The organism is Cupriavidus sp. 05N38, assembly GCF_056397345.1.
This window is the reverse complement of record NZ_JBFTNF010000002.1, coordinates 166,366-279,013: the sequence shown is the minus strand read 5'-3', so window position 1 is coordinate 279,013 and position 112,648 is coordinate 166,366. Positions and strand designations below refer to the sequence as shown.

Here is a 112,648-nt window from a genome sequence, read left to right as displayed (position 1 = left end):
AACAACGCATAGCTCGCCAGCGCGGCGAAGGCGCCGAGGAAGAGGTTGTAGCCCTGGTCACGCGCGATCTCGATGGGGCTGATCGGCTCCAGCTCGCCTTCGTCGAGGAGTTCCGTGTACTCCTGCGTCACCACCAGGCGCAGCCGCGCGAACAGCGCCACCACGTTGATGGCGAAGGCCACGTAGAACGGATAGCGCCAGCCCCATTCGAGGAATTCCTCGATCTCCAGGTTCGCGCGCAGGAACAGGAACAGCGATCCCGCGATCAGGAAGCCGATCGGCGCGCCGAGCTGGCCCATCATCGAATACCAGCCGCGCCGCTGCGGCGGCGCGTTGAGCGCCAGCAGCGAAGGCAGGCCATCCCACGAGCCGCCGAAGCCGATGCCCTGGAGGATGCGGAAGAACGCCAGCAGGATGATGGACTCGCGCCCGAGGGTGTCGTAGCCGGGCAGGAAGGCGATGCCGGCCGTCGCCGTGCCGAGCGCGAACAGGGCGGCGGTGAGCTTGACACCGCGGCCCCAGCGCCGCTGTATCACCATGAACAGCGTGGTGCCGAAGGGGCGCGCGATAAACGCGAAGGAGAAAACGGTGAAGGAAAGCAACAGGCCTTCGAGGCGCCCGACGAAGGGGAAGAATACCGCCGGGAAGACCAGCACCGAGGCGATGCCGTAGACGAAGAAATCGAAGTATTCGGAAGCCCTGCCGATGACCACCCCCGTGGCGATCTCGCCGGGCGCGACATGGGCGTGGTGCGCGGCCTCACGGGCCGAGGGTGCTGACGACGGGTCGTGCTGTTGAGTGATGCCGGACATCATCAGGCCTTGTCGTAGTGCCACACTCCTTTAAGAATGGCACTTCTTTGACTACAGTGCCATAGGAAAATATGCAGTTCTCGAAAGTTTAGTTCTAGCAGTATGATGGTGCCCATGCCAGCCCACCGGCGTTCCAACGATCACTTGGACGGCTATGCATTTGCGTAATCGGATAGTGCCATCCCGCTACGTCATGCGCGGGATCTTGCTACTTTCGGCTGCCTTGCTGTTGACAGGTTGCAATGCCGTGCTGCTGGCCCCGTCGGGTGACCTTGCGGTCCGGCAGCGTGATTTAATCATCATCTCAACCGGCCTGATGCTGCTGATCATCGTGCCGGTGATCATCCTGACGCTGCTGTTCGCCTGGCGCTACCGCGCCTCCAACCGCGCAGCCACCTACGAACCGGACTGGGACCATTCCACCTTGCTGGAACTGGTGATCTGGTCCGCGCCGCTGCTCATCATCATCGCGCTGGGCGCGATCACCTGGGTCAGCACGCACAAGCTCGACCCGTACCAGCCCCTGTCCCGCATCGACGCCGAGCGCGGCGTGCCCACCGGCCTGGAACCGCTCACCGTCGAAGTGGTGGCGCTGGACTGGAAGTGGCTGTTCCTGTATCCGGACCAAGGCATTGCCACGGTCAACGAACTGGTGGCGCCGGTGGACCAGCCCATCCGCTTCAAGCTCACGGCCGCCACGGTGATGAACTCCTTCTTCATTCCCGCGCTGGCCGGGCAGGTCTATGCCATGCCGGGCATGGAGACCAAGCTTCATGCCGTGATCAACGCGCCCGGCGTGTACGAAGGCATCTCCGCCAACTACAGCGGCGCGGGCTTCTCCGGCATGTACTTCAAGTTCCACGGCGTCAGCAACGAGGAATTCGACCGCTGGGTCAAGGCAGCCAAGGCCGGCGGCGGCGCGCTCACGCGGGATGCCTACCTCAAGCTCGAGCAGCCCAGCGAGCGCGAACCGGTGCGCCGCTATGCCAGCGTGGACCCGGCCCTGTATGGCGCCATCCTGAACCGCTGCGTGGAAGCGGGCAAGCCGTGCATCAAGGACATGATGCCCGACAGCGCGAAGCATGCCCGCCGCGAGCAGCAGGGGCCCGCCTCGGGGTACGCCCTGGCGTCGCTGACGCGCTCCGGCGAGACCCTTGGCGCGATCTGCACCGCCGGCGATCCCACCGGCGCGGGCCCGGCGAAAACGCAGCCGCGGTGACGCGCTGACGCCATGGCGCGCCCGCCGAAGAAGAATCCTGCAACAACGCCCCTGCGGGCCTGGTGATGACAATGCCCGAGCACGACCTGACCCAGTTGGTATTCGGCCGCCTGACCTGGGAGGCGATTCCCTACCACGAGCCCATCCTGCTGGCCACCTTCGCGGCGGTGGCGATCGGCGGGCTGGCGCTGGTCGGCGCGCTGACCTACTTCCGCGCCTGGGGCTACCTGTGGCATGAGTGGTTCACCAGCATCGACCACAAGAAGATCGGCATCATGTATATCGTGCTCGGCATCGTCATGCTGCTGCGCGGCTTCGCCGATGCGGTCATGATGCGGCTGCAGCAGTCCGTTGCCTTCGGCGACACGCTGGGCTACCTGCCTCCGCATCACTACGACCAGATCTTCACCGCGCACGGCGTGATCATGATCTTCTTCGTGGCCATGCCGCTGGTCACCGGCTTCATGAACTTCGTCGTGCCGCTGCAGATCGGCGCGCGCGACGTGGCCTTCCCCTTCCTCAACAACTTCAGTTTCTGGATGACGGTGGGCGGCGCCGTGCTGGTGATGATGTCGCTGTTCGTCGGCGAGTTCGCGCGCACCGGCTGGCTGGCCTATCCGCCGCTGTCCGGCATCCTGCAAAGCCCGGACGTGGGCGTGGACTACTACATATGGTCGCTGCAGGTGGCGGGGCTGGGCACGCTGCTGTCGGGCATCAACCTGCTGGTGACCATCGTCAAGATGCGCGCGCCCGGCATGACGCTGATGAAGATGCCGATCTTCACCTGGACCTCGCTGTGCACCAACGTGCTGATCATCGCCGCCTTCCCGGTGCTCACCGCCGTGCTGGCGCTGCTGGCGCTGGATCGCTACACCGGCACCAACTTCTTCACGGCGGACCTCGGCGGCAACGCCATGATGTATATCAACCTGATCTGGATCTGGGGCCACCCCGAGGTCTACATCCTGGTGCTGCCCGCCTTCGGCATCTTCTCGGAGGTGGTGTCCACCTTCTGCGGCAAGCGCCTGTTCGGCTACGCGTCGATGGTGTACGCCACGGTGGTGATCACGGTGCTGTCCTACCTGGTCTGGCTGCACCATTTCTTCACCATGGGATCGGGGGCAAGCGTCAACTCGTTCTTCGGCATCACCACCATGATCATCTCGATCCCGACCGGGGCGAAGATCTTCAACTGGCTGTTCACCATGTACCACGGGCGCATCCGCTTCGAGGTGCCGATGCTGTGGACGGTCGGCTTCATGGTGACCTTCGTGATCGGCGGCATGACCGGCGTGCTGCTGGCGGTGCCGCCGGCCGACTTCGTGCTGCACAACAGCCTGTTCCTGATCGCCCACTTCCACAACGTCATCATCGGCGGCGTGCTGTTCGGGCTGATGGCCGGGATCAGCTACTGGTTCCCCAAGGCCTTCGGCTTCAAGCTCGACCCGTTCTGGGGCAAGTGCTCGTTCTGGTTCTGGCTGGTCGGCTTCTACGTCGCCTTCATGCCGCTGTACGTGCTCGGCCTGATGGGCGTGACCCGGCGCATGAACCATTTCCAGGATGCCTCGCTGCAGATCTGGTTCCAGGCCGCGGCCTTCGGCGCGCTGCTGATCGCCTGCGGCATCGGCTGCTTCCTGATCCAGCTGTTCGTCAGCTTCCGCCGCCGCGAAGCGCTGCGCGACACCACCGGCGACCCGTGGAACGGCCGCACGCTGGAGTGGTCCACTTCCTCGCCGCCGCCGGCCTACAACTTCGCCTTCACGCCCGTGATCCACGACAACGATGCCTGGTGGCAGATGAAGCAGCTCGGCTACGAGCGCCCGCAGCAGGGCTTCATCCCCATCCACATGCCGAAGAACACCAGCGCGGGCATCATTCTCGCGGGGCTGAGCACGCTGCTGGGCTTTGCGCTGATCTGGCATATGTGGCTGATCGTGGTGCTGACCTTCGTCACCCTTCTGGTGGTCGCGATCGGGCACACCTTCAACTACAAGCGCGACTACTACATCCCGGCCGATACCGTCGTCCACACGGAGGCAGAGCGCTCGCGCCTGCTTGCCAGCCATGGTTGATATCGCCACTCCCTACGGCCCGGAACGCATGAGCGCGCCGGAAGCCCCGCGCGCGGCGCAACTGCGCTTCTACGAGACCGCCGAGGTGCATGCCCAGAACGGCACCCTGCTCGGCTTCTGGCTCTACCTGATGAGCGACTGTCTCATCTTCGCCAGCCTGTTCGCCGTGTACGGCGTGGTGGGACGGCACTATGCCGGCGGACCCACCGGGGCGGAGCTGTTCGAGCTGCCGCTGGTGGCGCTCAACACCACCTTCCTGCTGCTGTCGTCCATCACCTATGGCTTCGCCATGCTGGAGATGCAGCGCTCCAGGGTGAGCCAGACGCAGCTCTGGCTGGCCATCACCGGCCTGCTGGGCGCGTGCTTCCTCGGGCTCGAGCTGTATGAGTTCGCGCACCTGGTCCACGAGGGCGCGGGGCCGCAGCGCAGCGCCTTCCTGTCCTCGTTCTTCACGCTGGTCGGCACGCACGGCCTGCACGTGACGGTGGGCATCGTATGGCTCATCACGCTGATGGTGCAGGTCGGCCAGCGCGGGCTGATCCCGGAGAACCGGCGCCGCCTGATGTGCCTGTCCATGTTCTGGCACTTCCTGGACGTGGTCTGGATCGGGGTGTTCACCTTCGTCTACCTGATGGGAGCGCTGCCATGAACGCGCATGACAACACGATGGCGGGCGGCGGCGGCGCGCACGGCCACGACGGGCACCATGGCCACGACGGCCATGGCGACGACGCCATGCACGCCACCTTCGGCGGCTACATGACGGGCTTCGTGCTCGCCGTCATCCTGACCGCCATCCCGTTCTGGCTGGTGATGGCGAAGGTGTTCGACAAGTCCAGCACCACCGCGCTGGTGCTGCTTGCCTGCGCCGCCGTGCAGATCGTCGTGCACATGATCTACTTCCTGCACATGAACTTCAAATCCGAGGGTGGGTGGACCATGCTGGCGCTGATCTTCACCATCGTGCTCGTCGTGATCGCGCTGAGCGGCTCGCTCTGGGTGATGTTCCACCTGGATCAGAATATGATGCCGGCTATGCACGACACGAAGAACCTACCTTGATCGCTCCCCGACACCCCCAGCAACAGCAAAATGCCGGCGCCGCGCGCCATCCGCAACCCGCTCCCCGACGTGGCATCGCCGCGCTCGTCGTCTTCGCCGTCCTGGCCGCCTTCGCCTTTTCCGTCCTGGTCGGGCTCGGCACCTGGCAGGTCCAGCGCCGCGCCTGGAAGCTAGACCTGATCGAGCGCGTCAACTCGCGCGTGCATGCCCCGCCCGTCGCGGCGCCCGGTCGCGCGCAGTGGCCGCAGGTCGCCGCGGCCACCGACGAATACAAGCACGTGCGCGTGTCCGGCACTTTCCTCAACGACCGCGAAACGCTGGTCCAGGCGGTGACGGACCTGGGCGGCGGCTTCTGGGTGATCACCCCGCTGCGCACCGCGGACGGCAGCGTGGTGCTGGTCAACCGCGGCTTCGTGTCGCCCGAGCGCGCCGACCGGACCACGCGCAGCCAGTACGATCCGGCCGGCGAGACCACCGTCACCGGGCTGCTGCGCATGAGCGAGGCCGGCGACGCCTTCCTGCGCCACAACGACCCGGCGGCCAATCGCTGGTACAACCGCGATGTGCCGGCGATTGCCGCCGCGCGCGGCCTGCAGGACGTGGCGCCGTACTTCATCGATGCCGACGCGGCGGCCGGCGGCTCGCCTGCCGCCAACGTTGCCGTCAATGCCGCCGCGGCCGATCCCGAAGGCACGGTGCCGCAGCAGCAGGGCGCCCAGCGCGTGTGGCCGGTTGGCGGGCTGACCGTGATTTCCTTCCACAACAGCCACCTCGGCTATGCCATCACCTGGTATGGGCTGGCCCTGATGGTGGCGCTGGGCGCGTTCCTCGTCGGCCGGCAGGAGTACCGGCGGCGCAAGGGATCGTGAGCGTGATGCGGCAGCGCCGGCGCTAGCCGACGCAGGCCTCGAACACCCGGCGGTAGTTGCCGCCCAGGATCATGCCCGTCTCGTCCTGCGTGAAGCCGGCGGCGACCAGCGCGTCGCCCAGCGACGGCAGTTGCTCGTAGCCGGTGAACACCGGCGGCGAGATAAAGCCGAGCATGTCGGTGCCCAGGCCGACGTGCTCCACGCCCACCACGTCGGCCATGCGCTTGATGCCCTCGGCCATCGCCTGGAGGGTGTGGAACGTGCCGGAACTCGGCCACACGCCGATCACGCCGCCGGTGGCGGCGATCGCGCGCGCATGGTCAGGAGAGATCAGCCGGCTGCGCGCGCCGGGGCGGGCAGCCAGCGCGGAATGCGAGATGACCAGCGGCTTGCTGGATGCCGCCGCCGCGCGCTTGACCAGGTCATAGGTGCCGTGCGCCACGTCCACCACGATCCCCAGCGCATTGCAGCGCCGCACCACCGCCGCGCCGAAGTCCGTGAGGCCCCCGTGCACCGGGGTTTCGGTCTGGATGTCGCCGAGCTCGTTGATGCGGTAGTGCGTGAGCTGCAAGTGGCGCAACTGGTGCAGGTTGAAGGCCTCGTCCACGCGGTCCAGCCGGCCTTCGAGAAAATCCGCGCCTTCCGCCGCGATGATCGCGCACGGCCCGGCGTGGCCCTGCGCCGCCAGCGTGGCCGCGCTGGTGACCACCTGCATCTGCTCGCGCGCGACCAGTTCGTGGGCGCGCGCGAATTCGGTGCGGCCCAGCGCATACAGCTCGCCCTCCTGCGGCGTGCGCCAGGCTTCGAAGCGGGTGCGGTTGGCGGAGACGCGCGTCACCGTGGTGTCGGTGACGATGGCCAGGCAGATCACGTTCATGCCGCCGGCGCGCATCGGCGCGGCCAGCGGCAGGAACGGCCGCCTGGCGCCGATGGCGGGGTCGCGCGAGACGATCACGCGGCCCGCGTGGCTGTGCATGTCGATCGTCATGGCATCCGCGGCCGGCTTCCACTTGATCGGGGCCTCCTCGGGCTGCGCGCCGCCGGCTCCGCTCTCGGCCTCCTGCGGGCTTTCGGTATAGCCCGCGAACCGTCCCGGCGCGCAGGCCGCCAGCCCGAGCGCCGCGCCGGATGCCAGGAATACGCGTCGGCTCATCGTAGCCGCCGTGCCCGCCGCGGGCGCCGTCAGGGGCCGGGCGTCCACCAGCTGGTAGCGCCATCCGGCAGGATCGTCCCGCAGGCGGACCAGCCGGCCGCGCAGGCTGGCCGCCTGCGCTGGCAAGGGGACAGGCTGCGCCGCATAGACCTCGACGCAGGCCAGCGGATCGCGCGGCACGCAGCCGCCGCAACAGGGAGATTCGGCCGCCAGCAGGAAGTAGTCGGCACAGCCCGCCCCGGCATCGAGGGGGATCATCCAGCCGCTGAGTTCCACCGTTGCGCCGTCGTGCGCATCGGCACTGCCGTTCCGGATCGTCTTCCAGTCCATCTGCATCGGGGCCCCCTGGTGTGCGGTGCAAGTCGCGCCTGCTGCGTTATGGAGGATAGCCGATAGCCGCCACGCGCCGGTCACGCTTCAGCTTTTCTCCGCCGGCGGGCTGAACAGATACACCACCACGGCCGCCGCCACCAGCACCCCTGCCGCGAGGAAGATGGCCGCGTAGGTACGCGACACCGGCCAGTGCGCGGCATCGCCCAGGCTGGCGATCATGCCGTAGCCCCAGGACGTCAGCGCGGAACCGAGGAAGACAAAGGTGTTGAGCAGGCCCAGGCCGCGCCCGCGCGCCGCCGGCGGGATCAGGCCGCGGCCCTGCGCCATGACCAGCGGATGCAGCATGCCGATGGTGGACAACAAGGCCATCATGGCCACGCCCGACGCCACGCCGCTATCGGGCCAGATGGCCAGGAGCACCGCCCCCGCCAGCGCGAAGCAGGACCAGCCGCCGATGGTGGCCTTGAGCGTGCTGTGGCGCACCAGCACCGGCAGGAAGAACGCGGTGGCGAAACCGGCCAGGCTCAGCAGCGTCAGCGCCACGCCGCGCGGACCGGCCTGCAGGTGGTAGACGCTGGCCAGGTAGGGGCCGCTCCAGGCATTGCGGAAGGCGGTGCCGGCGGCCATCGCCACGCACAGCGGGATCAGCGTCCACAAGGGGGCAAGGCCCAGCAGCCGGGCGCTTTGCAGCAGCATCGAGCCCCATGGCGTGTTGCGCGCCTCGACATGCCCTTCGTCGCGCACGAAGCGCCATACGCCGTAGCAGGCGGCCCCCATGCACAGGGCCGCAAAGGCCATCGCCACGCGCCAGCCGAGCCACTGCGAGGCCCATCCCAGCGGCGCCGTGGCACACAGCGCGCCGATCATGCCGGTCGCGTTGGATTTGCTGACCACGCGCGTGTAGTCCCGCTCGGACAACTGCTCCGAGGCGAAATGCAGCAGCCCCATGAATACCGGCGCGCAGGCCAGGCCCAGGCCTGCCTGCGCAAGCATGGCCACGGTGCCGTTCGGCGCCACGATGAACAGCAGGGAAGACACCGCGCCGATGGCCAGCAGCAAGGCGGTGGGCCTGCCCACGCCGTAGCGGTCAAAGGCAATGCCACACGGGATCTGCGCCACCGCGAAGGCCAGGAAGAAGCTCGAGGACAGGGTGCCGAAGCCGGCGGCCGAAAGCCCGAAGTCGTGCTGGAGTTCCGGCGCCATCACGGCAAGGCAACTGCGGTAGAACTGGCTGAGCGCAAAGGCGAACGTCAGCAGCAGGATGCCGTGCAGCGCGCGGCTGGAGGGATTCGATGTGTCCGGGGAAGCGTGCAATTGCGCCGACAACTCGCCGCCATGCGCGGCTTGGGATTTCTTCACGATGGAACCAGGTCCGTTTTTCTGGCGGCACTATCTATCGAAGGGATCCTGGCGTCGGTGCGCGGTCTTGCCGTACCTGGCGCACTGTCCGCAGCCGCGCGTCTGGCCAGGACCGCTTCGCCTGTTCTCGATAGCGCCTCTTTCTTGTGCGCAGCCTCCCGCAGGGCCCGGGCCCGCGACCGCGGCGGCGAGGCCCGGAAGCGGCCAATTCTACGCCGCCTCTCGCCCGGTGCGGCGGGCGCGGCCGGGCTTGCGCCGTTTCAGTGCTTCTATTTGTTCGATTACCGGCGCGGCGCGCCCAAAGCCTCCCGGTCCCGGCGCAGGCAGCGGCCGGCGCTACTACGGGCAGCCGGAGGGCGCACTGCTGCTGGTGCCGCGCAAGCAGTAGGGCGGCCGGCTTCGGTGCGGGAGCGGCACAGGACAGTGCCGGAGCGTTCCCCGTGCAGGCCGGCCTCGCGCCGGCCGGTTTCGCCGTCTATTCTCCTAAGGTTGTCCACGATGTCACTCTCGCCGGCCGCAGCACGTCGGTCGCCATGAACGCAGGGGTCCGCCTTCCTCGCGCAGCCGGCATGACCCCGCCGCAAGGAGTCATCTCATGAACACCATCACCACCAGGGACGGAACCAAGATCTACTACAAGGACTGGGGCACGGGCCAGCCTGTCGTGTTCCATCATGGCTGGCCGCTCAGCGCCGACGACTGGGATGCACAGATGCTCTTCTTCCTGTCCAGGGGATACCGCGTGATCGCGCACGATCGCCGCGGGCACGGCCGCTCCACCCAGACCGCGACGGGTAATGACATGGACACCTACGCAGCCGACGTGGCGGCGCTGGCGGCCCACCTCGACCTGCGCAACGCCGTGCATGTCGGCCATTCCACCGGTGGCGGCGAAGTCGCCCGCTACGTGGCCAGGCACGGCACCGGCCGTGTCGCCAAGGCGGTGCTGATCGGCGCGGTACCGCCCATCATGGTCAAGAGCGACGCCAATCCCGGTGGCCTGCCGCTCGAGGTATTCGACGGCTTCCGCGCCCAGGTCGCCGCCAACCGCGCCCAGTTCTACAAGGATGTGCCGATTCCCTTCTATGGCTATAACCGCGACGGTGCGGCGGTTTCGGAAGGCATCAAGGAGAACTGGTGGCGCCAGGGCATGATGGGCGGGACAAAGGCCCACTACGACTGCATCAAGGCGTTCTCCGAGACGGATTTCACCGAAGACCTCAAGCAGATCGAAGTGCCGGTCCTGATCATGCACGGCGATGACGACCAGATCGTGCCCATCGCCGATGCGGCGCTGCTGTCCATCAAGCTGGTCCGCAACGGCACCCTCAAGGTCTACAAGGGCTTCCCGCACGGCATGTGCACCACCCACCCGGACATCATCAACGAAGACCTGCTCGCCTTTATCAGGCAATAGGTACAGGCAATAGGCACAGGCAATAGGCACAGGCAATAGGCACAGGCAAGGCCCGGCAACTGCTCGTCCATGACCGGCACGCCGGGCTGCCGGCATGCGGCCGCGGGGCATTCGCGGCGCGGCCGCTGTGGCACGGCGCCGGTGGTCCAACTGCGCACGGATGGCGCATCGGCATGATCCATGGCGCCGGATGCTGTCGTGTCGGACTGGCGGGTCGTATGGCGACCGCTCAAAGAATCCCATGACGCACTTTACGCGCGTTATTTGCCGCACATTTCATTCGGCAAATGAGAGTGATTGGCATTTACAATTGGCGGCTCCTCATCGTATTGCCGACAATGAATCATCCGTCGCGCGGCACCACCATTCGCGGGCCGCCGGCTTCACGCTGTATCACCCGAGCACCAGCCATGCCACCGCCTCTCGACCAGCTCACCCTGCCCGGCCCGCCCGCCCCGCTCGCCGCGGTCGAAGCAACGCGGCCGGCCCCGTCCGCGCAGGCTGCCCAGCCGCGGCGCCTGGCTTTCCTCGGCGCCGGCGCCCTGGTGGCGGTCGGCTACATGGACCCGGGCAACTGGGCTACCGCGATTTCCGGCGGCGCCAAGTACGGTTATGGCTTGCTCGCGGTGGTGGCCGCGGCCAGTGTCGTTGCCATGCTCCTGCAGTGGATCGCGGCGCGCATCGGCGTGGTCACCGGGCGCGACCTGGCGCAGCTGAGCCGCGAACGCTTCGGGCGGCGCACGGTGATCGGGCTGTGGATTGCCAGCGAGATCGCCATCATCGCCTGCGACGTGGCCGAAGTGGTCGGCACCGCCGTGGCGCTGCAATTGCTGCTGCATGTGAACCTGTGGGTAGGCGTGCTGCTCTCGGCAGTCGGCACGGTGGCGATGCTGGCCGTGCAGCGCCAGGGCCGGCGCACGCTCGAAGCGCTGGTGGCCGCCCTGATACTGATGGTGGCGTTGTGCTTCGCCGCGCAGCTGGCCATGGCGCAGCCCGACTGGGCGGCGGTAGCGGGCGGCTTCGCGCCCTCGGCGCAACTGGTGCGCGACGCGGGCATGCTGTGGCTGGCCGCGGGGATCGTGGGCGCCACCGTGATGCCGCACAACCTCTACCTGCATTCGGCGCTGGTGCGCAAGTTCGGGCCTGGCCCGCAGGCGGCGCAGGCAAGGACGGCGCCTGTGCCCCAGGCCGGCACGCCGGACGTGGCCGCCGCGCTGCGCGGCGTCAACCTGGACACCTTCGGCTCGCTGGCCTTCGCCTTTCTCATCAACGCCGCACTGCTGATCCTGGCGGCGGCCGTGTTCCACGCCAGCGGCAGGACCGAGGTCACCGACCTGGCCGATGCCCACCGCCTGCTGGACCCGCTGCTCCACTCGAACTGGGCCAGCCTGTTGTTCGCCGGCGCGCTGCTGGCATGCGGCCTCAATTCCACGCTGACCGGCACGCTGGCCGGCCAGGCGGTGATGGAAGGCTTCCTCAAGCTGCGCATCTCCCGCACCCGGCGCGCGCTGCTCACGCGCGGCCTGGCCATCGTGCCGGCGCTGGCGGCGGTCGGCGTGTTCGGCCAGCACGGCTCGGCCGAGCTGCTGGTGGCCAGCCAGGTGGTGCTGAGCCTGAGCCTGCCGCTCGCGGTGGTGCCGCTGATCCTGTTCGGCTCCAGCCGCGAGCTGATGGGCGCGTGGCGCGTGCGCGGCGTGCCCCTGGCGCTGGCCTGGCTGAGCGCCGGCGTGATCCTGTTCCTCAACGGCGCGCTGCTCTGGCAGGGGCTGGTGGCGTAACGACGTTGCTGTCTTTTCGCCGGCGCCTCAGCGGGCTGCGTGATGGCCTGGTGACGGCGGGCCGCGAGGTTCGGGCCTCTCTGGCCTGGCCATTCGGGCCCATGTCGCGGCGGCGTTCCCGCGCGGAGAGGGTCAGATCCGCCGACCGACCCTGGCTTGCCGGAATTAGCGCAGGCCCGGCACTTTCGCCCGGCGCGCTTCCTGTGCCTGCAGGGCCAGCGCGGCGCCCAGGCCGAGCACGCACAGCACGGCCGTCAGCAGGAAGGCGCGCCCGCCCACGCGGGCGAACAGGTAGCTCCCCAGGAACACGCTGGCCGCCGTCAGCAAGCCGGCACAGGCGGAATACAGGCCGGTGCCGCTGGAGAGCACCGGCGCCGGCACCCGCGTGCGAACATACTGGGCCGCGCCAAGCTGGGTAAAGCCGAGGGTGGCCCCTTGCAGCAGCTGAGCCAGCATGGCCACCCCGGGCGTCGGCGCCAGTCCGATCAGCGACCAGCGCAGGATGCCCGCCGCGCAGGCCAGCGCGATCAGCGCCGGCGCCGAGATGCGCGCCGCCAGCAGCGAGCCGAAGGCGAACGCCGTGATCTCGGCCAGCACGCCCAGCGCCCACAGGTAGCCGATGGTCGAGGCGGAGAATCCCACGCTCTTCCAGTAGAGCGCGCTGTAGCTGTAGAAGAAGCCGTGGCACGCCTGCGATACCGCCGCGCTGGCCAGGAACAGGGAAAAACCGGGCACTTGCAATACCTGCAACAGCGGCGCCTTCACCGCGTGGCGCACGGCCACGCTGTCGTTGGGCAGCATCAGCGCAAGCATCCCTTGCCCGAGGTACGCCACCAGGAAGGCCACCGCGATCACCCCGGTGCCGGCGCGGTCCACCAGCCAGCCCAGCGCCACCGACACTGCCACCACCGACATCGAGCCCGCGCTGCGCAGCCGCCCGAAATCGAAGCCATAGCGCGGCACGCCCGCCAGCGCCATCGATTCGCTCAGGGGAATCAGGCTGGCCGAGAACGCCTTGGTCGCCAGGAACACCAGCAGCACGCCGACGAAGCCCTCGGCGCTGAACAGCAGCCCGGCGCTGAGGACCGAGCCGCCCACCAGTGCCAGCAGGATGGCCTTGCGGCTGCGATACTGGTCGGCGATGGCGCCCACCGCCGGATTGACCAGCACGGCCAGCGCGGCGCCGAGCGCCATCACCAGCCCGGTCTGCTGTTCGTCCAGGCCCTGCGCGCGGATCCACAGCGGAAAAAAGCTGATGGCGATGGCGACGGGCGCATACAGCGCGATGTAGTAGAGGTAGAACGAAGCGACGGCGCGGCGGGCGCCAAAGGCGGTGGTCACGGGTGGATGCCGGAGAGGTTCTTGTTATTGGTGATGGCGCGGCCCGTACCGCCCGCCGCGCCGGCGCGGCTGGTCAGCCGCGCGGCCAGCCCAGTTCCACGAACACCTTGCACAGGGCTTCCATGCCGGCGGCGTCTTCGTCGTCGAAGCGTCCGGCCACGGGGCTGTCCACGTCCCACACGCCGATCAGGCTGCCGTCGGCGGCGATGAGCGGCACCACGACTTCCGATTGCGAGGCGGCATCGCAGGCGATATGCCCCGGGAACGCATGCACGTCAGGCACGACCTGGGTGGCGCGGGTCTGCGCGGCGGTGCCGCACACGCCCCGGCCCAGGGCGATGCGCACGCAGGCCGGCTTGCCCTGGAACGGCCCGACCACCAGTTCCGTGCCGTCGTGGAAATAGAAACCCGCCCAGTTCAGGTCCGGCAGCGAGTGGTAGACCAGCGCCGAGAAGTTGGCGGCGTTGGCGATGCGGTCGGTCTCGCCGGCCAGCAGCGAGCGGGCCTGCGCGGCCAGCTCCTGGTATTGCGCGGCCTTGGACTGCGGGGCGGGGCCGGTGGAAAGTTCGAACATGGCGGATTCCAGTGACAGCAGGAGAATGCGGCCTCCATTGTCTCACTCCTGCGTCCTAGGCAGGCAGCCCTGCTTCGCCGGCCAGCGTCTGCCGCAGCCAGCCGATGAACACTTCGGTATCGGCGGGCAGTTCGCGGGCGGCCGGCAACGCCATCAGCCCGCCCTGGAAGCGCACGAAGCCGTGCGGCGCAACGAGTTGCCCGTCCCGCAGTTCCTTGCGGATCAGGCGCTGCTCGACCAGCGCCACGCCGGCGCCCGAGAGCGCCGCCTCGATGCACAGGTGGGTATGCGGGAAGGTCAGCTCGCCACCGCGCGCGACCGGCTTGCCGGACAGTGCCTGCCACTGGTCCCAGGCGCTGGAGGTGAAGTCATGCGCGATGCGCACGCCGTTGCGCACCGAGCCCGCGTACGCCGGTGCGCACACCGGCCCGAAGGCCACCGGCGCCAGGTACAGCGCGCGCTTGCGATCAGCCTCCGCGTACGAACTGAGATCCCAGGCAATCACCACGTCGGCCCCTTCGGTGCGCATTTCGCGGGCGGAGGTCATGGACAGCCGGATGCGGATATCGGACCGCAGGCGATAGAAGTCCACCATGTGCGGCACCAGCCAGCGCATGGCGAAGGTGGCGCTGCAGGCCACATGCAGGCTTGGCCCGCGCGCCTGGTCCAGCAGGCGGCCATAGCCCTGTTCGAGCTGGTCGAACACGGCGCGCACCACGTCGTACATGGCCTGGCCACGCTCGTTGAGGCGCACGCCGGTGCCGTCCTTCTCGAACAGCGCGGTGCCCGCGTGCTCCTGCAATTGCCGCAATTGCCGGCTGACCGCGCCGTGCGTGCGGCAAAGCTCCTCGGCGGCGCGGGTAATGGAGCCGGTGCGCGCGGTGGCCTCGAAGGCGCGCAGCGTGGACATCGGGGGCAGGGTCCGCATGGCGATCCTTCCTTCGCTGCAGATGCGCAAATGTGCAAAAAACTGACGAAGCCGGAAGAATAACTCGGTTTTGCCGACGGCGAGCGGGCTCTACTATTCCCTACGTCAAGCGCGTCGTGGCCGGGACAGGAAATCTTTCCCGCAGGGCGGATTGCCTTCGGCGTGAAGAATATTCACGAAGGCGCGGCGACGGGAAGCGTTTTCAAGCGAGCAAACGGAGCGGCAGGATGAGCGAGATCAGGCAGGTGCAGGGATATGAAGTGCTGGACAGCCGCGGCAATCCCACCGTGGAGGTGGAGGTCACGCTGGCCGATGGCGCGGTGGGCCGGGCCACGGTGCCGTCGGGCGCATCCACCGGTGCGCGCGAGGCGGTGGAGTTGCGCGATGGCGATCCCGCGCGCTATCTCGGCAGGGGCGTCAGCCGCGCGGTTGCGGCCGTGAACACCGGGCTGCGCGCCGCGCTGGCTGGCGTGGACGCGCGCGACCAGCGGCGGGTGGACGGCATCATGATCGAACTGGACGGCACGCCGGACAAGGGCAGGCTCGGCGCCAACGCATTGCTGGGCGTGTCGCTGGCGGTGGCGCATGCGGCGGCGGCTTCGGGCGGCACCACGCTGTTCGCCCACCTTGGCGGGGCGCAAGCGGTCGTGCTGCCGGTGCCGATGATCAACATCATCAACGGCGGCGCGCACGCGGACAACGCCATCGATTTCCAGGAATTCATGATCATGCCGGTGGGCGCGCCGGGCTTTGCCGAAGGCGTGCGCATGGCATCGGAGATCTTCCATACGTTGCGGGTGGACCTGAAGGCGGCGGGCTTCAACACCAATGTGGGTGACGAGGGCGGCTTCGCGCCGGACCTGCGCTGCGCCGACGAGGCGCTGGCGTTCATCCTGCGCGCGGTGGAGCGCGCCGGCTACCGCGCCGGCACGGACGTGGTGCTGGCCATCGACCCCGCCGCCAGCGAGTTCCACGAGAACGGCAGCTACGTCTATCGCGGCGAGGGCGTGACGCGCAGCGCGGAGGCCCAGGTGGACTACCTGGCCGCTCTGGTGTCGCGCTACCCCATCGTCTCCATCGAGGACGGCATGGCCGAGGATGACGCGCACGGGTGGCAGCTGCTGACGGCGCGGCTCGGGCGCCGGTGCCAGCTGGTGGGCGACGATGTGTTCTGCACCAACCCCGCGCTGCTGCGGTTAGGCATCGAGCAAGGGATCGCCAATTCGATCCTGGTCAAGGCCAACCAGATCGGCACCCTGAGCGAGACGCTGGACACCGTGGACGTGGCGCACGCGGCCGGCTATGCCGCGGTGATGTCGCATCGTTCCGGCGAGACCGAGGACACCAGCATCGCCGACCTGGCGGTGGCGACCGGCTGCGGACAGATCAAGACCGGCTCGGTCTCGCGCTCGGACCGCACCGCCAAGTACAACCGGCTGATCCGCATCGAGCGCGCGCTGGGCGCGCGGGCGCGCTATGCGGGCGCCGCCGTCGTCAAGCCAGCAGGCTGAGCGGGCGGCGCCGCGGATCAGGGGCGCATCAGGTGCCCGCCACCTTCAGCAGCACCGGGTCGTTGCGGTACAGGTCGGGGAAGATCTCCTTGAGGTAGCCGATCTTGGGCAGGTCGTTGACGACGATGTACGGGTGGGCCGGATGCCGCGTGAGGAAATTCTGGTGGTAGGCCTCGGCCGGGTAGAAGGCCTTGTAGTCTTCCACGCGGGTGACGATCGGGCCGGAGAAGACATGCGCCTTGCCGAGCTGCGCGATATAGGCCTGCGCCACGCTGCGCTGCTCGGCCGTGAGCGGGAACACGGCCGAGCGGTATTGCGTGCCGTGGTCAGGGCCCTGGAAGTTGAGCTGGGTCGGGTTGTGCGCCACCGAGAAGAAGACCTGCAGCAGGCGGCCGTAGCTGACCTGCGACGGATCGAAGGTGACCTGCACCGATTCCGCGTGTCCCGTGTCGCCGCCGCTTACGGCTTCGTACTGCGCGGTGTTCGCCGCGCCGCCGGCATAGCCCGAGGTGACCTGCTTGACGCCGCGGACATGCTGGAATACGCCCTGCACGCCCCAGAAGCAGCCGCCGGCGAAGACCGCGGTCTCGGTTTGCGCCGCGTTCTTTTCGTCCTGCGCGGGCGGCGGGATCTTGACGGCCTGCTCGGCCGAATTGGCGCTCTGCCATGCCAGCAGGCTCACCGCCACCATGGCCGCGCCGGCGATCCTGGCGGCGCTCGAGCGCGTCAGCCGGGAGAAGAGGGTTGTCGATTGGATGCTCATGATTGCCTGTCCTTGGATAGCTGCAATGAAGTGAGGCGGCGTTGCGTGGATGCGTGCCGCGGAAGATCAGCCGAAGGTGAAGGCATAGGCCTCCACGCCGGGGTCAAGGAATTCGATGGCGAAGGTGTGGTCCGCGATCTTGCCGGCCTGGCGCACGAGCTGGTACAGGCGCTGTCCGGTGACGGTGCCGCTGCCGTCGGCATCCACGTCGGTGCCGTGCGCGTCGCCAGGGGCTGCGCCGTCGATGCTGACGCGGAAACGTACCGGCTTGCCGTCCTTGCCCGGGCCCAGCACGAGGTGCAGGTCGCGGGCATGGAAGCGGTAGACGATGCGTCCGTCCTTGCTCTCGAGCGTGGCGTGCTCCGCGCCGACTTTCCAGTTGCCGGCCAGGGCCCAGTCATTGAGCGCGGGCGTGGCCGGTGCCGCATAGCTGCGGACCTTGTCCTGCGCCTGGCCGCCCGGCGAGGCAAAGTTCTCCGCGCGCTCGTAGCCGAGGTAGGTCTCGCCTGACTGCACGTCGGCGTTGTCGGAGGCCATCTGCACGCCCTGCTCCGTGGCCGTGCCCAGGCCGGTGGCAACCTTGGCCGCGCCGGCGTGGCCGGCCTCGGCCAGCAGTTGCTGGATCACCTGCTCGGAGTGGGCGTATTCGCCTTCGCCGAAATGGTGGAAGCGGATCTGGCCCCTGGCATCGATGAAATAGTGCGCCGGCCAGTACTGGTTGTTGAAGGCGCGCCAGATCGCGTAGTTATTGTCGACCGCCACCGGGTAGTCGATGCCGAGGTCACGCACGGCCTTCTGCACATTGTCCACATTGCGTTCGAAGGCAAATTCCGGCGCGTGCACGCCGATCACCACCAGGCCCTGGTCACGGTATTTCTGCGCCCATGCTTTCACATAAGGCAGGGCACGCAGGCAGTTGATGCAGGAGTAGGTCCAGAAATCCACCAGCACCACCTTGCCGCGCAGGCCTTCGGCGGTGAGCGGCGGCGAGTTCAGCCACTGCACCGCGCCGGCCAGCGCGGGCAGCTGGCCTTCGACCGGCAGCGCGGCGGGGGCGCCGGCATTGACGGCGCGCATCATCGAGCCGGATGCCGCCATCATGGCCGGGCCGTCGCCATTGGCCTCTGTCGTGCCACTGGCCGCGGCAGGCGTGGGCGTGGCGTTCGCGGCATTGCCTCCCAGGCGGTCCAGCAGGTGCTGCTCGATGCCGCCGGTGGCGACCGTCGAGACCCGCGCCAGCACACCCGTGTCCAGCCCCAGCGCGATCGCGGCGACGCCGGCCAGCATGGCCGCGCCGATGCCGCGCCGCACCCATTCGCCGGCGCCCAGCGAGCGCTTCATCGCGGTGAACACGCGCCCGCCGATCAGCAGGGCCACCGCCAGCGAGGTGGCGGCGCCGGCGGCATAGGCCACCAGCAGCAAGGTGGTGCCCACGCTGGCGCCGCGCAGCGCGGCACCGGTCAGCACCAGGCCGAGGATGGGGCCCGCGCACGGCGCCCACAGCAGGCCGGTGGCGATGCCGAGCAGGAAGGAGGAGCCAGGCCGCACCTGCCCGTCGGCTTGCGCGAAGGCGGAGAGACGGCTGCCCGCGCTCACCAGCGGATGCATGAGGCGCTCAGCCAGGCGCGGCAGCAGCAGCGTCAGGCCGAACACGGCAAGCAGGGCGATGGCCAGCCAGCGGCCGTACTGGTTGGCCTGCGCCACCCAGCCGCCGCCCACCGCCGCCAGCGTGGCCACGCCGGCGAAGGTCAGCGCCATCCCGGCCAGCAGTGGCAGGCCGCTGCGCACGAAGGGCTGGTCCGCGCGCGAGAACACGAACGGGAGCACGGGCAGGATGCACGGGCTCAGGATGGTGAGCGCGCCGCCCAGGTAGGCGAGTACGATAAGGAGCATGGCGTTGTCTTGGTATGGTTGTCTGCCGGGCGCGGGCCCGCGGTCGTCAGGCGGCCTGCGGGCGGAAGGTCATCGCCAGGCCGTTCATGCAGTAGCGCAGGCCGGTGGGCTTGGGGCCGTCGTCGAACACATGGCCCAGGTGGCCGCCACAGCGCCGGCAGTGCACTTCCGTGCGCGTCATGCCGAAGCTGCGGTCTTGCGTCGTGCCCACGGCCCGCTCCAGCGGCGCCCAGAAGCTGGGCCAGCCGGTGCGGCTGTCGAACTTGGTGCGCGAGGAGAACAGGTCGAGCTGGCAGCCGGCGCAGGCGAACACGCCGGCGCGGTGTTCGTCGTTCAGCGGGCTGCTGTAGGGCCGTTCGGTGCCTTCCTGGCGCAGCACGTTGTACTGGGCGGGGGTCAGCAGCTGGCGCCACTGTTCGTCGGACTTCACCACCTCGAAGACCTCGGCGGGCTTGCCGCCGCCGGACGGCCCGGCCGCCAGCGCGCGCCAGCCGCTCACCGTGGCAATGGCCGCCACGGCCGCGCCGCCCGAGATCAGAAAGCGCCTTCTGCTCCGCATGATGTGCTCCTTGCGTGGGTTCCACGAATCAATGGGCGCATCGTATGGCCGGTGCGATCCCGGAGTCCTCACGAAAGGTTAAATTAAATGTGATAACTCGGCGGCGCAGAATTCTGCACAATGACTGCGCGGGCCCCGACCCTCACTCCACCGTCCTCACTCCACCGTCCCCATCGCCCATGCCAACGGACCATCCCAAGCGCATCCTGATCGTCGAAGACGACGTCGACATCGCCAATGTGCTGAGCCTGCACCTGCGCGACGAGCGCTATGAAGTCGTGCACAGCGCGGACGGCAACGAAGGCCTGCGCCTGCTGGAGCAAGGCAGCTGGGACGCGCTGATCCTGGACCTGATGCTGCCCGGCGTGGACGGACTGGAGATCTGCCGGCGCGCCCGCGCCATGGCGCGCTACACGCCCATCATCATCACCAGCGCGCGCTCCAGCGAGGTGCACCGCATCCTGGGGCTGGAACTGGGCGCCGACGACTACCTCGCCAAGCCGTTCTCGGTGCTGGAACTGGTGGCGCGCGTGAAGGCGCTGCTGCGGCGCGTGGACGCGCTGGCCAGGGACCTGCGCGTGGATGCCGGCAGCCTGGTGCTGGGCGGGCTGTCGATCGACCCGATCACGCGCGAGGCCAGCGTGGACGGGCGCCGCATCGAACTGACCCCGCGCGAGTTCGACCTGCTCTATTTCTTCGCCCGCCACCCCGGCAAGGTGTTCTCGCGCATGGACCTGCTCAATGCCGTCTGGGGTTACCAGCACGAGGGCTACGAGCACACCGTCAACACCCATATCAACCGGCTGCGCACCAAGATCGAGGCCGATCCGGCGCAACCCAGCCGCATCCTCACGGTCTGGGGACATGGCTACAAGCTGGCGGCCGGAACATCCGGCGCGCCGGGAGATGCGACATGAACGCCCGCACCGAGGCTGGCACCGAAGCCATGCAGGACCGCCCCGCGCGCCGGGCGCCGCGCTTCGGGCTTACGCTCACGCAGCGCCTGTCGCTGGTGTTCTCGGTGCTGCTGCTGGCCTGCTGCGGCGCCTCGGCATGGCTGCAGGTCCGCTCGAACGACATGCACGAGAAGGAGGTCATCCAGGATCTCTCCCGCGGGCTTGCCGCGCATATCGCGCGCAACGCCGTGCTGATGGACGCCAACGGCCTCAAGCCGGAAGCCCTGCGCCAGCTGTTCGGCCAGCTGATGGTGGTGAACCCGAGCGTGGAGGTGTACCTGCTGGACAACCAGGGGCGCGTGATGGGCCACGACGCGCCCGCCGGGCGACTGCAGCGCGAGCAGGTGGACCTGCAGCCGGTGCGCCGCCTGCTGGCCGGCGATGCGTTGCCGATCCTGGGCGACGACCCGCGCAGCGCCTCGGGCCGCAAGGTTTTCAGCGCCGCGCCGCTGCGCTCGGGCGGCTATATCTACGTGGTGCTGCTGGGCGAGACCCACGACGAGCTGGCGGCGCGGGCATCGGCCAGTTCGGTGCTGCGCACCACGCTGTGGTCAATGGCGCTGGTGGCGCTGCTGGGTCTGCTGGCGGGGCTGGTGGCGTTCGGGCTGATCACGCGGCCCCTGCGCCGCCTGACCGAGGCCATGCGGCGCTTCAACGCCGACGCGGACCCGGAGACCGCGCCCGCGGCGCAGCCGCGCTTGCCGCGCGTATCGAGCGCGGGCAGCCACGACGAGATCGCCGCGCTCGAGGCCGCCTTCGCCCAGATGGCCGACCGCATCGCCGAGCAATGGCGCGCGCTGACCAAGCAGGACCAGGAGCGGCGCGAGCTGGTGGCCAATATCTCGCATGACCTGCGCACGCCGCTGACTTCGCTGCAGGGCTACCTGGAAACGCTGTCGCTCAAGGCGGATACGCTCGGCGAGGCTGAACGCAAGCGCTACCTTGCCATCGCGCTGGCGCAGAGCGTGAAGGTGGGCCGTCTGGCCCAGTCGCTGTTCGAGCTGGCGCGGCTGGAGCACGGCATCGTGCAGCCCGCGCTGGAAGCCTTCTCGCTGGTCGACCTGGTGCAGGATGTATTCCAGAAGTTCGAGCTGCCCGCCGAGGCGCGGCAGGTGCAGCTGCGCGCGGGTATCCCGCAGCGGCTGCCAGCCGTGACGGCGGACCTGGGAATGATCGAGCGCGTGCTGACCAACCTGCTGGACAACGCCATCCGCCATACGCCGGCGCATGGCGCCGTCGACGTCGACCTTGCCGTTGGCGACGGCAAGGTGTCGGTCACGGTCAGCGATACCGGCCCCGGCATTGCGCCGGCGCTGCGCGAGCGCCTGTTCCAGCGGCCGTTCAGCGCCGGCGCGCATCGCGGTGGCGGGCTCGGCCTGCTGATCGTGCAGCGCATGCTGCAACTGCATCGCAGCCAGATCCGCCTGCTCGAGCGCGAAGGCACGGGCGCGGCGTTCCGCTTCGAGCTGCCGGTGGCGGGCCGGCAAATGCCTTAGACCCCTGGCCCCCTGGACCCCTGGCCCCCTGGACCCCTGGACCCCTTAGGGCGATGATGATCTGCATCAAGGGTGGACGGAAGGCGCCTGCGCATAATGAAATCCGCGATTCCCGCCGGCGCTGGCGTCAGGTTCACGGGAGATCGCGCAACGTTCAGCGCAACCTTTCCGAAATCCGACATGGCAGCACACGTGCATAACCTCGGTTCGTCCCAGTCTGACCACGCTACCGGCCCGCAGCAAGGCGGCGGCCGTCCCGTCGCCAGGGGCGACGTGGTGCCGACCAATACGCCACGCTCGGCCGAACGCAATACCGTGGAGAGCGCCGTGGACGCCGCCGCGCAGCTGGCGGCAAGCAGCATGCAGGACATCCTGGCGAGCGGCGCCGCCGATGGCGAGGAAGGCATGCTCGGCGTGGTCAGGACCTTGATGGACGGCATGTCTCCCGACGAGGCGGCGCAGCTGCGCCGCCTCATCCTCGAAGGCGATCCGGCGGCCTGGCAGGTGGGCAGGCGCAGGCATCCGGACCATGAGCTGTCGCAGGGCTGGCGCGAAGGCCAGTATCCGTACCAGAACCTGATGTCGCGGCGCAATTACGAGAAGCAGAAATACCGGCTCCAGGTGGAGTTCCTCAAGCTGCAGGCCTGGGTGAAGGACACCGGCCAGCGCGTGGTGATCCTCTTCGAAGGCCGCGACGCGGCCGGCAAGGGCGGCGCCATCAAACGCTTCATGGAGCACCTGAACCCGCGCGGCGCGCGCGTGGTGGCGCTGGAGAAGCCCACCGAATCCGAGCGCGGCCAGTGGTACTTCCAGCGCTATATCCAGCATCTGCCCTCGGCCGGCGAGATCGTGCTGTTCGACCGCTCCTGGTACAACCGCGCCGGGGTGGAGCATGTGATGGGGTTCTGCACGCCGCAGGAGTACCAGGACTTCCTGCAGCAGGTGCCGGAATTCGAGCGGCACCTGGTGCGCAGCGGCATCCACCTGTTCAAGTTCTGGTTCTCGGTCAGCCAGAAGGAGCAGCGCCGGCGTTTCCGCGAGCGCGAGATCCATCCACTCAAGCAATGGAAGCTCAGCCCGGTCGACGTCGCATCGCTCGACAAGTGGGACGCCTATACGCGGGCCAAGGAAACGATGTTCGCGCGCACGGACACCGCCGATTCGCCCTGGACCGTGATCCGCTCCGATTGCAAGAAACGGGCGCGCCTGAACGCGATGCGGCACGTGTTGCTGCGCTTTCCCTACGCCAACCGTGAAGTCGAGGCCATCGGCACGACCGATCCGCTGATCGTCGGGCGGGCCCTGGCGGGCTAGTCCCGGTCACGGCGCGCCGCCCCGGCGGCGCGGGCCCTCACTCGCCCGCGCCATTCCCGGCGGCCAACAGTATCCCGGCTCCGGCTTCCTTCGCCAGCACGCTGAGCCGTTGCACCGCGGCGGCCAAGCCTGCCTTCAGATTCCGCGACAAGCCCGGCAAGCCGGCCGCGGACTAGAGCGTTGCAGTGCCACGCGCCGGGCGGGCAAAGCGCCGGCGTGCCAGTGCCGTCTATCCCGCCAGTGCGCTCCCCGGGCCGGCCAGGCTGCCGTCGGAGGCATAGAGGATCAGGTCGGCATCGCGCGTGATGCCGAGCTTTCGCATCGCACTGGCCTTTTGCGAACTGACCGTCTGCTTGCTGCGATGCAATTGCGCGGCGATCTCGTTGACCGTTTGTCCCGAGCCGAACAGCCGCACGACTTCGGCCTCGCGCGCGGTCAGCGGCCGGATGGACGCGGCCGGCTTGCTCTCGTCCAGGATGCGCTTGATGGTGGGCGAGAAATACTTGCCGTTCGCATAGGCAGCGTGGACAGCCGCCAGCAGGTGCGACATGGCATCCGACTTGCTCAGGATGGAGTTCACGCCTTGCTGATGGATCGCGCGGACGACGCCGGGATTGTCCATCATGGTGAGAATCACGAGCCGCAGCCCGGGATAGCGCCGCTGCAGGAACGACACCAGCGTCAGCCCGTCGCCGTATTGCCCCCCCGGCATCACATAGTCCGATACCAGCACGTCGCAGGCGTGCGTGTCGAGCGCCGCGATCAGTTCCGTCGAATTGCCGACCGTGGCGACGATTTCCGCGGCGTCGAGCTTGCGCAGTTCGTAGGTGATGCCCAGCGCGACGGCCGGGTGGTCGTCGGCAACGATCACGCGCATCGAAAACTCTTTCATCTTGCTTCACTCCTTGGCCCGGCCGGGCACGGCGCGGAAACGCGGCAGAAGAACGGGCTTGAATTCAGGCGCAGGGTTGGCGCTCGACAAGGGGGTGAGCAACCAGGAAAAATCTTAAGCGAATGCCTTGCAAGAAACAGAGAATTCTGGATTCCGGATGGAAAATCATACCGACAGATCGGAGCAGAAACAATCTGGCTTCAGTTGGGGTGGGAGTCCTCGCCTGCGCGCAGAAAGGTGTCGCCGCGCGCGCCGTCCTATTCATGGAAATGTGCTTTGTGTGGCACTGTTGTTCGGGCGCTTCTGCATTCAGCCGGCAGGCCTGCTTCCCGGCATCGCCGCAACGGGGTCGGACGCGGAGTCGAGCGCGCTTTCCCATTGCGCGAGAAGGCGCCGCCGCTGCTGGGGCGATGTCAGCAGGAAGTCGTTCATCAATGCAATGAAGCATTGTTGATCCATGTGGCTCAGCTCAGCGAATTCAAGCAAGAGCCGGCGGGCCTGGCGTGAAGAACGTGTGTTCGTATCGGGTTTCTTCATGGTGACATCGCAGCTATTGGGGGCTCATAGTGAATGTCGTGCGCGTGTGCTCGTCGCCGGGTGCAATGGCGCAAGCCCTTGCACTCAGCGCGCGGCCAGGGGAGCAGGGCGTATGCCGTTGACTGTCAGGCCGGCATGCCAGGCGATCCGGGAGAGCCGCCGCGCCGGGCCACCGCGGTGTCGTTGCGCACCGGCAAGCCGGCGCCCCGGGCGGCGCGCACCGGGGGACCTCGCCAGCCCTGCTGGGTTCATTGGTAACTCATCGTGATCGTCGCGCGCCCGTTCGCCGTGCCTGCCGCGACGTCAGGCAGGGTCTGCACATACCGCGCGCGCAGTGGAATATTGAACAAGCCATTTGACGCGGAACCGGCAAACCACTGGTTCAGGTTGCCGGCAGCACTGGAATCGGCACCGTACCTGAGCGGTGTCGAATCCTTGAGCACCTGGATCCCGACGCCTTGGGCGGTCGAACCCGGCGAAAGCGTGAGTACGTCCCCGCGATTGGCCGGATCTGTCATGTCGGTCAAGGTCGCATAGACGTTGGTCGTGGCGCCCGAGATCCCGTCCGCGCAGGAAAGCGCGACTTCGAACGGGTTTTCGTTCGCTGTCGACCCCACCCCCTTGAAGTCGCCGATGGGGACATTCCTCATCGGCACCGAGATGTGGGCGCTCGACAGCTTGCAGGTAGGAACAAGCGGCTTGATGGCCAACATGCCGTCGATCATGTACTGCGTGGATTTCAGCTCGCCGCCCCGATACCATTTGGCGGCCACCTCGCCGCTCAGGATGCCACCTGCGGTAATCGGTCCGGTCTTGACGAGTTGAATGGTCAGCCGCAGCTCCGTGGCTTCCTGGACCGAAACAGCCATACTGAAATGGCTCCACGGCCACCAGCCCGGGTTGTCGGTGTATTGCATCCTGATCCCCACGCCGTTGATGGGAGTTGACATGGTGTGGTACGGACCCGGCGCCTCGAGCCTGCCAACGATCAGCATGAAGGGCTGGCACTGGTAGTCTACGGGCCCGCTGTTTTCGGCGTGAAAGATGAAATCCCCGGAGTAGAGAACGGTGCCGTCTGCCACAAGCGGATTGAACGTTGGTGGGTTGAAGCCGGTCAGCCTGTAGCGGAACGGCTTGCCGTCGGTGGTCGGGAACTGGTCGCAACTGGCCAGCGCCGGAGTGGAAGCCAGCAACGCCAATAACAGGATTAGTTTTCGCATGATCATTTTGCCAAGGTTTGGAATATGACAAGCCGGGAAGATGGTGAACCGTTCACAAGCCCGGCCCGATATGCACCGGACCGGGGGAGGGAGATCTCTGCATGCTCATCCCCGGGGCCTGCGGCAAGCCGGTGGTCACGTTCGTGACGGGCGCGCAGATGGCCTCGATCTGTTGATAGCCGCTGCCCTTTCCTGCCTTCTTGCGTTCCGGCAACTCGTACGCGATGCGGCAGGCCGAGGCTTCGTCGTTGCCCCAGGTCACCTTCAGTTCGCCCTTGTCCTGGAGGCCGCGCGCAAAGATCTTGCTGGCCTGGCCGACCACGCCGACTTCCTGCCCACCCTCGTCGTGGACCGCCGCGCCGAACGGCAGCGCCATGTCGTTGGACCGGCGCGCCCGGATCATTGCCGAGCGTCCCGAGACGGTCTCGAACTTGAGCATCGGCACCGAGCCGGCGCGCGGGGCGACTTGCTGGCTGGTCTCGCGCAGTTCCACGTCGGTGGACAGGCCCTTGGGATCCAGCGACACCGTATTCATGCTGTACGGCGTCAGGTACGGCACGACCGCATAGCCGCGGCTGTCGATACGCACGCCCGACGCATTGGTCACGCGCGCGCCCTCGGCGTTGGGCGCCTCGACAATCGCGAAGGTGTCGGACAGCGGCTGCGACAGCGTGACGCCGCCGCGGTGCAAGACCGCCGCGCCGCGCACGCCGATCGCGGCTTGCTGGTAGTCGGAGCCGCCGCTCACGCTGGCGTTGAGATCCGCATACGGGCTGCGGTACAGCACGTTGGCGCCGCCGTCGGTGCTGCTTTGTCCGGCACCCGAGGTGTGGTTCGCGCTCAGGCTGTAGGAGAGTTCGTTGTCGGCCCCCGCGGAGCCCGACAAGGTGGTCTGCGCCTGCATGCTGCCATTGCTGTTGCGCGAGACGTTGCCGGTCAGGGTCAGCGGGTTCTGCTTGCCCAGCGGGATCGTGACGCTCGCGAAGTACATCGTGCCCATACGGCCGTCGGCGCCGCGCTGGCGCGTGGCCGAGACACCGAAGGAAATATTCTTGTAGACGTTGTTGTAGCCGACCGAATAGTTGATGTCCGAGCCGTCGCGGTTCCAGTAGTTGGCCGTGGAGGCGGTGACGTTGAGCCGCCCGCCCCGTTCGCCGAGCCGCTGGCCGAGCGTGACCGATGCGCGGTTGCGCTGGCGCCATACGCTGTCGATGGTGTGGCCTTGATCCGCCTGTGCGCGTGCGCGCATGGCTTCGTTGAGACCGAAGTAGCCGCCGGTGGAATAGCGGTAGGCGGCGATCGACAGATCGGTTCCGGTTTGCAGGACCGACTTGGAGTAGCTGAGCCGCGTACTGGTGCCGTTGAAGGTCCCGACGCCCGACACCGAGGTGTGGGCCTGCGTCACGTCCGCGCCGACCGCGCCGACCGGCGTGTTGAAGGCGCCGCCGAGCATGGCCGAAGCATAGCCTTGCGCCAGCGTCACGCCACCATAGCCGGTGACCAGGTTGTTGAGGCCGCGCTGCCAGGTACCCTGGACGAACAGCGGGTTCTTGCTGTTCTGGGCATCGCGCACCGCGCCGGCCACGACGCTGTAGCGGTTGACGCCGGGCCGCAGGGACAGCGGCACGGCGGCATACGGCACCGAGAACGAGCGCACGGTGCCATCCGCCTCGGTTACCGTGACGTTCAGGTCGCCGCCATATCCGGTGGCGTAGAGGTCGTCGATCTCGAACGCCCCGGGCGCCACCGTGGTCTCGTAGATCGTCATGCCGGCCTGGCGGATCGTCACCCTTGCGTTGCTGGTGGCGACGCCGCGCACCGTGGGCGCATAGCCGCGCAGCGAATCGGGAAGCATGCGGTCGTCGGTGGCCAGGCGCACGCCGCGGAAGGCCGTCGAATCGAACAGTTCACCGCTTGTGTACGCTTCGCCCAGGGTTAGCTGAGAAGCCAGCTTGAGCAGGTCGCGCTGAACGTAAGTCGAGATGTTCTGGTAATCGCTGTGGCCGCTCCCGCTCCAGTTGTACGAGCCGTTGTGGCGGAAATGCCAGTCGCCCGCGTTGAAGCCGGCGTTCAGGCCAAGGTAGCCCTGCGTCTGCACGCCATTGCTGCCGTGGCCCTTGAAGCTGTAGACATTGAACTGGTAGCCGAGGATGCCCGTCGTCACGCCGGAGTCCAGCAGTTCGGGACTCACGGAGCCGCGTGCGCTGCGGCTCAGGGAAACCTGCGGGATGCCAAGTTCCAGGCGCTGGTCGCCGAAATCGAAACTCGCGCTTGCCCCGGGAATCACCTCGGTGATGGGCAGGCATTCGCCTGAGGCCGCAAGCCGCGTAGCCATCCCGGGTGCCAGCTTCCGGAGATCGACGCCGGCCTTTTGCAGCAGTCCGGCGTCGAAGCACGCCTGTGCGTCGCTGTCATCCGCGCCGAGAGCCCGGAACGGCACGTCGGTGCGGCTGACCCGGTTGCCATTGACGTACATATCGATGTTGTAGGTGCCGGGCAGAACGACATTGCCCCGCTCGAAACGCGACAGGTCCACGCGCCGGCTGCTGCCCGTTGCCAGGAATCCGCTGTCGAACTCGACTTGCGCGACCTGCCTGGTTGCGGGCGCGGCCGCCTCGGCCAATGCCTCGGACTGCCAGGCGGCCAGGCTCGACAGCACCAGCGCACACAACGGCTTGAGGCGGAAAAGAGGGTTGCCATCCTGGGCCGGACGTTGGGCCGGGGTCATTGCGGGTTGCTCCTTGTTATGGGCTGCCGGGACATCCGCGCATGGCGGATGCGAGGCCGAACGGGGTCCTCCAGCGTCCCGCCGGGGGACCTGGCCACACGCTTCCCGGCGCAAGGCTTTTCAGGAAAGCCTCAGGCTGGCGAAGCGGATGGGGACCTGTACTGGATTCGGGAAGGAACGGCGTGGGGGCGGGTGATTGCCCAGGGTGCCGCGCTCAGGGGCCATGGCGCTGCTACCCTGTTGCTACGATCAGCCTCCCGGCTTGAAGGGGGCGACAGGCTTGCCTTGCACGATGCCGCCCCAGTCGTTGATGCTGCTGAAGTCGACTTGCGCGGCCGATGCCGGCGCGGACGCGAGGCCTTCGATCGGGAACAGATGCGAGGTGCCGGGCAGTACGTAGCCCATGCCGGCATTGAAGTTCTTGCCTTCGACCTTCAGCGCGATGCTGCCCAGGTTCACGACAAAGGGGGTAGGGTTGCTTGCCTTCAGCGCATATCCCTTGCCGCTGTCGGCCTGGACGATTTCCCACACGATCTTCGCGGGCGCTTCGTCGGCGCGGCCGGGCAGGGCTGGCGGGCGGAACATCATCTTGATGCGGGTACGGAAGGCGAGTTGCAGGCGGTTGGCATCTTCACCGATCTCGGCCTTCGGCGGGACTTCGAGCACATTGAGCCAGAACAGGGATTCCTTGTCCTGTGGCATCGGCTCCTTGCTATAGATCACGCGCAGCATCTGGCCCTTGCCGGGTTCGAGGCGGAACATCGCGGGCGTCAGCGTGAACGGCACGTCGATCTTCTCGGGCGACTCGTTGGCGTCGCCCTTGTCGAGCCAGGTCTGGACCAGCGCCGGCGTCTGGCCGTCGTTGGTGAGGCTGACCGTGACTTCGCGCTCCTGCGCCGGAAAGATGATCCGGGTGCCGGCGATGACGACGCTCGCGTGTGCCTGGGCCGCAAGCAGACTGGCCACGAAGGCCACCGCCATGAGCGGCTTGAGAATGGTGTGTTTCATCTTCACTTCCGATGCGTTGGATTCCTGGGAGATTGCGTTTCCTCGGAAGCCGTCTCGAAAACGCAGAAACGGCTTGGAAGGCTGCGCATCGCTGCGGGAGCGGCTCGGGCGGAGCCGTCTCCCGCGAAGCGCTTATTGATAGACCAGCGAGTACTGGACGCGCGAGTTGGCGGCGCCGGCCTGGACCGTGCCGGTCGACACGTACTCAGCGTAGTAGTGCAGGGTGGTGATACCGCCCGTGACGAGATCCACGGCGGGCGAGTTCTGGTCGTTCTGCGCGGCGCCGGCCTTGATCGGGTTGTAGCTGGCGTTCAGCAGGCGGATATCGACGCCCGAGGCGCCGCCGGCGTCCACGGTCAGGCGACCTTCGGAATTGACGGTCGAGCCGGCCTCGAATGCGGTGGCAACCTTGGTGCTCGAACCCGCGCAGCCGTCCAGCTTGATGGTGAAGGGCGTGCGACCCGCGACGGCGCCTGGTTGGCTCAGGGCCGACGTCGAGACCGGCGGCAGCGCCACGGTCATCATGTTGGCGCCACCGCCGCCATTGATCGTGCAGGTCGTGGCGACCACGCTGCCGGTGAATTCGATGGTGCCGTCAGCGGCGTGCGCGGCGGGCGCGAAAGCGGCAGCGCAGGCAGCGGTGGCGATGGCGGAAGCGATCAGGTTCTTTTTCATGATTCAGATAGCAGTAGTTGGAGGGGGTTGCTACTTTCGAAGTGCTGCTGTGTTGATGCAGGCTTCAGAAGCAAGTTTCGGGTAAACCCTTTTTTGTTTCTATCTGACCTGAACGAAATTCATGGCGAATAGATAGGACAAGTACGAAAGTGATGCAGGTACCGTGCGGGCGCGTCGTAGTGGCTCGTGCGGCGCAAGTGCGATCGCGGGCGTGGCCAGTAAAATCCGGGCGCGGGAGTGGCGCGGCGAGGGGGCATCTGCTTCCGGCGCAGGCAGGAGGAGACGCCAGGGAATCCGCCGTGAGGCTGGCGCTGGATGAACCGCGTCATCTCGAGGCGCTGCTCGCCGAAGTCGGCACTGGCGGTGGCGTCGTCGACGGGCTGGAAGGGCGGGTGGCCGCCAGCGATCGGATTGCGGCGATCGAAGCCGCTTGCACGGCCAGGCCGATACGCGTTACGCCTCGTGCTCTGCGCAGAACGTCGCGAGTTCCTGGCGGAAGGTCAGCATGACCTCCTTCTGCAGCAAGGACTGATACTCGCGGAACGGCGTGTCGAGATCGAAGGCCGCATCGTTGTAGGTGCGTTGCAGGAATGCCAGCGACTCGGCCAGCGAGCGTGCCTGTTCGGACTGATGCAGGCGTAGCCGCCAGTCCACCGCTTCGTGATGGTCGGCGAGCAGGTTCTGGTGCGGCGGGCAGGCGATCTCGCCGACCTGCCTGGCTTCATGAAACGCCACCAGGTAGGCGCAGATGGCCGACATGCGCCGGTTGGCCTCGGAGGCCGATTCGGCCAGCATGACCGCGGATGCCGCGAGCTCGTCCGGGCGGCTGCGCGTACGCCGCCGCTCGGGTGCGGCCGCCTGCAGCGGCCGCACCGCGACCAGCAGCGATGGCGGCAGCACCCGGTTGAATTCCCTGGCAAGCACGGCGTGGATCGTGTGCGTGAGCCGGGCACAGCTCGCGATATCGTCGCTGATATAGAAGTCGAGCGCGACCGCGCTTTTCCTGACATCCGAAACCACCGCCCGGACCGGAGTGGCGCCCTCATCGCGCAGCGCGGCCAGGCAGATATTGGCGCGCGCCAGCCATTCGCCGTTGTGCCGCAGGGCGTCGGCCAGGCTGTTTATGGTCATTTCCTGATCGGCACGCAGCGTCACCACCATGCGCGGGTGGGAAAGGCTGTCGCTGACGGCATGGAGCGGATCGGCGCCAGAGCTTGCCGGCATGATGCGTTTGTTCTTTTTCATCTCGCTCCTGATCCTGTTGGCCGGCGGACGCCCGGTGGTGGTGCCGGGGCAGGGCGACGCCGTAGCGGTGAAAAGTAGAGGCAAGAAGTATGGCGCCGTGCGCGCCCGGGCGGATGCGGACTTTTCCCGAGCCGATTGCGGCGGATTCTGCGCGGCGGCCGTGATGGCATTGCCCGCATCCTGACTTGCGCCGGTGGCGTCCCGGGTCGGCAGGACGAATGCCATGGCGCCATCGGTAATGGCGACCTTTCCGCGGCCAATTCAGGGCTTTCCCATGCGCGCCACGAGGGAACTATCGGAGAATCCCGGAACAGAAATCGCGCCCCGCGCGCGCTAGCAGCAAATGGCGCAATATTTTCAGATGGAGGCTGCGCAAAAATGACAACGGTGTTGATAGTTGACGATCATCCGGCGATGCGCATGGTCATGCGCACGCGGTTGTTGCAGGTGCTCGGCGTAAGCCGCGTCCTCGAAGCCGGCAATGGTCAGTCAGCGCTGGACATCATGAACGAGTGTCCGGCCGACCTGGTCATCCTGGACCTCGACCTGCCCAAGGTCAATGGACTGGAAGTCATTCCCCGGCTGCGGATGATGCAGCCGCAAGTGCGGATCCTGGTGCTGTCCGGCCAGGATACGCTGACGTTCGCGCCCCGTGCCATGCAGCTTGGCGCGCGGGGCTTCGTAAGCAAGCAGCAGGAAATGGGCGAGATCATGCGCTGCGTGGACGCGGTGATGGCCGGCTACACGCTGTTCCCGCCCGAAGTCGGCGACGCCGAGTCGGTGCCTCCTGACATGCGCGACGACAGAGACCGGCTCCGGCGGCTGACCGACAGGGAGATCGTTATCCTGCAGATGCTGGCCAGAGGGATGTCCAATGCAGCCATCGGCAAGCTGCAATTCATCAGCAACAAGACGGTGAGTAGTCATAAGATCCACATCATGGCCAAGCTCGGCGTCGCCACGCTGGTGGAGTTGGTAGACTTTGCCCGTCGCTGCCATATCGCGCCGTGACGGCGGCAGAATCTTCATTGTGAATCGTCCGGAGGACAACAATCATGCATCGCGCATTGATCATCGGTGACACCGCGGACTGGGCCGAAGACAGCGGCGTCGCCGCGCTGCTGGAGGGCCTGGGCTTCGAGGCGACGGCACATGCGGTGGAATCGCCCGGGGCGCCGGGGCGAGGCTGGCGCCTGGTGCTTGTGCGGCTTCCGGCAGACGGCGCACTGCCGGCCAGGGTGGTGCCGGATTCCGACGGCGCCGGGCCGACGCTGTGGCTCGCGGTTTCATCCGCTACCGCGGCTTCCGTGGACACGCGCTTCGGTGGCATGCTGACGGAGCCGGTACGCGAGCATGACCTGGCGCGGGAGCTTGCTCGGCATGGCGTCCTGCCGATCAGCGCGCAGGAGGAAGCGGCATTCTGGCCGGCCATCGAAACACTGTCCGATGGCGATCCCGACATGATCGCGGAACTGGTTGCCAGCCTGGTCGATACCAACCGCGCGGATCTCGTGCTCCTGCGCAATGCCTGTGCTGCCGCCGACTGGGACGAGGCGGCCTCGCTGGCACACCGTTTCAAGGGCGCGGCCAGGATCCTGGAGTGCAGTTCGGTGGTTGCGCTCTGCGCGCGCCTGGAAGCGGCGGCCCGCGCGCGCGACGCCGACGGTGTCAGCGCGCTGCTGGCGCTGTTCGAGCCGACCGTGGAGCGTCTGAACAATTGCCTGGAGGCCCGATAGCGGGCCCGGCCGGGAATAAAAAGCGGATGCCCCGGTGCAGGCTTGCACCTTGCACCGGGACATCCGCGGCCAGCCCGACAAGCCGGAAAGTGCCGGCCGGGCAGGGATTGTCAGAAGCGGTGACGCATGCCGACGCTGGCGCCAAACTGGTTTTCGCCGGGCAACACCTGGCCATCGCCGTTCACGCTGGTCTGCGACATGAAACCGCGCGCGTTGTCGGTCTTGTTCAGCGCATAGGCCATGTTCATATAGAGTTCGGTGCGCTTGGACACGGCGTAGTTGGCGCCGAGCGAGAACAGCCACGGATCCGCGCTGGTGCCCCGGTAGTCCTGGTAGTACAGGGCGCCACTGAACGAGGTCGCGGCCGTCAGCTGATAGCTAATGCCGGCCCAGCCCAGGTGAGCGATGCCGCTGCCCGTGGCGGGCGTGAAGCCCAGGTGTTGCCAGCGATAGCCGCCGAAGACCTTGGCGGGTCCGAAGGCGTAGCTGCCGGCGATGCTGGCGCGCTGGTCATGGCGGTTGCGGCTGGCAATGGTGTCGCCGTTCTTCTGGTCGAAGACAGCACCGACCGCGAATGCGCCCGTGGCGTAGTTCAGGCCGAATGCATATTCGCGGCCGACCTTCCATTGTCCCGGGACTTCTCCATTCGTTCCGCTGACACCGTCATGACCGAAGCTGTAGAGCCCGGACGCGGTCAGGCCGCCGAAGCTTCCGCGGTACTTGATGGCGTTGTCGGCGCGCGAGCCGAAATCATTGTCCATTGCATAGATGGAGTAGCTGCTCGCGGTGGCCATCGGATCATACCGCAGCGCGAAATCGTACATCGGCGTCTGTTGGCGGCCAAGCGTCACGGTACCTCCCGGCGTTTCCAGCCCGACGTATGACTGCCGGCCGAACAGGCGCCCATCGGTCTTGCCATCGTCGATGGAAAATCCGCTTTCCAGCACAAAGATGCCTTTCAGCCCGCCGCCGAGGTCCTCGACGCCGCGCAGGCCCCAGCGCGAGCCGGTCAGCCCGCCACCGGACTGCATGCGATAGACCTTGTCGCCGTTGCCGGGCTGCCTGTTGACGAATTCCAGTCCGGCATCCGCCACGCCGTACAGGGTGACGGCGCTTTGCGCCCAGGCGCCGCTCGCCAGGATCAGGGCAGCTGATGCAACCATTGTCTTCTTCATATCTGATTTCCTCGGTTAAGAAATTCTGGTCTTTCCCTCGCCCAGGGTGAAACCTGGCGAGCGCCCGCCCGCTACCGGGACATGCCGAGGTCCGCGGGGACCGCGCACTCGTCGGCGGCGATTGCCGGAAGGTGCATCCGCAGCGGCACCCCGTCGGCCGGGAGCCGTTCTGTGCGTGCCTCCGCGGGCCAGTCGGCGCGCGGCGTCTCCTGGACGTCCAGGCGATAGCCAAGCGCGTGGATCGACGCGATGGTGATGCCATTGACGGGCCGCAGCTCCAGCACGCGCCGCAGGCGGGCAATCAGCGCGGCGAGCGCGCGCGACATGGCGGGCAGCACCCGGCCCCACACCATGATTTCGATATGGTTGCGGGGCAGTACCTGCGACGGCGACGAGAACAGCAGCCAGGCCAGGCTGAATTCCTTGGGCGTAAGATGGATATCCCTGCCGTGCAGGCTGGCGCAGTACCTGTCGACGTTCAGCACATAGGCGCCGAGGTGGATCAGGCGCCGGCGTGCGGTCGGGGCAGTGTCGTGACGGCGGCAATGCGACACCATCCGCGCCAGCAGTTCGGCCGGGCGCAACGTCGAGCAATGGTCGTCGGCGCCCGCGGCGAACGCCTCCATGATTTCATGGTGATTTGCCTTGGCGGACACCACGATGACGGGGGTCTGGAATGCGAACGTGCAGCGGATCATCCTGACTACCTCGGCGCCTTGTCCGTCCGGCTGGTCGCCGGCAATCAGGATCATGTCGAAGACCTGCTCGCGCAGGTCGCGCAGCAGCCCGGCGCGCGCGGCGTAACGATGGCAAGGGAACCCGGCGCCGGTGACGAGATCGGCGACCGACAGGGAACTCGCCGGGTTGGCATCCAGTAATGCGACTTTCATAGATCGACCTCAGAGTCTGTCCGCGCGCAAGTGGCATCGATGCGTGACGACGCCTGGCGAGCGGAAATACAACATAGCCCCAACGCCCCCTGCCGGAACCGGGAAAATTCCCCAAGAAAGACGGAATACTTCGGTTTCGCCCCCGCGTTTTGCGCCAGATCAATTGGCGGGAGGGGGGGGCACCCGCGCCGGCGTTGCGCAAGCGGCACGACGACACGCCGCGCGGTGCGGCAGAGGACAGCCAGCCTGGCCGTGGAGGCGCTATCATGCTCAGCCATCGAACACCGGGCGCCCGGCAGCCAGCGCGCGTTGCACAATGCGCCGGCACCGAACGCAGGCAGCGGGCGGCCGCGCCGGAACGCAACGTATCGCAGCGACATAGGACAACCGACTCATGAGCAAAACCTGGACCTCGCGCGAGGCCTGGCAAGGGTGGCTGGTTCATCTCGCATTGCTGCTCTTTTGCGCCGGCGCGCTGCCTGCCGGGGCGGGGCAGGCGTCACCTGTGGCGGCGGCGTCCGCACCGGTCGTCATCAGGATCGGCATCGTGAAGCAGGGGTTGCCGCCATTTCTGTTCGCGCGGGGGCCGCAGCCTAGCGGATACGGCATCGACATGCTGCGCGAAGCGCTCGGCGGCGCGACGACGCGCTTCACGGAGCGCGAGTATCCCGACATTCCTGCCTTGATCGCGGCCACCTGCAAGGGCGAGATCGACATCCTGATCAGCATGGCGAAGACGGATGCGCGCAAGAATTGCCTGATCTATTCCGAGCCCTACTTCAACGGCGACACGGTCGTGGTGGGGCGCCGCGCGGATCAGGTGGCCGGGACGCTGTCGCCCGGCTCCACGGGCGCCCGCTTCGCCGTCGAACCGGGCTTCTATATGGAAGGCGTGGTGCGTGCCAGGTATCCCCGCGCCACGCTGGTGCCGGCGGGCGACGTCACGGACGGCCTGCGCGCCGTCGCAACGGGCAGGGCGGATTTCTATTCGGCATTGCAGCCGGTGGCGGAATACACGCTTGCCAGGCGCGAGTTCGACACGCTCTCGGTGGTCAATACCTACCGCGAGCCCGGCAGCGAGGTGTATTTCGCATTCCCGCCCGCATCCACCGCCTTCCGGGCCCAGGTGAATGCTGGGCTGGCGCGGATAAGCAGCGAGCGCCGCCTGGCGCTGCTGGCCAGATGGATCAATGCGCGGCTGGTGCAGCAGGAGCCCGCGGAACAGTTTTTCCTGGCGCCCGAGGAACGCGCCTTCCTGAGCGCGCTGCCGCCCCTGCGGGTAGGCTTCGACGTCGGGCTGGCGCCGTACAGTTATCTCGATGAAAGCGGCCGTCCAAGCGGGATTGCGCTCGACTACCTGGGCTACCTGGGCGAGGCGCTTGGCCTGCGCTTCCAGCGTGTGCCTTCGGCGAGCTTCGGCAAGACCGTGGAGGCCATGCACAGCGGTGGCCTGGACCTGATGGCCGTGGCCGCCCCGCACGATTCCGGCTTGCGCGCTCTGCCGGTTTCGCGTCCGTATGCGGCATTTCCCGTGGTGATCGTGGGCCGGCAGTCGGCGCCGGCGATCGGGCATCTCAAGGACATCGAAGGGCTGCGCGTTGTCGTCACCGCCGCGGGCGGCGTGGGCGACATGGTCCGCACGGAAGTCCCCGGCGCGCGCCTGTCGACGGCCGCGAGCGTCCATGCGGCCCTGGACAGCGTGGCGAGCGGCAATGCCGATGTCTATGTCGACGACCTGGCCTCGGCCGATGTCGAGCTGCAGCGCAGTTTCGCCGGCAAGTTGCGCGTCATCGGCTCCGGGGAGCGTCTGCTGGATATCGGCTTCGCCGTGTCGCCGGCGCTGTCGGCACGCCTGCTGCCGCTGGTCAACCGGGCCCTCTCGGCGCTGCCGGACCAGCGCCGGCTCGATATCCAGCAGCGCTACATGGCGGCCAGCTACGTGCTCGAGCCATCGTGGCGGCAGATACTGGAGCGTGCCGGGCTGCCGTTCGCGGCGCTGCTGTGCGTTGTCGCCATCCTCCTGCGCTCGCAGTACCTGTTGCGCAGGGAGGTGGCGGGCCGGCGCGAAGTCGAGCGCAAGGTCTCCGTGCAGCAGCGCTTCCAGTCGACGCTGATCGATGCCGTGCCCGTGCCCCTTGCGGTGATGGACAAGCAGGGCCGCTACCTGGCGGTCAATGCGGCGTTTGCGTCCTTGCTGGACGTGAAGCAGGAGGATCTGGTCGGCCGCCTGCAGAACGAGGCCGAGGTGTGGGGCGCCGAGATCAGCGCGACGCTGGACCGCGCGATCCGCGAAGCATTGCTGGCCGGGGAGATGCGCCATATCGCGCTCGATTTCCAGGGCACGGCCGGGCACGCGCGGCACTTTATTTGCTGGCTGCAGCCATTCGCCCCGAACGAGGCGGATGCCGGCGGCATCATCTGCTCGGCGGTGGAGGTTTCGGAGATCCGCCTGGCCGAGCTCAAGGCGCGCAAGGCCGAAGCGCGGCTGATCGACGTCACGCGGCACCTGCCGGCCACGGTGTTCCAGATGCGCCAGGCACAGGGCGAGGACTTTGCCTTCGTGTGGGTCAGCGGCAATACGCAGGAGCTGTTCGGGCTCGATGCCGAGGAAATCGTTGCCGACACCGCGCGCGTGCGGGCCTGCATCCATCCGGAGCACGCCGGGCCCCTGCGCGAAGCGGTCACCCGCGCGGGCGAGATCCTGCAGCCGGTCAATCACGAGGTGCGCCTGCTTGGCAGGGGCGGCTTGCAGTGGGCGCGGCTGCACGCGGTGCCACGCCGCGAGGACGACGGCAGCACGTTGTGGAACGGCTACTGGACCGACACCACCGAAGAACACGCGCGCGCCGCCGCGCTGGGCAGCGCGCGCGACACCGCCGAGGCGGCTTCCCGCGCCAAGGACAACTTCCTGGCCATGATGAGCCACGAGATCCGCACGCCCATGAGCGGGGTGCTGGGGCTGGTCGAACTGCTCGGCCATACCGAGCTGAGCCGTGAACAGGCGTCCACCGTCGGCATGATCGAGGACTCGGCCGGGGCCTTGCTGCAGATCCTGGACGATATCCTCGACTACTCCAAGATCGAAGCCGGCCGCATCGACATCGAGTGGCTGCCGCTGGACCTGCGCGAGCTTTGCGACAATGCGCTGGGACTGCTTGCCACGCGCGCGCACGACAAGGGCCTGCTGATGCGGCTCGATGTTAGCGAGGATGTGGCCGCCGTGGTGCTCGGCGACAGCGTGCGCCTGCGCCAGATATTCTTCAACCTGCTCAGCAATGCGATCAAGTTCACCGAGCGCGGCACGGTCAGTTTCGCCGTCGAGGTAGCCGGCGAGCGCAATGGCGCGCAGACCATCGTCTGCCGCATCAGCGACACCGGCGTCGGCATCGCGCCGGACCAGCGGGCGCGGCTGTTCGAGCCCTTCATGCAGGCGGACTCCTCCACCACGCGGCGTTTCGGCGGCACCGGCCTGGGGCTGTCGATCTGCCGCAGGCTGCTGGTGCTGATGCACGGCGAGATCACGCTGGAGAGCGAGCCGGGCGTCGGCACGCAGGTGGAAGTCCGGCTGACGCTGCCGGTCAGGGAAAAGGCCTATGCGGACCGCCCGCTGGCCGGGCGCCGCGCCGCGATCCGGGTGAGCGATGCCGGGGTCGCGCATGCCCTGGCGCATCTGCTGCGGGCGGCCGGCGCGGATGCGGATAACGGTGCGGATAACAGCGCTGATAGCGGCCCGGATAGCGACCCGGATAGCGGCCCGGATAGCGACCCGGTTAGCGGCGCGCAACCGACGGGCAGGCAAGCGCGCGCGGGTTTTGACCTGCTCTTCCTCGACGACGGCGCGCCGCTACCCGTACAGGCTGGCGCCGCCGCGCCCGCGGTGATCCACATCACCGACAAGCCCAAGCTGGCCGGCTACCGCCTGACGCGAGGCGATGTGCGCCTGAGCGTCAATCCGCTGACCTGGCGGGGCCTCAAGGCGGCCTCGCTGGCCGCGCCGGGCGGGAGCGCCGCGCGCGGCGCCGAGCGCGCCACCACAGGGCCGGCCGGCGTGCCGGCGCTCTCGCGCGAGGCGGCGCTTGCCCAAGGACGGCTGATCCTGGTCGCCGAGGATCATCCCACCAACCGCATCCTGCTGCAGCGCCAGCTCAAGGTGCTCGGCTATGCCAGCGACGCTGTCGTCGATGGCGGCCAGGCGCTGGCGGCGCTGGGCGAGACGGACTACGCCCTGCTGATCACGGATTGCCACATGCCGGTGATGAACGGCTACGAACTGGCTGCGCAAGTGCGTGCGCGGGAGGCCGCGAGAGCGGGCGAAGCCGGCAAGGGGCGGCCCCATCTGCCGATCGTCGCCATCACCGCAAGCACCGAAGCCGCGGAAATGCAGCGTTGCCTGGACGCCGGCATGGACGAATGCCTGTTCAAGCCCGCGCAGCTGCACATATTGCAGGCGTGCCTGGAACGCTGGATCCGGCCGGCAAGCCTGTCCGGCACCGCGACGCAGCAGGAGTAGGCCGGCCGCACGGAGGCGCGGGCCTCAGCGCTGCGCCAGGACCTGCCGCAGTGCCTGCTTGAGCTCCTGCATCGACGCGGGCTTGCCCAGGAAGACGTCGATGCCCGCGGCGCGGCTGCGATGCTCCTCTTCGGCGAGCGTCGATGCCGACACCGCGATGATCGGGGTGTGCCTGCCATCCTTGCTCGCGCGCAACTGCCTGGCCAGGGCAAAGCCATCCATGCCCGGCATGTAGAGGTCGGTGATCAGCAGGTCCGTCGGCGCCGCGTGCAGCGCCTTCCAGGCGCCTTCGCCGTTGTCGCAGATCACCACGTTGTCGTAGCCGAGCTGCCGCAGCTGGGTCTTGAGCAGCAGCTGGTTGACGCGGTGATCCTCCGCCACCACGATGCGCGCCGCCTTCCTGTCCGCCGGCGCCGGCTCGCCGGACGGTGCGACCTCCGCGCCGGGATTGCCGCCGTGGCCGCTCGGCAGCGCCTCCTGGCAGGCGCCGATGAAGGCGCTCCAGGCGATGGGATTGTCGTGCAGCACGACCGGGCTGCCGCTACCCGTGCCGGCCGGCCGGCCGCCCTTGCGCACCAGCAGGATATCGCCGGGATGATGCGCTCCGGCCGCCCCCACGATGCGCAGCGGCGCATGGTATTCGTCCTGGGCGCCCACCACGAAGGGGCGCATGCCGGCGGCGCGGGCGTAGTGCTTGAGCGCCATCACCGCGGCGGGCTCGTCCACGGCAATCGCAATCTTCCTGTTGGCCAGTTGCGGGAACTCGTAGTTGTCGCAATCCACCTGCATCGTCAGCCGCAGCGTCACCGAGGTGCCGTTGCCTTCGGTGCTGCTGATCTCGAGCTGGCCGCCCATGAGTTCGGCCAGTTGCCGGCAGATCGTCAGCCCGAGCCCGGTGCCGCTGAAGCGCCGGGTCGAGTGGCCGTCGACCTGCTCGAACGGCTCGAACAGCATGTGCAGCGCCCCGGCCGGGATGCCGATGCCGGTGTCGCTCACGGTGATCTCGATCATCTCGTGCCCGTGCGCGCTTTCCACCTGCGCGGCGCTCACGCTGATGCTGCCTTGCACCGTGAACTTGATGGCGTTGGAGATCAGGTTGAGCAGGATCTGGCGGATGCGCACGGCATCGGCGAGATAGCGTGCCGCGATGCCGGAATCGATGCAGATGTTCATCCGCAGGCCCTTCTCGCAGGCGTTGCCGGACAGCAGGAATACCGCGCCCTCGATCAGCTCGCGCAGATCGGTCCCGGTCTCGACGATCTTCATCTTGCCGGCGCCGATCTTGGCATAGTCGAGGATGTCGTTGAGGATCTGCAGCAGGGCCTCGCCGGAGCTGTTGGCCACCTGGGCCAGATGCCGCTGGTGGTCGTCCAGCCCGGTATCGATCAGCATCTCCAGCAGGCCCAGCATGCCGTGCATCGGCGTGCGGATCTCATGGCTCATCATGGCCAGGAAACTGTCCTTGGCGTGTAGCGCCGCCTCCGCGGCATCCCTGGCCTGCATCAGGGCCTCGGCCTGGGCGCGCTCCTGCGCGGCGGCGTCCTGCAACTGCCTGATCAGCAGGTTGCGGTCGGCCTCCAGTTCCTCCCTGGCGATCGCCGCGCGCCGCAGCACCTGCACGGAATGCAGCAGGGCGCCGATCTGGGTGCCGCGCCGCGCCGACGGCAGCGTGAGGTTGTAGTCGCCCCCGGCGATGCTTCGTATGGCCTCCGTGGCCCCGGACAGCGGGCGGATGATGCGGCGCGCGAACATGACGATGATGACGCCGAGCGCCAGCAGCGCCATGCCGATGATGCCGCACAGCAGGCGCAGCTTGGCGCCGGCGGCGGCTTCCTGCTGGCGCACGATATGCATGGCGGAGGCGATCTCCGCATCGCGCACGCGGATGATGGCGGCCATGGTCGGGACGTAGCGCTCGGCAAAGGCCGCGGTCGACGGGTAGCGCAGGTCGTGCGGCGGCAGCGCGGCGACCTCGTTGAGATAGGCAACGCCGTCGGTGAAGTAGCTCGATGCCATTTCGTGGATGGCCATCACGGAGGGGCGGCGCGTGGCCTTGTCGTCGCGGGCGCGCATCGTGATCAGCTCGCCCAGCGCGCGAATCCTGCCAGTCTCGGTCCACAGTTCGCGCCGCTCCTCCGCGGACAGCGCCCGGTGCGCGGTGAGTGCCGGAGTGAACACGGAGCCGGCGCGTCCGGCCTGCTCGCGCAGCTCGGCGGACAGGCGCGCAATGCCTGCGTGCTCGGCGGTCAGCGGCTCCGCGCGGATCAGGTCGAACATGACTTCGTCGGAAATCCGCATGATGTCGGCGGTGGCGGTGAACATGGTGCCCAGCACGGTGCACAGTCCGTCGGTGGTGCGTCCCGGGCGCGGCGTCTGCGCAATCCGGTCGACACCCGCGCGCGCGTCGCGCAGTTGCGCGTGGATCTCCCTCAGGAGCTTGGCGCTGGCCGGGCAGTGCGCGCACGGCATGGCGTCGAGATGCGAGACCGCGGCGCCCAGCGCGCGGTCGGTCTCCGCGCGTGCACGGGTGAGCGCTTCCTGCTTGCTGGCCGGCACGGGCGAATCGCTGCCCATCACGGCGTTCGAAGGCCCGCGCTCCGCAGAAGCCTTTTCTGCCGCGACCAGCACCGAGTTGAACAGGTTCAGCACCGGTTCGGTCTCTTGCGCGGCGTTATAGCTCTGCCATCCCAGCAGCAGCAGGTAACCCGCGAGCCCTACCGTGGTGGCGAAGATAAAGGCGGCAAGCAGCCGGAAGCGTCGATCTATTCGCATTGTGTTGTTTCAGGTGCGGTTATGTGCTCGTGTCGACGGCGCATCCGGGCAATCGCGTCACAGCCGGCGGCAATGACGTGGCCGGGACGGTACAAGGTGCTGGCGAAATTCCGGGGCGGTCCCTGGCGCGCCCCCGGTTGATCATGCGAGGCTGGCTTGCCCATCCGGCCGGGCCTGGGCGGACGGGCATGCCGGAGACCCGCGCCGTGCCTTGCGGCGGCCTGGCGCGGTCAGGCGTGGGTGGGTTGTCATGCGGGGAGGCGCCAACAAAAAGCGCGAACGATTCTGGGTGGAACTTGCTGATAACAGGCTGGACTTTATCCCGCCTTTTCCCGCATGATTTTGGGAAATTTCCCAATGTAAGTGGGGAAATTTCCCAAACAGATCGAACGCGCGTAGGAATTTTCTGAGGCCGCCAGGCACGAAGAAAGCATGGCGCAGCGCGCCCTTGCACAGCCTGTGCGGAGGTTCATCCGATGGCCCGGCTCACGATCGCCACCTTCAACATCAATGGCATCCGCGCCCGGCTCCCCGCCTTGCTGGCGTGGCTGGCGCGCGAGGCGCCGGACGTGGCCTGCCTGCAGGAGCTGAAGGCGGACGACGCGGCATTCCCGGTCGGCGAGATCCATGCGGCGGGGTACGGCGCGGTCTGGCATGGCCAGAAATCGTGGAACGGCGTAGCGATCCTTGCCAGGGGCGTAGATCCCGTCGAATGCCGGCGCGGCTTGCCCGGCGATGCTGACGACGCCCACAGCCGCTACCTGGAAGCCGCGGTGCAGGGCGTACTGGTGGCCTGTCTGTACCTGCCCAACGGCAACCCGCAGCCTGGACCGAAGTTCGACTACAAGCTCGCCTGGTTCGAGCGCCTGATCACCCATGCGGCCAGCCTCCATGAGAGCGGCCTGCCGGTGGTCATCGCCGGCGACTTCAACGTGGTGCCGACCGACGCGGACATCTACAATCCGCGCTCATGGCGCAAGGATGCCTTGCTGCAGCCGCAGACCCGCGCCTGCTACCAGCGCCTGCTGGAGCAAGGCTGGACCGACGCCCTGCGCGCGTACTTCGGCGAGACGCGGGTCTATACGTTCTGGGATTACTTTCGCCAGCACTGGCAGACCGACTCGGGACTGCGCATCGATCATCTCTTGCTCAGTGCCGGCCTCGCGCCGCGCTTGCGCGCGGCGGGCGTAGACCGCTGGGTGCGCGGCGAGCCGCAGGCAAGCGACCATGCGCCGGCCTGGGTGGAACTCGACATGGGATCTGCCGCGCAAGGCAGGAAGCGCAAGGCTTAGGAACGCAGGAAGGCGGTGCCGCCGGCAGGCGGCCGCGGCTACGCTGCCCGCTCTGGCACCGGCGACGGCATGCGCGCGGTGGCGGCCGCATCCGGAAGGCCGGATGGCGGCATTGCCACGCGGCTCGCCAGTTCCACGAAGCTGGCGACGCTGGCGGTGCGCAGGGGATAGTAGGCGACCTGATGGCGGTCGCAGACACGCTTGATCGTGCTCATGGAATCGTGGTCGATACAGTCGACCGGGAACACCACCATGTCGGCGCGCGCTACCGTCGCGGCCAGCAGGCCCTTGCGGTCTTCGATGCCGCCGTCGTGCAGCACCAGCTGGCCGCCGGTCGATTCCACCAGCGATTTCAGTGTGTTGTTGGAGCCGGGGCGCCCGCCCACGTAGACGATGCGCTTGCCTTGCAGCAGGCGCAGTCCCGGATGGCGATCCTGCGCCTGCTCGCCGTTGCCATCGGCCGACAGCACGGCATGTTCCATGGCCAGCGCCTCGGCGCGGCTGATCTTGAGCTGGGCCAGCGCGTCTTCGAGCTGCGCGCGCAGCTCCCGCGCCGCGTCCTGCTCTTGCAGCACGCGTTGCTCCGCGGCTTCGCGGCGGCTGGCCTGCAGCGCGGCATCGTCTGCGCGCGCGGCCAGCGTTTCACGCAGCGCGTGGAGTTCGGCATGCGCCGGCTCGCGCGCGGCCAGCTGGGTGAGCCTGTCGCCAAGCTCGGCGGTCTGGCGCGTTGCCGCATCGTGCCGTGCGCTCATCTCCTGCAGGCGTTCCTGCTGGCGCTCGAGCTTGTCGCGCAGCGCCCCGTTCTCCGCTTCCAGCGCCATCAGCCGCCGGATATCGGCGCGGTTGGCGGCGCCCACCAGGTGCGACAGCATATGCACCTCGCCGAAGGCGGCCTGGCGCACCGCGACGCTGGCCTCCGGATGGGTCATCACGGCCCAGTAGGCCGGCGGAATATCGCCGCTGGCCACCGCATCCTGCCAGAGTCCCAGCACGGCCTGGGCACCCCTGGCGGCGCTGAAGCGGCGCAGCGCCAGCGCATAGCGCTCGTCCAGTGCCTTTTGCAGGGCCTTGCAGCCCTCGCCGCCGGCGCCGGCGAGCTTGACCGCCTCGTGATGGATCTCCAGGTCGGTCGTGCGCTGGCGCTCCAGCGCGGCAAAGCGCGGCACCAGCTTGCGCAGCTCGCCGGTGGTCATGCAGGTGCCGATGATCGAGCAGTGCAGGTGCGAGTCCAGTTCCGCCAGCCGCGTGCGGCGCCGACGGCGTGCAGCAGGCGGCGGCTGGCTTGTTGCCGAGCGCCGCCTCGATGCCATTGGCGCGGGCCAGGCGAAACGGGGGAGCGTGCATGCGGAACCTCGCGTGGAAGAAGAAAGGCCGGGTGCCGCGCCGCCAGCCAGGCGCGGAAACACTGCCGTATCGGCGAAATATACCATTGAATATAACGAGCATTGCGTGGCGGCAGATCGCGTTTGCAAAGGCGGTATGATCGGCAAGGTGGAGTGCGCGCTCCCCGCCAGCGCCCCGGCGCGGCCGTCATAACAATGCGAAGAGAGAGGTGAATATGAACACCAGCGCAAGAAACCAGCTGAGCGGCAAGGTCAGCGCCATTCACAATGGTGCGGTCAACGACGAAATCGAACTGGAGGTCGCCGGCGGGGTACGCATCGTCGCCACCATCACCGGGGCGAGCACCAAGCGGCTGGGCCTGGCCGTCGGCAAGGAGGCCATCGCCCTGATCAAGGCTTCGTCCGTGATCGTCGGCGTGGCCGATCCGGGCATGCTGCTGTCCGCCCGCAACCAGCTCGCGGGCACGGTGTCGGGCATCAAGACCGGCGCCGTCAATTCCGAGGTTGCCATCGGCCTGCCGCAGGGCGGCGAGATCGTGGCCATCATCACCAACGACAGCGTCACCAGCCTCGGCCTGAAGCAGGGCGGCGCAGCCGTCGCCATCTTCAAGGCTTCCAGCGTGCTGCTGGCCACGCGCGCCTGAGACCGCCGGCGCGCAGCGTCAGCGGGCGGGCGGCGCCGCGAACACCTCCAGGCTGGTCAGCCTGGAGACGTAGCGGCCGGCCTTGCCGTCATTAGGCATTAGGCACCACCAGTCGGGCAAAGCCGCTGGCGCCCAGCGGCGCGCCATCCATCTCATAGGCGATCAGGTCCGGCTGGTTGCGGCGAAGGCAGTCCGGGGGGCGCGAGCGGATGGACTCGCGCCACGCGCCTGTTTCGCCGCAAGGCCCGGGCGAGTTACCATGCCGCCATGGTCAAACTTGCCCGCTCCCGCACATCCGTCAGCCCGGACAAACCGCAGGCACTCCTGCGCATGCGCATCATGCTGGGCGACACCATCGCCATCGGCCCCGGCAAGATCGCCTTGCTCGAGGCGATCCGCGAATGCGGCTCCATCTCCGCCGCCGCCAGGCGCCTGGACATGTCCTACAAGCGGGCCTGGGACCTGCTCAACGAGATCAACCGCGCGCTGGCGCAGCCCGCCGTGGATTCCGAGCACGGCGGCTCGCAGGGCGGCGGCACGGTGCTGACTCCCGTGGGAGAGGACGTGGTCCGCCTCTACCGGGCCGCCGAGACGCTCGCCGCCAAGGCCTGCGCGGGCGAGATCGACGCGCTGATCCGGTTGCTGGCAAAACCCTGAGCGGCGGCGCGCCGCCGCTCAGGCGCGAAGATCCACTTGCGCCGCCGCGTGCGCGGCGATCTTGCTGCCGAAGCTGGAAATCGACGGTAGCGTGGCGTTGTGGTGCACGCGGATCATCTCCGCGCTCGCATGCGGCTTGTCGTGGGTCGTGTGCGCGTCCGCCGCCAGCGTGACATCGAGACCCAGCGCCGCGGCGCGTCGCGCCGTGGTGTCGACGCAGAACTCCGTGGCATAGCCGCACAGCACCACGTGCGAAACCGCCAGCGTGGACAGCAAGGCGCCCAGTTCGGTGCGAAGGAAGGAATCCGGCGTGGTCTTGCGGATGAAATGATCGTGAGCCCGCGCATCGAGCGCCGCCACAAGCTGCCACCCCGGCGTATCGAAGCGCAGCTCGTCCTCGCGGGTTTCGTGCTGGATGAATATGACCGGGACGTCCTTGCCGCGCGCACGCGCGATCAGCGCGTTGATATTGCCGATGACAGCGTCGGCCGACGCCGGCTGCGGCGCAGGCCCGAACAGGCCTTCCTGAACGTCGATTACCAGCAGGGCAGATGACATCGTCGCGCTCCTCGCGTCCCTTCGTTGAGAAGCCGCATTCTATCGCCGCCTTCGCGCCACCGGCGCGCCTTGAGTCCGCTGCCGCATTGAACAATACTGGGCCAAGGGTGTTCTCCAAGGAGCGGACCATGCTGCGAGACAGCCATGCATTCAGCGGGTATTCCGTCGACGACATTGCCAAGGCCGTGGATTTCTACGGTGGCGTGCTCGGACTCGAGGTGTCCCAATCCGGCGGCCTGCTGACCTTGAACCTGGCGGGTGGCAACTCCGTGCTGCTCTACCCGAAGCCCGGCCATGTGGCGGCGACCTTCACCGTGCTCAACTTCCCCGTGGAGAGCGTGGAGCGCGCAGTGGACAAGCTCGCCCAGCGCGGCGTGCGGTTCGAGAGCTACGACCTGCCCGGCGTCAAGACCGACGCGCGCGGCATCTCGCGTGGCGAGGGCGGCCCGGTCATCGCCTGGTTCAAGGACCCGGCCGGCAATATCCTGTCGGTGCTCGAGCCGATGTAAGTCCACGCTGCGAGAAATGCAGCCGTTCGATTGCGCTTTGCGTGGGCGTCACCTAATATGCAACCACTGGGTTGCATGAGGGCGGTTATCCGCAACCATTCGCGGATACGGCGGATGTCCGCCTGGCGCCCGGGCCGGCCCAATCGGAGATTGCATGATGGACTCATCCACTGATCGCATTGAACGTCAGATCCTGCTCAAGGCGTCGCCCGCGCGCGTCTGGCAAGCCTTGTCCGATGCCGAGGAATTCGGCAAGTGGTTCTGCGTGGACCTGCGCGGCAAGTCCTTTGTCGTCGGGCAGCCGGTGCGGGGCCAGATCACTTACCCGGGCTTCGAGCATGTGGTGTTCGAAGCCTGGATCGAGCGCATGGAGCCTGAGCGCCTGTTTGCCTGGCGCTGGCATCCGGCCGCGGTGGAAGCGGGGCGCGATTACTCGGCGGAGCCGACCACGCTGGTCGTCTTCGAACTGGAGCCCGTGCCAGGTGGCACGCTGCTGCGCGTGGTGGAATCGGGCTTCGATAACGTGCCGCCGGGGCGCCGCCTGGAAGCGTTCCGTATGAACAGCAACGGCTGGGAGGGACAGATGCGCAATATCGAAAAGCATGTTGCCGCGCAGTGACGTCAGCGCGGTGGGCGCGGTGGGCGCGGACTTGCGCAAGTCCGCGTCGGTCTTCGCCGCGCTCGGCGACGAAACCCGCCTGCGCCTAGTGGCCGCGCTGTGTGCCGGCGGCGCCATGTCCATCGCCCAGCTGACCGCCGGCAGCGACATCTCGCGGCAGGCCATCACCAAGCACCTGCACGCGCTGGCGCAGGTGGGCCTGGTCCACGACATCAAGGTCGGGCGCGAGCGCCAGTGGGCCTTCGATCCGGCACAGATCGAAGCCGCGCGCCGCTCGCTCGAACTGATCGCGCGCCAATGGGATCACGCGCTGGAGCGTCTGCGCCTGGCGCTGGAATCCTAGGCGCCCGCGCTGGCATCCGCGTGCCCGGCGTGGCGCGAAATTGTCCGGTGGCTTTGTGATTCGTGCGTGACTCGTGTCACGGAAATGTCATGTTCCGGCAGGACGATGGCGCTTCGTCCTTGAGGGAGCGGAACATGAACAACATCGAAGCGACGCCCGATGCCGGCGCCCGGCGCCTGCGCCCCAACCTGGACCACCGCCCCGGCAAGCTCGCCGGCCTGGCTTTCCTGTTGCTGCTGGCGGGAGGCATCGCCTACACGGGCGTGAGCCTGGTGCACGATGTGTCCTCGGCGCAGTCCATGCCGTCGACCTGGCTGCCTATCCTGCTGCTCGGCGTGGCCTTGCTGATCGCCCTGGGCTTCGAGTTCGTCAACGGCTTCCACGACACGGCCAACGCCGTGGCCACCGTGATCTACACCAACTCCCTGCCGCCGCACTTCGCGGTGGTGTGGTCCGGCTTGTTCAATTTCCTCGGCGTGCTGGTGTCGAGCGGCGCGGTGGCGTTCGGCATCATCTCGCTGCTGCCGGTGGAACTGATATTGCAGGTGGGTTCCTCGGCCGGTTTCGCGATGGTGTTCGCGTTACTGATCGCCGCCATCATCTGGAACCTCGGCACATGGTGGCTCGGCCTGCCGGCTTCGTCGTCCCATACGCTGATCGGCTCCATCATCGGCGTGGGCGTGGCCAATGCGCTGATGCACGGGCGGGACGGCACCAGCGGCGTGGACTGGCCGCAGGCCATCAAGGTAGGCTATTCGTTGCTGCTCTCGCCGCTGGTCGGCTTCGGCTGCGCGGCACTGCTGTTGCTGCTGCTGCGCGCGCTGGTCAGGCGCCCTGAGTTGTACGCCGAGCCCCAGGGCAACAAGGCTCCGCCCTGGTGGATCCGTGGCTTGCTGGTGCTCACCTGCACCGGCGTGTCGTTCGCGCACGGCTCCAACGATGGACAGAAGGGCATGGGCCTGATCATGCTGATCCTGGTCGGCACCGTGCCGATCTCCTATGCCCTGAACCGCGCCATGCCCGTGGACGAGACCACCCGTTTCGCGGCAGTGGCGCAGGTCACCAGCGACGCCCTGCAACGCAGCTTGCCGGCACCGGTGGCGGCACCCGCCGATCCGCATGGCGTGCTGTCGGACTACCTGCGTACGCGCGCATTCAACGCCGACGTGGTGCCCGCCCTCGCCAGCATCGCCGGCAAGATCGGCGACCAGGTGCGCGCGCACGACAGCCTGGCTGGCGTGCCGGCGACCTCGGTGGCCAACGTCCGCAACGAAATGTACCTCGCGTCCGAAGCCATCCGTCTGCTGGAGAAGGAAAGCACGGTGAGGTTCGATGCCGCCACCAGGGAAAACCTGGGCGCCTTCAAGCGGGAAATCGACACCGCCACCAAGTTCATCCCGCTGTGGGTCAAGGTGGCCGTGGCCATCGCGCTCGGCCTCGGCACCATGGTCGGGTGGAAGCGCATCGTGGTCACCGTGGGCGAGAAGATCGGCAAGACCCACCTGACCTATGCGCAGGGGGCTTGCGCCGAACTCGTGGCCATGGCCACCATCGGCGCGGCCGACGCCTTCGGCCTGCCGGTGTCCACCACTCACGTGCTTTCGTCAGGCGTGGCCGGCACCATGGCGGCAAACCGCTCGGGTTTGCAGATGTCCACCATCCGCAACCTGGCGATGGCCTGGGTGCTGACGCTGCCGGCGGCGATCTTGCTGTCGGGGTCTTTGTTCTGGGTGTTTACCAAGCTGTTCTGAAAGCCATTGCGGCGCGCGCGCCCGGCCTGCCCGCAACGCCCGCATCGCTGATGCTGGCTGCCCCTCGCCCGCCAGCGGCGAGGGGCCGCGGGAATCTCAGGCCGTCGCCAGGCCCGGCGAACGCGGCTTCGCGCCCTGGCCGAAACACGCCCGCCCGCGGAGGATCTTGCCCCTGCCCGGCGCGCACACGAAGGGCGCCGCCATGCGCACGCGAATCGCGCGGCCGGTGTCCTGCCCGCGACAGTGCGGCACTCGCCTGAAACGTTTCATATGCCGGGCTCGGCGAGCGCCGGCGCCGGCGCTGCGCCGTCCTGCCCCTGCTGCAGGAACTGGCGCGGCGAGACGCCAAACCGCGCGCGGAAGTCGCGCGAGAAATGCGCGCCGTCGGCGAAGCCGCAATCCAGTGCGATCTGCGTGATGCTGGCCGGGTTGTTGCGCAGCAGCCAGCTGCCATACTCCAGCCGCAGCGTGCGCTGGAACGCCATCGGCGAGACGCCGATGGCCTCGTGGAAGGCGCGTTCGAGCTGCCGCCGCCCCACGCCCACGTAGCGGGCGATGGCATCCAGCGAAGGCGGGTTGTCGATGCGCTGCTCGATATAGTGGGCGGCCTGGCGTACGCGGATGTCCTTGATGTGCGCCAGGTCGGCATAGAAATGCGCCTGCGGCAGCTTGGCCGGCCGCATGCCCTGCAGCATCATGTGGCGCACCGCCTGCTGGGTCTTCTCCCTGCCGCAATGGCGGGATACGAGGTACAGCCCGAGATCGATCGCGGCGGTCGAGCCGGCGCAGGTGATCAGGTCGCCCTCATCGACGAAGAGATGGTCCACCACGGCGCGCGTGCGCGGATAGCGATCGCGAAAGGCGTCGAGCACGTTCCAGTGCACGCAGACCGAGCGCGATCCGATCAGGTCGGCCTGCGCCAGCGCGAATGTCCCGGTACAGATGCCCAGCATGCGCACCCGGCTGGCCGCCGCCAGCCGCAGCCAGTCGCGCAGCGCGGGCGGCATGTAGGTGTTGGGGTAGTCGTTGCCGCCGCATACCGCCACGTAGTCGAACTCGCCGGGGTCGGCGCTGAGGGCGCCGTTGACCTGCACGGTCACGCCGGCGCTCGAGGTGCGCGGCAGGCCGTCCATGCTCATCACGCGCCAGCTGGTGTGGATCTGGCGGCTGCGCCCGCCGTGGTCGGCGGCCAGGCGCAGCACGTCGATCAGTCCGGAGAAGGCCGCGAGCGTGAACTGGTGCAGCAGGACGAAGCCGACGTTCAGCTCGGGTTTACCCCCTTGCCCGACGGGCGCGGGGGGATCCGGTTCGTGTGGGCCGGTGCTGGCGCCGGTGCTGGCGCCGGTACTGGCGGAAGGCGGGATTGGCATGACGCAATTATTCAACTTTATGGCCACGGCTTGCAAGCTCGGACGGGCTGCCAACGCGCAACATGCATCTGTGGTCGCAACGCAAGAACCTTTCTGGGGACATGACATGGGATCCGAGACCTACCGTACCATCCGCGCCGCGCTGGCCGTCGCCGCAGCGGCAACCGCCACGGCGTGGTCGCCGGGCGCGGCCGCGCAGCCGGCGAAACTGACCGTCGCCATGTACGGCGGCAACTGGGGCGACGCGTTCCGCAGCTGCGTGGCGGAGCCATTTACGAAGGCCACCGGGATCGCGGTGACGCCGGAGATCGGCACCTCCACCACGACCCTGGCCAAGCTGCAGCAGCAAAAGGCCGCGCCCGCCATCGATGTCGCGTGGATGGACGGCGGCATCAGTGAGCTGGCCTACCAGGCCGGCGTGCTGGACAACCTCGATCCCGCGGCGATCCCCAACCTGAAGAACGTGCTGCCCAAGGCTGTGTATCGCAACGGCGGCACCAGCTATGCCGTGGGCTCCGGCTACTACTCGCTGGGACTGACCTACAGCACCAAGTCGGTCAGGCCGGCACCCACCAGCTGGAAGGACATGTGGAAGCCGGAGTACGCGGGCGCGGTGGCCGTGCCGTCGCCGGCCAATTCGTCCGGGGTGCCGTTCGTGGTGTTCATGGCGAAGGTGTGGGGCGCGGACGCGGCCAACCTGGCGCCGGTCTACGCCAAGCTGGCGGCGCTCGATACCGCCCTGTTCTTCGACAGCTCGGGCGCGGCCACCAATGCCTTCCAGAGCGGCGAAGCCGTGATCGGCGCGCATTTCAACGTAGGCGCCTGGGACCTGATCGACAAGGGCGTGCCCATCGGCTTCGTGGTGCCGAAGGAGGGCGCATGGGCAACCGATGCGCGCCTGCACCTGGTCAAGGGCTCGCGCAACAAGGTCGCCGCCGAGAAGTTCATCGACACCGCGCTGACGCCGCAAGCGGCTACCTGCCTGGCGACCAAGCTCTATCTGGGACCGGCCGTGCAGGGCGTCACGGTACCGGCCGACGTGGCGCGCAAGCTGCCGTGGGGCGTCAACGGTTCGGTGGACAGCCTGAGCCTGTTCGACTGGAGCGTCATCAACGCGCGGCGCGCCGAGATCACCGATGCGTGGAACCGGCAGGTCGCGCGCAAGCGCTAGGGTGGGAGCGAGTGATGTCTGATCTGCTGAGCATCGATGCCGTCTGCAAGCGCTTCGGCGCCTATACGGCGCTGGACCATATCCGCCTGGATATCCGGCAGGGCGAGTTCGTCGCCCTGCTGGGCCCCAGCGGCTGCGGCAAGACCACGCTGCTGCGCTCCATCGCGGGCTTCCTGGCGCCGGACAGCGGGCGCATCCTGATCGATGGCCAGGACGTCACGCAGCTGCCGCCTTACCGGCGCCCGCTCAACACGGTGTTCCAGAACTATGCGCTGTTCCCGCACATGAGCGTGCTGGACAACGTGGCCTACGGCCCGCGCCGCCAGGGCGCGCCGCGCGCCGAGGCGCGCACGCGCGCCATGCAGGCCCTGGAGATGGTGGGCCTGGCGGCGCTCGGCGAGCGCTATCCGCGCGAGATGTCCGGCGGGCAGCAGCAACGCGTGGCGCTGGCGCGCGCCATCGTCAACCGGCCCAAGCTGCTGCTGCTCGACGAGCCGCTCTCCGCGCTGGACATGAAGCTGCGCAAGCATATGCAGCTGGAGCTCAAGCAGCTCCAGGAAAAGCTGGGCATCGCCTTCGTGTTCGTCACGCATGACCAGGAAGAAGCCATGACCATGGCCGACCGCATCGTGGTCATGCACGCGGGGCGCATCGAGCAGATCGGCGCCGGCACCGAGATCTACCGCGCGCCCGCCACGCGCTTCGTCGCCGAGTTCATCGGCGACGCCAACCTGATCGGCTACGAGGCCTCCGGCAGCCAGGAGATCCGGCTTGCCGTGGCCGGGCGCACCGTGCCCGCCATGCAGCCGGGCATGGCGCCGCGCGGCGTGGCCGTGCTGCGCCCCGAGCATCTGCAATTGCTGGACGGCACCGGCGCCGGCGATGCGCAACTGTGCGCCTGGTCCGGCGTGCTGGCCGATGTCGCCAGCGTGGGCAGCCACACCATGATCCGCGCCGATGTGGGCGGGCATCTCATGGTGGCGCGCGCAGCGGGCTTGCCCGCCGCGGGCCTGCGCCCGGGCGGCGAGGTGCGGCTGGGCTTTCATCCCGCGCACCTGCATCTGATCGGGGAGCCGGCATGAGGCACCCGCACGCGATGCTCGGGCTGATGCTGGCGGCGCCGCTGGCGTTCTTCGCGGCATTCTTCCTTGCGCCCCTGGCCGTGGTGCTGACCGCGAGCCTTGCCAGTGGCGAGCCTCACGCCTGGACGCTGGCCAACTATGTGCGCGTGCTGGCGGACAGCTACCACTGGGACGTGATCCTGGTCACCTTCCGCATTGCCTGCGTGACCACGCTTGCCTGCGTCGCGCTGGGCTATCCGCTGGCCTGGTACCTGGTGCGCATGGTGCGCTGGCGTGCGTGGCGCCGGGTGTGCGTGATCCTGCTGGTGGTGCCGATGTTCACCAGCAATATCGTGCGTTCATTTGGCTGGATGGTGCTGCTCGGGCGCAACGGGCTGGTCAACCAGAGCCTGCTGGCGACGGGCCTGGCGGAGCGTCCGGTGCGTTTTCTCGGCACCGAGCTCGGCATCATCATCGGCATGGTCTATGTGCTGCTGCCGTTCGTGGTGCTGGCGGTGGGCAACGCGCTGGCGCGGGTCGATCCCGGCTGCGAACAGGCCTCGGCGGACCTCGGCGCAGGCCCCGCCGCGACCTTCCGCCATGTCACCTTCCCGCTCACGCTGCCGGGCGTGGTGGCCGGCGCGATCATGGTCTTCACGCTGGCGGTCAGCGCCTACGTCACGCCGGCGCTGCTGTCCGGCGGCCGCATCTCGGTGCTCTCCATGCTGATCTTCCAGCAATACAGCTCGACCTTCGATGTCCACTACGGCGGCGCGCTCAGCATCGTCCTGCTGGTCTTCACCCTCGCCATGGTCGCGCTTGCCGGCCGCGCCGGGGAAATCCGCGGAGGTGGGCGATGATCGCCAGGACCCTGATCCGGCTGGTGTCGTGGGCCGTGCTCGCCTACCTGGTGCTGCCGCTGGCGGTGATCCTGGGCAGCTCGCTGACGGCCTCCTCTTTCCTCGCCTTCCCGCCGCAGGGCTGGACGCTGCAGTGGTACCGCACGATGCTGTCCGATCCGAGCTACGTGTCGGCGTTCTCGACCAGCACGGCGCTCGCGCTGGCCGCCACGCTCGGCGCGCTGCTGCTGACCGTGCCCGCGGCACTGGCGTTGGGGCGCCATGACTTTCCCGGCAAGCGCGCCATCGCGGCCGTGCTGATGTCGCCGCTGGTGCTGCCGCACATCGTGCTGGGCGCGGCGCTGCTGCAGTTCGGCGGCTATTTCGGCCTCACGCGCAGCTTCCTGTCCCTGCTGATCGGGCACACCGTCATCATCGCGCCCTTCGTGCTGAGGTCGACGCTGTCGCTGATGACGCCCGAGCAGCGCGCGCTGGAAGAAGCGTCCTACGACCTCGGCGCCAATCCCTGGACCACGTTCTTCCTGGTGGTGCTGCCGCAGATCCGCCCGGGCATCGTCACGGGCGCCATCTTTGCCTTCATTTCCTCGTGGATCAATGTCGAGCTGTCCATCTTCAACACCACGGCGGACCTCAACACAATCCCGGTCAAGCTCTTCAACTACGTGCAGTACACCATCGACCCGACCATCGCCGCAGTCTCGGGCGCGACCATCGTGGTGGCCGTGGTGGCCATCGCGATCCTCGATTTGACCATCGGCCTGGACATGCTGTCCGACCGCAAATGACCCACTCCGCAACCCTTCAGCAAGGAGCTCCAGCCATGCGCAAGCAAGACGCGTTCGACGTCATCTACACCCACACCGAAGGGGAGCCGCTTTGCATCGTGCACAGCGGGATTCCCTATCCCCCCGGGTCCACCATCCTGGAGAAGCGCGCCTTTCTGGAGCAGCACTATGACTGGCTGCGCATGGCGCTGATGCGCGAGCCGCGTGGCCACAAGGACATGTTCGGGGTGTTCCTCACGCCGCCGTCCAGCCCGGAATACGATGCCGGCCTGATCTACATCGACGGCACCGAGTATTCGCATATGTGCGGCCATGGCACGATTGCCGTGAGCATGGCGATGGTGGCGCTGGGCCTGGTGCCGCGAGGCAGCAACGGCATGACCCGCATCCGCTTCGAGACCACCGCGGGCCTGGTGGTCTCGGAAGTGGCCTCCGAAGGCGACAACGTGCTGTGGACGCGCTTCGAGAACGTGCCGGCCTACGTTGCCGCGCGCGATATCCCGGTGCATCTGCCCGGCTACGGCGACCTCAAGGCCGACCTGGTGTGGGGCGGCAACTACTTCGGCATCGTCGACCTGAGCGATTGCGCGCTGCGCATCTCGCCGGACAACGGCAGTGAGCTGTCGCGGCTCGGCGTGATGGTGCGCGACCAGATCAGGCAGCAGATGCGCATCCAGCATCCGACCGAGGCGCATATCAACAACCTGAACTTCATCACGTTCTGGCACCAGCCCACCATCGAGGGCGCGTTCTACAAGAACGTGCACGTGTTCAGCGCGGGGCAGCTCGACCGCTCGCCCGGCGGCACCGGCACCAGCGCCATGATGGCGATGTTCGAGGCGCGCGGGAAGCTGGGCCTGAACCAGCCCATCCTGTCCGAAGGGCTGCTGGGCAGCGGTACCTTCGAAGGCTGCCTGCTGGGCGAGGTGGACCTGAACGGCACGCGCGCGGTGCGCCCGACCGTCAAGGGCACCGCCAGCATCCTGGGCACGGCGCGCTGGATGATCGACCGCGACGACCCGGTCGGCGCGGGCTTCCTGGTGCGCTGAAATGCGATGACGCAGCCTCGCGGCTGCGTCGTTGCATGGTTGCCTCGGGCCAGCTGCCCCGGATGCGGGGCAGCCGGGCTTGCCCGGCCTCAGGCCGCCTGCTTGAGCGTAGCCAGCGCGCGGCGCCCGGCGGCCAGCTGGTGCGCGACTTCGGCCACGCGCGCGCCCAGGTGTTCGGCGGTGCGCAGATCGGCCAGCGGCGGCACCACCTCGGCGCTTTCATCGGCGTTCGATTGCGCGGCCGCGCCCAGGAAGAAGCCGTGGCGGTTCAGCGAGTCTTCGGTCGACTTGGAGTTGTTGTGGCCCGGGGGCAGGCCCAGGTTCACCCAGTGCATGCCGTGCTGCGCGGCGAAGATCGCCATCTGCTGCAGGGTGGCCAGCTTGTCGCCGGAGCGCGAGGCGGCGTTGGTGAAGCCTGCCGCCACCTTGTTGGCCCACTTGCCGCCCTTGGCGAAGACGTTGCGCGAGGTGGCATCCATGAAGCCCTTGAACTGCGCCGACGCGCTGCCCATGTAGGTGGGCGCGCCGAAGATGATGCCGTCGACGTTTTCCAGCGTGTCCCAGTGCTGATCGATCTCGTCGACGCTGATCAGCAGGCTTTCCACGCCGTCCACGCTGGCGGCGCCGCGGGCGACGGCCTGCGCTTGCCTGGCGGTGTGGCCGTAGCCGCTGTGGTAGACGATGGCGAGCTGGGTGGCGGTGGCGTGCATGATGTTTTCCTCGATGATTGCGAAATTTTGAATCTTGGGAGTCTTGCTTTGGTTGGCTTCAGTGCCTGCCTGTGAAAGCAAGTTTAGGCAGTGCGAGCGCGCGCGAGTGGCCGCAAAATCAATAAGTTGTTGAATTATTTTGAATATCGCTGCCGGCAACTGGCGGCGAGCACACAGCAGCGCGGCCAAAGGCAGTGCGCGTCACGCGCGGTGCCGGTTTTGTGCGCTTGCGCGTCTATGCGGCCGGCGCCACGCCGGCCGTCGCCTACCATCAAGAGTGCGATTTCCTCGCCGCACGCCGCGGCGCGGATCCAGTGAGTCCCGGTATCCGCCCTTGCCCTGCCCCCGATCAAGTATCCCGGCCCGCGCCGCGGCGCTGCTCTTGCCGTTCGTGCTGGCCGGCTGCGCCACCACGCCCGCGCCCGCGGGCAAGCCGCCGGGTCCGGCCGTTACCGCCATCGCCGTGGTGGCGCGCGGCTGGCATACCGATATCTGCCTGCGCAGCGAGGATGCCGGCGAGTGGGTGGGCGCGCTGGCGCGGGGTTTCGATGGCGCGCGCTTCCTCTGCTTCGGCTTTGGCGACCGGCGCTACGTCATCACGCACGACCATAGCTGGACAGCGATGTTCTCGGCCATGTTCCCGGGCCCGGGCGCGCTGTTGATGACGGTGCTGCGCGACACGCCGGCGGCCGCGTTCGGCGCCGGCGACGTGGTCAGCCTCGGGGTGGACGAAGCCGGCCTGCGGGGCCTGCGCGGCTATCTGCGCGATGCGGTGGAGAAGGACGGCGCGGGCTTGCCTGTGAGGCTCGGCCAGGGGCCCTATCCGGGCAGCCTGTTCTTCGGCGCGACCGGCTCCTACGACGGCCTCTATACCTGCAATACGTGGACGGCGGACGCCTTGCGGTCCGCCGGGTTGCCCGTGGGCGGCGCGTTATTCGCGGGCGGCATCATGCGGCAGGCGCGCGCAGCCGCTGCCGCGCAGGGCAGGGACGCGCCGTAGCCGGCCGCGCGCCGTTAGCAGGGCGCGGGGCTGCAGTAGACGGAGGAGCCGGGCGGCGGCACTACCACGGGCGTCTTGTTGGGCGGATTGGGGTCGCTGCTGCTGAACGATATGCAACCGGCCAGCATAAGCGGCAGCAAGAGCGCGACGACGATGGAACGTTGCATGGCAGTCCCCCCAGCGGATCTTCAGGTCTTCGGTTACGTGGCCTCGCGGCGGGCTCCGGGATGCAAGCCGGCGCCAGGACCGAGGCTTCCAGTATAGGTAAGGCCACAGCGGGCGCTCCGCCGCCTGTGATGTTTCGTCCGCCGGTCCCGGACGGGCCGCCGCATTTTTACCCGGGTAATATTGACTGGGCTATTTTACCCGGGTATTATCGGCGTCATTGTTCATCTTTCGCGGCAACGCCAGACCGTCATGAGTGAGATCCAGCCAGCGCAATACACCGCCTTCGAAGGCAGCAGGCGCATCGCCGCGGGCGCGCTCGCGCTGGTGGCGCGGCAGGTCAGGGAGCGCTTTGCCGACGAGCCCGTCGCCGGCGTGCTGATCTTCGGCGATGACGACTGCCATCAGGTGGAGGTCGATTTCCGCGGCACGGCCGACGAGGTGGCCGCGCGCATCGCCGCCATGGAGCAGGCCGCGCCCTTCCCCGACGCGCAGCAGGCGCCCGAAGCCGAAACGCCGCGCGGTCCCGGCCGGCCGCGGCTGGGCGTGGTGGCGCGCGAGGTCACGCTGCTGCCGCGCCACTGGGACTGGCTTGCCGCGCAACCCGGCGGGGCGTCGGTGGCGCTGCGCAAGCTGGTGGAGGACGCGCGCAGGGCCGGCGCGGGCAAGGACCGTATCCGCAGGGCGCAGGAGGCAAGCTACCGCTTCATGGCGGCGGCGGCCGGCGGCGGCGCCAACTTCGAAGAGGTGGCACGTGCCTTGTTCGCGGGAGAGCGCGCGCGCTTCGACGAACTGGTCGCCTTGTGGCCGGCCGACCTGCGCGATTATCTCCGGCAGCGCGCCGAAGCCGCGTTCGCGGATGCGCGGGAGCAACAGGGCGGCTGAAGGCCGCCGGCACCGCGCCCTTGTCCAATCCGCATGGCCACTGCAGAATACGGCCACAACGAAGACAGACAACAAGAACGGGCGGGGTTACAGGGATGGGAATCACAGGGCTTGCCGGCCGGGCTTGCGGCTGCCTTGCAGGCGCAGCGGTGCGGCGCCCGGTTGCAGCCGCACGCTGTCCGATGCGGCCGCGCCGAGGCAATCGCCACGCTCCCTGTCCGTGCATCCCGGCTTTCCCGCATCCGGGTATCCCTGCTTTCCACTTCCAGTCCCACCCTATGACCACGCCATCGCACCGCATGCGCCGTACCGTGCTGTCCGCGTTTCCCGCGGCCTTTGCACTCGCCGCCGCCAGCGCCCACGCGCTCGACAGCGCACAGCTGCTCGCCAAGATCACGCCCAGCGTCTACGGCGTGCGCACGATGGGCCAGAACAACGCGCCGCTGTCTTCGGGCTCGGCCGTAGTGGTCGGGGCCGCGGGCAGCTCGTCACGGCCTGCCACGTGCTGGCCGGCGCGAGCGGCATCGCCGTGCGGCGCGACAACGTGAGCTATGACGCCACGCTGGAAGCGCCCGACGTCGAGCGCGACCTGTGCCTGCTGCGCGTGGCCAATTTCAGCGCGCCGGCGGTGGTCATAACCGCCGCGGCGGCGCCATCCTTCGGCCAGAAGATCGTGGCCGCCGCCAGCCCGGAAGCCGCGGGCGTCGCGCTGCAGGAAGGCAGCGTGGCGGGCCTGCGCGCCGGCGCGGACGGCAAGCTGGACCGCATCGAGATCACGGTGCAGATGCCGAGCGCGGCCAGCGGCGGCGGCGTCTTCGACGACAGCGGCCGGCTGGTGGGCGTGCTGGCGGGACGCGCCGATGCGGGCGACAAGCTGCTCAAGGCTGTGCCCGCGAACTGGATCGCGGCAGCCAGGGAACGCGGCACGGCGGCGATGGCCAGCTACAAGCCATCGCTGCTGGCGCCGGCAGCCGCACCCGCGCCCGCAGCCGCGGCTCCCGTTGCCACCGACGAGGCAGGTGGGATCGCAGCCGGGAAACAGTCGCCGGCGGTGGGCGAGGTCTGGCGCTACGAGCTGGTCGACAAGCTGACCCACAAGCGCCGCCCGGTGGTCTACCGCGTCGACAAGGTCGAGGCCGAGCGCGTGAGCTTCAACCAGGGCGCGCGCATCGAGAGCCGGGATGGCCGCGTCGAGATCGCCACGCCTGCCGGCGGCGACTTCGATGCCGTCTCGCCGCCGCGCGGCTGGGTGCCGGAGAACGTCAAGCCGGGCATGCGCTGGAAGTACAGCTACAAGCAGCCCGGCACCGACCTGCCCACGGAGCTCAGCGGCGAAGCCACCGGCGAGTCCACCATCACCGTGCCCGCGGGCAGCTTCCGCGTGCTGCGCATTGATTACAAGGGGTACGTGATGCGCCCCTTCTACGGTTTCTCCGGCGGCGGCTCGCAAAGTTCGGTGCCCTACACGGCGGTGGCGTGGTATGCGCCCGAGCTCAAGCGCGTGGTGCGCTTCGATGCCAGCTACGTGGCGCGCTGGGACAAGGTGGACGAAAGCCTGGTGCTGCTCGATCATCGTTTCGACTGAGCGGCACGCCGGCGCCATGCGCCGCCAACGCCACGCCGCTGCGGCGCCATGCGTTTTTGGTAGGATGCAGGCCTTTCCATTGACGGCGGGCCGGCCGCGCGCCGGGCCGCGCCGCCGTCCAATGCTGCTTGCTTCATGAATCCGGACCAGATCAAAACCTTTGCCGCCGAGCGCCTTGCCCGACTGCGCCGCCCCACGCGGCGCGGCGTGCTCAAGGCAATTGCCGCCGTGCCGCTGCTGTTCCTGTTGTACGTGCTGGTGCTGGTGCCGTTCACGCCGGGCATCAGCGATATCCGCAAGGCCAAGTCCGACCAGCCCGCGCAGGTGCTGTCCGCCGATGGCAAGGAGCTGGCCGTGTACCGGTGGGCCAACCGCGAATGGGTCCGCCTGGCCGATATCTCGCCCAATGTGACCACCGCGCTGATCGCCACCGAGGATCATCGCTTCTACCAGCATTTCGGGCTGGACTGGCGGCGGCTCGGCTCGGCCGCGCTGCACACGTTCTCCGGCGACCGCCAGGGCGGCTCCACCATCACCCAGCAGCTCGCGCGCAATCTCTATCCCGACGAGATCGGCCGTGCCCCCACGCTCACGCGCAAGCTCAAGGAAGCCGTCACCGCGCTGAAGATCGAAGCCCTCTATACCAAGGACGAGATCCTCGAGACCTATCTCAACACCGTGCCGTTTCTCTACAACGCCTACGGCATCGAGATGGCGGCGCGCACGTATTTCGACAAGTCGGCGGGCAAGCTCGACGTGCTGGAAAGCGCCACGCTGATCGGCATGCTCAAGGGCAATAGCTACTACAACCCGGTCATCAATCCCGAGCGGGCGCTGCAGCGGCGCAATATCGTGCTGGCGCAGATGGTCAAGTACGAGAAGCTGGAGCCGGCCCGGTTCGAGCAGCTGAAGAAGCGGCCGCTGCGCATCGATTTCGAACGGCAGACCGAGCCGCCCGGCCCGGCCCCGCACTTCGCCCAGCAGCTGCGCAAATGGCTGATCAACTGGGCCGACCGCAACGACTACAACATCTATACCGACGGGCTGGTGGTGCGCACCACCATCGATTCGCGCCTGCAGGCGCTGGCCAGCCAGGCCGTGACGCGCCAGGGCAACCAGCTGCAGGGCATCGCCGATGCCGCCTGGGCGCCCCGCTCGGGCTGGGCCGCCAACCGCGAGCTGGTGCAGGCCTTCGTGCGCGAAACGCCGGAATACCGCGCCGCGCGCGAGGCCGGGCAGCCCGCCGACGCGGCCATGAAGACCCTGTTGGCGGACAGCGCGTTCATGCAGGCGCTGCGCCAGACCAAGACCCGCGTCCAGGCCGGTTTCCTGGCGCTGGACCCGCGCAGCGGCGAGATCAAGGCCTGGGTGGGCAGCCGCGATTTCAGCCAGGACGCCTTCGACCACGTGCAGCAGGCCCAGCGCCAGCCGGGCTCCACCTTCAAGCCCTTCGTCTACGGCGCAGCCTTCCAGCAGGGCGCCAGCCCCGACGACACCTTTGTCGACCAGGCCGTGGCAATCCCGCTGGCCGGCGGCGAAGTGTGGCGGCCCTCCGACGACGGCCCGCCGAGCGGGCGCGCCATGAGCCTGCGCGACGGCCTGGTGTACTCCAAGAACACCATCACCGCGCAACTGATGCAGACCGTCGGGCCGGACAAGGTGGCCAGGCTCGCGCGCGCCATGGGCGTGCGGCAAAGCCGGCTCGAAACCGTGCCGTCGCTGGCGCTCGGTACCAGCCCCGTCACGCTCAAGGAAATGGTCGCGGCCTACGGCACCATCGCCAACCAGGGCGCCTATCTAGAGCCGGTGATGGTCACCCGCATCGAAGACCGCAAGGGCGAAGTGCTCGAGACCTTCCGCCACGCTTCGCCCGAGCAGGCGCTGCCGGTCGCCACCGTGCAGACGCTGCTCGATGTCATGCGCGGCGTGATCGATCGCGGCACCGGCAGCAGCATCCGCACGCGCTTTGGCATCCGCGCCGACGTGGCGGGCAAGACCGGCACCACGCAGGACAACGCCGACGGCTGGTTCATCCTGATGCACCCGCAACTGGTGGCGGGCGCCTGGGTCGGCTTCAACGACAGCCGCGTGACGCTGCGCAGCGACTACTGGGGGCAGGGCGCGCACAGCGCACTGCCCATGGTGGGCGATTTCTTCCAGCGCTCGCTGCGCGCCCGCGTGATCGACGCCAACGTGCGCTTCGTCGAACAGGAGCAGACGGGATTCTGGGACACGCTCACCGGCACCGTGCGCGGCTGGTACCAGCGCCTGTTCGGCGCGGCGCCCAAGCCCGCGGCACCGCCGCCGCCGCCGCGCCGCGCGCCGCGCCCCACTGTTGCCGCCGAAGCCACGCCGGCGGCCAGTGATGCCAGCGTGGCAGCCGCCGCGCCGTCAGCCGGCGATGGCGGCCTGCCGTATGCGGGAGATGCCTCGGCGGCGGTGCCGGCACCGGCGTCGGCCGGCTTGCCCGCGGCGCCGCCGGCAAGTGCGCCGGCAGCCGCGCCCGCGCCGGGTTTGCCTGCCGCCGTGCTGGCGCCGGCGCAGAATGGCGGGACGGCCAGCGAAGGCGGTCCGCCACAGGCGCAATAGAGGCCCCGGTGGGGCCACCGGCGCCCACGGTCACGGAGCAGGGCGAGGCCGCGGCGATAGCTGATGAATATGGCCTTCGCGGCGTATCCGGAGCTGGCCCGGACGGGCGCCCGGCCAGCTCCGTTTCAACTGGCTACAGCCCCAGCACATTGGCCCCGATGCGCGGATCGATGGCGCGCTCGAGCTGCTGGGGATAGACCGTGACCGTCACCTCGAGCGAGCCGGTGCCGACCTCCATCGACAGGATGTGGCCGCCATAGGTGTCGAACTTGCTGTCGCCGGCGACGCCGTGTGCGTGGATCGACGGCTTGCCGTCCTTCCATGCCAGGCTGCCGACGATGCTGGCCATTTCCACGTTGCGGAAGGTCCTGGGGTTGAAGGCTTTCTTGTCCGCGTCCCAGAAGCCGAAGGTCACGTTGGTAAAGCCGATCGCGCTGAGGCTGGCGCTGGGCACGCGTTCGCAGATGGCAAAGGCTTCGATCTGCTCGAAGACGTTGTCGCCCATGCGCAGCACCAGCAGGTAGCCGGTCGGGGTCTTGATGTAGCGCTTGACGCTGGCGCTCGGGTAGGTGGGGTTCTGGGCCGTGGCTTGCGCCGCGGCGCATTCGCTCGACTGGGCGCTGGCGGGCGCGGCCGCCAGGCCAAGCGCAATGACGCCACCGGCCGCGAGGGCCTTGCCGAGCCGTGCGAGGCGGCGCCCAAGCGGGGCCGGCGCCGCGGCCTTGTCCATGGTTTTGTCCACGGCCTTGCCCGCGGTCTGCTTCATGTCTTTGATCATGGCTTCGTTCATCTCTGTCTCCGTCTTCGTTGTGTAAGGCTTCGTTGTGTAAGTGGTTGGTTTCGGTCAGGTCTCGAATCCGGGGTGTCGGATCAATTCGTCTTCGTTTCCGCCTGTGTGGCCGCCTTCGCTGGCATCGTGTCGCCGAGATCCCTAGCGCAGCCAGCTCGCCGGCACCAGGATGAGCTGCGGGAACAGCACGAACAGGAACATCAGCGTCGTCAGCGACAGCAGGAACGGCCACACGCCCGAGATCACGCTGTCCAGGCTGGCGCGCGACGTCCCCGCCACCACGTTGAGCACGGTGCCCACCGGCGGGGTCAGCAGCCCGATGGCGTTGTTGAGGATGAACATCACGCCGAAGTACACCGGGTCGATGCCGGCCTTGGTGATCACCGGCATCAGGATCGGCGTCATGATCAACACGGTCGGCATGAGATCCAGCGCCGTGCCGACGATGATCACCAGCACCATGATCACGAACATCAGCAGGATCTTGTTGTCGATGAAAGGATCGAGCAGCGCGGTCACCTGCGCCGGGATATTGGCGATGGTGATCAGCCACGCCGAGACCAGCGCGCAGGCCACCAGGAACAGCACGGTGCTGGAGGTCTTGGTGGCGGTGACGATCAGCCGCGGCAGCGCGCGCAGGTCCAGTTCGCCGTACACGAAGCGGCCCACCGCCATGGCGTAGACCACCGCCACGACGGCCGCCTCGGTGGGCGTGAAGGCCCCGATCTTCATGCCGCCGATGATCACCACCGGCAGCACCAGCGCCCACACCCCATCCATCAGCGCGCGCAGCAGGCGGCGCAGCTCGAAGCGCTGCGTGGCGGCGGCCGCCTTGTCCTTGCGCGCGCAGACGTACCACGTGGCGGTCAGCGTCAGCGCCATCATGGCGCCGGGCGCGATGCCGGCCAGGAACAGCTTGGTGATCGATACCTGCGCCACCACGCCGAACACCACGATGGCGATCGACGGCGGAATCACCGGCGCGATGATCCCGCCCGCCGCGATCAGGCCGGCCGAGCGCGGCACGTTATAGCCGGCCTTGCGCATCATCGGGATCAGCAGGGCCGCCACCGCGGCGGTGTCCGCCACCGCCGAGCCGGAGATGCTGGCCACCACGGTGGCGGCGATGATCGCGACATAGCCGAGCCCGCCGCGCACATGGCCCACGGCGGCTTCCGCCACCTTGACGATGCGGGTGGACAGCCCGCCCGCGTTCATCAGCTCGCCGGCCAGCATGAAGAACGGCACCGCCATGAGCGGATAGTTGTTCACGCCTTCGAGCATGTTCTGCGCGATGATCTGCGTGTCGAAGTTGCCCAGGTGCATCATCAGCGCGATGCCGGAGACGAGCAGTGAGAATGCGATCGGCATGCCGAGCGCCATGGCGCCGAGCAGCGAGCCGACGAATACAACGATGGTCATGACAGTCTCCAGGGGGTCATTCGCCGCTAGCGCCGGATTCCGGCACCAGTTCCGCGCTGGGCATGCGCCCGCTGAGCAGGCGCCACAGCGAGTGCGCCAGCAGCCCGGCCATGCCCACGCTGCTGAACAGCAGGCAGGCGTACACCAGGCCGATGGGCACGCCCGTTACCGGGGCCATGTCGTCCATGCCGATCACCACCAGCTTCCACGCGCCGTTGGCGAGCAGCAGGCAGCAGGCCAGCGCACCCAGGTCGGAGAGGAAGCGGCACAGTCGCTGGCCGGGCTCGCCGAGCCGTGACACCACGGTGGACATGCCGAGGTGGGCCTTGTCGCGCATCACCAGCAGCGCGCCGGTCAGGGTCAGCCACATGAAGACGAAGCGCGAGGCTTCCTCGGAAAACGCGATGCCCGAGTTGAAGGCGTAGCGCAGCACCACATTGGCAAATACCAGCACGATCATCACGGCCATCATGGCCACCATCGCGCCTTCCGCCGTCCGCACGAAGGCGCGGGTGACGGCGGGTTCTTCCGTTTCTGTCGTTGTATCGATCATGGCTTGTCTCGCTGAATTGTTGTCTGGCGATGCGGTGCCGGCGCTATGGCGCGGCTTGCGCCAGCTGCATCGACACCTCGGCGCGGTAGAAGCGCAGCGCGTTGCCGCGCCAGACCGCATCCGCCGCCGTGGCATCCAGCCCGCGCAGCGCTTCGGCCACCGTCGCAACCACTTCCCCCAGGCCCGCGCGCAGGCCCGACACCGGCAGGTTGCTGGCGAACATGCAGCGCTGCCAGCCGAAGATGTCCAGGGCCTGACGGATGACCCGCACGTTGCCGGCGCGGTCCCACGGCGCGCCGGGCAGTCCGAATTCGGACAGCTTCACGTGCACGTCCGGCAGGCGCGCCAGCGCCTCCATGCCGCGGCGCCATGCCGCGAGTCCCTGCTCGGAGCGGTCCCACGGCAGTCCGGTGTGTTCCAGCACCACGCGCAGCCCCGGGAACATCGCCACCGCATCGGCCGCTTCGTGCAGGTGCCAGAACGGCACGCGCAGATCCCATGAGAGCCCGTGCTCGGCCAGCAGCCGCAGGCCTTCGAGCCAGCGCGCGTCCTGCAAGGTGCCGGGCTGCCCGCGTACGCTCAGGTCGGCGCGTGCGCTGGTGCGCGGCTTGCACCGCACGCCGCGCACCAGCGGGAAGGCGGCCTGCGCCAGCAGGCGCTGCTCCAGCTCGGCGCCGTTGAAATCCACATGCGCCACGATGGCGTTGGGCAAGCCGTGCACGGCATGGATGCGGTGTAGCCAGCCGGTCTCGGCGAGGGACTCGGCGGGATGGCGTTCGGCTTCGACGTGGATGGTGGCCGCCAGGGGCAGCCCCGCCCACTGCGCCAGGTAGGCTTCCGGGCCGAAGTCGGTGCGCAGCGCGCTGTAATCGCCCAGGAAGAAGGCTTGCGCGTCGTAGCGTTCCTGCAGCCACGGGTAGCGCGCATCGTCGCCGAGCCGCCAGAGGTGATGGTGGGCGTCGACGATGGCCGACGGCAGGGTCAGGTTGTCCATGAGCGGTCTCAGCGCTGGCCGTCGATGGCGCGCAGCACGGCGTCGCCGTTCTTCTGCACGTAGAGCTGGCGCGTCTCTTCCTTGACGATCTTCCTGATGCTCGCCACGTCCGGATGCTCGTTGACCTGCATGCCCTTGGCGCGCAGTTGCGCGATGGCGGCCGCTTCGTTGTCGGCATTGAGCTTGCGCTGGTAGGTGGCGGCCGCGGCGGCCTCCTCGAGCAGGATCTTCTGGTATTCGGGCTTGAGCGAATCGAACTTCGCCTTGTTCATCAGCACCACCAGCGCGGTGTAGGCATGGCGCGTCAGCGAGAGGTACTTCTGCACTTCGAACATCTTGGACGAAAGCATCAGCGTGGGCGGGTTCTCCTGGCCGTCCACCGCGCCCGATTCCAGCGCGCCGAAGACCTCGGCGAACGGCATTGGCTGCGGGCTCGCGCCCAGCAACTGGAACGCCTTGATGTGGGACGGGTTGGGCGTGGTGCGGATCTTCAGGCCGCGGATATCGTCGGCCTTGCTGATCTGGCGCTTGTTGTTGCCCAGGCTGCGAAAGCCGATCTCCCAGAACGCCAGGCCCTTGATCTGGTGCGCGCCGAGTTCGTCCAGCAGCCCGCGCCCGACCGCGCCGTCCAGCGTGCGGTAAGCCTGCGGGCCATCGTCGAACTGATAGGGCAGGTCCAGCGCGTTGAGCTTGGGCACCAGGCCGGTGACGAAGGGGTTGCCGGTAGCGCCGATGTCGATGGTGCCGCTGCGGATGCCCGTGACCAGCGTGGTGTCGTTGCCGAGCTGGCTGTTGGCGAAGACCTGGATCTCGATCGCGCCCTGCGTGCGCTCCTTGACCTTCTTGCTGAACGACAGCGCGGCGAGGTGCTGGGAATCGGTCTCCGGCACGGTGTGGGCGAAGCGCAGCCTGATGGGCGATTGCGCGGCCGCGATGCTGGCTGCGCCGGCGAGCAATGCGGCCAGCACGGTATGCGAAATGGCGCGCGAGATTGCGCGCGAGATTGCGTGTCTCATGGTGTCTCCTAGGGATGGTTTGGATGGCGTGCCCGGGTGCATCCCGGGTCTTGCCGGATGGCGCGCGGCGCTCAGGCGGGCGGGACGGGCGGGGGGCGCGCGGCGGCCGCCGTCAGCGCCTGCTCCGGGGTGGTGCGGCGGTGCATGTCAGACCTTCACCTTGGCCTCTTTGACCACCTTGGCCCACTTGGTGGTCTCTGCGGAGATAAACGAAGCAAAGCGGTCGGCGCTGCCGCCACCGTCCTCGGCCCCGAACCCGGCGAGCTTGTCCGCGACCTCGGGCATCGCCAGCACGTTGTTCATGTCCGCGTTCATCTTCTGCACCATGGCGGGCGGCATGCGTGCCGGGCCCACCAGCCCGTACCAGGTGCTGGCATCGAAGCCGGGGAAGCCGGATTCGGCCACGGTCGGCACGCCGGGGAAGCTCTTCGCGCGCGTGGGCCGGGTCTGCGCGATGGCCGTCAGCTTGCCGCCCTGGATCTGCGGCGTGGCCGAGGTCATGGTCTCGAAGCTGAAATCGATCTGGCCGCCGATCAGGTCGGTCAGCATCGGCGCGGAGCCGCGGTAGGGCACATGCAGCGCGTCCACGCCGGCGCGCAGCTTGAACAGCTCCAGCGCCAGGTGCTGGGCCGCGCCGGCCCCTGACGAGCCGAAGGTGACCTTGCCCGGGCGCTTGCGGCACTGGTCGATCACGTCGTTGAGCGTCCTGGCGCCTTCGTGCGGGCTGCAGATCAGCAGGTTGGGCGTGACGCCCACCAGCATGATGGGCGTGAAGTCGCGCTCGACCACGTAGCCGAGCTTGGGGTACAGGCTGGGCGCGATGGCGTGGTTGCTGATGTTGGTCATCAGCAGCGTGGTGCCATCGGCCGGCTGCTTGGCGGTGTACTCCGCGGCGATCACGCCGGCCGCGCCGGCCCGGTTTTCCACGATCACCGAGGTGTGCCACATCTCGCCCAGCTTGTTGGCGATCACGCGCGCCATCACATCGGTGCCGCCGCCGGGCGGAAAGCCGACCACGATGCGGACCGGGCCGGCGGGCATCGCCTGCGCGAACGCCAGGGGCGAGGCCAGCGTGGCGGCGCCGGCCGCGGCTGCGGTGAGGAAGGTCCTGCGATGCATGTTGTCTCCAGTCTGTTTTTTTTATCGGACTGCTATGGACTGCGATGGACTGCGTTGGCCCGTGCGCGCCGCCGCCGTGCCTACATTGCCTCGTGCAGCATGGCCGCGTATTCGTCCGCGCTGGCCAGGCGTGGATTGGTCTTGTGGCAGTGGTCGGCCAGCGCGCCCTCGACGATGCGCGGGAACAGGGCAGGCGTGACGCCCAGTTCCGCCAGGCCCGACGGCAGGCCCAGGCGCCGGTTCATCGCGTCGATGGCCGGGCCGATCGACCCGGGGCCGTCGAGCTGCATGGCCTGCGCCATGCGCTCCAGGCGCTGCTCGCCGCGCACCGACGGCGCGGCCGCGTTGAAGCGGATCACCGCGGGCAGCAGGATCGCGTTGAGCGTGCCGTGGTGCAGCGACGGATCCAGCCCGCCCAGCGAATGGCTCAGGCTGTGCACGCAGCCCAGTCCCTTCTGGAAGGCCAGCGCGCCCTGCATCGAGGCGCTCATCATGTTGAGCCGCGCGGTACGGTCTTGCGGCTGCGCCGTCGCCGTCTCGATATGCATCCAGGCACGCCGCAGCCCGTCCAGCGCGATGCCGTCGGCCGGCGGGTTGAACGCCGGCGCCAGGAAGGTCTCGATGCAATGGGCGATGGCATCCATGCCGGTGGCCGCGGTCAGTTTCGGCGGCAGGCCGAAGGTCAGTTCGGGGTCGCAGATGGCCACGCGCGGCACCAGGTAGGGCGACAGCACGCCGACCTTGCGCCCGTCGTCGAGGATCAGCACCGCGCCGCGGCCCACTTCGCTGCCGGTGCCGGCGGTGGTGGGCACGGCGATCAGCGGCGCGGTGGCCGCAGTGATGCGGGCCGTGCCGCCCTCGATGGCGGCGAAGGTCTTGAGCGGGCCTTCGTGCGTGGCGCAGACCGCCACGCCCTTGGCCAGGTCGATCGGCGAGCCGCCGCCCACCGCGATGATGCCGTCGCAGCGGTGCTCGACGAACAGCGCCACGGCCTCGCGCATGGCGCGTTCGGTGGGGTTGGACGGGGTGCCGTCGAAGACCACGGCGCCGGCGCCGGCGGGCAGTTGCGCCAGCACGCGCTCCAGGATGCCGGCCGCCTTGACGCCGGCGTCCGTGACGACCAGCGGCCGGGCGATGCCGATGCGCTCGCATTCCTGCTGCAGCAGCGCGATCGCGCCGAAATCGATCTGGATCTGGGTGATGTAGTTGATGAGGGCCATCTTGTCTCTGTCTCCATGCGGGATTTGCTTCTTGCCGCTTCGCCGGGCAGCGCGGGCCGGGGCGCCGTAGCGCGTGCGCCGCTGCCGGAAGCTGCATTGGTGACGAAGTCTAGGAACAAGCCGCCAGCGCGACAACGTGGATTTACTTGAAGGCACCCCAAGTTTTTCTCATAGCCGTGGCGCTTGCCGCGCCCCGCGCACCACCCCTAGTTTTTCTTGAAATGGCGCTGAGTTTTTCTCGTTTGGCGCGCGCGGGGCCAGACCCTAGACTTCCGCAGGTCGAGAGGCTTCCCCGATCCTGCCCGTGCGGCAGGTGCCCACCCACCATAAGCAGATCCTGAGCGAGACACAGGCGCACCATGAGACAAGCCATCCTGATCGAGTACGACGAGCGCGTTGCCACCATCACGCTGAACAACCCCGAAAAGCTGAACGCGCTCGACCTGGGCATGTGGCAGGGCCTGACCGAGGCGATGCAGGCGCTCTCGGCCAACGACGAGCTGCGCTGCATCGTGCTGCGCGGCGCGGGAGACAAGGCCTTCGCCGCCGGCGCCGATATCGAGGAGTTCACCCGCATGCGCTCCAACGCCGCGCAGGCCGAAGGATATGCACAGATCACGCACGCGGCGATGGAGGCCATTGCCGGCAGCCGCCATCCGACCATCGCCCTGATCCAGGGCGCCTGCGTGGGCGGCGGCCTGGAGATTGCGTCGATGTGCGATATGCGCATCTGCGGCGAATCGAGCCGCTTCGGCGTGCCGGTCAACCGGCTGGGGCTGGTCATGTCGTATGGCGAGCTCGGCGGCCTGATGGCGCTGGCCGGCCCCGCGGCAGCGCTGGAGATCGTGCTGGAGGGGCGCGTGTTCGGCGCCGCCGAGGCACTGGAAAAGCGCCTGGTCAACCGCGTGGTGCCCGACGCCGAAGTGCCGGCCGAAGCGTACGCGACGGCGCGCCGCATCAGCCAGGGCGCGCCACTGGTGGCGCGCTGGCACAAGAAGTTCGTGCGGCGCCTGCTGAACCCGGCACCGCTGGGCGCCGAAGAGCATGCCGAGGCCTATGCCTGCTTCGATACCGAGGACTTCCGCATCGGCTACCGGGCCTTCGTCGGGAAGGCGAAGCCGGCCTTCGTGGGCCGCTGACACGATCGTCAGCCCGCCCGCGCACTTCTTTCACTCCGACGCCACCAGCCCGAACCGCGGGCGGCCGTCACCAAGCCACAAGGTTTCCAATGAATTTGCCGTTGTCGAAAATCAAGGTCCTGGATGTCAGCCAGATCATGGCCGGTCCTTTCTGCTGCATGCTGCTGGGCGACATGGGCGCCGACGTGATCAAGGTGGAGACACCGGGCGTGGGCGACCAGACCCGCAAGGCCATGGGCTTCCGGCTCAAGGGCGAGGATAGCGGCGGCTTCCTCGCGCTCAACCGCAACAAGCGCAGCGTGGAGATCGACCTGAAGAACCCGGCCGGGCTGGAGGCCTTCTACGAGCTGGTGCGCGGCGCCGACGTGCTGGTGGAAAACAACCGCCCGGGCGTGGCCGCCCGGCTGAAGATCGACTACCCGGTGCTGCGCGAGATCAACCCGCGCCTGGTCTATGCCAGCATTTCCGGCTTCGGGCAGACCGGGCCGTGGTCGCGCCGGCCGGGGCTGGACCTGATCGCGCAGGCGATGTCCGGCGTGATGAGCGTGATGGGGCACCCCGACGCCGCGCCGGTCAAGTCGAGCGTGCCGATCGCCGATCTCGGCGCCGGGCTGTTCTGTGCCTACGGCATCCTGAGCGCGGTGATCGGGCGCGAGCACACCGGGCAGGGGCAATATGTGGACGCCTCGCTGTTCGAGACCGCGCTGGGCTTGTCGGTGTGGGAATCGGCGGAGTATTGGGGCACCGGCACGGTGCCGGTGCCGATCGGCAGCGCCAACCGCATGAGCGCGCCTTACCAGGCCGTGCGCGCGTCGGATCGCCATTTCGTGATCGGCGCGGCCAACCCGAAGCTGTGGACCGCGCTGTGCGAGGTGATCGAACGCCCCGACCTGCTGCAGGACGCGCGCTTTACCGACAACGCGGCGCGCATCCGCAACCGCGATATGCTGATTGGCGAGATCGAAGGGGAGTTCGCGCGGCACCCGGCGGCGCACTGGGTGGACGCGTTGCTGGCGGCCGGCGTGCCGGCCGCGCCGATCCTGAACTACGACGAAGCGCTGGTGAGCGAGCAGGCGGTCGCGCGCGAGATGGTGCTGGAGATCGACCATCCGGTGGAAGGCCGCGTGAAGGCGCTCGGGTTTCCCGTTAAGCTTGGCGGTACGCCGCAGCAGGTCAGGTATCCGGCACCGTTGCTCGGGCAGCACACGCAGCAGGTGCTGGCGGAGTTCGGGCTCGACGAGATGGCGATCCAGGCACTGCGCGAACGCGGGGCGTTCGGCCAGGCCGCCGCGCCGCAGGCGCCGCCCCTGGAGCGCCGCGCCGGCTGACCGGCGCATCCGGCAAGCATCCGGCAAGCATTCAGAAAGACAAGACAAGACATCACGGAGACAACCATCATGAAGTTCCATTCACAGCCGTGGCGCATGGCGGCGCTGGCCGCGTTCGCCACCAGTGCCGCGCTCGGCGTCATCGCAACCGCGTGGTCCGGCAATGCCGCGGCCGCCGCGCAGGCCGACGCCTATCCCAACCACCGCATCGAGCTGATCGTGCCCTGGCAGGCCGGCGGCGGCGCCGACGTGGTCGCGCGCGCCTTGTCGGCGGCGGCGGCCAAGCACCTGTCGCAGCCGCTGGTGGTCATCAACAAGCCGGGCGCCACCGGCGCGGTCGGCCTGGGCGAGGTGGTGCACGCCAAGCCGGACGGCTACAAGCTGGTGCTGTCGTCGAGTGAGCTGACCTTTCTCAACTACCTCGGGCTGGCCAAGTTCACCTACCAGGACCTGGTGCCGATCGCGCGGCTGAACGCCGATCCCGCGGCGGTGGTGGTGCGCGCCGATGCGCCCTATGCCACGCTGGAGCAATTCATCGCCGAAGCCCGCAAGCCGGATTCGAACGTGCGCGTGGGCAACGCCGGGCAGGGCTCGACCTGGCACATGGCCGCCGCCGCGCTGGCCGAGAAGACCGGCGCCAGGTTCAACCACATCCCGTATCCCGGCGGCGCCCCGGCCACCATGGCGCTGCTCGGCGGCCATATCGACGCGGTGACCGTGAGCACGGCCGAGGTCGCCACCTACGTGGCCGCGGGCAAGCTCAAGGTGCTGGCGGTGATGGCCGACAAGCGCGTCGCCGGCTACGAGAACGTACCGACCCTCAAGGAGCGCAATATCGACCTGTCGATGGGCATCTGGCGTGGCATCTCGGCACCCAAGGGCACGCCGCCGGAAGTCATCAATGTGCTCAAGGTCGCGGTGGCCAAGTCGGTGCAGGAGCCGATCATGCGCCAGACGCTGGAGAAGCTGCATTTCAGCACTGATACCTATGCCGACGACGTGACGCTGCAGGCCGTGATGGCCAGGGAATCGGCGCAATACAAACAACTCGCCAGCCGCATCGCGGTCAAGGAGTAGCGATGCCCGGCCTTCGCTTCGACCAGCCCTTCGTCGATGCCCATCACCACTTCTGGGACCTGGGCGCCAATCCCTACCCGTGGCTGCAGGGCGAGGAGGTGAAAGGGTTTCGCTACGGCGATTACTCCGCCCTGAAGCGGAACTACCTGCCGGAGGATTTCGCGCGCGACACGCAGGGCTGCGCGCCCGCCATGTCGGTGCACGTGGAAGCCGAGTGGGCGCGCGCGAATCCGGTGGACGAGACCGCCTGGCTCACCACGCTGGCGCAGGAGGTGGGACGGCCAACGGCGCTGGTCGCGCACGCGCAGCTCGACCGCGCCGACGTGGAGGCCATCCTCGCCGCGCAGGCCGCCTTTCCCATGGTGCGCGGCATCCGCCAGAAGCCCGTGACCAGCACCACGCACGCAGGCGCCGCGCGCGGGATGGCGGGATCGATGGACGACGAGCGCTGGCGCCAGGGCTACGCATTGCTGGCTCGCCACGGCATGTCCTACGACCTGCAGGCGCCCTGGTGGAACCTCGACCAGGCCGCCGCGCTGGCGCGCGATTTCCCCGCGACGCAGATCATCCTCAACCATACGGGCCTGCCTTCGGACCGCAGTGAAGCCGGACTGGCGGGCTGGCGCGCGGCGCTGGCCGCGCTCGCCGCGCAGCCCAACGTGGCGGTAAAGATCTCGGGGCTGGGCCTGCTCGGGCGGCCGTGGACGGCGGCGGACAACGTGCCGGTGATCCGCGATGCCATCGCGATCTTCGGCACCGCGCGCTGCATGTTCGCGAGCAACTATCCGGTGGACAGCCTGGTGGCCCGCTACGACACCATTCTCGCCGGCTTCCTCGAAGCGATCGAGATCTACCCGCGGCACGAGCAGCGCGGGCTGCTGCACGACAACGCGGTACGCATCTACCGGCTCTGAGCAGCCATGGGCGGCGCCGCGCAGGTGCCGCCACGCATGCCCGGCCACAACTGGAAAACGAAATGAAGAACAGCCTGATTGCCGGCGCGGCGACGTCGCGCACCCTGACCGTAGACCGCCCCCGCACCATCGACTTCCTTGGCGAGGCGCTGCGCATCTACGCCACGCCCGAGCTGGTCCGCGACATCGAGCAGACCTGCCTGGACTTCCTGGCGGACTATGCGCAAGCCGGCGAGAGCTCGGTCGGCACCGAGGTCTCGGTCCGGCACAGCGGCGCCACCCTGCTCGGCGGCGAGGTGACGATCCGGGCCGAAGTGAGCGCGGTGGATGGCCGCAGCGTTACCTTCCGCGTTTCGGCCAGGGACGGTATCGAGGAGATCTGCACCGGCACCCACAGCCGCTTCGTGGTGAACGTGGACAAGCTGCGCGCGCGGGTGGAGGCCAAGGCGGCGCACGGCAGGGAGCAGGCGGGCGCGGCGCGGTAGCCGCGGGAAAAAGCCGCGGGAGTTCAGGCGTGCGGCGCTTCGGCGCCGGCGGCCACTTCGGCGCGCAGCCAGTCCAGGAAGGTGACGATGCGCGGATCGTTCAGGCGATCCTCGGGGAACACCACGAAGTAGGAGAACTCCACCGGCAGCCTGATCTGTTCGAACAGGCGCACCAGGCGGCCCTGGCGCAGGTCTTCCTCGACCCAGTTCTTCTTGACCAGCGCCACGCCGAGGCCGCTGATGGCGGCGTTGATGACCAGGTGGCTCGGCCAGAACGAGGGGCCGCGCGTGGCATCGACATCGGTCACGCCGGCGTGGCTGAGCCACATGGCCCAGTCGGGGTTGCTGACGTCGGTGTAGGTGCTGTCGTCGTGCAGCAGCGTATGCAGGCGCAGGTCGGCGGGCTCCCTGAGCGGCCGGCTGCCGGCCAGCAGCCCGGGGCTGCAGACCGGGATCACCTCGACCGACAGGCACAGCTCCGAATGCAGGCCCGGGTAGACGCCGCGCCCGTAGCGGATGGCCAGGTCGAAATCGTCGCGGTCGAAGTTGATGGCGTGGTTCGAGGTCGAGACCTTGAGGTCGATCTCGGGGTGCTCCTTCATGAAGCGGTCCATGCGCGGGATCAGCCATTTGACGGCGAACGTCGGCGGCATGTTGACCTTCAGCGCCGGCAGGTCCTTGCTATGCAGGCGCAGGGTGGCGTCGGCAAGCTGCTTGAAGGCCTGCTGCACGCTCGGCAGGTAGGCCATGCCCGCGGGCGTGAGCACCAGCGACTTGGCCTCGCGCAGGAACAGCTGCACGCCGAGGCTTTCTTCCAGCGTCTTGATCTGGTGGCTGACCGCGGACGGCGTGACGAACAGCTCGTCGGCGGCGCGGGTGAAGCTCAGATGCCTGGCCGCAACCTCGAAAGCTCGCAGAGGATTCAGAGGAGGCATTTGTCGCGACATGCGGGTATTTCCAACGAATACGAAAGGCAGCGGATCGGAATGAGCGGCGCCGGCATGAGCGAACAGGGATGCGCGAACAGCGATGCGCGGATCAGGACGCTGGCGTGCCGCGGACACCGGCCGGCAGTGCCGGCCATGGGCAGGCAAAGCCAAGTTCGGCAGACTAGCAGTTAGCGCTCGCCGATGGAATAGGGAAGAGTCCGGACAGGCGCGATGCGTGACCGGACCTGGGCGGCAGGCAGGAGGCGCCCGGCCCGGTGCGGGCGTTCAGCCCGGCTGCCGGCAGAAGCGCAGGATGGCCTCGGCGACGGCCGCGGGCGCTTCGCGCTGCGGGAAATGGCCGACGCCGTCCAGCACCTGCCGTACGTAGCGCCCGGAGAAGAACGCCTCTTTGCCTTCGGAGCTGGCGGGCTGGTTGCAGGTATCGCGGCCCCCATGCAGGACCAGCGTGGGCACCGCCAGCACCGGCGCGGGTTGCAAGGCCTGCTCGTCCCCTGCATAGGCCGGATCGCCGGCGGCAAAGCCCCAGCGGTGGCGGTAGGAATGCAGCACGACTGCCGCCCAGTCGGGATTGTCGAAGGCCGCCGCGGCCTCTTCGAAATCGGCCTCCTGGTACCAGCCCGGTGGCGACCATGTGTCCCACATCAGGCGCGCGAAGGCGCGCCGGTCCTCCTCGACGCTGCGCTGCCCGCGCGGCGTGGCCATGTACCAGTGGTACCAGTAATTGCGCGCCTGCTGCAGCGAAATGGCTTGCTGCGGATCGTTGGTGCCATAGCCGACCGACAGCATCGCCAGGTGCGAACCCGCCCGCTGCCGCAGGCCGAAGGCATTGGCGACCGCGCGCGCTCCCCAGTCGTGCCCGACCAGCACCGGGTCCCGCAGCGACAGCGTGTCGATGAATTCGAGCAGGTCGCGCCCGAGCGCCGCCAGCTGGCCGCTGCGCATGGTGGCCGCGTCGCGGAAGCGGGTCGGGCCGAAGCCGCGCAGCGCCGGGCACAGCACGCGGAAATCCGCGTGGGCGAGTTCGGCCGCGACGCCGCGCCAGCTCTCCGGGCTGTCCGGCCAGCCATGAACGAGCACTGCCGTGCGCTTGCCGCGCGGGTTCCATTCGAGGTAGCCGGTTTCCAGCATGCTGGTGGCGGCAAATTGATAGGCGGTCATCGCGCGACGCTCCTTTTCGGGGCAGTGGACATGGCTTGACGATAGCATCGGCGTACTTCGTGATTCGTGATGTATTGGATATGATTATGAATATTTAAAGATGAATTGGTGGTGTGACCCATGGACTCCATGCCGGCTTCGGCGGCGGCCAGCCTCGACATTGGCCTGTTGCGGACCTACCTCGCCGTGGTGGATTGCGGCGGCTTCGCGCTGGCGGCCGAGTCGCTGAGCCTGACGCCTTCGGCCGTCAGCGGCCATGTCAAGCGGCTCGAGCAGGCCGCCGGCGCCGTGCTGCTGGAGAGGACGACGCGCAGCTTCACGCTGACCCAGGCCGGAGAGCTGTTGTACGCCTACGCGCGCAATATCGTCGCGCTGGAGCAGGAGGTGCGCGCGCGGCTGCACGGCGCGCCGGCGCGCGGGCGCCTGCGCATCGGCAGCTCGGAGGACTTCGCCGGCACCTGGCTGCCGCGCATGCTGCAGGTATTCCGGCGCGGGCATCCCGGTGTCTCGGTGGAGCTGAAGGTCGGTGTCACGGCCGACCTGCTGCGCCAGCAGGAGCGGGGGCGGCTCGATATCGTGTTCGGCAAGCAATGCTCGCGCACGACGGGCGGCGAGCTGCTGTGGGAGGAAGAACTGGTGTGGGTCTATGCCGCCGCGGAGCCCTTCGACCCGGAATCCGAAGTGCCGCTGGCGGCCTTCCCCGAGCCGTGCGTCTATCGGGAGTCGGCGGTGGCGGCGCTGACGCGGGTGGGGCGGCCCTGGCACGTGGCCTTCGAGAGCAGCAGCATGGCGGGGTGCCTGTCGGCGGCGCGCGCGGGCTTCGCGGTGACGCCGGTGGCGCGCAGCCAGGTCCGGGAGGGCCTGCGCGTGCTCGATTCGCGCGACCGCATGCCGGCGCTGCCCAAGGCGCGCTTCTACGCCTTCGTGCGCGAAGGAGCGCCCGCCGCCCGCACGCTGACGGACGCCGTGCGCGATGCCGGCCGCCAGCACCGCTTCGGCGAGACCAGGGGGTGATAGCGGTGACGCGGGTCCCGGCCGGTCGTCGCGCGACCGGCGCGCGGCCTGTTCGGTGTGACTTTTTCGGCATGCCGAGGCCGGGCGGTGCCGCGTAAGCAGGGCAGGCGCCGCCTGCGCCGGCAGGGCGGGTGTGCCGATGCGTGTCACATCGCTTACCATAGCGGTTTGGCCAGCGTTATCCGCATCCACCTTACGTGGCGCCGACGCCCCGCCGGCTTGCGCTCCCGCAATGCAGGGCGGGTGGCGTCGCGCTGGTATTCGGGCCTTGCGGCAGCGATGGGGTAGCTTGCGCTGCCCACTGTATCTATTCCAGATGAACGACAATCCAAAGATTTCCCGTGGCGAGCCTCCCGCGCCAAGTACCTGGGACGGCCGCCTTGCGCGCGCGCTCGTGCGCCCGCTGAAGGACTCCTGGATCACACCGAACCACCTCACCACCGTGCGCCTGCTGATCGGCCTGGCGGGTGTCGCCTGCCTGATGCAGGGCGGCTATGCCTGGACCAACTACGGCGCCTTCCTGATCGTGCTGTCCAATTTCGTCGATCACACGGACGGAGAGTTGGCGCGAATTAGCGGGAAATCCAGCAAGATCGGCCATTTTTACGACCTCGCCAGCGATGCGGTCATCACCGTGCTGCTGTTCGTCGGGATGGGCGTGGCGATCACCGGGCTGGCGCCGGCGGGCGCGTTCTCGCCGGTGCTGCAGGGTACGCTGGCGGGCCTGGCGGTCGCGCTGATCTTCTTCTTGCGCATGCGCATCGAGTCCGCGGTCGGCAAGAGCGGCACCAAGCAGGCGTCCGTGGCCGGCTTCGAGACCGAAGACGTGCTGTACCTGCTGCCGCTGGTGACCCTGACCGGTGGCATCGCACCGTTCCTGACCGTCGCGTCGATCGGCGCCCCGCTGTTCGCGGTGCTGGTGCTGATCGACTACTGGCGGGTGATGCGCAAGGTGCGCATGGCCGCGACTCATATCCGAGGAACGCGATGAGCGAGCAAGCCAACGACATCACCCTGGACGCGCCGCGAGCCGTGGCGTCGCCGGCGCCGCGCAAGGGCACGCCCGCGCGGCCCGATCCGGATGCCAGCGTGGCAGGGCAGACCGCCCGCCTGGACAACGCCGGCCTGCGCGCCGATTTCGAGCGCCAGGGCGCCTTCCTGAACCTGCAGGAATTCCTCGCGCCGGAAGTCACCGAGCAACTGGTGGCCAGCGCCCGCGCGCTGATGCCCGAGATCAACCGCAATTACCTGCCGGGCCACAAGCAGGGCGGCAGCGTCAGCCGCCACACCATCGACGAGAAGGCCCCGTTCATCGCCGAGCTGTACCGTTCGAAGGCGCTGATCTCCTGGCTCGAGCAGATGTGCGGCGACAAACTGCTGCCCTCGCCGGATTCCGACCCGCATGCGTATGCGCTGTACTACTACACGCGCCCGGGCGACCACATCGGCTGGCACTACGACACCTCCTACTACGACGGCCGCCGCTACACGCTGCTGCTGGGCGTGATCGACGAGTCCTCCTGCCGGCTGGACTACGAACTGCATACGCGCAACCCCGACGTGCCCGATGAGCCGGGCACCGTGCAGATCGCCCCGGGGGGGCTGGTGTTCTTCGATGGCGACAAGCTGCGCCACCGCATCACGCCGGCGGGTCCCGACGAGATCCGCGTCTCGCTGACCTTCGAGTACGTCACCGATCCGGGCATGCGCCCGTGGCTGCGCTTTATCTCCAACATGAAGGACGCGGTGGCCTATTTCGGTTTCCGCCAGGTGTTCAGGAACCTGATGTCCGGCAAGAAGAAGCCACGCGCATGACCCGTGCTGCAATGATCCTGCTGTCGGTCGGCGTGGCGCTGTTTGTCGCGCTGCTGGCCTGGCAGGGCTTCGGTTCCGTCGTGTCGACGCTGATGTCGGCGGGCTGGGGCCTGGCGCTGGTCGCCGCCTTCCATCTGCTGCCGCTGGCGCTGGACGCCGCCGCCATCCGCGTGCTGTTCGAGCGTGACGACCATTGCAGCCTGCGCGACACGCTGCTGGCGCGCTGGGCGGGCGAGTCGGTCAACAGCCTGCTGCCGGCCGGGCAGATCGGTGGCCCCGTGCTGATGGTGCGCTACCTGGCGCAGCGCGGCACGCGCATGCGCGATGCCGCCGCCGCCATTACGGTCAGCACCACCATGCAGGCGCTCGCGCAGATGGTGTTCGCCTTCGCCGGGCTGGCGCTGTTCGGCCTGTACGGCGGGCAGGATGCGCTGTCCGACCTGCGCACGCCCACCCTGATCGTCACCGCCGTGCTCGGACTGTGCATCGTCGGCTTCTATTTCGTGCAGAAGCGCGGCCTGTTCGGCCGCGTGCTGCGCGTGCTGTCCCGGCTGTTCGGCAAGCGCGACTGGAGCGGCCTGACCACGCGCGCCGACGCGGTGGACATGGCCGTGCAAGACATGTACCGCGACCGCGCCAGGGTGGCCAAGAGCTTCGTGCTGAGCCTGGCCGGCTGGGTGGTCGGCACCGGCGAAGTCTGGCTGGCCCTGCATTTCCTCGGCCACCCGGTGAGCTGGGTGGAGGCGCTGCTGCTGGAGAGCGTGGGGCAGGCCATCCGCGGCGCCGCGTTCGCCATCCCTGGTTCGCTGGGCGCGCAGGAAGGCGGCTACCTGCTGCTGGCGCCCATCGTGGGCCTGCCGCCGGATGCGGCGCTGGCCCTTTCGCTGGCCAAGCGCGCCCGCGAGATCGGCCTCGGTGCGCCGGGGCTGCTGTATTTGCATTTGAGTGAAAGAAGTTTCCAGCGACGGCGTGCCGCGGCCAGCACCACCAGTGCGGCCAGTGGGCAGGCCACTACCGATTGACCGAAGCTATTTGCATGGGTGCGGAGAAAGAATGCGAGCAATCATTCTTGCCGCAGGCCTAGGCCTGCGACTGCAGCAACAGCAAGGGGAGCAGTTCCCCAAGTGCCTGTTGCGTTTTGAGGGGATCACCCTGCTGGAGCGGCATCTGCGCATGCTGGATGCGGCGGGTGTCGACGAGATCGTGCTGGCGCTCGGCTTCCAGCCCGGACAGGTGGAAACCGAGCTCAAGCGCCTGGGCCGCCAGCCGTATCCGGAGATCGTGCTGAACCCGCGCTACGACCTGGGCAGCGTGCTGACCGTGCACACCGTGGCCGACGCGCTCACGCGCGGCGGCGATGTGCTGCTGATGGATGCCGACGTGCTGTACGACGAGCGCATCCTGAGCGCCCTGGTGGCCGGCACCACGACCAACCGCCTGCTGATCGACCGCGATTTCGAAGCCGGCGACGAGCCCGTCAAGCTGTGCCTGAAGGATGGCGTGCCGGTCGAGCTGCGCAAGCAGCTGGCCGCGGGCCTGGAGTACGACACCATCGGCGAATCCGTCGGTTTCTTCCGCTTCCAGGAACAGACCGCGCGCCGCCTGGCCGAGATCGTCAAGGGCTATGTGGACGGCGGCCGCGCCAACATGCCGCACGAAGAAGCGGTGCGTGACCTGCTGCTCGAAGGCGGCCATGTCTTCGACACCGCCGACGTGAGCGGCGCACCCTGGATCGAGATCGATTTTCCGAACGACGTCGCGCGCGCGCGCGACGAAGTCTTGCCTGAACTGCAGCGCCCCGTGGGAGTAGCACAATGAACGCGATTGACCCGATTTTCCCGCGCGCCACGCGCAGCGCCCGCCTGCGCCAGATGCTGGTCGGCAAGGAACTCGAATTCATCATGGAAGCCCACAACGGCCTGTCCGCGCGCATCGTGCGCGAGGCCGGCTTCAAGGGCATCTGGGCCTCGGGCCTGGCGATCTCCGCGCAGTTCGGCGTGCGCGACAACAACGAGGCGAGCTGGACCCAGGTGGTCGACAACCTCGAGTTCATGGCCGACGCCAGCGACCTGCCGATCCTGCTCGACGGCGACACCGGCTACGGCAACTTCAACAACATGCGCCGCCTGGTGCGCAAGCTCGAGCAGCGCGGCATCGCCGGCGTGTGCATCGAGGACAAGCAGTTCCCCAAGACCAACAGCTTCATCGACGGCGAGCGCCAGCCGCTGGCCGAGATCGATGAATTCTGCGGCAAGATCAAGGCCGGCAAGGACTCGCAGGCCGACGACGATTTCTCCATCGTGGCGCGCGTCGAAGCGCTGATCGCGGGCTGGGGCATGGACGAGGCGCTGCGCCGCGCCGAGGCCTACCGCCAGGCCGGCGCCGACGCCATCCTGATCCACAGCAAGCTGTCCAAGCCCGACGAGATCCTGACCTTCGCGCGCGAGTGGGCCGGCCGCGGCCCGCTGGTGATCGTGCCGACCAAGTACTACAGCACGCCCACCGAAGCCTATCGCAAGGCCGGCATCAGCCTGGTGATCTGGGCCAACCACCTGATCCGCGTGGCCGCGTCGTCGATGCAGGCCGTGGCCCGCGAAATCCACGACAGCGAGACGCTGGTCAACGTGGAGGACCGCATCGCCACCGTCAACGAGATCTTCCGCCTGCAGGACGCCGACGAATACTCGGCCGCCGAGAAGATCTACCTGTCCGGCACGCAGGTGCCGGGCGCGGCGGTGGTGCTGGCCGCGGGCCGCGGCAAGGGCCTGGAAGCCCTGACCGAGGACAAGCCCAAGGTCATGCTGCCGGTGGCCGGCAAGCCGCTGCTGCGCTGGCTGGTGGATGCGTTCAAGAAACAGTCGATCAACGACATCACCGTGGTGGGCGGCTACCAGGCCGGCGCCATCGATACCGCCGGCATCAAGCTGGTGGTCAACGAGCGCCACGCCCATACCGGCGAGCTGGCCTCGCTGGCGTGCGCGGTCGACGGCCTGCAGACCGACACCGTGATCGCCTACGGCGACCTGCTGTTCCGCAGCTATATCCTGCGCGACCTGCTGGAAAGCGAGGCGCCGTTCAGCGTGGTGGTGGACTCGTCGCAGAATGCGCCGTCCAACCAGAGCGTGCACGACTTCGCCTGGTGCTCGGCCGCGGACGACCGCGACCTGTTCGGCCAGAAGGTCCTGCTGCGCCATGTCTCGAGCAAGGCGGAACAAGCCGGCGCGGCCCCCGCCCAGCCGGCCAATGGCCGCTGGATCGGCCTGCTCAACGTGCGCGGCGAAGGGCGCGTGCGCCTGCAGAAGCTGATCGGCGAGCTGCGCGCGCGCGATGACTTCGACACGCTGGACCTGCCGGCGCTGCTCAACGCGCTGGTCGAGGCCGGCGAGGAAATCGAGGTCAAGTACGTGCACGGCCACTGGCGTGGCGTGAACGACCTGGACGACTTCCGCCGCGCGGGCGATTTCGCCCACACGCAGACGCAGTTCGCGGCCGACACCACGGACGGCGAGGAAGCCCGATGATCGAAGCGGCACAGTTCGTCGAGGCCGCGCGCGCGCGCGGCTTCGACTGGTATGCCGGGGTGCCGTGCTCGTACCTGACGCCGTTCATCAACTACGTGCTGCAGGATCCCACGCTGCACTACGTTTCGGCGGCCAACGAGGGCGACGCGGTGGCCCTGATCGCAGGGGTGACGCTGGGCGCGCGCGAAGGCCGCCGCGGCATCACCATGATGCAGAACTCGGGCCTGGGCAACGCGGTCAGCCCGCTGACCTCGCTGACCTGGACCTTCCGCCTGCCGCAACTGCTGATCGTCACCTGGCGCGGCCAGCCGGGCGTTGCCGACGAGCCGCAGCACGCACTGATGGGCCCGGTCACGCCGAACATGCTCGACACCATGGAGATCCCGTGGGAGACCTTCCCGACCGACCCGGCCGAGGTAGGCCCGGCGCTGGACCGCGCGGTGGCCCATATGGACGCCACGGGCCGGCCCTACGCGCTGGTGATGCAAAAGGGCAGCGTGGCGCCGTACGCGCTAAAGGAACAGGCGCGCCCCGCGCCGCGCCCGAAGGCCGTGCCGCGCACCGTGCCTGGCGGCGCGGGCGCACTGCCCACGCGCCGCGAAGCGCTGCAGCGCGTGATCGCGCATTCGCCGCTGGACAACACCGTGGTGCTGGCCTCCACCGGTTTCTGCGGGCGCGAGCTGTACGCGCTCGATGACCGCGCCAACCAGCTCTACATGGTGGGCTCGATGGGTTGCCTGACGCCGTTCGCGCTCGGCCTGGCGCTGGCGCGCCCGGACCTGCACGTGATCGCGGTGGACGGCGACGGCGCGGCGCTGATGCGCATGGGCGTGTTCGCCACGCTCGGCGCCTATGGCCCGTCCAACCTGACCCACGTGCTGCTGGACAACGGCGCCCACGATTCCACGGGCGGGCAGGCCACGGTATCGCACAATGTCTCGTTTGCCGGTGTGGCGGCCGCATGCGGCTATGCCTCGGCGGTGGAAGGCGACAACCTCGCCCTGCTGGACGAAACGCTGGCGCAGCCGGCCCGCGCCGCGGGCCCGCGCCTGGTGGCGCTGTCGATCAGCGCCGGCACGCCGGACGGCCTGCCGCGTCCCACCGTGACGCCGGTCGAGGTCAGGACCCGCCTGGCCCGCCAGATCAGCGCGGATCTCGGCGCAACCCAAGGAGCCAACTGATGCTGCTACTCAATCCGGGTCCCGTCACGCTGTCGGAGCGCGTGCGCCGCAGCCTGCTGCAGCCCGACCTGTGCCACCGCGAGAGCGAGTTCTTCGACCTGCAGGACGAAGCGCGCGCGCGGCTGCTGGATATCTACCAGCTCGATCCCGCCGAATGGGCCGCGGTGCTGATGACCGGCTCCGGCACCGCCGCGATGGAAAGCATGACCGCCGCGCTGGTGCCCGAGAACGGCAAGCTGCTGGTGGTGCAGAACGGTGTCTATGGCGAGCGCATCGCGCAGATCGCCGGCCAGTACCGCATCGCCCACGAGGTGGTGGCGCACGACTGGAAGGAGGCGCCCGACCTCGCCCGTATCGCTGCCGCGCTCGAGGCCGACCGCGCCATCACGCACGTGGCCGTGATCCACCACGAGACCACCACCGGGCGCCTGAACGACCTGCCGGCGCTGGACGCGCTGTGCCGCGCGCGTGGCGTGCGCCTGCTGGTGGACGGCGTGAGCAGCTTCGGCGCGGAGGCCATCGATTTCAATGGCCATATCGACGCCGTGGCCGCCACCGCCAACAAATGCCTGCACGGGGTGCCCGGTGCGTCCTTCGTCATTGTGCGGCGCAGCGCGCTGGCGCAGGCCGCGAGCCGCACCTATTACCTGGACCTGGGCCGCCTGGCACGCCTGCAGGACCAGCGCAATACGCCGTTCACGCCCTCCGTGCACGCCTACTACGCGCTGGTGGAAGCACTGCGCGAGCTGGCCGACGAAGGCGGCTGGCAGGCCCGCCACGCGCGCTACGCCAGCCTGGCCGAGCGCGCGCGCGTGGGGCTGGAGGCGCTGGGCATGCCGGCACTGTGGCCGGCCGGACAATCCTCGGTGGTGCTGCGCGCCTACCATCTGCCGGCGGGCCTGTCGTATGCGCAGCTGCACGATGGCCTGAAGGCGCGTGGCTTCGTCATCTACGCCGGGCAGGGCGGCCTGTCGGCCGAGCTGTTCCGCATCTCGACGATGGGCAATATCCAGCCGGACGATATCGACCGCCTGCTGCAGGGCTTCAGGGAACTGACGCAGTAAAAATGACAAGCGCCGCGGGAGCGGCGCGAATAGCAACACCCAAGGCGGCAGCGCGGGATTCCCGCGCTGCCGCCTTTTGGTTTTTGCGGGCGAAGCACTAGCATTAGGCAATGGAAGCGGCATGCCGGGGTTCCGGCCGCGCCGCAATCCGCTCATGGACGTACATCGGAGGTAGATCGCGATGCGTCGTAGCCTTTGTCACCGGGGCGGGCTTGCCGTGGCCGCCAGGATCAACGTGGCCGCGCTTGCCGCCCTCGGCGCCTGCGCCGCGCTGGCAATTGGCGCGGCCTTGGCGCCCGCCGCCCGCGCCGCCGACGCTCCGGCACCCGCCGTGGACCGCTCCGCACCGGACCGCATGGTGCGCGCCGCCGTGGAAGGCGTGCTCACCACCATCCAGGCCAGTCCCGATACCCGCGGCGGCGACCTGGAGAAGATCACGGCCGTGGTGCGCCGCCAGTTTCTCCCCTATACCGATTTCCAGCGCACCACGCGGCTGGCCGTCGGCAATGCATGGCGCACTGCAACACCCGAACAGCAGAAGCAGCTCTACGAACAATTCCAGACCTTGCTGGTGCGCAGCTACGCCCTGTCGTTGTCGCAGGTGCGCGACCAGGCGCTGAAGTTCCGCTACAAGCCGCCGCGCGCCGCCGGCACCGATACGGTGGTCGAGACCAGCGTCATCAACAACGGCGACGAGGTGCAGATCGACTACCGGCTGCAGCGCGGCGCGACCGGCTGGTCGATCTACGACATCAATATGAGCGGCGCGTGGCTGATCGAGGTCTACCGCCGGCAGTTCGCCGACATCGTGGCCAAGAGCGGCATCGACGGGCTGATCAAGTACCTGGTCAGCCATAACGCGGCCTGAGCCGGGCGCCGGTCCCCGGCCGCGGGGCGACGGCCGCGCGAACGCAGGCCATGCGCGTCGTCGCGCCCGGGCTAGGCAGCCGTTTCCAGCATGGCGTCGCGTGCCAGCGCGTCCATCAGCTGGTCCGCCGACATCGGCCGGCCCAGCAGGAAGCCCTGCAGCGAGTCGCAGCCCAGCCGGGTGAGGAACTCCTGCTGCGTGGCCGTCTCCACGCCTTCGGCGACGATGTTCAGGTTGAGCGTGCGCCCCAGTGCCACGATGGCCGAGACGATGGCGGCATCCTCGGTATCGCGCGCCAGCTCGCGGACGAAGGCGCGGTCGATCTTCAGCTCGCTGGCCGGCAGCCGCTTGAGGTAGAGCAGGCTCGAATAGCCGGTGCCGAAATCGTCGATCGAGATGCGCACGCCCATGTCGTGCAGCTGCTGCAGGATCTTCAGGCTGGCATCGGCGTCGCGCATGGCGGTGGATTCGGTGACTTCCAGCGTCAGGCAGTGCGGCTCGAGCGCATGGCGCGCCAGGGTCTCGCGCACGGTGCGGATCAGGCTGGCGTGGCGGAACTGCAGTGCCGACAGGTTGACCGCCACGCTCCACTCCGGGTGGCCGGCGTTGCGCCATTCCCGCATCTGGCGGCAGGCTTCGTCCAGCACCCATTCGCCGATCGGCACGATCAGGCCGGTCTTCTCCGCCAGCGGGATGAAGTGGTCCGGGCCGATCAGGCCGCGCGTGGGATGGGCCCAGCGCACCAGTGCTTCCACGCCCGTCACCGGACCGCTGGGCGCGGTCAGCTTGGGCTGGTATTGCAGCACCAGTTCGCGCCGCTCCAGTGCCTGGCGCAGGTCCTGCACCAGTTGCAGCTGCTCGTGCACGTTGGCGTTCATCGATGCCTCGAAGAAGCAGATGGCGTTGCGGCCCAGCGCCTTGGCGTGATACATGGCCGCATCGGCATTGGTCATCAGGTCATGCTGCAGGTCGCCGTCGCCGGGGTACATGGCGATGCCGATGCTGGTGGACACGCGCAGCTCGCGTCCCGCCGCCTGGAACGGCTCGCGGATGGCGCTCAGCACCTTGTCGGCCAGCGTGGCGGCGTCCGCCGGTTCGCCCACGGCGGCCAGCAGCACGAATTCGTCGCCGCCGAGCCGGGCGATGGTGTCCTGCGCGCGTACCGTGGCGCTCAGGCGCCGCGCCACTTCAACCAGCAGCAGGTCGCCGACGGGATGGCCATAGGCATCGTTGACCGCCTTGAAGCCGTCCAGGTCCATGAACATCAGCGCGAAGCGGCCCTGCTCCCACCCGGCGGCCTGGATCGCCTGTTCGAGCCGGTCTTCCAGCAGCACGCGGTTGGGCAGCTTGGTCAGGTTGTCGTGCAGGGCCAGGTAGGTCAGCTCTTGGTTGGCCTCGGCCAGCGAGCGCGCCAGTATCGAGGTGCGCGCCTCCAGGCGTACGTCCAGCACCGAGATGATCAGCGCGATCGCCAGCACCGCCAGCGTGGCGACGATGATCACCACCGCCAGCCAGCCGGCATCCACGCCGTCGCTGGCCGCGCCGCAGATGCTGCCGGGCGGGAACCCGGCCGCCGCCATGCCGGTGTAGTGCATGCCGACGATGGCCAGGCCCATCACCACCGCAGCGCCCGCGCGCAGGGGTCGCACCCAGACGGACTGCCTGCGCAGCCGGAAGGCGATCCACAGCGCCGCGCCGGCGGCCAGCACCGCCACGGCCACCGACAGCAGGAACAGGGAGGGAACATAGCGGATGCCCGGCTGCATGCGCAGCGCGGCCATGCCGGTGTAATGCATGCCGGAAATGCCGGCGCCGATCAGCAGCGCGCCACCCGTCAGCCGCCGCCAGGGCAGCGTGTCGCGGCCCACCAGCCACAGTGCCAGCGCCGAGGATGCGATGGCGATCAGCAGCGAGCCCAGCGTGATCGCCGGGTCATAGCCAAGCGGGATGGGCAGGTGCAGCGCCAGCATGCCGACGAAGTGCATCGACCAGATGCCCGTGCCCATGGCGCAGGCGCCGCCCGCCAGCCACCAGCGCGCGGCGTTGCCCTGCGCGGAGGCGATGCGCCCGGCCATGTCCAGGGCCGTGTACGAAGCCAGGATCGCGACAAGCAGTGAGAACAGCACGAGCAGACTGTTGTAGCTACTGGCAAGCATGGGATGCCCTTCCAAGACGTTGACTGGTACTGCATACCTCGCGAATCACACGTCACTCGTGCCGGAGGATGCAAAAAAATAAAAAACGCGCCAGTCCGTTTCATATCGACAGGCTGGCGTCCAACTTTAGGCGGGCGGCTGCGGGCGGCCGGCGCTTGCCAGGCCCGGACTCGCCGGCATGCATGAACACGCGCGCCTTGCCTGGTCCCGCGGCCACGCCGGGTGAAATCCCATTCATAAATGCATTGAAGGCATTCAAAACAGTGGGTTTACACCCGCAGGCGCACGCCCGAATATGGATTCCTGAATCACCGCGGCGTGTCGCTTGCGCGCCGGGGTCCCGGCGCCGCCCGAGGCGCGCGGGCAACCGCCGCAAGCGCCCAGCCGTCAGGGCAGCCGGACCTTGCCGAGGTCGGCCTGCAGCGTATTCACGAAGTGCAGAAAGGAGACTTTGTCATCGAAGCGCAGATTGACCACGGCCTGCCGGTAGAACTCATGGATCCGGGGCTGCAATGCTTCCCAGAAGTGGCGCCCCTTGTCCGTCAGCACCACGCGGCGGGCACGCCGGTCCTCCTCGCTGGCAACACGCGACACATGCTCGTCGCGCTCGAGCCGCTTCAGCACGCCATCGAGATTCTGGCGGCTGACCACGAGATATTCCGCCAGCTCCGAGAACGACATCCCATCCTTTGCCTTGGGCCGGGATAGGGCGCCCATTACCGCCCACTGCACGCCGCTGATGCCGAGTTCCTTGGCGGTCTGCCGCTGCAGGACATTGCCGATCTGAAACAAGCGGAAGAAGAGCCGGTTGGTGACATCGAGCCCCGATTGAGGGGCTCCCGTTTGCGTGCTTCCAGATTCCATTTTGGTCTTTCTCTTCTGATTCGAACTGCGGCACGCATGCCGCTGGTGGCCGCTGGTGGCCCCTGTCATCCCCGCGCCGTGAGCCGCGGGCCGGCATGGCGAGCCTCGCGGCCGGCGTCCACATCGTACCCGCGCGCGGACCGGCGCGAGAGCGGATGGCAATGATACCGCCCCCTGGCCGGCTGCCCGTTGCCAGGCCCCGCCCCGGCTTGTCCCGTTTTACGCATATAGAACAATACATTGATATACATGTCAGTTCATCAAGCGAGCCATTCGGCAGTTTTTCCGGCAAATAATCCAGTTTGCTACGTATTTTCCCTAGGCCGCGAAACGAACATACATCAACATGTTTACACAATAGGCCGACTGAACTAGACTCAGTACAACCACTTCGTGGACTACCAAAACGAGGAGATCATGAATCCATACCCCCATTTGATGGCCCCGCTCGATGTCGGCGCCCTGACCCTTCGCAATCGCATCGTGATGGGCGCAATGCATACGCGCCTGGAGACGCTGGACAGGCCGCACGAGCGCCTGGCGGCCTTCTACGGCAGGCGCGCCGAAGGCGAAGCCGGCCTGATCCTGACGGGCGGCTACGCGCCGAGCATCGAAGGCATCTTCGAGCCGGGCGCGCCGCTGCTGTGCGAGCGCTCGCAGCTGGCCGAACACCATGCCATCACCGGCGCGGTCCACGCCGCGGGCGGGCGCATCGCCTTGCAGATCGTTCACGCGGGGCGCTATGCCAAGCACGAGCACTGCGTCGGGCCATCCGCCACGCGCGCCAGGATCAACCCGATCGCGCCGCGCGCGCTGTCCACGGAGGAAGTCTGGAAGACCGTCGAAGACTTCGCCTTTACTGCGCAGCTGGCGCGCGAAGGCGGCTACGACGGTGTCGAGATCATGGGCTCGGAGGGCTACCTGATCAATCAGTTCACGGCCCGCGTCACCAACCAGCGGACCGACGAATTCGGCCGGAGCTTCGAGGCACGGATCCGCTTTCCCCTGGAGGTCATCAAGGCCATCCGCAAGCGCGTCGGCGACACATTCCTGGTCATCTACCGCATTTCGGCGGTCGACCTGGTCGACGGCGGGATGACCGGCGAGGAGGTCGCGGAACTTGCGCGGCGCGCCGAAGCCGAGGGCGCCAACATCATCAACACCGGGGTCGGCTGGCATGAGTCCGCGGTGCCGACCATCGCCGCATCGGTGCCGCGCGCCGCCTGGGCCTACGCCATCGAGAACGTCAAGCGCGCGGTCCGCATTCCCGTGATTGCCTCCAACCGGATCAATACCCCGGAAGGCGCCGAGTCGCTGCTCTCCTCGGGCTGCGCGGATATGGTCTCGATGGCGCGGCCGCTGCTGGCGGACCCGGACTTCGCCAGGAAGACACGGCTTGGCAACGTGGCGGAGATCAATACCTGCATCGGCTGCAACCAGGCCTGCCTGGACCGCATCTTTACCGAGCGCACCGCCACGTGCCTGGTGAATCCGCGCGCCGGCAGGGAGATCGAATTCGTTGCCGCGGCATCGGTGGCCAGCAAGAAGATCGCGGTCGTCGGCGGCGGTCCCGCCGGCATGGCCTTTGCCATCAATGCGCGGGAGCGGGGGCACGAGATCACCTTGTTCGAAGCGGGCGCCGAGCTTGGCGGCCAGCTCAACATGGCGCGGGTCGTGCCGGGGAAGAACGAGTTCAATGAAATGCTCAGGTACTTCCGCACGCGTATCGCGAACCTCGGCGTGGACGTTCGCCTGGGTTGCCGCGTGACGGCAGCGCAGCTCAGGGACGAAGGCTACGACCAGATCGTCGTCGCGACCGGCGTTCGCCCCCGCTCGCCGGGTTTCCCGGGCGTGGACCACCCGAAGGTCGTGTCCTACATCGATGTGCTGGCCGGTGGCGCAAAAGTGGGCGACAGGGTCGCCATCATCGGCGCGGGAGGGATCGGCTTCGACGTGGCGGAATTCCTGCTGGGCGACGCCGAGGAGGCGCTTGCCCCCGCGCATTTCCTCCGGGCATGGGGCGTCGATACGTCGTTGTCCACTTCCGGGGGCTTGCAGGCATCGGCAGAGGCAGGCGGCAAGCCCCGGCGGCAGGTCTTCATGTTCCAGAGAAAGCAGGAAAGCCTGGGCAAGCGCCTGGGCAAGTCCACCGGATGGATCCTGAAGTCGAGGCTCAAGCGCGCGAACGTGGTCATGACGGGCGGCGCGGTCTATCGCTGCGTTGACGACGACGGCCTGCACTACTCGGTAGACGGCAAGGATCATGTGCTCGACGTCGACCACGTCGTGCTCTGCGCAGGGCAGGAATCGGAGCGCAGCCTGTACGAGGAGCTCCGCGCCAGCGGCGCGGCGGTGGATGTCATCGGCGGCGCCGATGTCGCCAGCGAGCTGGACGCCCTGAGGGCGATCGACCAGGCGACACGGCTTGCCATGACCGTGTAGCGGTTCCCGCAGCGCAATCAATTCAGAACGCCATTACGCCAATAAGAGCAGGGATTTCCTGGAGACGCCCCATGGTGACCAAGTTCAACAACGAGCTAGACCAGCGCGAAGCCAACTTTCAGCCGCTGACGCCGATTCATTTCCTCAGCCGCGCGGCCGATGTGTATCCGCAGCGCACCGCAGTCATCTACGGCGACCGCTCGTACTCCTGGGCGGAGTATGCGAGCCGCTGCCGCAAGCTCGCCGGCGCACTGATTGCCCACGGTATCGAGAGAGGCGACACCGTGGCCATCATGGCGCCGAACACGCCGGCAATGCTCGAAGCGCAATTCGGCGTGCCGATGGCGGGCGCGGTCCTGAACTGCATCAATACGCGCCTGGATGCGGCAGCCATGGCGTTTATCCTGCAGCATTCCGAGACCCGCCTGCTTCTGGTCGACCAGCAGTTTTCCACGGTCGCCCGCGATGCGATCGAACGGCTCGGGTTGCCCATTGCGGTAGTGGACATCGCAGACCCGGCGGCAGAGGGCGGCGCGCGCATCGGCAGCATCGAGTATGAAGCGTTCCTGGACAGCTCGCCCTCCCGGCCGGAGCTCCGCTTCCCGGAGAACGAATGGGATGCGATCGCGCTCAACTACACCTCGGGGACGACCGGCAACCCGAAGGGCGTGGTCTACCACCACCGCGGCGCTTACCTGAACGCGCTGGCGCAGCTTGTCAACGCGGAGCTGACCGGCCCGGTCCCGGTGTATCTCTGGACCTTGCCATTGTTCCACTGCAACGGCTGGTGCTATGCATGGGCCATGGCCGCGATCGGCGGCACGCAGGTGTGCACGCGAAAGGTGAGCGCCGCCGTCATCTACGACGCCATCGAACGATTCGGCGTGACGCATTTTTGTTGCGCGCCGACGGTGCTGGCCTTCCTGATCGAGGGGGCGCCGGATGGCTGGCAGCCGCCGGAGAACCCGATACGGGTGCTGTCGGGCGGCGCCTCGCCACCGCCCCAGGTATTCCGCAGGCTCATGGAACTCGGATTCTCGGTCCTGCACGTATACGGGATGACCGAGATGCATGGGGTTGCCACCCTGTGCCAGAGCCAGGAAGCATGGAAAGCCCTCCCGGGCGAGGTGCATCTCAAGCACCTGACCCGGCAGGGCGTGCGCACCGTGGTGCTCAACGAGATGCGCGTTGTCGATCCGGCGACGCAGTCGCCGGTTCCCAATGACGGCGCGTCGATCGGGGAAATCCTCTTGCGCGGAAACCTCGCCATGAAGGGCTATTTCAAGAATCCCGCGGCCACGGAAGAAGCGTTCGCGGGCGGCTGGTATCACACCGGCGATCTCGCCATCGTGCACGCCGATGGCTACATCGAGATCAAGGACCGGTCGAAGGACATCATCATTTCCGGCGGCGAGAACATCTCCTCCGTCGAGGTCGAGGATGTCCTGTACGAGCACCCGGCAGTGGCCAATGTCGCGGTGGTCGCGGTGCCCGACCAGCGCTGGGGGGAGGTGCCGTGCGCCATCGTCGAGCTCAAGGCGGATGCCGTCGGGCGCATCGATGCCGATGAAATCATTCAATTCTGTCGCGCGCGCCTGCCGGGCTTCAAGACGCCGCGCCATGTCATTTTCGATGAACTTGCCCGCACCGCGACGGGAAAACTACAGAAATTCAAGTTGCGGGCTTCAGCGGCAGAACACCTGGCGGCGACCGGCGTCATCACGGTGAATCAACAATGTGCGGAGTAGCGTCATGCGGGAACTGAAAGGAAAGATCGTCGTGATCACAGGCGCCGGCGGCGGCATCGGCGCGGCCATCAGCCGGCGCTTTGTCGAAGAGCAGGCGCAGGTCATCGCCGTCGACAAGAACCAGGCGTCGCTGCAGCGTCTTGCCGACAGCCTGGCGGGCCTGGGGCCGCGGCCGCTGCAGGTCGCGCTCGATATCACGGATCATGCCGGCGTCACGCGCGAGATGGCCGCCGTGGGCGAGAGATTCGGCCGTATCGATGCACTGGTGAACAACGCGGGGTGGGACGTACCGGTCCAGTTCCTGGAAAGCACGCCCGCGTTCTGGAACCAGGTGATCGCGATCAACCTGATCGGGCCATTGAATCTCCATCATGCCGTGCTGCCCCATATGGTGGCCGCGGGCGGCGGCATGGTGGTGAACATCGCGTCGGACGCCGGGCGCGTGGGGTCCTCCGGGGAGGCCGTCTATTCCGCGTGCAAGGGTGGCGTGATCGCCTTCTCGAAGACGATTGCGCGCGAATGCGCCAGCCAGAACATCCGCGTGAACACCGTCTGCCCCGGACCGACGGACACCGCGCTGCTGCAGTCGTTCGGCGGCGACGGCGAGTACGGGAAAAAACTGTACGAAGGCCTGAAGCGCGCCATTCCGCTGAAGCGGCTCGGCAAGCCGGACGATATCGCCGGGATCGTGGCCTTCCTTGCCAGCCAGGAAGCGGATTTCATTACCGGACAGACCATCAGTGTGTCCGGTGGACTCACCATGCACGGATAAGAGGGAAGACAATGAGCAACTACACAGATATCCGCCTGGAGAAGACGGACGGCGTGGCACGCATCACCATCGACCGGCCGGAGCGCTACAACGCGTTCCGGGGCAAGACTTGCGATGAACTGATCGATGCGCTGCACGACGCGGGATGGGATCCGTCCATCGGCGTGGTCGTGCTGACCGGCGCCGGCGACAAGGCGTTCTGCACGGGCGGGGACCAGTCCGCGCACAGCGGCAAGTACGACGGAAGGGGCATCGTGGGCCTGCCCGTCGAGGAACTGCAGAGCCTCATCCGCGAGGTGCCCAAGCCGGTGATCGCCAGGGTGAATGGCTATGCCATCGGCGGGGGCAACGTGCTTGTCACCTGCTGCGACCTTGCCATCGCCTCCGAATCCGCCATCTTCGGCCAGGTCGGCCCCAAGGTGGGCTCGGTGGACCCGGGTTTCGGCACGGCCTATCTGTCGCGCGTGGTCGGAGAAAAGAAGGCCAGGGAAATCTGGTTCCTGTGCCGCCGCTATGGAGCCCGGGAGGCGCTGGACATGGGCCTGGTGAATCGCGTGGTCGCGCCCGAAGAGCTTGACCAGGAAGTGGCGCGCTGGTGTGACGAGATCCTTGCCCTGAGTCCCACCGCGATCGCGATCGCAAAGCGCTCTTTCAATGCCGATTCCGATTCCATCCGCGGCATCGGCGGGCTAGGCATGCAGGCGCTGGCGCTGTACTACCAGTCCGCCGAGTCACGCGAAGGCGTGGCCGCGTTCCTGGAAAAGCGCAAGCCGGATTTTCGCCGCCATGCCGGCGCCGGCCGGAACGATTCCTGACCCGGCATGCCATCCGCGCCCCCGCACCGCAGGCGGGGCGCCCGGGCGCGGCGCGCACTCGACAGACCGGACACACACCATGGCAATCAAACTACATTACGACGGCCCCCTGGCCGTCATCACGATCGACCGGCAGGACCGTCTCAATGCGTTGAGCCTGCCGCTGATCGAAGACATCGGCCGCGCGCTCGACCAGGTATCGGCGTCACGGGCGCGCATGCTGGCGCTGGTTGGCGCGGGCGACAAGGCGTTTTCCGCCGGCGCCGACGTGGCGGGCCTGGCCGACCGGGATTTCTGGGCGCAGCGCGACGGCATCGGCATGGGCCAGGAGACGTTCATGCGCCTGGACCGCCTGCGCATACCTTCCGTTGCCGTCCTGCATGGCTATGCACTCGGCGGCGGGCTCGAACTGGCCATGGCGTGCACGTTCCGGGTAGCCACCACCAGCGCACAGATGGGGCTGCCTGAAATCAAGCTTGGCCTGCTACCCGGCTACGGCGGCACGCAGCGGCTGCCGCGGCTGGTTGGCGAATCGCGCGCGCTGGAACTGGTGATGTCGGGACGGATCATCGATGCGCGGGAGGCCAGGGAGATCGGACTGGTCAACGAGCTTGTCGAGGACGGCGACCCCGTCGCGATCGCCCGGAATTTTGCGCAACGCTTTACCGGCTACAGCCAGTGCGCTTCCGTACTGGCAAGGGACGCGGTGCAGCGCGCGCTTTCCGTGCCGCTGCCGCAGGGGCTGCGCATCGAGGCGGACCTCATCGCACAGGCATTCCAGACCAGAGACGCAAGGGAGGGCATGGCCGCCTTCCTGGAAAAGCGCGCGGCTGTCTTCAAGGACTGCTGACCACCCGCCGGCAGGGCGCAGGAACGGCCGCGCCGGCCGGATGCCATGCGCCATATGCGGGTCGAGCCAATAAAGGAGGAGACAAGACATGAAGAAAAAAGCGACGGCCGCCGCTGCCGCCATGGCGCTTCTGGCCTGGTCGGCGGCACATGGCGAGACGCCCGCGCAACCGGTCAGGATCGGCGTGATTGCCGACATGACCGGTGTCTACTCGGCGCTTGGCGGCCGGGGCATGGCGACGGCGGTGAAGATGGCGGTCAAGGACTTCGGCGGCAAGGTGCTGGACAGGCCGATCGAGATCCTCACGGCGGATTCCCAGAACAAGGTCGATGTCACCGCCACCCGGGCGCGGGAATGGTATGACCGCGAGCAGGTCGGCATGATCCTGGAGGGCACGGATTCGGCCTCGGCCATCGCGCTGCAACGGCTGGGGCTGGAGCGCAAGAAGGTGACCATCTTTGTCCAGGCCGCCACCTCGGCGCTTACCGAGTCCGAGTGTTCCCCGTATGGCATCCACTATGTGTACAACACGCAGGCCCTGGCCAACACCGTGGGGCGGGCGATCGTCGACGGCGGGGGAAGCAGCTGGTACTTCATCACCGCAGACTATGCATTCGGCCAGGCACTGGAGAGCGACACGTCCGCGGTGGTGAAGAAGATGGGCGGGGTCACGCTCGGTTCCTCCAGGCATCCGATCGGCGCGCCGGATTTCTCGTCCTTCGTGGTCGCCGCGCAGAGTTCGAAGGCTTCGGTGATCGGATTGGCAAACGCCGGCAAGGACACGCAGAATGCCATTCGCCAGGCCGCGGAGTTCGGCCTTGGCCGCGGCAAGCAGGTGATCGCGCCATTGCTGATCTTCGAGACCGATATTCGCGGCATCGGCCTGAACCTGGCGCAAGGGCTGCAGTTCGCCACCGCCTTCTACTGGGATGCCAACGAGGCCACCAGGGCGTTCTCGAAGCGCTTTTTCGAGGCGCACCAGGCCATGCCGACCATGGTGCAGGCCGGCGCCTATTCGGCGACGATGCATTACCTGAAGGCGATCAAGGAGGCAGGCACCGCCGACAGCGACAAGGTGGTCGAGAAGATGAAGGCAATGCCCGTCAACGACTTCTTTGCCAGCAACGGAACAATCCAGAAGAACGGATTGATGGTGCACGATCTCTATCTGGCCCAGGTCAAGACGCCGGGCGAATCGCGCAACGGCTGGGATCTGCTGAAGATCACCAGGACCATACCGGGGGCATCCGCATTCAGGCCGCAGGCGGAGAGCACGTGCAGGTTCCTGAAGGGCTAGGGGTGCCCGCGCCGGGCAGCCTTGCGCAGGGCCCTTCCGGGAGAGAGGGGAGGTGAGAGGGGGAGGGGAGACGCGCGCGGCGCCGGTCAGGCGCCGCGCGCCGCATCCCGTCACCGCCGGCATGCCGCGTGCGCCGCATTTTTCCGGATTTGCTACTGCGGAAACATTCGTGGACCGCGGAGCGGGTGCCTGCCTAGACTGCATCCCCTGGCATCGCGCCACCGCCGTCAACGCAAACCGACCCCGAGGTAGACCGCTCATGAACCTGCGCACGATTCTCTCCACCCTGCTGGCCGCTTCGGCCGCGCTCGCCATCGGCTCGGCTCCGGCGCTGGCCGCCGACAAGACCATCAAGGTGGGCGTGCGCGGCGGCGTCGACGAAGAAATCTGGGAGGTCGTCACCCAGGTGGCCAGGAAGCAGGGCCTCAACGTACAACCCATCGTCATCACCGGCACCGCCAGCCCCAACGAGGCGCTCAACAACGGCGACCTCGATGCCAACGCTTTCCAGCACAAGCCTTTCCTGCGCGACCAGGTCACGCAGCGCGGCTACAAGATCGTGGCGGTGGCCGATACGCTGATCTCGCCGATCGCTTTCTACTCGAAGAAGTACAAGTCGCTGGAGACGCTGCCGCAGGGTGCGCGCCTCGGCATTCCCAACGATCCCAGCAACCAGACCCGGGCGCTGGTGATCCTGCGCGACCACGGCCTGATCAAGCTGCGCGACGGCTTCGACCCGTTCACCGGTACCGCCACGCTGGCCGACGTGACCGCCAACCCGCGCAAGCTGGACCTGGTCGAAAGCGCGTCGGTGGTGCTGGCGCGCTCGCTGCCCGACGTGGATGCCGCCGCCGTGGTCAATACCTTCGCCTACCAGGCCGGCCTGGTCGCCACGCGCGACGGCATCGCCGTGGAGAAAAAGGAGAACAACCCCTACGTGAACGTGATCGCCGTGCGCGAGCGCGACAAGGCCGCGCCGTGGGTGGCGCCGCTGATCAAGGCCTACCACTCTGAGGAAGTGCGCAAGTTCATCCTGAGCAAGTACCAGGGCTCGGTCATCCCGGCATTCTGACGCCAGCCACAGTTCCTTGATGCCGATGCCGTTCCAGGAGGATCCCGCCGTGCCGCAGGCGTTCCCGCACTCATCCCCGCAATCGTCTCCCGTGCCGCATATCGTGTTCGACCGGCTCGGCAAGCAATATCCCGGCGCGCCGGCCGCGGCGCTCGCGGAGGTGTCCTTCACCGTGGCGCGCGGGGAGATCTTCGGCATTATCGGCCGCAGCGGCGCCGGCAAGTCCACGCTGCTGCGCACCATCAACATGCTGGAGCGGCCGAGCACGGGCCAGGTGCGCGTGGACGGCGTGGATGCGGGCGCGCTCGACGAAGACGGGCTGGTGGCGCTGCGCCGCCGCGTCGGCATGATCTTCCAGCACTTCAACCTGCTGTCGGCCAAGACCGTCTTCGAGAACGTGGCGCTGCCGCTGCGCGTGGCCGGTGTGCCGCGCGCGGAGATCGCGCCGCGCGTGACGGCACTTCTCGAACTCGTTGGCCTGGGCGGCAAGGCGCAGGTTTATCCGGCCACGCTCTCGGGCGGGCAGAAGCAGCGCGTGGGCATTGCGCGCGCGCTGGTGCAGCGCCCGGAGATCCTGCTGTGCGACGAGGCTACCTCTGCGCTCGACCCGGAAACCACGGAATCGATCCTCGCCCTGCTGCGCGACATCAATCGCCAGCTGGGGCTGACGGTGGTGCTGATCACGCACGACATGGCGGTGATCCGCCAGGCCTGCGACCGCGTGCTGGTGCTCGACCACGGCCAGGTGGTGGAGCATGGCACGGTCGAGCAGGTGTTCGCGCAGCCGCAGGCTGCCGCCACGCTGGCGCTGCTGCGCCCGCTGCAGCTCGCCGGCGGCATTGCCCGCGCAGCGCACATGGCGAACCTGGCCATCGAGTCCGCGGCAGCCAATGCGGCCCATGCAAGCAAGCGCGCCAGCGACAACGAGGCAAGCGACCATGTTTCCGCCGTTGGCTGACAAGTATGTGAAAGCGCTGGGCGAGACCCTGCTGATGACCGGCTCTGCCTGCCTGGTAGTGTTCGTGTGCGGCATGGCGCTGGCGATCGTGCTGACGCTCAGTGCGCCGGGCGGACTGCGCCCGCGGCCCCGCCTGCACCGCACGTTGTCGGTGCTGGTCAACACCTTCCGCTCGATACCCTTCATCATCCTGCTGGTGGCGATGCTGCCGGTCACGCGGCTGATCGTGGGCACCACCATGGGCACCTGGGCGGCGGTGGTGCCGCTGAGCGTGCACCTGATTCCGTTCTTCGCCCGCATCGCCCAGGTCAGCCTCAACGAGATCGACCCCGGCCTGATCGAAGCCGCGCGCGCCATGGGCTGCCGCCGCTGGCACATCGTGCGCCACGTGCTGTTGCCCGAAGCGCTGCCGGGCATCGTGGGCGGCGCCACGGTCAGCGTGATTGCCATGATCGGCTCGTCGGCCATGGCCGGCGCGGTCGGTGCCGGTGGCCTCGGCGACCTCGCCATCCGCTATGGCTACGAGCGCTACGAGACCGCGGTGATGTTCAACGTCATTGCCATCCTGATCGCACTGGTGACGCTGGTGCAGTTCGGCGGCGAGCGGCTGGCGCGCCGCTTCGATCACCGCCGCTGACGCCTCAGCGGCCTCAGCGCACGCTCGAGGCGTCCTGCCCGAACAGCACGCTCCTGGAATCCTCGCTGACCACCGGCGCGGTGTTGACGGTATTGGCCAGCGCATAGGCCCGTTCGGTGGCGGGACGCGCGCGCACGCGCGCGAACCAGCGCTGCAGGTGCGGGAAATCGGCGAGGTCCTGCCGTTGCCGTTCGTGCGGCACCACCCATGGGTAGCATGCGATGTCCGCGATCGAATATTCGGTGCCGCAGATGAAATCGCGGCCGTCCGCCATGTGCTTGTTCAGCACGCCATACAGGCGCGCCGTCTCCTTCACGTAGCGCTCGATGGCGTAGGGCAGCTGTTCCGGCGCGTACTGCACGAAGTGATGATTCTGCCCGGCCATCGGACCCAGCCCGCCCATCTGCCAGAACAGCCACTGCAGCGCCATATTGCGCCCGCGCAGGTCCTGCGCGATGAGATGCCCGGTCTTGTCGGCCAGGTACAGCAGGATCGCACCCGACTCGAAGGTCGAGAGCGGTTCCCCGCCATCGGCCGGCGCATGGTCCACGATGGCCGGGATGCGGTTGTTGGGCGAGATCTTCAGGAAGGCTGGCTCGAACTGGTCTCCGCGGCTGATGTTGACCGGCACCACGCGGTAGGGCAGTCCGGCCTCCTCCAGGAACATGGCGATCTTGTGGCCATTGGGCGTGGTCCAGTAGTACAGGTCGATCATGGCGCAGGTCCTTTTCCCGGAGGGAGCGGTGAAGGCCGGTCGATTATAGGAGCGCGCAGCCTTTCCTGCTGGCCGTGCCCGGGGATTCTTGAAGGTTCAAGGATATTGACTGATTCCCCACTATGGGCTGGGGGTGTTCTTCGTGCTGAGCCATATTGCCTGCGGCCTGCGCACGGTGATGCTGGCGCACGGCACGCCGCCGGGGCGCGCCAACCGGGTTTGCCGGATCCTGATCGCGGCGTCGCTGGCCTGGACCGTGGCGATCGTCGCGGGGATGCTCGGCGTGCGGATCTAGCGTCGCGCTACTGGCGGTACGCCTTGTCGCTGCGCTCGAGCTGACGCAGCAGCGCGGCCCAGTGCTTGCGCGTGACCGGGCCGCCGGCATTGGCGATCACCACATCGGCCACCTTGCGGGCCACCGCATCGGGCGCGATCACCAGCGGCGCACCGCCCGACTGCGCGGCCAGCTGCGCCACGCAGGCGCGTTCGAGCATATGCAGTTCCTGGAAGGCCTGGGCGACGGTCGGCGCGCAGGTCAGCAGGCCGTGGTTGCGCAGGATGAAGATGTCCCTGTCGCCGAGATCGGCCACCAGCCGCGCGCGTTCGTCGAGGTCGATGGCGATGCCTTCGTAGTCGTGGTACGCCACCCGTCCGAAGAAGCGCATGGCGTGCTGCGAGATCATCAGCAGCCCGTCGCGCTGCGCGGAGACGCCGATGCCGGCGGCGGTGTGGGTATGCAGCACGCAGCCCACGTCGTGGCGCGCGCCGTGGACGGCGCTGTGGATCGTGTAGCCGGCCGGGTTGATGCCCAGGCCGGTGTCGTCGCGGATGATCTCGCCGTCGATATCGACCTTGACCAGGTTGGATGCGCTGATCTCGTCGAAGGTCAGTCCGTAGGCATTGATCAGGAAGTGCTCGTCGGGGCCGGGCACGCGCGCGGAGAAGTGCGTGTAGATGTGATCGGTCCAGCGGAACTGCGCGGCCAGCCGGTAGGCGGCGGCCAGTTCCACGCGCACCGCCCATTCCTGCGGCGAGACCTCGGCCCGGACCGCGGGGAAATGCAGCGCGGGAAGGGACAGGCCGGGATCCTGCGATGCCAGCGGCGGCTCGGTGACGGCGTTCATGCAGCGCTCCATGATGTGGGGTGGGTGCCGCGACATCATACGGCGCCCGCGCAGCCCTGCCAACGCAGCGAACCACATAAGGAAATGCGCGGCGCGGCATCCCGTAGAATCCTCTCCTGCGCGCGGTGGGCGGCAGGTGCCGGACGCCGCGCCATGCCACGCCGCAGAACAACAAGACAGAAACAGGAGAGCCCCTTGAAGACTACCCGCGCCCTGGTCGCCGCCGCTGTCATGGCAGGCGCCACCCTCGCCCACGCTGCCTATCCCGAGCGGCCCGTCAAGCTGATCGTGCCGTTCCCGCCTGGGCAGGCTACCGACATCTTCGCGCGCGCGCTGGCCGAGAGGCTCGGCAAGCAGCTCGGCCAGCCGGTGGTGGTGGACAACCGCGCCGGCGCCGGCAGCAACCTCGGCATGGAGATCGCCGCGCACGCCGCGCCCGACGGCTACACGCTGGTGATGGCCGGCAGCGCGATGGCAATCAACCAGACCCTGTACAAGAAGCTGGCCTATAACCCGCGCCAGGACTTCCAGCCGATCTCGGGCGTGTTCTCGGTGCCGCTGGTGTTCCTTGCCACGCCGGCTTCCGGCATCGTCTCGCTGCGCGACCTGATCGCCAAGGCGAAGGCTGCGCCGGGCAAGTACAGCTATGCCAGCGCCGGCATCGGCGGCACGCAGCACCTGTCTGCCGAGATGCTCAAGGCGCAGGCCGGCATCTTCATGGTGCACATCCCCTACAAGGGCAGCGGCCCCGCGCAGTCGGACTTCCTCGGCAATCAGATCCCGCTGATGGTGGACTCGGTCACCGCGGCGCTGCCGCTGATCCAGTCGAAGAAGGCCGTGCCGCTGGCGGTGACGGTCGCGCAGCGCACGCCCCAGCTGCCGTCCGTGCCGACCGTGCGCGAAGAAGGCGTGCCCGGCTTCGAGGCGCTTGGCTGGGCCATCCTGATGGCGCCGAAGGGCCTGCCGCCGGCGCTGGTGAGCCAGCTCAACGCGGAGACGGTAAAGGCGCTGCAGTCGCCCGAGCTGCAGAAGTTCATCGTGGACCGCGGCTCGGAGCCGATGCCGATGAGCCCCGAGGAAACCGGCAAATTCGTCGACAGCGAGATCCGCAAGTGGGGGCCGGTGGTCAAGCGCTCGGGCGCGCAGGCAGACTAGCCCCGGGGCTGGCGCTCCGGCTTCACCGGCCTGGCAGGGGCAGGAATTGATGAATCTGCGCGACCACGGCCGCGCCTTCGCCGACCGCCGATGCGACTCGCTTGGTGGAGCCCGAGCGGACGTCTCCGATCGCGAAGACGCCGTCGACGCTGGTCTGGAAAGGGAGCTTGGGCACGGATGCCTGCGCGACGTCGGCGCCGGTCGATACGAAGCCGTTGCCGTCGAGCGCCACGCCGCAACTCTTGAGCCATCGCGTATTCGGCTGTGCGCCAATGAAGACGAACAGATGATGCGTCGTCATGCTTCCCTGGATGCCGCCGGCGCCGCGATAGTGCACGCGTTCAAGACGCGCGCCGCCCTCGAGCGCGGTCAGTTCGATCCGCGTATGAAGCGTCACGTTCGCAAGCGAGCCGATGCGTTCGACGAGGTAGCGTGACATGCTGTCGGCGAGGCGCGATCCGCGAATGAACATGTGCACGTGCTCGGCGTGCGATGCCAGGAATACCACCGCCTGGCCCGCCGAGTTGCCTCCACCGAGCAACAGCACTGGCTCCTTGCGGCATAGTCGGGCCTCGATCGGCGTAGCCCAATAGTAGACGCCACAGCGCTCGAAGCGTTCGAGTCCGTCGACAACCGGGCGCCGGTATTCTGCGCCGCTGGCGATGACGACGGTGCGCGCGGGGATACGGCGGTCGTCGGCAAGCTCGACGACCAGCGGGAGCTGGTCGCAGTACAAGGCCTTCACCTCGCACGGTATGCCGATATGGGCGCCGAACTTCTGTGCCTGGATAAATGCGCGTCCCGCGAGGTCCTGCCCGGTGATGCCGGTGGGGAAGCCCAGATAGTTCTCGATGCGCGCGCTGGTACTGGCCTGGCCCCCGGGGGCGCGACAATCAAACACGGCCACGGACAGGCCATCGGATGCCGCGTAGACGGCCGCCGCCAGTCCCGCCGGGCCGGCGCCGATGATGGCCACATCGTAGACATGCGCCGGATCGAAGTCGGGGATCAGTCCAAGGCAAGACGCGAGCTGCCCCACATCGGGGTTTCGCAGCACGGTGCCGTTCGGGCAGACAACCAGCGGGAAGTCATCGGGCTGCGGCGTCAGGCGCTGCAGCAGCGCAATCGCTTCAGCGTCCTGTTCGGCATTGAGCGTCGTATTCGGAAAGGAGTTGCTGCGCAGGAAATTCTGCAGTTCGAGGAGCCGCGCGTTGCTGGGGGTCCCGACGATGACGACACCGCGTCCGCGTTCGATCGCCAGGACACGCCTCAGGATCAGGGCGCGCATGATCTTCTCGCCAAGATCGGCCTCGCTGATCATCATGGCGCTGAGATCGTCGGGGCGTATCAGCACTGCCTCGACATCTTCGATGACATGCGCGTCAACGACCGCCTGCTTGCTGGAGAGTTGCGTGATATCGGAAGTGAACTCTCCGCGTTGTGTGTAGGTGTGGAGGATCCGCATGTGGGACAAACCGTCGCGCGTGACTATCCGCACCTTTCCGGACAGGACGACGAACACGCCCGGGCAGATGCTTCCGGCGCTGTAGAGCATCTCGCCCCTGGCGTGGTGGCACGGGCTGCCGAAGCGACGCACCCTGTCGACTTCTTCCTCGCCAAGGACGGGAAACATTTGCTGATAGCGCGGATGCTGCCGCACGATCTCGTCGTCGTCGATCGCGCCGTCGTCGATACCGCCCGGATCTGCTGCCGGCTGATGGGTAGCGTCCCCGGCCCCCGGCTCTGCCTCGTTGCTCATCGCCGAATCTCCTCCGGCGGCTGATGGCGCCGCCACTTCTCCGTCCACTTCTCCGTCGACTGCGGTCAGTGACGGACAGCCAGGACTTCCCCCCATGTCAAGGCAAGTCGGCTGCAAGGTACTTCAGCACGCCCCGCGCGCAAGCTGACGGGTCGCAGGGGAATAGCCGGGCACCAGGGTTGGAGGCGCGGTTGCATTGACGAGAGTAATTGACCTGCCGCGGCCAGCCAAGAACTCTTGCATTCGTCCCGGGGCGCGAGCTCGAGAGCCTTCTGGCCAGGGCTTCATCCGGTACCGGTCCGCGGCTAGGGCTTGCTGACGTCGATCACCGCCTGCGCGAATGCCCGTGGCGCTTCCTGCGGCAGGTTGTGGCCGATGCCTCCCGTGAGGTCGCGGTGCTCATATCTGCCGGTGAACTTGCTTGCGTAGGCAGAGGGCGCCGGATGGGGGGCGCCGTTGGCATCACCTTCCATGGTGATCGTGCGCACGCTGATGACGGGGGCCGCCGCGAGCTGCTTCTCGACATCGTCGTATTTCGCCTCGCCTGGTGCAAGACCTTGCCGCCAGCGATAGTTGTGAACAGATATGTCCACGTGATCGGGGTTGTCGAAGGCCACCGCACTGCGCTCGAAGGTGGCGTCGTCGAATTTCCACTTGGGAGACGCCTGCCGCCAGATCAGCCTGGCGAAATCGTGCGTGAACTTCTGATAGCCAGCGCGTCCGCGCTCCGTTGCCAGATAGAACTGGTACCACCACTGGAACTCGGCCTCGGGCGGCAACGGCACCTTGCCCGCCGCCTGGCTGCCAATCAGGTAGCCGCTTACGGATACCAGCCCGTTGCAGCGCTGCGGCCACAGTGCGGCGATGATGCAGGCCGTGCGTGCGCCCCAGTCGAACCCTGCCACGACGGCCTTCTGGATACCAAGCGCATCCATCAGTGCGACGATATCGAGAGCGACGGCCGCCGGCTGGCCGTTGCGCATGGTTTCGCCCGACAAGAAGGTCGTCGAACCATAGCCGCGCAGATACGGGACCACCACGCGATACCCGCGCGATGCCAGCAGAGGCGCGACTTCGACGAAGCTGTGGATATCGTAGGGCCAGCCGTGCAGCAGGACGACCGCTGGCCCATCGGCAGGACCCGCTTCGGCGTAGCCGACGTTGAGCAGCCCGGCGTTGATCTGCCTGATCGACGTAAAGGCCGTCGGGCTAACCGGCGTGGCCCGGGGCCGGGGTGCCGGCTTCGGCTGATTGGTCTGGGCCTGTGCGCGAGGCAGCAGCCCGAGTTGTGCGGCAGCGAGTGCCGAGGCTGCCGTGCCCAGGAAGCCTCGACGAGGCAAATCGATCTTCTCCGTCATTTTCGTCTCCTGGCGCGCTTGATGCGGTCCTGTGGCGGAATCGTTCCATCAGGTGCGCTCTATCCTGGGGTGGAAGCAATTCCGCTGGCAGCATGAGCGCTTGCGTCACACGCCGATACCAGAGCCGACACGACGATGGTTTGCAGTGCGATCAAACCAATGTATGCCGGATGGGAGGTATCGCCAAGATGCCGGCGAGCCAGTGCGTGAACAGGCCGGAAGCCGTCGGGCGCCGCGGGAACAGCGAGAACGAGGGTTGGCGGAAAGAAGGCGGGTGTGGTTGATTGCGCGCGGGTGGGCCGTGGCTGGCATCGCCGATGCCGGGGCACCCGTGGTGCGCAGCGCGTTCGTGAAGATGCGCGGTGGCTGTGCGTTCGGTCAGGAGGCTGGGCAAGGCTGGCCGGCTGTGGCGCCCTTCGGGCCGGACGCCACGCCAGGGCGCGGCGTCCGGCGTGCCCCGCGCAATGCTGCGCGGGGCCGGTGTCCCTGGCTCAGGCGAGCGCGGGATAGTCGAGATAGCCCTCGGCGCCCGGGTGGTAGAACGTCTCCGGCTGCGGCACGTTGAGCGGCGCGTCGATCTGCAGGCGGCGCGGCAGGTCCGGGTTGGCGATGAACAGCTGGCCGAAGGCCACCGCATCGGCTTCGCCGGCTTCCAGCACGTGCCCGGCCGTGGCCTTGGTCATCCTCTCGTTGGCGATATAGACGCCGCCGAAGGCTTGCTTCAGTGCCGGGCCCAGGCGGTTGTCGCCGAGCGCTTCGCGCGCGCAGATGAACGCGATCTTGCGCTTGCCGAGTTCGCGCGCCACATAGCCGAAGGTGGCGGCGGGGTCGGAATCGCCCATGGTGTGGGCATCGCCGCGCGGTGCCAGGTGCACGCCCACGCGCGATGCGCCCCATACGGCGATGCAGGCGTCGGTCACTTCCAGCAGCAGGCGGGCGCGGTTCTCGATGGAGCCACCGTAGGCGTCGGTGCGCTGGTTGGTGCTGTCCTGCAGGAACTGGTCGAGCAGGTAGCCGTTGGCGCCGTGCACTTCCACGCCGTCGAAGCCGGCGGCCTTGGCGTTTTCGGCGCCGTGGCGATAGGCGGCGACGATGCCGGGGATCTCATCGGTTTCCAGCGCGCGCGGGGTGACATAGGGGCGCTTGGGGCGGACCAGGCTGACGTTGCCGCCAGCCGCGATGGCGCTGGGCGCCACCGGCAGGTCGCCGTCGAGGAAGACCGGGTCGGAAATGCGGCCTACGTGCCAGAGCTGCAGGAAGATGCGGCCGCCCGCGGCGTGCACGGCATCGGTGACCACCTTCCAGCCGGCGACCTGTTCGTCGGACCAGATGCCCGGGGTGTCGGCGTAGCCCACGCCTTGCGGGGTGACGGCGGTAGCCTCGCTGAGGATCAGGCCCGCCGAGGCGCGCTGCACGTAGTACTCGGCCATCATTGCGTTGGGCACGCGGCCGCCGCCCACTGCGCGCGAACGCGTCAGCGGCGCCATGATGACGCGGTTGGGAAGATCGAGGTCGCCGATGCGGATGGGATCGAAGAGTGTGGTCATGTACGTGTTTCGGGTCGAGGTGAGAAGTGCACCGTGGTGCGGGTTCCGGCGTTCGCGCCGTTTGTCGGTCAGGCGGCGCTTGCGCGCCGCCAGGGGTCAGAGATCGCTATGCATCTGGTCGAGGAAGGCCTGGATGGTCTGCTCGTTGCGCTTGAAGAAAATCCACTGGCCGACCCGCTTCGATGTCACCAGCCCGGCGCGTTGCAGCGTGGCGAGGTGGGCCGACACGGTGGACTGCGACAGCCCGGTGCGCGCGTCGATCAGGCCGGCGCAGACGCCGATGTCAAGCGGGTGGTCCTGCATGGCGAAGTGCTCCTCGGGGGACTTCAGCCAGGCGAGGATATTGCGCCGCAGCGGATTGGCCAGGGCCTTGTGAATGGCGTCGATGTCGATGGCGTCGGTGTCCATGGGCGGGTCTGCATGCGGGCGGAGTGGGACTTGTTTCGTCTTTCTACGAAACATATATCCGCTTCTCACAAAATTAAGATCGCAACTATACGATATACATGGAAGGTTTGCTGGGCAGCCTTTGGCAGCACATTTACGATGCAGCGTGATGTGCGGCTTTCATCGCGTGGTTGCTTTAAAAAACCATAGTGACTAAACTCCATCTGGTTTTCTAATGCAACCAGAAAGACCGGATGGAGCCGCAGATGACCGTGAATGCCGCCACCGCCGCCACCGCCGCCACCACGCCCGACGCGTGCGCAGCGCCCCCCGATGCCTCGGTGCCGGCCCGCATGCCGCCCGCGCTGGTCTGGCTGTTCGCGCTGGCCTGCGGGCTGAGCGTGGCCAATGTCTACTACGCACAACCGCTGCTGGACGCCATGGCGCGCGAGTTCGGCTTTGCCGAAGGCGCGGTGGGCATGGTGGTGACCGTCACCCAGGCCGGCTGCGCGCTGGCGCTGCTGTTGCTGGTGCCGGTGGGCGACCTGGTGGACCGGCGCCGGCTGATCCTGCTGCAATCGCTGCTGCTGGCGCTGGCGCTGACACTGGTCAGTCTTGCCGCGACGCGCACCGCGCTGCTGGCCGGCATGCTCGCCGTGGGTTTGCTGGGCACGGCCATGACGCAGGGGCTGATCGCGTTTGCCGCCACCCTGGCCGCGCCGGCCGAGCGCGGGCGCGTGGTGGGCGCGGCGCAGGGCGGCGTGGTGACCGGCTTGCTGGCTGCGCGCGCCATGGCGGGCGCGCTGGCCGACCTGGGCGGCTGGCGCGCGGTGTACGCGGTATCGGGCCTGCTGGCGCTGCTGCTGCTGGCGGTGCTGGCACGCCGCCTGCCACGGCAGGCGGTGGCGCCGCTGCGCATGAGCTATGCGGGGCTGCTCGCCTCGATGTTCGCGCTGCTCAAGAGCGAGCGCACGCTGCAGATCCGCGGCGTGCTGGCGATGCTGATGTTCGCCGCCTTCAGCGTGTTCTGGACCGCGCTGGTGCTGCCGCTGAGCGCGCCGCCGCATGCCATGTCGCACACCGCCATCGGCGCCTTCGGCCTGGTGGGCGCGGCGGGCGCGCTGGCGGCCGCGCGCGCCGGCCGGCTGGCCGACCGCGGGCTGGGCCAGCGCACCACCGGCGTGGCGCTGGTGCTGCTGCTGGCATGCTGGCTGCCGCTGGCCTTCGCGCCGCGGTCGCTGTGGCTGCTGGTGGCCGGCGTGATCGTGCTCGACCTGGCCGGGCAGGCCATCCATGTCACCAACCAGAGCCTGGTGTTCCGCGCGCGGCCCGAGGCCCATGGCCGCCTGGTGGGCTGCTATATGCTCTTCTATGCGCTGGGCAGCGGCGCTGGCGCGATCGCCTCGACCCACGCCTACGCACACGCCGGGTGGAGCGGCGTGTGCATGCTGGGCGCGGGCATCAGCGCGGCGGCGCTGGCGTTCTGGCTGCTGACGCTGGCGGCCATGCCGCCCGAAGCCGGCAGGCCCTGACGCAAGCCGGGTGGCGCGCGGGTTGGCGCGGCAATTGGCGGCCGGTGCTTTCGTTTTCCTTGCGGATGCCGGCGCGTTGCCGGCGCGTTGCCGGCATGACTTCGGGTAAATCGCGTATCGGCTGCGTCAACCAAAGTACGCCTCCTTGCGTAAGAGCGGTGTCACCCATGCCCTCGTGCGAGACGAGACAGGACCGCCATGCCCTTTCGCTTTCCACGCCTGACGACAGCCTGGTTCCTGGGCGCGGCCGCCGCGCTGCTGGGCGCCTGCGCGCAAGTCGGCATGCCTGACGGCGGCACCCCCGGCGCCGCGCTCGGGCCCGCCGACCTGCACTGGCTCAACAGCGTCACTTTCGGCGCCGACCAGGCCGGCATCGACCGCTTGCGCAAGCTCGGCCGCGAGCGCTATCTCGACGAACAGCTCAAGGCGCCCGCCGCCGACAGCGGCGAACTCGCCGCCACCATCGGCGCGCTGGGCATTTCCCAGCAAAGCGGCGAGCAGCGCCTGCGCAGCGTGCGTGCCGAGCAGCAGCGCATCAACACGCTCACCGACGAAGACGACAAGCAAAAGGCGCGCGACGCGCTCAACCGCACCGGCAACGAGGTGGTGCTCGACACCGGGCGCCGCCACCTGCTGCGCGCGCTGTACTCGCCGGCGCAATTGCGCGAGCAGATGACGTGGTTCTGGATGAATCACTTCAGCGTGTACTCGGGCAAGGGCGCGGTGCGCTGGGTGCTGGCAGACTACGAGGACAAGGCCATCCGAGCGCGTGCGCTCGGCAGGTTCCGCGACCTGCTGATGGCCACCGTGACCGCGCCGGCCATGCTGGAGTACCTGGACAACGCGCAGAGCGCCGCCGGCCGCATCAACGAGAACTACGCGCGCGAACTGATGGAGCTGCATACGCTGGGCGTGTCCGGCGGGGCCAGCGGTTCGCGCTACACGCAGCAGGACGTGCAGGAACTGGCGCGCGTGCTGACCGGGCTCGGCATCAATGCCACCGGCCAGCCGCCCGGGCTGGCGCCGCAGAGGCAGGCGCAATACCTTGCCGACGGCGTGTTCGAGTTCAATCCCGGCCGGCATGACTTCGGCGCCAAGACCCTGCTCGGCCATCGCATCGAGCCCTCCGGCTTCCACGAGGTGGAGCAGGCCGTGGATATCCTCAGCCGCGAGCCGGCCACGGCGCGCTTCGTCTGCGCCAAGATCGCCGCGCATTTCGTCGGCGACACGCCGGCGCCGGCGCTGGTCGAGCGCATGGCGGCCACCTTCGCGCAACGCGACGGCGATATCGCCGCCGTGCTGCGCACGCTGTTCCTGTCGCCCGAGTTCAACGCCGCGCTGGCGTCCGGCCCGCGCAAGTTCAAGGACCCGATGCAGTTCGTGGCGTCGTCGCTGCGGCTGGCCTACGATGGCCGCATGGTGGCGAACCTGCGCCCGGCCGTCGGCTGGCTCAACCAGCTTGGCGAGCCGCTCTACGGCCGCGTCACGCCGGACGGTTTTCCCGCCGCGCAGGGCGCCTGGGCCAGCTCGGGGCAGATGATCAAGCGCTTCGAGATCGCGCGCGCGATCGGATCCGGCCAGGCCGGCCTGTTCTCGAAGGACGACGGCAAGCCCGCCGGGCGCACCGGTTTCCCCCAACTGGGCAACCGCATCTACTACGACAGCATCGAAGCCACGCTCGGCTCCGCCACGCGCACGGCCATGACGCAGGCGGCGTCGCAGGCGGAATGGAACACCATCCTGCTGTCATCGCCCGAATGGATGCAGCCGTGATATCCGCGAGTGCCTGAACAAGGAGCGTCCCATGCAACGACGTGAATGGCTCAAGCGTGCCGGCATGGCCGGCCTCGCCACGCTGGCCCCCGGCATCGCCTCGCGCGCCTACGCGCTGCCGCAGCAGGCCGAGGCGCGCTTCCTGCTGGTGTTCCTGCGCGGCGGCTACGATGCCACCAATGTGCTGGTGCCGGCCGGCAGCGATTTCTACTATGCCGCGCGGCCCGGCATCGCCATCGCCCGCCCGCCCGGGCAAGGCATGCCGGCCGATCCGCGTGCGGCCTTGTCGCTGGCGGCGGCCTTCGACGGCGGCGGC

Annotated in this window: 101 protein-coding genes (2 of these 101 running past the window's edge); 60 read left to right on the top strand and 41 right to left on the bottom strand. The window is 68.0% G+C overall.

Annotation, left to right across the window (positions count from 1 at the left end):
- On the bottom strand, window positions 1–812 hold the 5' portion of the coding sequence (locus tag AC1DK4_RS02230; RefSeq protein WP_441612266.1) for an MFS transporter. 511 nt of this gene lie to the left of the window's left edge; the window shows 812 of its 1,323 coding nt (coding positions 1–812); it begins with the start codon at window positions 810–812; its stop codon lies off the left edge, out of view.
- Between the two features lie 193 nt (window positions 813–1,005).
- On the opposite strand from AC1DK4_RS02230, the gene cyoA reads away from it, so the two are divergent.
- The 5 genes from cyoA to AC1DK4_RS02205 all read left to right on the top strand — a co-directional run bounded on the left by cyoA (window position 1,006) and on the right by AC1DK4_RS02205 (window position 6,034).
- Window positions 1,006–2,031, top strand: a complete 1,026-nt coding sequence (cyoA, locus tag AC1DK4_RS02225; protein ID WP_441611998.1) for a ubiquinol oxidase subunit II — start codon at window positions 1,006–1,008, stop codon at window positions 2,029–2,031.
- A gap of 71 nt (window positions 2,032–2,102) precedes the next feature.
- On the top strand, window positions 2,103–4,103 hold the full coding sequence (cyoB, locus tag AC1DK4_RS02220; RefSeq protein WP_441643121.1) for a cytochrome o ubiquinol oxidase subunit I: 2,001 nt from the start codon (window positions 2,103–2,105) through the stop codon (window positions 4,101–4,103).
- A 28-nt stretch (window positions 4,104–4,131) separates the two neighbouring features.
- The gene (cyoC, locus tag AC1DK4_RS02215) at window positions 4,132–4,752 is read left to right on the top strand and encodes a cytochrome o ubiquinol oxidase subunit III (protein ID WP_441612267.1); all 621 of its coding nucleotides are present in this window, start codon (window positions 4,132–4,134) and stop codon (window positions 4,750–4,752) included.
- Complete coding sequence (cyoD, locus tag AC1DK4_RS02210) at window positions 4,749–5,165, top strand: cytochrome o ubiquinol oxidase subunit IV (protein ID WP_441612001.1); 417 nt, start codon at window positions 4,749–4,751, stop codon at window positions 5,163–5,165. The genes cyoC and cyoD overlap by 4 nt, the downstream gene beginning before the upstream one ends.
- Window positions 5,165–6,034: an SURF1 family protein gene (locus tag AC1DK4_RS02205; RefSeq protein ID WP_441612268.1), complete on the top strand. Its 870-nt coding sequence runs from the start codon at window positions 5,165–5,167 to the stop codon at window positions 6,032–6,034. Before cyoD ends, AC1DK4_RS02205 begins: the two co-directional genes overlap by 1 nt.
- Before the next feature lie 22 nt (window positions 6,035–6,056).
- Here AC1DK4_RS02205 and AC1DK4_RS02200 read toward each other — a convergent pair whose 3' ends face one another.
- On the bottom strand, window positions 6,057–7,523 hold the full coding sequence (locus AC1DK4_RS02200) for a dipeptidase (RefSeq protein ID WP_441612002.1): 1,467 nt from the start codon (window positions 7,521–7,523) through the stop codon (window positions 6,057–6,059).
- Between the two features lie 81 nt (window positions 7,524–7,604).
- Window positions 7,605–8,846 (bottom strand): MFS transporter, encoded by a 1,242-nt coding sequence (locus AC1DK4_RS02195; RefSeq protein ID WP_441612269.1) that lies wholly within the window; start codon window positions 8,844–8,846, stop codon window positions 7,605–7,607.
- Window positions 8,847–9,474: 628 nt separating this feature from the next.
- Here AC1DK4_RS02195 and AC1DK4_RS02190 point away from each other — a divergent pair.
- Together AC1DK4_RS02190 and AC1DK4_RS02185 are read left to right on the top strand one after the other, a co-directional pair.
- Window positions 9,475–10,296, top strand: coding sequence for an alpha/beta fold hydrolase (locus tag AC1DK4_RS02190; protein WP_441612003.1), 822 nt, complete (start codon window positions 9,475–9,477; stop codon window positions 10,294–10,296).
- Between the two features lie 410 nt (window positions 10,297–10,706).
- Entirely contained in the window at window positions 10,707–12,074 is a 1,368-nt protein-coding gene (locus AC1DK4_RS02185) for an Nramp family divalent metal transporter (protein WP_441612004.1), read from the top strand.
- A gap of 165 nt (window positions 12,075–12,239) precedes the next feature.
- Here AC1DK4_RS02185 and AC1DK4_RS02180 read toward each other — a convergent pair whose 3' ends face one another.
- From AC1DK4_RS02180 to AC1DK4_RS02170, 3 genes are all read right to left on the bottom strand, one after another.
- Entirely contained in the window at window positions 12,240–13,415 is a 1,176-nt protein-coding gene (locus AC1DK4_RS02180) for an MFS transporter (protein WP_441612006.1), read from the bottom strand.
- Window positions 13,416–13,488: 73 nt separating this feature from the next.
- Entirely contained in the window at window positions 13,489–13,989 is a 501-nt protein-coding gene (locus AC1DK4_RS02175; RefSeq protein ID WP_441612007.1) for a GAF domain-containing protein, read from the bottom strand.
- 55 nt (window positions 13,990–14,044) lie between these two features.
- Entirely contained in the window at window positions 14,045–14,917 is an 873-nt protein-coding gene (locus tag AC1DK4_RS02170; protein ID WP_441612008.1) for a LysR family transcriptional regulator, read from the bottom strand.
- Window positions 14,918–15,144: 227 nt separating this feature from the next.
- Here AC1DK4_RS02170 and eno point away from each other — a divergent pair, with 227 nt between their 5' ends.
- Window positions 15,145–16,428 (top strand): phosphopyruvate hydratase, encoded by a 1,284-nt coding sequence (gene eno, locus AC1DK4_RS02165; RefSeq protein WP_441612009.1) that lies wholly within the window; start codon window positions 15,145–15,147, stop codon window positions 16,426–16,428.
- Between the two features lie 28 nt (window positions 16,429–16,456).
- Here the strand turns inward: eno and msrA are convergent, their stop codons facing one another.
- The 3 genes from msrA to msrB all read right to left on the bottom strand — a co-directional run bounded on the left by msrA (window position 16,457) and on the right by msrB (window position 19,643).
- The gene (gene msrA, locus AC1DK4_RS02160) at window positions 16,457–17,191 is read right to left on the bottom strand and encodes a peptide-methionine (S)-S-oxide reductase MsrA (RefSeq protein WP_441612010.1); all 735 of its coding nucleotides are present in this window, start codon (window positions 17,189–17,191) and stop codon (window positions 16,457–16,459) included.
- Between the two features lie 66 nt (window positions 17,192–17,257).
- Window positions 17,258–19,084, bottom strand: a complete 1,827-nt coding sequence (locus AC1DK4_RS02155; RefSeq protein ID WP_441612011.1) for a cytochrome c biogenesis protein DipZ — start codon at window positions 19,082–19,084, stop codon at window positions 17,258–17,260.
- Between the two features lie 46 nt (window positions 19,085–19,130).
- A complete protein-coding gene (gene msrB / locus AC1DK4_RS02150) occupies window positions 19,131–19,643 on the bottom strand; it encodes a peptide-methionine (R)-S-oxide reductase MsrB (RefSeq protein WP_441612012.1) in 513 nt (170 codons plus the stop codon).
- Between the two features lie 179 nt (window positions 19,644–19,822).
- Between msrB and AC1DK4_RS02145 the strand changes: the two genes are divergently transcribed.
- From AC1DK4_RS02145 to ppk2, 3 genes are all read left to right on the top strand, one after another.
- A complete protein-coding gene (locus AC1DK4_RS02145) occupies window positions 19,823–20,560 on the top strand; it encodes a response regulator transcription factor (protein ID WP_441612013.1) in 738 nt (245 codons plus the stop codon).
- A 29-nt stretch (window positions 20,561–20,589) separates the two neighbouring features.
- Window positions 20,590–22,095, top strand: coding sequence for a HAMP domain-containing sensor histidine kinase (locus tag AC1DK4_RS02140; protein ID WP_441612270.1), 1,506 nt, complete (start codon window positions 20,590–20,592; stop codon window positions 22,093–22,095).
- A gap of 180 nt (window positions 22,096–22,275) precedes the next feature.
- A complete protein-coding gene (gene ppk2 / locus AC1DK4_RS02135; RefSeq protein WP_441612015.1) occupies window positions 22,276–23,409 on the top strand; it encodes a polyphosphate kinase 2 in 1,134 nt (377 codons plus the stop codon).
- A gap of 229 nt (window positions 23,410–23,638) precedes the next feature.
- On the opposite strand, the gene AC1DK4_RS02130 is transcribed toward ppk2, so the two are convergent.
- The 7 genes from AC1DK4_RS02130 to AC1DK4_RS02100 form a co-directional block, all read right to left on the bottom strand.
- Window positions 23,639–24,301, bottom strand: a complete 663-nt coding sequence (locus tag AC1DK4_RS02130; protein WP_441612016.1) for a response regulator — start codon at window positions 24,299–24,301, stop codon at window positions 23,639–23,641.
- Window positions 24,302–24,610: 309 nt separating this feature from the next.
- On the bottom strand, window positions 24,611–24,838 hold the full coding sequence (locus AC1DK4_RS02125; RefSeq protein WP_441612017.1) for a hypothetical protein: 228 nt from the start codon (window positions 24,836–24,838) through the stop codon (window positions 24,611–24,613).
- A 248-nt stretch (window positions 24,839–25,086) separates the two neighbouring features.
- A complete protein-coding gene (locus AC1DK4_RS02120) occupies window positions 25,087–26,058 on the bottom strand; it encodes a fimbrial protein (RefSeq protein WP_441612018.1) in 972 nt (323 codons plus the stop codon).
- A 52-nt stretch (window positions 26,059–26,110) separates the two neighbouring features.
- Window positions 26,111–28,786 (bottom strand): fimbria/pilus outer membrane usher protein, encoded by a 2,676-nt coding sequence (locus tag AC1DK4_RS02115; RefSeq protein WP_441612019.1) that lies wholly within the window; start codon window positions 28,784–28,786, stop codon window positions 26,111–26,113.
- A gap of 249 nt (window positions 28,787–29,035) precedes the next feature.
- Window positions 29,036–29,794 (bottom strand): fimbrial biogenesis chaperone, encoded by a 759-nt coding sequence (locus AC1DK4_RS02110; protein WP_441612020.1) that lies wholly within the window; start codon window positions 29,792–29,794, stop codon window positions 29,036–29,038.
- Window positions 29,795–29,926: 132 nt separating this feature from the next.
- Window positions 29,927–30,469: a fimbrial protein gene (locus AC1DK4_RS02105; protein WP_441612021.1), complete on the bottom strand. Its 543-nt coding sequence runs from the start codon at window positions 30,467–30,469 to the stop codon at window positions 29,927–29,929.
- Between the two features lie 453 nt (window positions 30,470–30,922).
- Complete coding sequence (locus AC1DK4_RS02100) at window positions 30,923–31,714, bottom strand: hypothetical protein (RefSeq protein ID WP_441612022.1); 792 nt, start codon at window positions 31,712–31,714, stop codon at window positions 30,923–30,925.
- Here AC1DK4_RS02100 and AC1DK4_RS02095 point away from each other — a divergent pair.
- The 3 genes from AC1DK4_RS02095 to AC1DK4_RS02085 all read left to right on the top strand — a co-directional run bounded on the left by AC1DK4_RS02095 (window position 31,692) and on the right by AC1DK4_RS02085 (window position 33,450).
- Window positions 31,692–31,898: a hypothetical protein gene (locus AC1DK4_RS02095; protein WP_441612023.1), complete on the top strand. Its 207-nt coding sequence runs from the start codon at window positions 31,692–31,694 to the stop codon at window positions 31,896–31,898. The genes AC1DK4_RS02100 and AC1DK4_RS02095 overlap by 23 nt on opposite strands.
- A 194-nt stretch (window positions 31,899–32,092) precedes the next feature.
- Window positions 32,093–32,725: a response regulator gene (locus AC1DK4_RS02090; RefSeq protein WP_441612271.1), complete on the top strand. Its 633-nt coding sequence runs from the start codon at window positions 32,093–32,095 to the stop codon at window positions 32,723–32,725.
- A gap of 44 nt (window positions 32,726–32,769) precedes the next feature.
- A complete protein-coding gene (locus AC1DK4_RS02085) occupies window positions 32,770–33,450 on the top strand; it encodes an Hpt domain-containing protein (protein ID WP_441612024.1) in 681 nt (226 codons plus the stop codon).
- 110 nt (window positions 33,451–33,560) lie between these two features.
- Here the strand turns inward: AC1DK4_RS02085 and AC1DK4_RS02080 are convergent, their stop codons facing one another.
- Both AC1DK4_RS02080 and AC1DK4_RS02075 read right to left on the bottom strand, forming a co-directional pair.
- Complete coding sequence (locus AC1DK4_RS02080; protein WP_441612025.1) at window positions 33,561–34,625, bottom strand: porin; 1,065 nt, start codon at window positions 34,623–34,625, stop codon at window positions 33,561–33,563.
- A gap of 71 nt (window positions 34,626–34,696) precedes the next feature.
- Entirely contained in the window at window positions 34,697–35,515 is an 819-nt protein-coding gene (locus AC1DK4_RS02075) for a response regulator transcription factor (RefSeq protein ID WP_441612026.1), read from the bottom strand.
- A gap of 394 nt (window positions 35,516–35,909) precedes the next feature.
- On the opposite strand from AC1DK4_RS02075, the gene AC1DK4_RS02070 reads away from it, so the two are divergent.
- On the top strand, window positions 35,910–40,025 hold the full coding sequence (locus tag AC1DK4_RS02070; RefSeq protein ID WP_441612027.1) for an ATP-binding protein: 4,116 nt from the start codon (window positions 35,910–35,912) through the stop codon (window positions 40,023–40,025).
- A 24-nt stretch (window positions 40,026–40,049) separates the two neighbouring features.
- Here AC1DK4_RS02070 and AC1DK4_RS02065 read toward each other — a convergent pair whose 3' ends face one another.
- Complete coding sequence (locus AC1DK4_RS02065) at window positions 40,050–42,797, bottom strand: ATP-binding protein (protein WP_441612028.1); 2,748 nt, start codon at window positions 42,795–42,797, stop codon at window positions 40,050–40,052.
- Between the two features lie 476 nt (window positions 42,798–43,273).
- On the opposite strand from AC1DK4_RS02065, the gene xth reads away from it, so the two are divergent.
- Window positions 43,274–44,089 (top strand): exodeoxyribonuclease III, encoded by an 816-nt coding sequence (gene xth, locus AC1DK4_RS02060; protein ID WP_441612030.1) that lies wholly within the window; start codon window positions 43,274–43,276, stop codon window positions 44,087–44,089.
- A 38-nt stretch (window positions 44,090–44,127) separates the two neighbouring features.
- On the opposite strand, the gene AC1DK4_RS02055 is transcribed toward xth, so the two are convergent.
- Complete coding sequence (locus AC1DK4_RS02055; RefSeq protein ID WP_441612031.1) at window positions 44,128–45,399, bottom strand: DUF2325 domain-containing protein; 1,272 nt, start codon at window positions 45,397–45,399, stop codon at window positions 44,128–44,130.
- 248 nt (window positions 45,400–45,647) lie between these two features.
- Between AC1DK4_RS02055 and AC1DK4_RS02050 the strand changes: the two genes are divergently transcribed.
- Window positions 45,648–46,076, top strand: a complete 429-nt coding sequence (locus AC1DK4_RS02050) for a TOBE domain-containing protein (protein WP_441612032.1) — start codon at window positions 45,648–45,650, stop codon at window positions 46,074–46,076.
- A gap of 330 nt (window positions 46,077–46,406) precedes the next feature.
- Window positions 46,407–46,733 carry a winged helix-turn-helix domain-containing protein gene (locus AC1DK4_RS02045; RefSeq protein WP_441612272.1) on the top strand — a complete coding sequence of 109 codons (327 nt, stop codon included), beginning with the start codon at window positions 46,407–46,409 and terminating at the stop codon, window positions 46,731–46,733.
- Window positions 46,734–46,751: 18 nt separating this feature from the next.
- Here the strand turns inward: AC1DK4_RS02045 and AC1DK4_RS02040 are convergent, their stop codons facing one another.
- Complete coding sequence (locus tag AC1DK4_RS02040) at window positions 46,752–47,291, bottom strand: cysteine hydrolase family protein (RefSeq protein ID WP_441612033.1); 540 nt, start codon at window positions 47,289–47,291, stop codon at window positions 46,752–46,754.
- A 128-nt stretch (window positions 47,292–47,419) separates the two neighbouring features.
- Here AC1DK4_RS02040 and AC1DK4_RS02035 point away from each other — a divergent pair, with 128 nt between their 5' ends.
- From AC1DK4_RS02035 to AC1DK4_RS02020, 4 genes are all read left to right on the top strand, one after another.
- On the top strand, window positions 47,420–47,800 hold the full coding sequence (locus AC1DK4_RS02035) for a VOC family protein (RefSeq protein WP_441612034.1): 381 nt from the start codon (window positions 47,420–47,422) through the stop codon (window positions 47,798–47,800).
- Window positions 47,801–47,957: 157 nt separating this feature from the next.
- Window positions 47,958–48,419, top strand: a complete 462-nt coding sequence (locus AC1DK4_RS02030) for an SRPBCC family protein (RefSeq protein ID WP_441612273.1) — start codon at window positions 47,958–47,960, stop codon at window positions 48,417–48,419.
- Window positions 48,403–48,762 carry an ArsR/SmtB family transcription factor gene (locus AC1DK4_RS02025; protein WP_441643123.1) on the top strand — a complete coding sequence of 120 codons (360 nt, stop codon included), beginning with the start codon at window positions 48,403–48,405 and terminating at the stop codon, window positions 48,760–48,762. Before AC1DK4_RS02030 ends, AC1DK4_RS02025 begins: the two co-directional genes overlap by 17 nt.
- Window positions 48,763–48,896: 134 nt before the next feature.
- A complete protein-coding gene (locus tag AC1DK4_RS02020) occupies window positions 48,897–50,513 on the top strand; it encodes an inorganic phosphate transporter (RefSeq protein ID WP_441612036.1) in 1,617 nt (538 codons plus the stop codon).
- Between the two features lie 266 nt (window positions 50,514–50,779).
- Here the strand turns inward: AC1DK4_RS02020 and AC1DK4_RS02015 are convergent, their stop codons facing one another.
- Window positions 50,780–51,883, bottom strand: coding sequence for a GlxA family transcriptional regulator (locus AC1DK4_RS02015; RefSeq protein ID WP_441612037.1), 1,104 nt, complete (start codon window positions 51,881–51,883; stop codon window positions 50,780–50,782).
- A 106-nt stretch (window positions 51,884–51,989) separates the two neighbouring features.
- On the opposite strand from AC1DK4_RS02015, the gene AC1DK4_RS02010 reads away from it, so the two are divergent.
- From AC1DK4_RS02010 to AC1DK4_RS01990, 5 genes are read left to right on the top strand one after another with little or no spacing between them, the layout of a single operon-like run.
- Window positions 51,990–53,054, top strand: a complete 1,065-nt coding sequence (locus AC1DK4_RS02010) for an ABC transporter substrate-binding protein (protein ID WP_441612039.1) — start codon at window positions 51,990–51,992, stop codon at window positions 53,052–53,054.
- Window positions 53,055–53,068: 14 nt separating this feature from the next.
- Window positions 53,069–54,136 (top strand): ABC transporter ATP-binding protein, encoded by a 1,068-nt coding sequence (locus tag AC1DK4_RS02005; protein ID WP_441612040.1) that lies wholly within the window; start codon window positions 53,069–53,071, stop codon window positions 54,134–54,136.
- Window positions 54,133–54,975 (top strand): ABC transporter permease, encoded by an 843-nt coding sequence (locus AC1DK4_RS02000; RefSeq protein ID WP_441612041.1) that lies wholly within the window; start codon window positions 54,133–54,135, stop codon window positions 54,973–54,975. Before AC1DK4_RS02005 ends, AC1DK4_RS02000 begins: the two co-directional genes overlap by 4 nt.
- Window positions 54,972–55,760: an ABC transporter permease gene (locus tag AC1DK4_RS01995; RefSeq protein ID WP_441612042.1), complete on the top strand. Its 789-nt coding sequence runs from the start codon at window positions 54,972–54,974 to the stop codon at window positions 55,758–55,760. Before AC1DK4_RS02000 ends, AC1DK4_RS01995 begins: the two co-directional genes overlap by 4 nt.
- 35 nt (window positions 55,761–55,795) lie before the next feature.
- Window positions 55,796–56,809: a proline racemase family protein gene (locus AC1DK4_RS01990; protein WP_441612043.1), complete on the top strand. Its 1,014-nt coding sequence runs from the start codon at window positions 55,796–55,798 to the stop codon at window positions 56,807–56,809.
- An 89-nt stretch (window positions 56,810–56,898) separates the two neighbouring features.
- Here the strand turns inward: AC1DK4_RS01990 and AC1DK4_RS01985 are convergent, their stop codons facing one another.
- Window positions 56,899–57,519, bottom strand: coding sequence for a flavodoxin family protein (locus AC1DK4_RS01985; RefSeq protein ID WP_441612044.1), 621 nt, complete (start codon window positions 57,517–57,519; stop codon window positions 56,899–56,901).
- A gap of 391 nt (window positions 57,520–57,910) precedes the next feature.
- Between AC1DK4_RS01985 and AC1DK4_RS01980 the strand changes: the two genes are divergently transcribed.
- Complete coding sequence (locus tag AC1DK4_RS01980; RefSeq protein WP_441612274.1) at window positions 57,911–58,519, top strand: DUF2459 domain-containing protein; 609 nt, start codon at window positions 57,911–57,913, stop codon at window positions 58,517–58,519.
- 14 nt (window positions 58,520–58,533) lie between these two features.
- Here the strand turns inward: AC1DK4_RS01980 and AC1DK4_RS01975 are convergent, their stop codons facing one another.
- The gene (locus AC1DK4_RS01975) at window positions 58,534–58,686 is read right to left on the bottom strand and encodes a hypothetical protein (RefSeq protein WP_441612045.1); all 153 of its coding nucleotides are present in this window, start codon (window positions 58,684–58,686) and stop codon (window positions 58,534–58,536) included.
- 250 nt (window positions 58,687–58,936) lie between these two features.
- On the opposite strand from AC1DK4_RS01975, the gene AC1DK4_RS01970 reads away from it, so the two are divergent.
- The 4 genes from AC1DK4_RS01970 (at window position 58,937) to AC1DK4_RS01955 (ending at window position 63,743) form a co-directional block, all read left to right on the top strand.
- Window positions 58,937–59,569: a DUF2239 family protein gene (locus AC1DK4_RS01970; RefSeq protein ID WP_441612046.1), complete on the top strand. Its 633-nt coding sequence runs from the start codon at window positions 58,937–58,939 to the stop codon at window positions 59,567–59,569.
- A gap of 278 nt (window positions 59,570–59,847) precedes the next feature.
- Window positions 59,848–60,117, top strand: coding sequence for a hypothetical protein (locus AC1DK4_RS01965; protein WP_441612047.1), 270 nt, complete (start codon window positions 59,848–59,850; stop codon window positions 60,115–60,117).
- Complete coding sequence (locus tag AC1DK4_RS01960; RefSeq protein ID WP_441643124.1) at window positions 60,072–61,154, top strand: S1 family peptidase; 1,083 nt, start codon at window positions 60,072–60,074, stop codon at window positions 61,152–61,154. The genes AC1DK4_RS01965 and AC1DK4_RS01960 overlap by 46 nt, the downstream gene beginning before the upstream one ends.
- Before the next feature lie 135 nt (window positions 61,155–61,289).
- The gene (locus tag AC1DK4_RS01955; protein ID WP_441612049.1) at window positions 61,290–63,743 is read left to right on the top strand and encodes a penicillin-binding protein 1A; all 2,454 of its coding nucleotides are present in this window, start codon (window positions 61,290–61,292) and stop codon (window positions 63,741–63,743) included.
- A 133-nt stretch (window positions 63,744–63,876) separates the two neighbouring features.
- On the opposite strand, the gene AC1DK4_RS01950 is transcribed toward AC1DK4_RS01955, so the two are convergent.
- From AC1DK4_RS01950 to AC1DK4_RS01920, 7 genes are all read right to left on the bottom strand, one after another.
- Window positions 63,877–64,533 carry a PPC domain-containing DNA-binding protein gene (locus tag AC1DK4_RS01950; RefSeq protein ID WP_441612050.1) on the bottom strand — a complete coding sequence of 219 codons (657 nt, stop codon included), beginning with the start codon at window positions 64,531–64,533 and terminating at the stop codon, window positions 63,877–63,879.
- Between the two features lie 141 nt (window positions 64,534–64,674).
- On the bottom strand, window positions 64,675–65,955 hold the full coding sequence (locus AC1DK4_RS01945; RefSeq protein WP_441612051.1) for a TRAP transporter large permease: 1,281 nt from the start codon (window positions 65,953–65,955) through the stop codon (window positions 64,675–64,677).
- A 16-nt stretch (window positions 65,956–65,971) separates the two neighbouring features.
- Window positions 65,972–66,508, bottom strand: a complete 537-nt coding sequence (locus AC1DK4_RS01940) for a TRAP transporter small permease (RefSeq protein WP_441612052.1) — start codon at window positions 66,506–66,508, stop codon at window positions 65,972–65,974.
- A gap of 43 nt (window positions 66,509–66,551) precedes the next feature.
- Window positions 66,552–67,502: an amidohydrolase family protein gene (locus AC1DK4_RS01935; RefSeq protein ID WP_441612053.1), complete on the bottom strand. Its 951-nt coding sequence runs from the start codon at window positions 67,500–67,502 to the stop codon at window positions 66,552–66,554.
- Window positions 67,503–67,510: 8 nt separating this feature from the next.
- Complete coding sequence (locus AC1DK4_RS01930; protein ID WP_441612054.1) at window positions 67,511–68,518, bottom strand: DctP family TRAP transporter solute-binding subunit; 1,008 nt, start codon at window positions 68,516–68,518, stop codon at window positions 67,511–67,513.
- A 147-nt stretch (window positions 68,519–68,665) separates the two neighbouring features.
- Window positions 68,666–69,637 carry a Bug family tripartite tricarboxylate transporter substrate binding protein gene (locus tag AC1DK4_RS01925; RefSeq protein WP_441612055.1) on the bottom strand — a complete coding sequence of 324 codons (972 nt, stop codon included), beginning with the start codon at window positions 69,635–69,637 and terminating at the stop codon, window positions 68,666–68,668.
- Window positions 69,638–69,717: 80 nt separating this feature from the next.
- A complete protein-coding gene (locus AC1DK4_RS01920) occupies window positions 69,718–70,857 on the bottom strand; it encodes an iron-containing alcohol dehydrogenase (protein ID WP_441612056.1) in 1,140 nt (379 codons plus the stop codon).
- Between the two features lie 359 nt (window positions 70,858–71,216).
- Between AC1DK4_RS01920 and AC1DK4_RS01915 the strand changes: the two genes are divergently transcribed.
- The 5 genes from AC1DK4_RS01915 to AC1DK4_RS01895 all read left to right on the top strand — a co-directional run bounded on the left by AC1DK4_RS01915 (window position 71,217) and on the right by AC1DK4_RS01895 (window position 75,800).
- Window positions 71,217–71,996, top strand: coding sequence for an enoyl-CoA hydratase-related protein (locus tag AC1DK4_RS01915; RefSeq protein WP_441612057.1), 780 nt, complete (start codon window positions 71,217–71,219; stop codon window positions 71,994–71,996).
- Window positions 71,997–72,085: 89 nt separating this feature from the next.
- A complete protein-coding gene (locus AC1DK4_RS01910) occupies window positions 72,086–73,324 on the top strand; it encodes a CaiB/BaiF CoA transferase family protein (protein WP_441612058.1) in 1,239 nt (412 codons plus the stop codon).
- A gap of 69 nt (window positions 73,325–73,393) precedes the next feature.
- A complete protein-coding gene (locus AC1DK4_RS01905) occupies window positions 73,394–74,401 on the top strand; it encodes a tripartite tricarboxylate transporter substrate binding protein (RefSeq protein ID WP_441612059.1) in 1,008 nt (335 codons plus the stop codon).
- Window positions 74,402–74,403: 2 nt separating this feature from the next.
- Window positions 74,404–75,315, top strand: coding sequence for an amidohydrolase family protein (locus tag AC1DK4_RS01900; protein WP_441612060.1), 912 nt, complete (start codon window positions 74,404–74,406; stop codon window positions 75,313–75,315).
- Between the two features lie 62 nt (window positions 75,316–75,377).
- The gene (locus tag AC1DK4_RS01895) at window positions 75,378–75,800 is read left to right on the top strand and encodes a thioesterase family protein (protein ID WP_441612061.1); all 423 of its coding nucleotides are present in this window, start codon (window positions 75,378–75,380) and stop codon (window positions 75,798–75,800) included.
- 23 nt (window positions 75,801–75,823) lie between these two features.
- On the opposite strand, the gene AC1DK4_RS01890 is transcribed toward AC1DK4_RS01895, so the two are convergent.
- A complete protein-coding gene (locus AC1DK4_RS01890; RefSeq protein ID WP_441612062.1) occupies window positions 75,824–76,747 on the bottom strand; it encodes a transcriptional regulator GcvA in 924 nt (307 codons plus the stop codon).
- 267 nt (window positions 76,748–77,014) lie between these two features.
- Window positions 77,015–77,908 carry an alpha/beta fold hydrolase gene (locus tag AC1DK4_RS01885; protein ID WP_441612063.1) on the bottom strand — a complete coding sequence of 298 codons (894 nt, stop codon included), beginning with the start codon at window positions 77,906–77,908 and terminating at the stop codon, window positions 77,015–77,017.
- Between the two features lie 120 nt (window positions 77,909–78,028).
- Between AC1DK4_RS01885 and AC1DK4_RS01880 the strand changes: the two genes are divergently transcribed.
- From AC1DK4_RS01880 to AC1DK4_RS01840, 9 genes are all read left to right on the top strand, one after another.
- Window positions 78,029–78,922: a LysR family transcriptional regulator gene (locus AC1DK4_RS01880; RefSeq protein WP_441612064.1), complete on the top strand. Its 894-nt coding sequence runs from the start codon at window positions 78,029–78,031 to the stop codon at window positions 78,920–78,922.
- Window positions 78,923–79,238: 316 nt separating this feature from the next.
- Complete coding sequence (locus AC1DK4_RS01875; RefSeq protein ID WP_441612065.1) at window positions 79,239–79,913, top strand: CDP-alcohol phosphatidyltransferase family protein; 675 nt, start codon at window positions 79,239–79,241, stop codon at window positions 79,911–79,913.
- On the top strand, window positions 79,910–80,737 hold the full coding sequence (locus AC1DK4_RS01870) for a 2OG-Fe(II) oxygenase family protein (RefSeq protein ID WP_441612066.1): 828 nt from the start codon (window positions 79,910–79,912) through the stop codon (window positions 80,735–80,737). The genes AC1DK4_RS01875 and AC1DK4_RS01870 overlap by 4 nt, the downstream gene beginning before the upstream one ends.
- Window positions 80,734–81,759: an HpnL family protein gene (locus AC1DK4_RS01865; protein WP_441612067.1), complete on the top strand. Its 1,026-nt coding sequence runs from the start codon at window positions 80,734–80,736 to the stop codon at window positions 81,757–81,759. The genes AC1DK4_RS01870 and AC1DK4_RS01865 overlap by 4 nt, the downstream gene beginning before the upstream one ends.
- A gap of 31 nt (window positions 81,760–81,790) precedes the next feature.
- The gene (locus tag AC1DK4_RS01860; RefSeq protein ID WP_441612068.1) at window positions 81,791–82,555 is read left to right on the top strand and encodes a phosphocholine cytidylyltransferase family protein; all 765 of its coding nucleotides are present in this window, start codon (window positions 81,791–81,793) and stop codon (window positions 82,553–82,555) included.
- Window positions 82,552–84,258 carry a phosphoenolpyruvate mutase gene (gene aepX / locus AC1DK4_RS01855; protein ID WP_441612069.1) on the top strand — a complete coding sequence of 569 codons (1,707 nt, stop codon included), beginning with the start codon at window positions 82,552–82,554 and terminating at the stop codon, window positions 84,256–84,258. The genes AC1DK4_RS01860 and aepX overlap by 4 nt, the downstream gene beginning before the upstream one ends.
- Window positions 84,255–85,439, top strand: coding sequence for a phosphonopyruvate decarboxylase (aepY, locus tag AC1DK4_RS01850; RefSeq protein ID WP_441612070.1), 1,185 nt, complete (start codon window positions 84,255–84,257; stop codon window positions 85,437–85,439). The genes aepX and aepY overlap by 4 nt, the downstream gene beginning before the upstream one ends.
- Window positions 85,439–86,503 carry a 2-aminoethylphosphonate aminotransferase gene (locus AC1DK4_RS01845; RefSeq protein WP_441612071.1) on the top strand — a complete coding sequence of 355 codons (1,065 nt, stop codon included), beginning with the start codon at window positions 85,439–85,441 and terminating at the stop codon, window positions 86,501–86,503. Before aepY ends, AC1DK4_RS01845 begins: the two co-directional genes overlap by 1 nt.
- Before the next feature lie 181 nt (window positions 86,504–86,684).
- Window positions 86,685–87,371 (top strand): MlaC/ttg2D family ABC transporter substrate-binding protein, encoded by a 687-nt coding sequence (locus AC1DK4_RS01840; RefSeq protein ID WP_441612072.1) that lies wholly within the window; start codon window positions 86,685–86,687, stop codon window positions 87,369–87,371.
- Window positions 87,372–87,442: 71 nt separating this feature from the next.
- Here AC1DK4_RS01840 and AC1DK4_RS01835 read toward each other — a convergent pair whose 3' ends face one another.
- Both AC1DK4_RS01835 and AC1DK4_RS01830 read right to left on the bottom strand, forming a co-directional pair.
- Window positions 87,443–89,527, bottom strand: coding sequence for a putative bifunctional diguanylate cyclase/phosphodiesterase (locus AC1DK4_RS01835; protein WP_441612073.1), 2,085 nt, complete (start codon window positions 89,525–89,527; stop codon window positions 87,443–87,445).
- A 387-nt stretch (window positions 89,528–89,914) separates the two neighbouring features.
- Window positions 89,915–90,391, bottom strand: a complete 477-nt coding sequence (locus AC1DK4_RS01830) for a MarR family winged helix-turn-helix transcriptional regulator (RefSeq protein ID WP_441612275.1) — start codon at window positions 90,389–90,391, stop codon at window positions 89,915–89,917.
- A gap of 417 nt (window positions 90,392–90,808) precedes the next feature.
- On the opposite strand from AC1DK4_RS01830, the gene AC1DK4_RS01825 reads away from it, so the two are divergent.
- The 9 genes from AC1DK4_RS01825 (at window position 90,809) to AC1DK4_RS01785 (ending at window position 100,982) form a co-directional block, all read left to right on the top strand.
- Window positions 90,809–92,833, top strand: coding sequence for an oxidoreductase (locus tag AC1DK4_RS01825; RefSeq protein WP_441612074.1), 2,025 nt, complete (start codon window positions 90,809–90,811; stop codon window positions 92,831–92,833).
- A gap of 71 nt (window positions 92,834–92,904) precedes the next feature.
- Window positions 92,905–94,581: an AMP-binding protein gene (locus AC1DK4_RS01820; protein WP_441612075.1), complete on the top strand. Its 1,677-nt coding sequence runs from the start codon at window positions 92,905–92,907 to the stop codon at window positions 94,579–94,581.
- Window positions 94,582–94,585: 4 nt separating this feature from the next.
- Window positions 94,586–95,353 carry a glucose 1-dehydrogenase gene (locus tag AC1DK4_RS01815; RefSeq protein WP_441612076.1) on the top strand — a complete coding sequence of 256 codons (768 nt, stop codon included), beginning with the start codon at window positions 94,586–94,588 and terminating at the stop codon, window positions 95,351–95,353.
- An 11-nt stretch (window positions 95,354–95,364) separates the two neighbouring features.
- Window positions 95,365–96,168, top strand: a complete 804-nt coding sequence (locus AC1DK4_RS01810) for an enoyl-CoA hydratase-related protein (protein WP_441612077.1) — start codon at window positions 95,365–95,367, stop codon at window positions 96,166–96,168.
- Window positions 96,169–96,247: 79 nt separating this feature from the next.
- Entirely contained in the window at window positions 96,248–97,018 is a 771-nt protein-coding gene (locus AC1DK4_RS01805; RefSeq protein ID WP_441612078.1) for an enoyl-CoA hydratase/isomerase family protein, read from the top strand.
- Between the two features lie 88 nt (window positions 97,019–97,106).
- Complete coding sequence (locus AC1DK4_RS01800) at window positions 97,107–98,315, top strand: ABC transporter substrate-binding protein (RefSeq protein ID WP_441612079.1); 1,209 nt, start codon at window positions 97,107–97,109, stop codon at window positions 98,313–98,315.
- Between the two features lie 259 nt (window positions 98,316–98,574).
- Window positions 98,575–99,387 carry a MetQ/NlpA family ABC transporter substrate-binding protein gene (locus AC1DK4_RS01795; RefSeq protein ID WP_441612080.1) on the top strand — a complete coding sequence of 271 codons (813 nt, stop codon included), beginning with the start codon at window positions 98,575–98,577 and terminating at the stop codon, window positions 99,385–99,387.
- 25 nt (window positions 99,388–99,412) lie between these two features.
- Window positions 99,413–100,345 carry a methionine ABC transporter ATP-binding protein gene (locus AC1DK4_RS01790; protein ID WP_441612276.1) on the top strand — a complete coding sequence of 311 codons (933 nt, stop codon included), beginning with the start codon at window positions 99,413–99,415 and terminating at the stop codon, window positions 100,343–100,345.
- Entirely contained in the window at window positions 100,326–100,982 is a 657-nt protein-coding gene (locus AC1DK4_RS01785) for a methionine ABC transporter permease (RefSeq protein WP_441612081.1), read from the top strand. The genes AC1DK4_RS01790 and AC1DK4_RS01785 overlap by 20 nt, the downstream gene beginning before the upstream one ends.
- Before the next feature lie 13 nt (window positions 100,983–100,995).
- Here AC1DK4_RS01785 and AC1DK4_RS01780 read toward each other — a convergent pair whose 3' ends face one another.
- On the bottom strand, window positions 100,996–101,697 hold the full coding sequence (locus tag AC1DK4_RS01780) for a glutathione binding-like protein (protein WP_441612082.1): 702 nt from the start codon (window positions 101,695–101,697) through the stop codon (window positions 100,996–100,998).
- A 133-nt stretch (window positions 101,698–101,830) separates the two neighbouring features.
- On the opposite strand from AC1DK4_RS01780, the gene AC1DK4_RS01775 reads away from it, so the two are divergent.
- Complete coding sequence (locus AC1DK4_RS01775) at window positions 101,831–101,992, top strand: hypothetical protein (protein WP_441612083.1); 162 nt, start codon at window positions 101,831–101,833, stop codon at window positions 101,990–101,992.
- A 7-nt stretch (window positions 101,993–101,999) separates the two neighbouring features.
- On the opposite strand, the gene AC1DK4_RS01770 is transcribed toward AC1DK4_RS01775, so the two are convergent.
- Window positions 102,000–102,821, bottom strand: coding sequence for a class II aldolase/adducin family protein (locus AC1DK4_RS01770; protein ID WP_441612084.1), 822 nt, complete (start codon window positions 102,819–102,821; stop codon window positions 102,000–102,002).
- Between the two features lie 231 nt (window positions 102,822–103,052).
- Here AC1DK4_RS01770 and AC1DK4_RS01765 point away from each other — a divergent pair, with 231 nt between their 5' ends.
- Entirely contained in the window at window positions 103,053–103,976 is a 924-nt protein-coding gene (locus tag AC1DK4_RS01765; protein WP_441612277.1) for a Bug family tripartite tricarboxylate transporter substrate binding protein, read from the top strand.
- Window positions 103,977–103,998: 22 nt separating this feature from the next.
- Here the strand turns inward: AC1DK4_RS01765 and AC1DK4_RS01760 are convergent, their stop codons facing one another.
- The 4 genes from AC1DK4_RS01760 to AC1DK4_RS01745 all read right to left on the bottom strand — a co-directional run bounded on the left by AC1DK4_RS01760 (window position 103,999) and on the right by AC1DK4_RS01745 (window position 109,048).
- Window positions 103,999–105,735, bottom strand: a complete 1,737-nt coding sequence (locus tag AC1DK4_RS01760) for an FAD-dependent oxidoreductase (RefSeq protein WP_441612085.1) — start codon at window positions 105,733–105,735, stop codon at window positions 103,999–104,001.
- Window positions 105,736–106,040: 305 nt separating this feature from the next.
- Window positions 106,041–107,093: an alpha/beta fold hydrolase gene (locus AC1DK4_RS01755; RefSeq protein WP_441612086.1), complete on the bottom strand. Its 1,053-nt coding sequence runs from the start codon at window positions 107,091–107,093 to the stop codon at window positions 106,041–106,043.
- A 491-nt stretch (window positions 107,094–107,584) separates the two neighbouring features.
- Window positions 107,585–108,640: an alkene reductase gene (locus AC1DK4_RS01750; RefSeq protein ID WP_441612087.1), complete on the bottom strand. Its 1,056-nt coding sequence runs from the start codon at window positions 108,638–108,640 to the stop codon at window positions 107,585–107,587.
- 96 nt (window positions 108,641–108,736) lie between these two features.
- Window positions 108,737–109,048, bottom strand: a complete 312-nt coding sequence (locus AC1DK4_RS01745; RefSeq protein WP_441612088.1) for an ArsR/SmtB family transcription factor — start codon at window positions 109,046–109,048, stop codon at window positions 108,737–108,739.
- Between the two features lie 245 nt (window positions 109,049–109,293).
- Between AC1DK4_RS01745 and AC1DK4_RS01740 the strand changes: the two genes are divergently transcribed.
- From AC1DK4_RS01740 to AC1DK4_RS01730, 3 genes are all read left to right on the top strand, one after another.
- A complete protein-coding gene (locus AC1DK4_RS01740; protein ID WP_441612089.1) occupies window positions 109,294–110,559 on the top strand; it encodes an MFS transporter in 1,266 nt (421 codons plus the stop codon).
- A 198-nt stretch (window positions 110,560–110,757) separates the two neighbouring features.
- Window positions 110,758–112,332, top strand: coding sequence for a DUF1800 domain-containing protein (locus tag AC1DK4_RS01735; protein WP_441612090.1), 1,575 nt, complete (start codon window positions 110,758–110,760; stop codon window positions 112,330–112,332).
- A 31-nt stretch (window positions 112,333–112,363) separates the two neighbouring features.
- Window positions 112,364–112,648 carry the 5' end (the start) of a DUF1501 domain-containing protein gene (locus tag AC1DK4_RS01730; protein ID WP_441612091.1) on the top strand. 1,065 nt of this gene lie beyond the right edge of the window, so 285 of the gene's 1,350 nt are visible here — the first part of the coding sequence; the start codon lies at window positions 112,364–112,366; its stop codon lies beyond the right edge, outside the window.

Bases quoted from the DNA above. Each gene is read 5' to 3' on its own strand.
- AC1DK4_RS02055 (WP_441612031.1), bottom strand. From the start codon at position 45,399: ATGGCATCGAGGCGGCGCTCGGCAACAAGCCAGCCGCCGCCTGCTGCA.
- AC1DK4_RS02170 (WP_441612008.1), bottom strand. From the start codon at position 14,917: ATGCGGACCCTGCCCCCGATGTCCACGCTGCGCGCCTTCGAGGCCACC.
- AC1DK4_RS01875 (WP_441612065.1), top strand. From the start codon at position 79,239: ATGAACGACAATCCAAAGATTTCCCGTGGCGAGCCTCCCGCGCCAAGT.
- AC1DK4_RS01770 (WP_441612084.1), bottom strand. From the start codon at position 102,821: ATGAACGCCGTCACCGAGCCGCCGCTGGCATCGCAGGATCCCGGCCTG.
- AC1DK4_RS01860 (WP_441612068.1), top strand. From the start codon at position 81,791: ATGCGAGCAATCATTCTTGCCGCAGGCCTAGGCCTGCGACTGCAGCAA.
- AC1DK4_RS01900 (WP_441612060.1), top strand. From the start codon at position 74,404: ATGCCCGGCCTTCGCTTCGACCAGCCCTTCGTCGATGCCCATCACCAC.
- AC1DK4_RS02010 (WP_441612039.1), top strand. From the start codon at position 51,990: ATGGGATCCGAGACCTACCGTACCATCCGCGCCGCGCTGGCCGTCGCC.
- AC1DK4_RS02000 (WP_441612041.1), top strand. From the start codon at position 54,133: ATGAGGCACCCGCACGCGATGCTCGGGCTGATGCTGGCGGCGCCGCTG.
- cyoA (WP_441611998.1), top strand. From the start codon at position 1,006: ATGCGCGGGATCTTGCTACTTTCGGCTGCCTTGCTGTTGACAGGTTGC.
- AC1DK4_RS02125 (WP_441612017.1), bottom strand. From the start codon at position 24,838: ATGAAGAAACCCGATACGAACACACGTTCTTCACGCCAGGCCCGCCGG.
- AC1DK4_RS01955 (WP_441612049.1), top strand. From the start codon at position 61,290: ATGAATCCGGACCAGATCAAAACCTTTGCCGCCGAGCGCCTTGCCCGA.
- AC1DK4_RS02080 (WP_441612025.1), bottom strand. From the start codon at position 34,625: ATGAAGAAGACAATGGTTGCATCAGCTGCCCTGATCCTGGCGAGCGGC.
- AC1DK4_RS01950 (WP_441612050.1), bottom strand. From the start codon at position 64,533: ATGAACGAAGCCATGATCAAAGACATGAAGCAGACCGCGGGCAAGGCC.
- AC1DK4_RS01865 (WP_441612067.1), top strand. From the start codon at position 80,734: ATGACCCGTGCTGCAATGATCCTGCTGTCGGTCGGCGTGGCGCTGTTT.
- AC1DK4_RS02130 (WP_441612016.1), bottom strand. From the start codon at position 24,301: ATGAAAGAGTTTTCGATGCGCGTGATCGTTGCCGACGACCACCCGGCC.
- AC1DK4_RS02155 (WP_441612011.1), bottom strand. From the start codon at position 19,084: ATGCTCCTTATCGTACTCGCCTACCTGGGCGGCGCGCTCACCATCCTG.
- AC1DK4_RS02075 (WP_441612026.1), bottom strand. From the start codon at position 35,515: ATGAAAGTCGCATTACTGGATGCCAACCCGGCGAGTTCCCTGTCGGTC.
- AC1DK4_RS02030 (WP_441612273.1), top strand. From the start codon at position 47,958: ATGGACTCATCCACTGATCGCATTGAACGTCAGATCCTGCTCAAGGCG.
- AC1DK4_RS01940 (WP_441612052.1), bottom strand. From the start codon at position 66,508: ATGATCGATACAACGACAGAAACGGAAGAACCCGCCGTCACCCGCGCC.
- AC1DK4_RS01795 (WP_441612080.1), top strand. From the start codon at position 98,575: ATGAACCTGCGCACGATTCTCTCCACCCTGCTGGCCGCTTCGGCCGCG.
- AC1DK4_RS01805 (WP_441612078.1), top strand. From the start codon at position 96,248: ATGGCAATCAAACTACATTACGACGGCCCCCTGGCCGTCATCACGATC.
- AC1DK4_RS02175 (WP_441612007.1), bottom strand. From the start codon at position 13,989: ATGTTCGAACTTTCCACCGGCCCCGCCCCGCAGTCCAAGGCCGCGCAA.
- AC1DK4_RS01825 (WP_441612074.1), top strand. From the start codon at position 90,809: ATGAATCCATACCCCCATTTGATGGCCCCGCTCGATGTCGGCGCCCTG.
- AC1DK4_RS01765 (WP_441612277.1), top strand. From the start codon at position 103,053: ATGGCAGGCGCCACCCTCGCCCACGCTGCCTATCCCGAGCGGCCCGTC.
- AC1DK4_RS01965 (WP_441612047.1), top strand. From the start codon at position 59,848: ATGACCACGCCATCGCACCGCATGCGCCGTACCGTGCTGTCCGCGTTT.
- AC1DK4_RS01800 (WP_441612079.1), top strand. From the start codon at position 97,107: ATGAAGAAAAAAGCGACGGCCGCCGCTGCCGCCATGGCGCTTCTGGCC.
- AC1DK4_RS02200 (WP_441612002.1), bottom strand. From the start codon at position 7,523: ATGCAGATGGACTGGAAGACGATCCGGAACGGCAGTGCCGATGCGCAC.
- AC1DK4_RS01780 (WP_441612082.1), bottom strand. From the start codon at position 101,697: ATGATCGACCTGTACTACTGGACCACGCCCAATGGCCACAAGATCGCC.
- AC1DK4_RS02035 (WP_441612034.1), top strand. From the start codon at position 47,420: ATGCTGCGAGACAGCCATGCATTCAGCGGGTATTCCGTCGACGACATT.
- AC1DK4_RS01970 (WP_441612046.1), top strand. From the start codon at position 58,937: ATGAGTGAGATCCAGCCAGCGCAATACACCGCCTTCGAAGGCAGCAGG.
- AC1DK4_RS02020 (WP_441612036.1), top strand. From the start codon at position 48,897: ATGAACAACATCGAAGCGACGCCCGATGCCGGCGCCCGGCGCCTGCGC.
- AC1DK4_RS02120 (WP_441612018.1), bottom strand. From the start codon at position 26,058: ATGCGAAAACTAATCCTGTTATTGGCGTTGCTGGCTTCCACTCCGGCG.
- AC1DK4_RS02095 (WP_441612023.1), top strand. From the start codon at position 31,692: ATGATGCGTTTGTTCTTTTTCATCTCGCTCCTGATCCTGTTGGCCGGC.
- AC1DK4_RS02105 (WP_441612021.1), bottom strand. From the start codon at position 30,469: ATGAAAAAGAACCTGATCGCTTCCGCCATCGCCACCGCTGCCTGCGCT.
- AC1DK4_RS01750 (WP_441612087.1), bottom strand. From the start codon at position 108,640: ATGACCACACTCTTCGATCCCATCCGCATCGGCGACCTCGATCTTCCC.
- cyoB (WP_441643121.1), top strand. From the start codon at position 2,103: ATGCCCGAGCACGACCTGACCCAGTTGGTATTCGGCCGCCTGACCTGG.
- AC1DK4_RS01810 (WP_441612077.1), top strand. From the start codon at position 95,365: ATGAGCAACTACACAGATATCCGCCTGGAGAAGACGGACGGCGTGGCA.
- AC1DK4_RS01945 (WP_441612051.1), bottom strand. From the start codon at position 65,955: ATGACCATCGTTGTATTCGTCGGCTCGCTGCTCGGCGCCATGGCGCTC.
- AC1DK4_RS01990 (WP_441612043.1), top strand. From the start codon at position 55,796: ATGCGCAAGCAAGACGCGTTCGACGTCATCTACACCCACACCGAAGGG.
- AC1DK4_RS01920 (WP_441612056.1), bottom strand. From the start codon at position 70,857: ATGGCCCTCATCAACTACATCACCCAGATCCAGATCGATTTCGGCGCG.
- AC1DK4_RS01760 (WP_441612085.1), bottom strand. From the start codon at position 105,735: ATGAGCAACGAGGCAGAGCCGGGGGCCGGGGACGCTACCCATCAGCCG.
- AC1DK4_RS02045 (WP_441612272.1), top strand. From the start codon at position 46,407: ATGCGCATCATGCTGGGCGACACCATCGCCATCGGCCCCGGCAAGATC.
- AC1DK4_RS02145 (WP_441612013.1), top strand. From the start codon at position 19,823: ATGCCAACGGACCATCCCAAGCGCATCCTGATCGTCGAAGACGACGTC.
- AC1DK4_RS01915 (WP_441612057.1), top strand. From the start codon at position 71,217: ATGAGACAAGCCATCCTGATCGAGTACGACGAGCGCGTTGCCACCATC.
- AC1DK4_RS01820 (WP_441612075.1), top strand. From the start codon at position 92,905: ATGGTGACCAAGTTCAACAACGAGCTAGACCAGCGCGAAGCCAACTTT.
- AC1DK4_RS01815 (WP_441612076.1), top strand. From the start codon at position 94,586: ATGCGGGAACTGAAAGGAAAGATCGTCGTGATCACAGGCGCCGGCGGC.
- AC1DK4_RS01745 (WP_441612088.1), bottom strand. From the start codon at position 109,048: ATGGACACCGACGCCATCGACATCGACGCCATTCACAAGGCCCTGGCC.
- AC1DK4_RS01790 (WP_441612276.1), top strand. From the start codon at position 99,413: ATGCCGTTCCAGGAGGATCCCGCCGTGCCGCAGGCGTTCCCGCACTCA.
- AC1DK4_RS02050 (WP_441612032.1), top strand. From the start codon at position 45,648: ATGAACACCAGCGCAAGAAACCAGCTGAGCGGCAAGGTCAGCGCCATT.
- AC1DK4_RS02025 (WP_441643123.1), top strand. From the start codon at position 48,403: ATGTTGCCGCGCAGTGACGTCAGCGCGGTGGGCGCGGTGGGCGCGGAC.
- AC1DK4_RS01870 (WP_441612066.1), top strand. From the start codon at position 79,910: ATGAGCGAGCAAGCCAACGACATCACCCTGGACGCGCCGCGAGCCGTG.
- aepX (WP_441612069.1), top strand. From the start codon at position 82,552: ATGAACGCGATTGACCCGATTTTCCCGCGCGCCACGCGCAGCGCCCGC.
- AC1DK4_RS01910 (WP_441612058.1), top strand. From the start codon at position 72,086: ATGAATTTGCCGTTGTCGAAAATCAAGGTCCTGGATGTCAGCCAGATC.
- ppk2 (WP_441612015.1), top strand. From the start codon at position 22,276: ATGGCAGCACACGTGCATAACCTCGGTTCGTCCCAGTCTGACCACGCT.
- AC1DK4_RS01785 (WP_441612081.1), top strand. From the start codon at position 100,326: ATGTTTCCGCCGTTGGCTGACAAGTATGTGAAAGCGCTGGGCGAGACC.
- AC1DK4_RS02065 (WP_441612028.1), bottom strand. From the start codon at position 42,797: ATGCGAATAGATCGACGCTTCCGGCTGCTTGCCGCCTTTATCTTCGCC.
- AC1DK4_RS01995 (WP_441612042.1), top strand. From the start codon at position 54,972: ATGATCGCCAGGACCCTGATCCGGCTGGTGTCGTGGGCCGTGCTCGCC.
- AC1DK4_RS02090 (WP_441612271.1), top strand. From the start codon at position 32,093: ATGACAACGGTGTTGATAGTTGACGATCATCCGGCGATGCGCATGGTC.
- AC1DK4_RS02110 (WP_441612020.1), bottom strand. From the start codon at position 29,794: ATGAAACACACCATTCTCAAGCCGCTCATGGCGGTGGCCTTCGTGGCC.
- AC1DK4_RS02040 (WP_441612033.1), bottom strand. From the start codon at position 47,291: ATGTCATCTGCCCTGCTGGTAATCGACGTTCAGGAAGGCCTGTTCGGG.
- msrB (WP_441612012.1), bottom strand. From the start codon at position 19,643: ATGCGGAGCAGAAGGCGCTTTCTGATCTCGGGCGGCGCGGCCGTGGCG.
- AC1DK4_RS02115 (WP_441612019.1), bottom strand. From the start codon at position 28,786: ATGACCCCGGCCCAACGTCCGGCCCAGGATGGCAACCCTCTTTTCCGC.
- AC1DK4_RS01905 (WP_441612059.1), top strand. From the start codon at position 73,394: ATGAAGTTCCATTCACAGCCGTGGCGCATGGCGGCGCTGGCCGCGTTC.
- AC1DK4_RS02015 (WP_441612037.1), bottom strand. From the start codon at position 51,883: ATGCCAATCCCGCCTTCCGCCAGTACCGGCGCCAGCACCGGCGCCAGC.
- AC1DK4_RS01735 (WP_441612090.1), top strand. From the start codon at position 110,758: ATGCCCTTTCGCTTTCCACGCCTGACGACAGCCTGGTTCCTGGGCGCG.
- AC1DK4_RS01835 (WP_441612073.1), bottom strand. From the start codon at position 89,527: ATGCTTGCCAGTAGCTACAACAGTCTGCTCGTGCTGTTCTCACTGCTT.
- AC1DK4_RS01895 (WP_441612061.1), top strand. From the start codon at position 75,378: ATGAAGAACAGCCTGATTGCCGGCGCGGCGACGTCGCGCACCCTGACC.
- AC1DK4_RS02190 (WP_441612003.1), top strand. From the start codon at position 9,475: ATGAACACCATCACCACCAGGGACGGAACCAAGATCTACTACAAGGAC.
- AC1DK4_RS02185 (WP_441612004.1), top strand. From the start codon at position 10,707: ATGCCACCGCCTCTCGACCAGCTCACCCTGCCCGGCCCGCCCGCCCCG.
- AC1DK4_RS01840 (WP_441612072.1), top strand. From the start codon at position 86,685: ATGCGTCGTAGCCTTTGTCACCGGGGCGGGCTTGCCGTGGCCGCCAGG.
- xth (WP_441612030.1), top strand. From the start codon at position 43,274: ATGGCCCGGCTCACGATCGCCACCTTCAACATCAATGGCATCCGCGCC.
- AC1DK4_RS02140 (WP_441612270.1), top strand. From the start codon at position 20,590: ATGCAGGACCGCCCCGCGCGCCGGGCGCCGCGCTTCGGGCTTACGCTC.
- AC1DK4_RS01935 (WP_441612053.1), bottom strand. From the start codon at position 67,502: ATGGACAACCTGACCCTGCCGTCGGCCATCGTCGACGCCCACCATCAC.
- AC1DK4_RS01985 (WP_441612044.1), bottom strand. From the start codon at position 57,519: ATGCACGCCACCGCCACCCAGCTCGCCATCGTCTACCACAGCGGCTAC.
- AC1DK4_RS01925 (WP_441612055.1), bottom strand. From the start codon at position 69,637: ATGCATCGCAGGACCTTCCTCACCGCAGCCGCGGCCGGCGCCGCCACG.
- cyoD (WP_441612001.1), top strand. From the start codon at position 4,749: ATGAACGCGCATGACAACACGATGGCGGGCGGCGGCGGCGCGCACGGC.
- msrA (WP_441612010.1), bottom strand. From the start codon at position 17,191: ATGAGCATCCAATCGACAACCCTCTTCTCCCGGCTGACGCGCTCGAGC.
- AC1DK4_RS01740 (WP_441612089.1), top strand. From the start codon at position 109,294: ATGACCGTGAATGCCGCCACCGCCGCCACCGCCGCCACCACGCCCGAC.
- AC1DK4_RS02100 (WP_441612022.1), bottom strand. From the start codon at position 31,714: ATGAAAAAGAACAAACGCATCATGCCGGCAAGCTCTGGCGCCGATCCG.
- AC1DK4_RS01755 (WP_441612086.1), bottom strand. From the start codon at position 107,093: ATGACGGAGAAGATCGATTTGCCTCGTCGAGGCTTCCTGGGCACGGCA.
- AC1DK4_RS02085 (WP_441612024.1), top strand. From the start codon at position 32,770: ATGCATCGCGCATTGATCATCGGTGACACCGCGGACTGGGCCGAAGAC.
- AC1DK4_RS01930 (WP_441612054.1), bottom strand. From the start codon at position 68,518: ATGAGACACGCAATCTCGCGCGCAATCTCGCGCGCCATTTCGCATACC.
- AC1DK4_RS01885 (WP_441612063.1), bottom strand. From the start codon at position 77,908: ATGACCGCCTATCAATTTGCCGCCACCAGCATGCTGGAAACCGGCTAC.
- AC1DK4_RS02070 (WP_441612027.1), top strand. From the start codon at position 35,910: ATGAGCAAAACCTGGACCTCGCGCGAGGCCTGGCAAGGGTGGCTGGTT.
- cyoC (WP_441612267.1), top strand. From the start codon at position 4,132: ATGAGCGCGCCGGAAGCCCCGCGCGCGGCGCAACTGCGCTTCTACGAG.
- AC1DK4_RS02005 (WP_441612040.1), top strand. From the start codon at position 53,069: ATGTCTGATCTGCTGAGCATCGATGCCGTCTGCAAGCGCTTCGGCGCC.
- AC1DK4_RS01890 (WP_441612062.1), bottom strand. From the start codon at position 76,747: ATGTCGCGACAAATGCCTCCTCTGAATCCTCTGCGAGCTTTCGAGGTT.
- AC1DK4_RS01830 (WP_441612275.1), bottom strand. From the start codon at position 90,391: ATGGAATCTGGAAGCACGCAAACGGGAGCCCCTCAATCGGGGCTCGAT.
- eno (WP_441612009.1), top strand. From the start codon at position 15,145: ATGAGCGAGATCAGGCAGGTGCAGGGATATGAAGTGCTGGACAGCCGC.
- aepY (WP_441612070.1), top strand. From the start codon at position 84,255: ATGATCGAAGCGGCACAGTTCGTCGAGGCCGCGCGCGCGCGCGGCTTC.
- AC1DK4_RS01845 (WP_441612071.1), top strand. From the start codon at position 85,439: ATGCTGCTACTCAATCCGGGTCCCGTCACGCTGTCGGAGCGCGTGCGC.
- AC1DK4_RS01975 (WP_441612045.1), bottom strand. From the start codon at position 58,686: ATGCAACGTTCCATCGTCGTCGCGCTCTTGCTGCCGCTTATGCTGGCC.
- AC1DK4_RS01880 (WP_441612064.1), top strand. From the start codon at position 78,029: ATGGACTCCATGCCGGCTTCGGCGGCGGCCAGCCTCGACATTGGCCTG.